The 115343-nt window shown below is 51.9% G+C and carries 110 protein-coding genes, 6 tRNA genes, 1 pseudogene and 1 riboswitch; of the genes and pseudogenes, 35 read left to right on the forward strand and 82 right to left on the reverse strand.

Annotation, left to right across the window (positions count from 1 at the left end; translation table 11 throughout):
- Nucleotides 1-279: 279 nt before the first annotated feature.
- Entirely contained in the window at nt 280-819 is a 540-nt protein-coding gene (locus BMY09_RS09735) for a cytochrome b (RefSeq protein ID WP_091357882.1), read from the reverse strand.
- A 205-nt stretch (nt 820-1024) separates the two neighbouring features.
- On the opposite strand from BMY09_RS09735, the gene BMY09_RS09740 reads away from it, so the two are divergent.
- Nucleotides 1025-1807: a DUF4197 domain-containing protein gene (locus BMY09_RS09740; protein ID WP_091357314.1), complete on the forward strand. Its 783-nt coding sequence runs from the start codon at nt 1025-1027 to the stop codon at nt 1805-1807.
- Between the two features lie 9 nt (nt 1808-1816).
- Nucleotides 1817-2377 carry a peptidylprolyl isomerase gene (locus BMY09_RS09745; RefSeq protein ID WP_175483500.1) on the forward strand — a complete coding sequence of 187 codons (561 nt, stop codon included), beginning with the start codon at nt 1817-1819 and terminating at the stop codon, nt 2375-2377.
- Between the two features lie 154 nt (nt 2378-2531).
- Here BMY09_RS09745 and BMY09_RS09750 read toward each other — a convergent pair whose 3' ends face one another.
- Genes BMY09_RS09750 through BMY09_RS09770 form a run of 5 tightly spaced genes read right to left on the reverse strand, consistent with a single transcriptional unit; the run spans nt 2532 to nt 6142 of the window.
- On the reverse strand, nt 2532-2990 hold the full coding sequence (locus BMY09_RS09750) for a YiiD C-terminal domain-containing protein (protein ID WP_091357318.1): 459 nt from the start codon (nt 2988-2990) through the stop codon (nt 2532-2534).
- A gap of 14 nt (nt 2991-3004) precedes the next feature.
- Entirely contained in the window at nt 3005-3559 is a 555-nt protein-coding gene (locus BMY09_RS09755) for a nitroreductase family protein (protein ID WP_091357319.1), read from the reverse strand.
- Between the two features lie 24 nt (nt 3560-3583).
- Nucleotides 3584-4411, reverse strand: a complete 828-nt coding sequence (gene queF / locus BMY09_RS09760; RefSeq protein WP_091357321.1) for an NADPH-dependent 7-cyano-7-deazaguanine reductase QueF — start codon at nt 4409-4411, stop codon at nt 3584-3586.
- A gap of 14 nt (nt 4412-4425) precedes the next feature.
- The gene (locus BMY09_RS09765) at nt 4426-5199 is read right to left on the reverse strand and encodes an ABC transporter permease (RefSeq protein ID WP_091357323.1); all 774 of its coding nucleotides are present in this window, start codon (nt 5197-5199) and stop codon (nt 4426-4428) included.
- A complete protein-coding gene (locus tag BMY09_RS09770; protein WP_091357324.1) occupies nt 5192-6142 on the reverse strand; it encodes an ABC transporter ATP-binding protein in 951 nt (316 codons plus the stop codon). Before BMY09_RS09770 ends, BMY09_RS09765 begins: the two co-directional genes overlap by 8 nt.
- 162 nt (nt 6143-6304) lie before the next feature.
- On the opposite strand from BMY09_RS09770, the gene BMY09_RS09775 reads away from it, so the two are divergent.
- Nucleotides 6305-6700, forward strand: coding sequence for a PA2817 family protein (locus BMY09_RS09775; protein ID WP_091357326.1), 396 nt, complete (start codon nt 6305-6307; stop codon nt 6698-6700).
- Between the two features lie 76 nt (nt 6701-6776).
- On the opposite strand, the gene BMY09_RS09780 is transcribed toward BMY09_RS09775, so the two are convergent.
- The 9 genes from BMY09_RS09780 to BMY09_RS09820 form a co-directional block, all read right to left on the reverse strand.
- Nucleotides 6777-9626: a bifunctional diguanylate cyclase/phosphodiesterase gene (locus BMY09_RS09780; protein ID WP_091357327.1), complete on the reverse strand. Its 2850-nt coding sequence runs from the start codon at nt 9624-9626 to the stop codon at nt 6777-6779.
- Nucleotides 9627-9652: 26 nt separating this feature from the next.
- Complete coding sequence (locus tag BMY09_RS09785) at nt 9653-10864, reverse strand: porin family protein (RefSeq protein WP_091357329.1); 1212 nt, start codon at nt 10862-10864, stop codon at nt 9653-9655.
- Entirely contained in the window at nt 10854-11282 is a 429-nt protein-coding gene (locus BMY09_RS09790) for a hypothetical protein (RefSeq protein WP_245756546.1), read from the reverse strand. The genes BMY09_RS09785 and BMY09_RS09790 overlap by 11 nt, the downstream gene beginning before the upstream one ends.
- 163 nt (nt 11283-11445) lie before the next feature.
- Nucleotides 11446-11521: transfer RNA gene (locus BMY09_RS09795), tRNA-Glu, on the reverse strand.
- A gap of 23 nt (nt 11522-11544) precedes the next feature.
- Nucleotides 11545-11620: transfer RNA gene (locus BMY09_RS09800), tRNA-Gly, on the reverse strand.
- Nucleotides 11621-11631: 11 nt separating this feature from the next.
- Nucleotides 11632-11707, reverse strand: a tRNA-Glu gene (locus BMY09_RS09805).
- A 219-nt stretch (nt 11708-11926) separates the two neighbouring features.
- Nucleotides 11927-12002: transfer RNA gene (locus BMY09_RS09810), tRNA-Gly, on the reverse strand.
- Nucleotides 12003-12013: 11 nt separating this feature from the next.
- Nucleotides 12014-12089: transfer RNA gene (locus BMY09_RS09815), tRNA-Glu, on the reverse strand.
- Between the two features lie 148 nt (nt 12090-12237).
- Nucleotides 12238-12702, reverse strand: coding sequence for an Lrp/AsnC family transcriptional regulator (locus BMY09_RS09820; protein ID WP_091357332.1), 465 nt, complete (start codon nt 12700-12702; stop codon nt 12238-12240).
- 187 nt (nt 12703-12889) lie between these two features.
- On the opposite strand from BMY09_RS09820, the gene BMY09_RS09825 reads away from it, so the two are divergent.
- The gene (locus tag BMY09_RS09825; protein ID WP_091357333.1) at nt 12890-13906 is read left to right on the forward strand and encodes a hypothetical protein; all 1017 of its coding nucleotides are present in this window, start codon (nt 12890-12892) and stop codon (nt 13904-13906) included.
- Entirely contained in the window at nt 13896-14813 is a 918-nt protein-coding gene (gene rarD / locus BMY09_RS09830) for an EamA family transporter RarD (RefSeq protein ID WP_091357335.1), read from the forward strand. The genes BMY09_RS09825 and rarD overlap by 11 nt, the downstream gene beginning before the upstream one ends.
- Before the next feature lie 58 nt (nt 14814-14871).
- Here rarD and pobA read toward each other — a convergent pair whose 3' ends face one another.
- The 8 genes from pobA to BMY09_RS09870 form a co-directional block, all read right to left on the reverse strand.
- Nucleotides 14872-16077 carry a 4-hydroxybenzoate 3-monooxygenase gene (gene pobA, locus BMY09_RS09835; protein ID WP_217647426.1) on the reverse strand — a complete coding sequence of 402 codons (1206 nt, stop codon included), beginning with the start codon at nt 16075-16077 and terminating at the stop codon, nt 14872-14874.
- Nucleotides 16078-16227: 150 nt separating this feature from the next.
- Nucleotides 16228-17433 (reverse strand): hypothetical protein, encoded by a 1206-nt coding sequence (locus BMY09_RS09840; protein WP_091357338.1) that lies wholly within the window; start codon nt 17431-17433, stop codon nt 16228-16230.
- A gap of 240 nt (nt 17434-17673) precedes the next feature.
- The gene (locus BMY09_RS09845) at nt 17674-18363 is read right to left on the reverse strand and encodes a VIT1/CCC1 transporter family protein (protein WP_091357340.1); all 690 of its coding nucleotides are present in this window, start codon (nt 18361-18363) and stop codon (nt 17674-17676) included.
- A 46-nt stretch (nt 18364-18409) separates the two neighbouring features.
- Nucleotides 18410-19114, reverse strand: coding sequence for a class I SAM-dependent DNA methyltransferase (locus tag BMY09_RS09850; protein WP_245756547.1), 705 nt, complete (start codon nt 19112-19114; stop codon nt 18410-18412).
- Nucleotides 19111-19719 (reverse strand): LysE family translocator, encoded by a 609-nt coding sequence (locus BMY09_RS09855; RefSeq protein WP_091357342.1) that lies wholly within the window; start codon nt 19717-19719, stop codon nt 19111-19113. Before BMY09_RS09855 ends, BMY09_RS09850 begins: the two co-directional genes overlap by 4 nt.
- Nucleotides 19720-19859: 140 nt before the next feature.
- A complete protein-coding gene (locus BMY09_RS09860; RefSeq protein WP_091357886.1) occupies nt 19860-20078 on the reverse strand; it encodes a DUF6500 family protein in 219 nt (72 codons plus the stop codon).
- A gap of 68 nt (nt 20079-20146) precedes the next feature.
- Nucleotides 20147-20551 (reverse strand): GFA family protein, encoded by a 405-nt coding sequence (locus BMY09_RS09865; RefSeq protein ID WP_091357344.1) that lies wholly within the window; start codon nt 20549-20551, stop codon nt 20147-20149.
- A 154-nt stretch (nt 20552-20705) separates the two neighbouring features.
- A complete protein-coding gene (locus BMY09_RS09870) occupies nt 20706-21059 on the reverse strand; it encodes a VOC family protein (RefSeq protein ID WP_245756548.1) in 354 nt (117 codons plus the stop codon).
- Between the two features lie 569 nt (nt 21060-21628).
- Between BMY09_RS09870 and BMY09_RS22515 the strand changes: the two genes are divergently transcribed.
- Nucleotides 21629-21796 carry an integrase core domain-containing protein gene (locus BMY09_RS22515; protein ID WP_376787873.1) on the forward strand — a complete coding sequence of 56 codons (168 nt, stop codon included), beginning with the start codon at nt 21629-21631 and terminating at the stop codon, nt 21794-21796.
- 54 nt (nt 21797-21850) lie between these two features.
- On the opposite strand, the gene BMY09_RS09880 is transcribed toward BMY09_RS22515, so the two are convergent.
- The 16 genes and pseudogenes from BMY09_RS09880 to BMY09_RS09955 all read right to left on the reverse strand — a co-directional run bounded on the left by BMY09_RS09880 (nt 21851) and on the right by BMY09_RS09955 (nt 37891).
- Complete coding sequence (locus BMY09_RS09880; protein ID WP_091357348.1) at nt 21851-22753, reverse strand: NAD-dependent epimerase/dehydratase family protein; 903 nt, start codon at nt 22751-22753, stop codon at nt 21851-21853.
- 51 nt (nt 22754-22804) lie between these two features.
- Entirely contained in the window at nt 22805-23641 is an 837-nt protein-coding gene (locus BMY09_RS09885; protein WP_091357350.1) for a sulfotransferase family protein, read from the reverse strand.
- 21 nt (nt 23642-23662) lie between these two features.
- Nucleotides 23663-24934 (reverse strand): polysaccharide pyruvyl transferase family protein, encoded by a 1272-nt coding sequence (locus tag BMY09_RS09890; RefSeq protein ID WP_091357352.1) that lies wholly within the window; start codon nt 24932-24934, stop codon nt 23663-23665.
- Nucleotides 24935-24963: 29 nt separating this feature from the next.
- Nucleotides 24964-27021: a glycosyltransferase family protein gene (locus BMY09_RS09895; protein WP_091357355.1), complete on the reverse strand. Its 2058-nt coding sequence runs from the start codon at nt 27019-27021 to the stop codon at nt 24964-24966.
- Nucleotides 27022-27143: 122 nt separating this feature from the next.
- Nucleotides 27144-28106 (reverse strand): annotated as a pseudogene (locus BMY09_RS09900) (IS5 family transposase).
- A 575-nt stretch (nt 28107-28681) separates the two neighbouring features.
- A tRNA-Pro gene (locus BMY09_RS09905) sits at nt 28682-28758 on the reverse strand.
- A 90-nt stretch (nt 28759-28848) separates the two neighbouring features.
- A complete protein-coding gene (locus BMY09_RS09910) occupies nt 28849-29211 on the reverse strand; it encodes a MerR family transcriptional regulator (protein ID WP_091357357.1) in 363 nt (120 codons plus the stop codon).
- Nucleotides 29198-29494, reverse strand: coding sequence for an integration host factor subunit alpha (gene ihfA, locus BMY09_RS09915; RefSeq protein WP_091357359.1), 297 nt, complete (start codon nt 29492-29494; stop codon nt 29198-29200). Before ihfA ends, BMY09_RS09910 begins: the two co-directional genes overlap by 14 nt.
- 18 nt (nt 29495-29512) lie before the next feature.
- Nucleotides 29513-31903 carry a phenylalanine--tRNA ligase subunit beta gene (pheT, locus tag BMY09_RS09920; protein WP_091357361.1) on the reverse strand — a complete coding sequence of 797 codons (2391 nt, stop codon included), beginning with the start codon at nt 31901-31903 and terminating at the stop codon, nt 29513-29515.
- A gap of 72 nt (nt 31904-31975) precedes the next feature.
- Nucleotides 31976-32959: a phenylalanine--tRNA ligase subunit alpha gene (pheS, locus tag BMY09_RS09925; RefSeq protein ID WP_091357363.1), complete on the reverse strand. Its 984-nt coding sequence runs from the start codon at nt 32957-32959 to the stop codon at nt 31976-31978.
- 87 nt (nt 32960-33046) lie between these two features.
- Nucleotides 33047-33400: a 50S ribosomal protein L20 gene (gene rplT, locus BMY09_RS09930; RefSeq protein ID WP_091357364.1), complete on the reverse strand. Its 354-nt coding sequence runs from the start codon at nt 33398-33400 to the stop codon at nt 33047-33049.
- A gap of 40 nt (nt 33401-33440) precedes the next feature.
- Nucleotides 33441-33635 carry a 50S ribosomal protein L35 gene (rpmI, locus tag BMY09_RS09935; RefSeq protein ID WP_091357366.1) on the reverse strand — a complete coding sequence of 65 codons (195 nt, stop codon included), beginning with the start codon at nt 33633-33635 and terminating at the stop codon, nt 33441-33443.
- Between the two features lie 103 nt (nt 33636-33738).
- Nucleotides 33739-34296 carry a translation initiation factor IF-3 gene (gene infC / locus BMY09_RS09940; protein ID WP_425424962.1) on the reverse strand — a complete coding sequence of 186 codons (558 nt, stop codon included), beginning with the start codon at nt 34294-34296 and terminating at the stop codon, nt 33739-33741.
- 7 nt (nt 34297-34303) lie between these two features.
- Complete coding sequence (thrS, locus tag BMY09_RS09945) at nt 34304-36220, reverse strand: threonine--tRNA ligase (protein ID WP_091357369.1); 1917 nt, start codon at nt 36218-36220, stop codon at nt 34304-34306.
- 156 nt (nt 36221-36376) lie between these two features.
- Nucleotides 36377-37126, reverse strand: a complete 750-nt coding sequence (locus BMY09_RS09950) for a TIGR01458 family HAD-type hydrolase (RefSeq protein WP_091357371.1) — start codon at nt 37124-37126, stop codon at nt 36377-36379.
- Nucleotides 37127-37192: 66 nt separating this feature from the next.
- Nucleotides 37193-37891 (reverse strand): FadR/GntR family transcriptional regulator, encoded by a 699-nt coding sequence (locus tag BMY09_RS09955; protein ID WP_091357373.1) that lies wholly within the window; start codon nt 37889-37891, stop codon nt 37193-37195.
- A gap of 185 nt (nt 37892-38076) precedes the next feature.
- Between BMY09_RS09955 and BMY09_RS09960 the strand changes: the two genes are divergently transcribed.
- The 5 genes from BMY09_RS09960 (at nt 38077) to BMY09_RS09980 (ending at nt 45407) form a co-directional block, all read left to right on the forward strand.
- Nucleotides 38077-38880: a (Fe-S)-binding protein gene (locus tag BMY09_RS09960; RefSeq protein ID WP_091357375.1), complete on the forward strand. Its 804-nt coding sequence runs from the start codon at nt 38077-38079 to the stop codon at nt 38878-38880.
- 11 nt (nt 38881-38891) lie between these two features.
- Nucleotides 38892-40310: a LutB/LldF family L-lactate oxidation iron-sulfur protein gene (locus BMY09_RS09965; protein ID WP_091357377.1), complete on the forward strand. Its 1419-nt coding sequence runs from the start codon at nt 38892-38894 to the stop codon at nt 40308-40310.
- The gene (locus tag BMY09_RS09970) at nt 40310-40981 is read left to right on the forward strand and encodes a LutC/YkgG family protein (RefSeq protein ID WP_091357379.1); all 672 of its coding nucleotides are present in this window, start codon (nt 40310-40312) and stop codon (nt 40979-40981) included. The genes BMY09_RS09965 and BMY09_RS09970 overlap by 1 nt, the downstream gene beginning before the upstream one ends.
- Nucleotides 40982-41190: 209 nt before the next feature.
- The gene (locus BMY09_RS09975) at nt 41191-42201 is read left to right on the forward strand and encodes a cytochrome-c peroxidase (RefSeq protein WP_245756549.1); all 1011 of its coding nucleotides are present in this window, start codon (nt 41191-41193) and stop codon (nt 42199-42201) included.
- Complete coding sequence (locus tag BMY09_RS09980; RefSeq protein WP_091357381.1) at nt 42198-45407, forward strand: EAL domain-containing protein; 3210 nt, start codon at nt 42198-42200, stop codon at nt 45405-45407. The genes BMY09_RS09975 and BMY09_RS09980 overlap by 4 nt, the downstream gene beginning before the upstream one ends.
- Nucleotides 45408-45501: 94 nt before the next feature.
- On the opposite strand, the gene BMY09_RS09985 is transcribed toward BMY09_RS09980, so the two are convergent.
- From BMY09_RS09985 to ribB, 10 genes are all read right to left on the reverse strand, one after another.
- A complete protein-coding gene (locus tag BMY09_RS09985; protein ID WP_091357382.1) occupies nt 45502-45699 on the reverse strand; it encodes a putative motility protein in 198 nt (65 codons plus the stop codon).
- An 81-nt stretch (nt 45700-45780) separates the two neighbouring features.
- The gene (locus BMY09_RS09990; protein WP_091357385.1) at nt 45781-46680 is read right to left on the reverse strand and encodes a LysR family transcriptional regulator; all 900 of its coding nucleotides are present in this window, start codon (nt 46678-46680) and stop codon (nt 45781-45783) included.
- A gap of 1 nt (nt 46681) precedes the next feature.
- Nucleotides 46682-48412, reverse strand: coding sequence for a dipeptide ABC transporter ATP-binding protein (locus tag BMY09_RS09995; RefSeq protein WP_091357388.1), 1731 nt, complete (start codon nt 48410-48412; stop codon nt 46682-46684).
- Nucleotides 48412-49653: an ABC transporter permease gene (locus BMY09_RS10000; RefSeq protein ID WP_245756550.1), complete on the reverse strand. Its 1242-nt coding sequence runs from the start codon at nt 49651-49653 to the stop codon at nt 48412-48414. Before BMY09_RS10000 ends, BMY09_RS09995 begins: the two co-directional genes overlap by 1 nt.
- Nucleotides 49654-49655: 2 nt before the next feature.
- A complete protein-coding gene (locus tag BMY09_RS10005) occupies nt 49656-50837 on the reverse strand; it encodes an ABC transporter permease (protein ID WP_091357394.1) in 1182 nt (393 codons plus the stop codon).
- A 182-nt stretch (nt 50838-51019) separates the two neighbouring features.
- Nucleotides 51020-53077: an ABC transporter substrate-binding protein gene (locus tag BMY09_RS10010; RefSeq protein WP_091357396.1), complete on the reverse strand. Its 2058-nt coding sequence runs from the start codon at nt 53075-53077 to the stop codon at nt 51020-51022.
- Nucleotides 53070-53789, reverse strand: coding sequence for an HAD family hydrolase (locus BMY09_RS10015; RefSeq protein WP_091357398.1), 720 nt, complete (start codon nt 53787-53789; stop codon nt 53070-53072). The genes BMY09_RS10010 and BMY09_RS10015 overlap by 8 nt, the downstream gene beginning before the upstream one ends.
- Nucleotides 53786-54634: an alkaline phosphatase family protein gene (locus BMY09_RS10020; RefSeq protein WP_091357400.1), complete on the reverse strand. Its 849-nt coding sequence runs from the start codon at nt 54632-54634 to the stop codon at nt 53786-53788. Before BMY09_RS10020 ends, BMY09_RS10015 begins: the two co-directional genes overlap by 4 nt.
- A 298-nt stretch (nt 54635-54932) precedes the next feature.
- Nucleotides 54933-56792, reverse strand: a complete 1860-nt coding sequence (locus BMY09_RS10025) for a PHA/PHB synthase family protein (RefSeq protein WP_091357402.1) — start codon at nt 56790-56792, stop codon at nt 54933-54935.
- Between the two features lie 392 nt (nt 56793-57184).
- A complete protein-coding gene (gene ribB / locus BMY09_RS10030; protein ID WP_091357404.1) occupies nt 57185-57841 on the reverse strand; it encodes a 3,4-dihydroxy-2-butanone-4-phosphate synthase in 657 nt (218 codons plus the stop codon).
- 111 nt (nt 57842-57952) lie between these two features.
- Nucleotides 57953-58112, reverse strand: a riboswitch (FMN riboswitch).
- Nucleotides 58113-58366: 254 nt separating this feature from the next.
- Between ribB and BMY09_RS10035 the strand changes: the two genes are divergently transcribed.
- On the forward strand, nt 58367-60184 hold the full coding sequence (locus BMY09_RS10035; RefSeq protein ID WP_175483501.1) for an autotransporter domain-containing protein: 1818 nt from the start codon (nt 58367-58369) through the stop codon (nt 60182-60184).
- 189 nt (nt 60185-60373) lie between these two features.
- On the opposite strand, the gene BMY09_RS10040 is transcribed toward BMY09_RS10035, so the two are convergent.
- From BMY09_RS10040 to BMY09_RS10060, 5 genes are all read right to left on the reverse strand, one after another.
- The gene (locus tag BMY09_RS10040; RefSeq protein ID WP_091357409.1) at nt 60374-61165 is read right to left on the reverse strand and encodes a CLCA_X family protein; all 792 of its coding nucleotides are present in this window, start codon (nt 61163-61165) and stop codon (nt 60374-60376) included.
- A 125-nt stretch (nt 61166-61290) separates the two neighbouring features.
- Entirely contained in the window at nt 61291-63615 is a 2325-nt protein-coding gene (locus BMY09_RS10045; protein WP_217647421.1) for a bifunctional diguanylate cyclase/phosphodiesterase, read from the reverse strand.
- 247 nt (nt 63616-63862) lie between these two features.
- Complete coding sequence (locus BMY09_RS10050; protein ID WP_091357411.1) at nt 63863-64735, reverse strand: carbon-nitrogen hydrolase family protein; 873 nt, start codon at nt 64733-64735, stop codon at nt 63863-63865.
- 67 nt (nt 64736-64802) lie between these two features.
- Complete coding sequence (locus BMY09_RS10055) at nt 64803-65390, reverse strand: GNAT family N-acetyltransferase (RefSeq protein WP_091357413.1); 588 nt, start codon at nt 65388-65390, stop codon at nt 64803-64805.
- A gap of 6 nt (nt 65391-65396) precedes the next feature.
- Nucleotides 65397-65804 (reverse strand): ketosteroid isomerase-related protein, encoded by a 408-nt coding sequence (locus BMY09_RS10060; protein WP_091357416.1) that lies wholly within the window; start codon nt 65802-65804, stop codon nt 65397-65399.
- Nucleotides 65805-66088: 284 nt separating this feature from the next.
- On the opposite strand from BMY09_RS10060, the gene chrA reads away from it, so the two are divergent.
- Nucleotides 66089-67273, forward strand: coding sequence for a chromate efflux transporter (gene chrA, locus BMY09_RS10065; RefSeq protein ID WP_091357417.1), 1185 nt, complete (start codon nt 66089-66091; stop codon nt 67271-67273).
- Nucleotides 67274-67323: 50 nt separating this feature from the next.
- Here chrA and BMY09_RS10070 read toward each other — a convergent pair whose 3' ends face one another.
- Both BMY09_RS10070 and BMY09_RS10075 read right to left on the reverse strand, forming a co-directional pair.
- On the reverse strand, nt 67324-67707 hold the full coding sequence (locus BMY09_RS10070; RefSeq protein ID WP_091357420.1) for a hypothetical protein: 384 nt from the start codon (nt 67705-67707) through the stop codon (nt 67324-67326).
- A gap of 281 nt (nt 67708-67988) precedes the next feature.
- Complete coding sequence (locus BMY09_RS10075) at nt 67989-68885, reverse strand: LysR family transcriptional regulator (protein WP_091357421.1); 897 nt, start codon at nt 68883-68885, stop codon at nt 67989-67991.
- A 129-nt stretch (nt 68886-69014) separates the two neighbouring features.
- Here BMY09_RS10075 and BMY09_RS10080 point away from each other — a divergent pair, with 129 nt between their 5' ends.
- Nucleotides 69015-69698 carry a DUF4386 domain-containing protein gene (locus BMY09_RS10080; protein WP_175483502.1) on the forward strand — a complete coding sequence of 228 codons (684 nt, stop codon included), beginning with the start codon at nt 69015-69017 and terminating at the stop codon, nt 69696-69698.
- Nucleotides 69699-69809: 111 nt separating this feature from the next.
- Here the strand turns inward: BMY09_RS10080 and phnX are convergent, their stop codons facing one another.
- A complete protein-coding gene (gene phnX / locus BMY09_RS10085; protein ID WP_091357426.1) occupies nt 69810-70649 on the reverse strand; it encodes a phosphonoacetaldehyde hydrolase in 840 nt (279 codons plus the stop codon).
- Between the two features lie 40 nt (nt 70650-70689).
- The gene (locus tag BMY09_RS10090; RefSeq protein WP_091357428.1) at nt 70690-71823 is read right to left on the reverse strand and encodes a 2-aminoethylphosphonate--pyruvate transaminase; all 1134 of its coding nucleotides are present in this window, start codon (nt 71821-71823) and stop codon (nt 70690-70692) included.
- A 354-nt stretch (nt 71824-72177) separates the two neighbouring features.
- Between BMY09_RS10090 and BMY09_RS10095 the strand changes: the two genes are divergently transcribed.
- From BMY09_RS10095 to BMY09_RS10130, 8 genes are all read left to right on the forward strand, one after another.
- Entirely contained in the window at nt 72178-73035 is an 858-nt protein-coding gene (locus BMY09_RS10095) for a MotA/TolQ/ExbB proton channel family protein (protein WP_245756551.1), read from the forward strand.
- Nucleotides 73025-73423 (forward strand): ExbD/TolR family protein, encoded by a 399-nt coding sequence (locus tag BMY09_RS10100; RefSeq protein ID WP_175483503.1) that lies wholly within the window; start codon nt 73025-73027, stop codon nt 73421-73423. The genes BMY09_RS10095 and BMY09_RS10100 overlap by 11 nt, the downstream gene beginning before the upstream one ends.
- Nucleotides 73420-73827 carry an ExbD/TolR family protein gene (locus tag BMY09_RS10105; protein ID WP_091357432.1) on the forward strand — a complete coding sequence of 136 codons (408 nt, stop codon included), beginning with the start codon at nt 73420-73422 and terminating at the stop codon, nt 73825-73827. Before BMY09_RS10100 ends, BMY09_RS10105 begins: the two co-directional genes overlap by 4 nt.
- Nucleotides 73824-74657, forward strand: a complete 834-nt coding sequence (locus BMY09_RS22185; RefSeq protein WP_175483504.1) for an energy transducer TonB — start codon at nt 73824-73826, stop codon at nt 74655-74657. The genes BMY09_RS10105 and BMY09_RS22185 overlap by 4 nt, the downstream gene beginning before the upstream one ends.
- A gap of 9 nt (nt 74658-74666) precedes the next feature.
- Nucleotides 74667-77024 carry a TonB-dependent receptor gene (locus BMY09_RS10115; protein ID WP_217647422.1) on the forward strand — a complete coding sequence of 786 codons (2358 nt, stop codon included), beginning with the start codon at nt 74667-74669 and terminating at the stop codon, nt 77022-77024.
- Nucleotides 77025-77090: 66 nt separating this feature from the next.
- Nucleotides 77091-78209 (forward strand): alpha-hydroxy acid oxidase, encoded by a 1119-nt coding sequence (locus BMY09_RS10120; protein WP_091357436.1) that lies wholly within the window; start codon nt 77091-77093, stop codon nt 78207-78209.
- 10 nt (nt 78210-78219) lie between these two features.
- On the forward strand, nt 78220-78906 hold the full coding sequence (locus BMY09_RS10125; RefSeq protein ID WP_091357438.1) for a Fe2+-dependent dioxygenase: 687 nt from the start codon (nt 78220-78222) through the stop codon (nt 78904-78906).
- Between the two features lie 29 nt (nt 78907-78935).
- A complete protein-coding gene (locus BMY09_RS10130; RefSeq protein ID WP_091357440.1) occupies nt 78936-79934 on the forward strand; it encodes an extracellular solute-binding protein in 999 nt (332 codons plus the stop codon).
- A gap of 2 nt (nt 79935-79936) precedes the next feature.
- Here the strand turns inward: BMY09_RS10130 and BMY09_RS10135 are convergent, their stop codons facing one another.
- The 7 genes from BMY09_RS10135 to BMY09_RS10165 are packed head-to-tail and all read right to left on the reverse strand — an operon-like array spanning nt 79937 to nt 88539.
- Complete coding sequence (locus BMY09_RS10135) at nt 79937-82330, reverse strand: DNA polymerase II (RefSeq protein WP_245756552.1); 2394 nt, start codon at nt 82328-82330, stop codon at nt 79937-79939.
- A 4-nt stretch (nt 82331-82334) separates the two neighbouring features.
- Nucleotides 82335-83342: a diphosphomevalonate decarboxylase gene (mvaD, locus tag BMY09_RS10140; protein WP_338024073.1), complete on the reverse strand. Its 1008-nt coding sequence runs from the start codon at nt 83340-83342 to the stop codon at nt 82335-82337.
- The gene (locus BMY09_RS10145) at nt 83329-84270 is read right to left on the reverse strand and encodes a mevalonate kinase family protein (RefSeq protein ID WP_245756553.1); all 942 of its coding nucleotides are present in this window, start codon (nt 84268-84270) and stop codon (nt 83329-83331) included. Before BMY09_RS10145 ends, mvaD begins: the two co-directional genes overlap by 14 nt.
- Nucleotides 84260-85261 (reverse strand): mevalonate kinase family protein, encoded by a 1002-nt coding sequence (locus tag BMY09_RS10150; RefSeq protein WP_091357444.1) that lies wholly within the window; start codon nt 85259-85261, stop codon nt 84260-84262. The genes BMY09_RS10145 and BMY09_RS10150 overlap by 11 nt, the downstream gene beginning before the upstream one ends.
- Before the next feature lie 27 nt (nt 85262-85288).
- A complete protein-coding gene (locus BMY09_RS10155; protein ID WP_091357446.1) occupies nt 85289-86455 on the reverse strand; it encodes a hydroxymethylglutaryl-CoA synthase in 1167 nt (388 codons plus the stop codon).
- Nucleotides 86456-86470: 15 nt separating this feature from the next.
- Nucleotides 86471-87502: a type 2 isopentenyl-diphosphate Delta-isomerase gene (gene fni / locus BMY09_RS10160; RefSeq protein WP_091357449.1), complete on the reverse strand. Its 1032-nt coding sequence runs from the start codon at nt 87500-87502 to the stop codon at nt 86471-86473.
- Complete coding sequence (locus tag BMY09_RS10165; RefSeq protein WP_091357452.1) at nt 87502-88539, reverse strand: hydroxymethylglutaryl-CoA reductase; 1038 nt, start codon at nt 88537-88539, stop codon at nt 87502-87504. Before BMY09_RS10165 ends, fni begins: the two co-directional genes overlap by 1 nt.
- Before the next feature lie 263 nt (nt 88540-88802).
- On the opposite strand from BMY09_RS10165, the gene BMY09_RS10170 reads away from it, so the two are divergent.
- The gene (locus BMY09_RS10170) at nt 88803-89165 is read left to right on the forward strand and encodes a hypothetical protein (RefSeq protein ID WP_091357455.1); all 363 of its coding nucleotides are present in this window, start codon (nt 88803-88805) and stop codon (nt 89163-89165) included.
- Between the two features lie 46 nt (nt 89166-89211).
- On the opposite strand, the gene BMY09_RS10175 is transcribed toward BMY09_RS10170, so the two are convergent.
- The 3 genes from BMY09_RS10175 to BMY09_RS10185 all read right to left on the reverse strand — a co-directional run bounded on the left by BMY09_RS10175 (nt 89212) and on the right by BMY09_RS10185 (nt 93151).
- Entirely contained in the window at nt 89212-90810 is a 1599-nt protein-coding gene (locus tag BMY09_RS10175) for a tetratricopeptide repeat protein (protein WP_091357458.1), read from the reverse strand.
- 121 nt (nt 90811-90931) lie between these two features.
- Complete coding sequence (locus tag BMY09_RS10180; protein ID WP_091357461.1) at nt 90932-92158, reverse strand: argininosuccinate synthase; 1227 nt, start codon at nt 92156-92158, stop codon at nt 90932-90934.
- Nucleotides 92159-92302: 144 nt separating this feature from the next.
- Nucleotides 92303-93151, reverse strand: a complete 849-nt coding sequence (locus BMY09_RS10185; RefSeq protein WP_091357464.1) for an OmpA family protein — start codon at nt 93149-93151, stop codon at nt 92303-92305.
- Between the two features lie 232 nt (nt 93152-93383).
- Between BMY09_RS10185 and rnt the strand changes: the two genes are divergently transcribed.
- The 3 genes from rnt to BMY09_RS10200 all read left to right on the forward strand — a co-directional run bounded on the left by rnt (nt 93384) and on the right by BMY09_RS10200 (nt 96220).
- Nucleotides 93384-94001 carry a ribonuclease T gene (rnt, locus tag BMY09_RS10190; RefSeq protein WP_091357467.1) on the forward strand — a complete coding sequence of 206 codons (618 nt, stop codon included), beginning with the start codon at nt 93384-93386 and terminating at the stop codon, nt 93999-94001.
- A gap of 178 nt (nt 94002-94179) precedes the next feature.
- Nucleotides 94180-94623, forward strand: coding sequence for a hypothetical protein (locus BMY09_RS10195; RefSeq protein WP_091357469.1), 444 nt, complete (start codon nt 94180-94182; stop codon nt 94621-94623).
- 67 nt (nt 94624-94690) lie between these two features.
- The gene (locus BMY09_RS10200) at nt 94691-96220 is read left to right on the forward strand and encodes an Lcl C-terminal domain-containing protein (RefSeq protein WP_091357472.1); all 1530 of its coding nucleotides are present in this window, start codon (nt 94691-94693) and stop codon (nt 96218-96220) included.
- On the opposite strand, the gene BMY09_RS10205 is transcribed toward BMY09_RS10200, so the two are convergent.
- Together BMY09_RS10205 and BMY09_RS10210 are read right to left on the reverse strand one after the other, a co-directional pair.
- Entirely contained in the window at nt 96221-96904 is a 684-nt protein-coding gene (locus tag BMY09_RS10205; RefSeq protein ID WP_091357475.1) for a response regulator, read from the reverse strand.
- 63 nt (nt 96905-96967) lie between these two features.
- Nucleotides 96968-98410, reverse strand: a complete 1443-nt coding sequence (locus BMY09_RS10210; protein WP_091357477.1) for an ATP-binding protein — start codon at nt 98408-98410, stop codon at nt 96968-96970.
- 134 nt (nt 98411-98544) lie between these two features.
- Here BMY09_RS10210 and BMY09_RS10215 point away from each other — a divergent pair, with 134 nt between their 5' ends.
- Entirely contained in the window at nt 98545-99201 is a 657-nt protein-coding gene (locus BMY09_RS10215) for a GGDEF domain-containing protein (protein WP_091357479.1), read from the forward strand.
- A 51-nt stretch (nt 99202-99252) separates the two neighbouring features.
- Here the strand turns inward: BMY09_RS10215 and BMY09_RS10220 are convergent, their stop codons facing one another.
- A complete protein-coding gene (locus tag BMY09_RS10220; protein WP_091357481.1) occupies nt 99253-99855 on the reverse strand; it encodes a peroxiredoxin in 603 nt (200 codons plus the stop codon).
- A gap of 158 nt (nt 99856-100013) precedes the next feature.
- The gene (gene grxD / locus BMY09_RS10225; RefSeq protein ID WP_091357483.1) at nt 100014-100349 is read right to left on the reverse strand and encodes a Grx4 family monothiol glutaredoxin; all 336 of its coding nucleotides are present in this window, start codon (nt 100347-100349) and stop codon (nt 100014-100016) included.
- A 314-nt stretch (nt 100350-100663) separates the two neighbouring features.
- Here grxD and BMY09_RS10230 point away from each other — a divergent pair, with 314 nt between their 5' ends.
- The 4 genes from BMY09_RS10230 (at nt 100664) to BMY09_RS10245 (ending at nt 104303) form a co-directional block, all read left to right on the forward strand.
- A complete protein-coding gene (locus BMY09_RS10230; RefSeq protein ID WP_091357486.1) occupies nt 100664-101848 on the forward strand; it encodes an aspartate aminotransferase family protein in 1185 nt (394 codons plus the stop codon).
- A gap of 42 nt (nt 101849-101890) precedes the next feature.
- Entirely contained in the window at nt 101891-102805 is a 915-nt protein-coding gene (argF, locus tag BMY09_RS10235; RefSeq protein WP_091357488.1) for an ornithine carbamoyltransferase, read from the forward strand.
- A gap of 128 nt (nt 102806-102933) precedes the next feature.
- Nucleotides 102934-103848 carry a LysR family transcriptional regulator gene (locus BMY09_RS10240; RefSeq protein ID WP_091357490.1) on the forward strand — a complete coding sequence of 305 codons (915 nt, stop codon included), beginning with the start codon at nt 102934-102936 and terminating at the stop codon, nt 103846-103848.
- On the forward strand, nt 103848-104303 hold the full coding sequence (locus BMY09_RS10245) for a DUF6942 family protein (RefSeq protein ID WP_091357493.1): 456 nt from the start codon (nt 103848-103850) through the stop codon (nt 104301-104303). The genes BMY09_RS10240 and BMY09_RS10245 overlap by 1 nt, the downstream gene beginning before the upstream one ends.
- 6 nt (nt 104304-104309) lie before the next feature.
- Here BMY09_RS10245 and BMY09_RS10250 read toward each other — a convergent pair whose 3' ends face one another.
- The gene (locus tag BMY09_RS10250) at nt 104310-104687 is read right to left on the reverse strand and encodes a carboxymuconolactone decarboxylase family protein (protein WP_091357495.1); all 378 of its coding nucleotides are present in this window, start codon (nt 104685-104687) and stop codon (nt 104310-104312) included.
- A gap of 202 nt (nt 104688-104889) precedes the next feature.
- On the opposite strand from BMY09_RS10250, the gene BMY09_RS10255 reads away from it, so the two are divergent.
- A complete protein-coding gene (locus tag BMY09_RS10255) occupies nt 104890-106242 on the forward strand; it encodes a class II 3-deoxy-7-phosphoheptulonate synthase (RefSeq protein WP_091357498.1) in 1353 nt (450 codons plus the stop codon).
- Complete coding sequence (locus BMY09_RS10260) at nt 106242-106568, forward strand: YqcC family protein (RefSeq protein WP_091357500.1); 327 nt, start codon at nt 106242-106244, stop codon at nt 106566-106568. Before BMY09_RS10255 ends, BMY09_RS10260 begins: the two co-directional genes overlap by 1 nt.
- A gap of 42 nt (nt 106569-106610) precedes the next feature.
- Here the strand turns inward: BMY09_RS10260 and BMY09_RS10265 are convergent, their stop codons facing one another.
- From BMY09_RS10265 to BMY09_RS10280, 4 genes are read right to left on the reverse strand one after another with little or no spacing between them, the layout of a single operon-like run.
- A complete protein-coding gene (locus BMY09_RS10265) occupies nt 106611-107012 on the reverse strand; it encodes a CBS domain-containing protein (protein WP_091357503.1) in 402 nt (133 codons plus the stop codon).
- Entirely contained in the window at nt 107009-107359 is a 351-nt protein-coding gene (locus tag BMY09_RS10270) for a P-II family nitrogen regulator (RefSeq protein ID WP_091357507.1), read from the reverse strand. The genes BMY09_RS10265 and BMY09_RS10270 overlap by 4 nt, the downstream gene beginning before the upstream one ends.
- 9 nt (nt 107360-107368) lie before the next feature.
- Nucleotides 107369-108175: a DUF1538 domain-containing protein gene (locus BMY09_RS10275; RefSeq protein WP_091357510.1), complete on the reverse strand. Its 807-nt coding sequence runs from the start codon at nt 108173-108175 to the stop codon at nt 107369-107371.
- Complete coding sequence (locus BMY09_RS10280) at nt 108175-108876, reverse strand: DUF1538 domain-containing protein (protein WP_091357905.1); 702 nt, start codon at nt 108874-108876, stop codon at nt 108175-108177. The genes BMY09_RS10275 and BMY09_RS10280 overlap by 1 nt, the downstream gene beginning before the upstream one ends.
- A 285-nt stretch (nt 108877-109161) precedes the next feature.
- Here BMY09_RS10280 and BMY09_RS10285 point away from each other — a divergent pair, with 285 nt between their 5' ends.
- Entirely contained in the window at nt 109162-110232 is a 1071-nt protein-coding gene (locus BMY09_RS10285; protein WP_091357512.1) for a DUF3549 family protein, read from the forward strand.
- A gap of 73 nt (nt 110233-110305) precedes the next feature.
- Here BMY09_RS10285 and BMY09_RS10290 read toward each other — a convergent pair whose 3' ends face one another.
- The 3 genes from BMY09_RS10290 to BMY09_RS10300 all read right to left on the reverse strand — a co-directional run bounded on the left by BMY09_RS10290 (nt 110306) and on the right by BMY09_RS10300 (nt 111639).
- The gene (locus BMY09_RS10290) at nt 110306-110803 is read right to left on the reverse strand and encodes a hypothetical protein (RefSeq protein ID WP_091357514.1); all 498 of its coding nucleotides are present in this window, start codon (nt 110801-110803) and stop codon (nt 110306-110308) included.
- Between the two features lie 55 nt (nt 110804-110858).
- A complete protein-coding gene (locus tag BMY09_RS10295) occupies nt 110859-111245 on the reverse strand; it encodes a VOC family protein (protein WP_091357516.1) in 387 nt (128 codons plus the stop codon).
- Nucleotides 111246-111336: 91 nt separating this feature from the next.
- Complete coding sequence (locus BMY09_RS10300) at nt 111337-111639, reverse strand: hypothetical protein (RefSeq protein WP_139203179.1); 303 nt, start codon at nt 111637-111639, stop codon at nt 111337-111339.
- Nucleotides 111640-111923: 284 nt separating this feature from the next.
- Here BMY09_RS10300 and BMY09_RS10305 point away from each other — a divergent pair, with 284 nt between their 5' ends.
- On the forward strand, nt 111924-113609 hold the full coding sequence (locus tag BMY09_RS10305; protein ID WP_175483505.1) for a sensor domain-containing protein: 1686 nt from the start codon (nt 111924-111926) through the stop codon (nt 113607-113609).
- Nucleotides 113610-113663: 54 nt separating this feature from the next.
- On the opposite strand, the gene BMY09_RS10310 is transcribed toward BMY09_RS10305, so the two are convergent.
- Both BMY09_RS10310 and BMY09_RS10315 read right to left on the reverse strand, forming a co-directional pair.
- Nucleotides 113664-114464 carry a replication protein P gene (locus tag BMY09_RS10310; RefSeq protein WP_245756554.1) on the reverse strand — a complete coding sequence of 267 codons (801 nt, stop codon included), beginning with the start codon at nt 114462-114464 and terminating at the stop codon, nt 113664-113666.
- The gene (locus BMY09_RS10315) at nt 114382-115287 is read right to left on the reverse strand and encodes a DnaT-like ssDNA-binding domain-containing protein (protein WP_091357525.1); all 906 of its coding nucleotides are present in this window, start codon (nt 115285-115287) and stop codon (nt 114382-114384) included. Before BMY09_RS10315 ends, BMY09_RS10310 begins: the two co-directional genes overlap by 83 nt.
- Nucleotides 115288-115343: the final 56 nt, after the last annotated feature.

Consider the following 115343-nt stretch of genomic DNA (forward strand, 5'->3'; position numbering starts at 1 on the left):
AAACATTGCCACTCTCTAATTGCCACTAAGCAGCGTCTAATTCTGTGACCTCAGTGGCGGGCCATCTTTATAGTGTAGGAGCCGCTTCCAGCGGCGAGGGTCTGCGCAACTGCAAAGCTTTATCGCTGCAAGTTGCAGCTCCTACAACAGCGGTCTCACCACAGAGGGCTCGGAGGACACAGAGACAAGCGTAAAGGCTAAAGGGGCTTTTTCTTATCAACAAGCAATAAAAAAGCCGCATTACGCGGCTTTTGATCCCCTTCAAACCCGGTTGAGATATCAGGCCACCCGGCGGCCCAACATCCGTTGCAAGGTGCCATCTTTAGTCAGCAGATGGTGTTTCACAGAAGCCGCAACATGCAGCGCGATCGCGGCGATCATTACGTTGCCTCCCAGGCCATGCATGATTTTTCCCGTTTCCCCCAGCAACTCATTCTTGTCGCCACCGGCAATCAGCTCTAACCCGAAAACAGCGATTGAATGCCCACCACCGATCGACATCAGCATACCGGAGATCGGCATCAGCAAGGTGCCTGCCAGGAGGATAAAATGTACAAGCGTGGTTACCTTTTCCTGCCATTCAGCCACGGGCGATAGATGCTCGGGCATACGATTACGGATGCGCCAGATAAGACGATAAAGCGCCACCACTAACACCAGCACACCAATCGACTTGTGCAGACCGATCAGCTCAATTTTTTCCGGACCTCGCGGCAGCTCTTCTATAAACATACCGAACGCCAGGCTGCCTATCATTGCAATAGCAATTATCCAGTGCAGAGCAACCGTTGTTTTAGTGAATTGAGAACGACTATCCATGCTGAACTCCATAAATGATTTGATTATCTATTTTAATCGTCCTGATCAGAATATTAAGTCGTCCGCAGGTAAAGAAAGGTAAAGTTTGATCTGTGTTCAGGTGTAACAAGACGGTATATTCTCTCCTCAACGATTGTTAAGGTAATTTTAAGCATTAATGCTTAGACTGAAGCGATCCATACCATGCCCGCAGGGAGAACACATTATGCGCAAGGCCACCATCGGTAAAGCAGGTATCGCCCTGCTCTCTTGCACCATCGCAGCGACAGCGTTTGCCGGTTTCGGCGATCTGTTGAAAAAGGTTGAAGAGAGCGGCAAGCAGCTGATTGAACAGAAAACCACGACTCCATCCACAACCGGCAGCGCAGCCAACAGCAACCTCGACTACAACACAGTGATAGCCGGTCTCAAAGAGGCGCTGGAAGTGGGCAGTCGGCAGGCCATTGAAACCGTGAGCCAGGAAAATGGCTATTTTAGCAACGCGCAGATTAAGATTCCGTTGCCGGACCAGTTGCAACAGGCCAGCGGCTTGCTGAGAAAGTTTGGTCTGGGTTCTCAGGTCGATCAGTTTGAACTGAGCATGAACCGGGCAGCGGAACAGGCCGCGCCAGAGGCGACCGAGATTCTGGTGACCGCGATCAAAGATATGAGCATTGATGATGCCCGTACTATTCTCAATGGCCCCGATAACGCGGCGACCGAGTATTTTCGTGAGAAAACCTCAACCCATCTGAGCGAGCTGTTTCGTCCTTCGGTGAAAACCTCGATGGATCAGGTCGGTGTGACAAAGTACTATGGAGAGCTGACCCAGGAAGCGACTAAAGTCCCTATGGTCGGTGATCTGGCGCAGAATTATAATCTTGAAGATTACGTCACTGAGGAAGCCCTGAACGGCCTGTTTACGATGCTGGCAGCGGAAGAGAAAAAGATCCGTGATAATCCTGCGGCGCGTACCACCGACCTGCTAAAACAAGTATTCAACTTTTAAGGAATAATCATGCTCAAGAAATATCTGCTATCGCTTTTGCTGAGTGTCACCTTTATCAGCCCGGCGTTTGCCGAAGAGGTTAAGCCTGTTGTAGTGATGACCACCAGCGCCGGGGTGATCGAACTGGAACTGATGCCGGAACAGGCCCCGCTGACGGTGGCCAATTTTCTGCGCTATGTCGACAACGGCTTTTTCACCAATACCATTTTCCACCGGGTAATCGATAATTTTATGATCCAGGGCGGTGGTTTCAGCGTTGATATGGAGCGCAAAGATACTTTACCCCCGGTAGCGAATGAATCGGTTAACGGCCTGCCTAATATGCGCGGCACCATCGCGATGGCCCGTACTAATGATCCAAACAGCGCCACCTCGCAGTTCTTTATCAACCTGAAAAACAACGACTTTTTGAATGCCAATGGACCGCGCCCGGGCTACGCCGTGTTTGGTAAAGTGGTCAGTGGGATGGATGTCATCACCCAGATCGGCCATGTACAGACCGGCCGTCAGGGGCCTTATAAAGATGTACCGCTTGAACCGATTGTGATTCAGAGTGTTGTTTTGAAATAAGGCAGTAGTCCGAGGTCCGAACGCTTTGCTTGTCCGACGTCCGAAAAAACGGGCAAGCAAAGCTAATAACACCTAAGACATACCACCCATAAGATAATCTGGCTTTTCGGACTTCGGACAAGTCACGCTTTTTGTGACGTTCGGACTACGATTTTTATCTTTCCACCGCCACATAGGCTCCGCTTAATGTCATGGCCACTTTATCCCCCTGACGGATCTCAACATCGAGATTGAGGCGGCCACGACCTTTACTGTCCATAAAGCTTATAAAGGTATCCAGTTCGGCCTGTTCGGGTAAGCGGGTTATCGCGCGAAAATCTCCGGTCACCGGCGACAGATACTTAAGCTGGCTGTCACGGATCATCACATCGCAGTCACGCCCCTGCTGTCGCAGATAGAGAGTCACCATCGCCCAGCCGCAGAGGGTGGCGAGGGTCGCCAGTGAACCACCAAAACCGGTGCCTTTATCATTGACGTTGGGCGCCAGGGCGGCAGACAGGGTGAGTGAAACACCATCGTAAGTGGGTTCGGCCAGGCCCATATGAGTGATCAGCGGTATCTGGCCTTTCAGCCACTCAAGAAACTGTTCGGCGGTTTGCTGATGCTCACTCATGGTCGTCTCTCTTTTCAGTTCCACTCTGTCACAAAATTGCTGACTTCCAGTTGCGGTACAGGTTTTCCTTTTGCGGGCGCGCCAAGGTAGATAAATCCGATGATCTGTTCATGTTCGCTTAACCCGAGACCTTTTTTTACCGTTGCATTATAGGCCATATCACCAGTGCGCCACATCGCGCCAAGCCCCTGGGCATGAGCCGCAAGTAGCATATTCTGTACGGCGCAGCCCGCCGCAATCAGTTGCTCTGAACCAGGCACCTTGAAATGCTCCTGCAACGCCGCAATCGCCACAATCAACAGTGGTGCCCGTAGCGGCATATTTTCCAGTTTAGTGCGTTTTTCTGCGGCCAGGCCTGGCTCGTCCTGAAGCGCGGCCTGAACATAGAGCTGCCCCAGCTTGTACAGCGCATCACCCTGTATCGTCAGAAAGCGCCATGGCCGCAGGGCGCCATGGTCCGGTGCCCGCAGTGCCGCACGAAACAGAATATCAAGCTGATCAGCGCTGGGCGCAGGCCCTTCAAGCCGGGGAATTGACACCCGGTTAAGCAGATTATCGATAGCGTCCATAGAAGATCCTGTTAGCTGTTGTGGTTACTGGCGGCTTAATCGCAAGTTGTCAGGCTGGCCCGCCTGGCTGCTGCGCCATGGGTTAATATCGAGTCCGCCACGCCGCAGATAACGGGCATAGACGGTCAGTGCTTCCGGTTTACAGCGGTTCCAGATATCCATGAAGATCGATTCCACACACTGTTCATGAAAATCACCATGCTCGCGGTAGGAGATCAGGTATTGCAACAGCCCTTCGCGGTCAATCGCTGGCCCACGATACCCGATCACAATGCTGGCCCAGTCCGGCTGACCGGTCACCGGACAGTTGGATTTCAGCAGATGACTGTAGAGCGATTCTGACACCAGTTCGCCGGTTGCTTTAAGACGTTCAGGCGTGGGGCTATAGTCGCTGACTTCAATATCCAGCTCATCCAGACAATCGCCCTCAAACGCGCTAATCGGTTCGCTGTTATCCAGCGGCTTGAGCAAGACCTCCACCCGGCCTCCTGCGGCGGTCGACAGGTCCTCCGTCATACGGGCGAGCACCTGCGCCTCAGAATCAAAACGGGTCAGGTTAAATGAGTTGAGATAGAGTTTGAAAGATTTGGACTCGATGATGTTGTCACTGTCAGCGGGAATGCGAAACTCTGCCAGCCTGGCAACCGGCTTGCCCCGGTTGTTTAACCAGGAGACCTCGTAGGCATTCCAGATATCGCAGCCCTGAAACGGCAGTTCACTGCGTTCTACACCCTGAGACTGCCAGTTAAGGTGGCGGGCAATCGGATAAAGCAGGCTGGCATCGTACTGATTAATATACTGAGTATCAGCCCCCAGCGGTGCATGTTCCAAACCTTTTTGATGATCTTTCATAACAACCGCCTCGCTTACTGCCTGATCCCTTTTCCTGTATTCAGGAGATACATTGAATAACTGAACAGTACCACAATTACACCGATGATCATGGCATAAGCGACACCGATATTAATATCACTGACCCCCAGAATACCGTAGCGGAAAGTATTCACCATATAGAGTATCGGGTTGATCTGAGAGACATGCTGCCAGAACTCCGGCAACAGGGTTATCGAGTAGAATACCCCGCCCAGATAGGTCAGCGGCGTCAGCACAAAGGTCGGTATAATCGATATATGATCAAAGCTGTTGGCAAACACCGCATTGATAAAGCCCCCCAGCGAAAACAGAATCGCGGTAAGGAACACCACCGACACAATCACCCAGAAATTATGGATATAGAGATCGGTAAAAAACAGCGATAGCAGGGTGACAATCAGCCCCACCAGCAATCCCCGCACCGAACCACCGATGATATAACCTGCCAGAATGATCCAGTTAGGGGGGGGTGACACCAGCAGCTCTTCAATATGGCGCTGAAACTTAGTGCTATAGAAGGAAGAGACCACATTACCATAGGAGTTGGTGATCACCGACATCATAATCAGGCCGGGAACGATAAACTCCATATAATTGAAGCCCCCCATCTGCCCGATCCGGGAACCGATCAGATTGCCAAATATGATGAAGTAGAGTGTCATGGTGATCGCCGGCGGCAACAGCGTCTGTGCCCAGATCCGGGTAAAGCGGCGGATCTCTTTCACCAGAATGGTCCAGAAGGCGATAAACAGTTCGCGGTTACTCATCGTCAGAGCCCCCCTTTTTATTATCCCCAAGGGTTTTATCCACCAGCGAAACAAACAGCTCCTCCAGACGGTTACTCTTGTTGCGCATACTGGTCACCTCAACCCCCTGTGCTGATAACTGGGCAAATACCTGATTCAGCCCCTGAGATTTTTCCACATCCACCAACAGTGTATGGTCGCCCTGTAGCGTAGCCTGATAGCCATCCAGCGGTGGGCACTCAGTTTGCGCCGGACTGATATCGAGAATAAAGGTTTCGGTGTTCAGTTGCTGCAACAGTTCACGCATGCTGGTGTTGGTGATAATCGTGCCCTGATCGATAATGCCGATATGCCGGCACAGGCTTTCCGCCTCTTCCAGATAGTGGGTGGTGAGAATAATCGTGGTGCCCTTGGCATTGATCTCCCGCAGAAACTCCCACATAGAGCGGCGCAGTTCGATATCCACACCGGCAGTCGGCTCATCCAGTATCAGCAAGCGGGGCTCATGCATCAGCGCCCGGGCGATCATCAGGCGACGTTTCATCCCTCCGGACAGGCTGCGCGAAGGACCGTCCCTCTTATCCCATAAGCCCAGTTTACGCAGATAAAACTCACTGCGTTTCTTCGCTTCTGAGGCCGGAATACCATAATACCCTGCCTGGGTAATAAGAATATCTTCGACCTTCTCAAACATATTGAAGTTGAACTCCTGGGGCACAACCCCCAGCTCACACTTCGCCTTGCTGGCATCGGTATCAAGATTGTAACCAAACACTTCAACCTGACCGGAACTTTTATTCACCAGGGATGAGACGATCCCCAGGGTGGTTGATTTACCGGCACCGTTAGGGCCCAGCAGGGCAAAAAAGTCACCTTCCTGTACCTCAAAGGAGATTCCTTTGAGGGCTTCGAAGCCGTTATTGTAGACCTTGCGCAGGTCTTTTATGGAGAGCGCAGTTGTCATGCAGTTTCCTGTTGGATCCTGTGGGAAGTTCTGAAAATAAGAATGCAGTTGAGATCAGAAAAGATAGATTGGGGCAAAAGAGCATTTTTTCAACGGTTACCGCCGCTTAAATTCTGCGTTAAAATACCCCCTTCCTGAACCCTGCAACCGCTTCGGACTTCTATGACGCCCTATCAGTTTCATCACCTTAATTTCCTGAAAATCGCCTATAACAACTTCATCCGCCAGGAACCCTTTACTCTGGACGATATCACCGCGGAGGAGGAGCAGTTCATCCTTGATTTTCAGCAGCTGATCCATGATTTCGAAAATGGCTCAGAACAGGCCTATGAGGATGGCGAGATGTTTATTGAGCGGGCGTTCCGCATGTATCCTCAGCTGGCGCACCTGATTGCCAGAGATCTGCTGTGGTTTTTTGGTGGCAGCTGCCTGCACAATATGCCCGATGATGAGATCGAGAAGTTTCAGCGTCTGGATGAGCTGCGCTTTGCTGCGGAAGAGCGCGGCGAAGAGTTTGATTATATCAACACCCGCGCCAGCGTTTTCGGTCAGAACTGAACACAGCGGCAGGTTGGTTAACGCCAGAATCAGGCTCTGTTGCTTAAATCGCCGCCAACCGGTGTGTTTTTCACTCTTATGCCTGAGCTTTCTGACTGCAGATATAGTCCATAAACGCTTCAGGCGGCAGGGGTTTGCTGAAGTAATACCCCTGAATAATCTGGCAACCATTCTCCCTGAGAAAGTTCAGTTGTTCGGTGGTCTCCACCCCTTCAGCCACGACTTCCAGTCCAAGCGAGTGACACATCGCCAGGGTGGCTTTGATAATCGATTCATCACCACGGTCAACACCAATATCTTTAACAAAGCTGCGGTCAATTTTAAGCCGGTCAATGGGCAGTTTTTTCAGATAACTGAGCGATGAATAGCCGGTGCCGAAATCATCCATCGCCAGGGTAATCCCCCGTTCCCGCAGGTAGGTTAATTTACCCACGGTCACTTCCGGTTGCTGGATAACAAAGTTCTCGGTGACCTCCAGTTCCAGACAGTCCGCACTCAGGCCTGAGTCGGCCAGCGCCTCTTCTACACTTTTGATCAGCCGCTCATGGGCGATCTGCTGACCTGCCAGATTGACCGCCATGGTCATCTTCGGTAAACCGATCCGTATCCATGCCTGCATCTGCTGGCAGGCCTCACGCAACACCCACTCTCCCAGCGGAATAATCAGGTCTAACTCTTCCGCCAGTGGAATAAATCGATCGGGGGGCAGCAAACCCGCGGTGGGATGCTGCCAGCGCACCAGCGCCTCGACCCCAACCACCCGATTAGATATCGCATCAACCTGAGGCTGGTAATAGAGCAGCAGTTCATCATTCTGAATCGCTTTGCGCAGATCAGCCCCGAGAGAGAACCGTTCAAACCGCTGATGGTCTTTTTCCACATCGTAGATGTAATAGCAGTTTTTGCCGGAGTCTTTAGCCTGAAACATCGCTACGTCAGCATGTTTAATCAGCGTTGCGCCATCGGCACCATGGTCAGGGAACAGGCTGATGCCAATACTCACCGTCACCACGATCTCATACTCACCAATCCAGAAGGGTTGCTGAAACGCCTGAAGAATTTTACTGGCAACCACTTCGGCACCTTCAAGATCCCGGACACTGGTCAGCAGTACACTGAATTCATCGCCCCCCTGCCTGGCCAGCAGATCGCTATCACGAATACAGTCACTGATCCGCCGGGTTGCCACCTTGAGTAACTTGTCACCCACACTGTGACCCAGAGAGTCATTTACCTCTTTAAAACGGTCAAGATCGATAAACAGCACCGCCACATGGCTATCCTGACCCCGGCATTTCTCAATCGCATCATTCATGCAACTCATAAAAAACAGGCGGTTGGGCCGTTCGGTGAGAGGGTCATGGTTGGCCAGCCACTGTAGCCGGCGCTCAGCCCGCTTACGATCACTGATATCCATACCGATACTCAGGATCAGCGGTTCATCTCCCTGAGAGTTTCTTAACCGAACATGAAGCCAGGAAAGGTCATGACGATTACCCACCCCATCCAGCAGCACACTGTCGGTGCGCACCTCAGATTCGAGCCCCTCCACCAACCGCTGGGTATTAGAAAGAAACTCCTGCCGTTCCTCTTCCCGCTGAAGGGAGTCTATAAAGTTAGCCTTGCGTAAAGATTTGCCATCCAGATCCATCAACTGCTGACCAAAGTGGTTGACGCTGCGCAACTGCCCCTTAATGTTCTGAGTAATAATGACCAGAGGGGCGGTTTCCAGCAGACCAAAGAGAAAGTCCCGCTCTTTGGTTAAGGCCTGGCGGCTCTTTTCCAGGCTGTCGGTGCGTTCATCAACCTCATCCTGTAATCTTTCAAGTTGTTCACTCAGGAGTACGGCACTCTTTACCAGCAGGTCCCGCTCATCCTCACCCAGGGTTTTATCCCGGTTGCGAAACTGCGCCAGAGTATGACGAAACTGACTAAACTCGCCACTGCTGAGCTGAGAAAGCTCCTCTGCCAGCAGGGTAAAAAAACTGATCGGTTTTTGCAGCAGCAACGAGAGTAAAATCAGTGCTGTCAGGATGCCACCAACACCCAACAGCAGATAGTTCATCAGACTTTGGCGGATACTTAACAGATGACCGGAGATATCATCGAGAATCACCCAGTATGCACCGCCCTCAGAAACCCCTTTGAGCGGTGAAAACAGCACCTCGTAATAATGACCATTATTCTCGAGGACATAGCTTCCCCCTTCGGGTTTGAAGCGATGATGCAGACTGACCTCTTCTAACAGCTCCTGATTTTGCGACCGATTTGTCAGGGAGTTGATCAACAGCCCCCAGTTTCCCAGCTCCCCGGCCCCTTCCGGCGCCTGCAGAACCAGACCAATATCGAGAGCGGTCTGCTGTTTTATTTCATAGATAACATCGTAAAGAAAGCGCCCCACCATTAACACGCCCTGCTTCTTGCCATCAAGCTGGATAGGGATCGCTACATAGCGCAGGCAGATTGAGTTGCAGATCAGTTTTCGTAGCGGGCGCTCGGTATCAAACACCCGCTGAATATCCGCTTCACTGATATGGACCTTTTCCCCCCAGAAGCCAACCATACGGGCCTTACTATCATAGAGGTAGGCAGCATTCACAGACCCTGTCAGCTGAAACGCATCGAACTTAAGGTTGATTGTCTGGCTCAGACGCGCCAGCGGCGAAATGTAATGATCCTCCTGACTGGTATCGATCAGGGGCAGCAGCTCTGCCGCTTCAAGCAACCGCTGGTAAGACGCCTCAACAGAACCATCCAGCCGGGCCACCTCAGACTCATTGATCTGTTCCCGCTGCTGTCTGAACTGCTCATTCAGCTGTGACAGCGAAAAAAAGGCATACATCCCCTGCACCCCAACCAGCACAACCACCAGTAAGATGAAGATCTTCCACCTGAGACTTAAAAACTTTCTGTGAGTGCCATCCATAATGCGTTATCTCACGACTTCATTGTTTAAAAACGGTAGGTTGCCTGCAATGAAAATGCGTTCCAGTATTTCCGCAAGACCGACGCGTCCGGGTTATCCTGCTCTGCTAACCAGCCAGTGCCCTCTACATTGTGTAGTTCAGCCCTGAAGAGCCACTTCGGAGCAGGCCGCCAGCCAACCCCCAGCGTCAGATCCTTGGCATAAAAATTATGCGCTGGCCGGGCATTATTTAAGAGAGCACTATTCTGTTTCCCCAGGGGGTCATCTTTATCCAGCTTAAGATCATCATAGCGTAGTAACAGATCCCAGCTGTAATTAAAGCGGTACTGTAGCTGCAGATAATAAGATTCAATGGTGGTCACCGGGTTGAGGGTGAAAACACCGCCCAGCTCACGCCAGTCGAGTTCGTGCAGCATATACTCGCCGGTAAGACTCCAGTTTTCTGCATTGTACTGCCCTGACAGCGCCAGAACATTGAGTTTCAGGTCGCCCTCATTAAGCTCGTTCCACAAGGTTGGGTCATTGCCCGGCTTATAGCCCAGCCGGTATTCCGAGCCGGTCAGCCCCACCCGGATTCGGCCACCATCAACACTGTAGATAGCCCGCCCCATGACACCATCGGAGTCGTTAAGTTTACCCGGGGCATCAAACGCAAAGTAGGCATATTCCACGTTAGTATCCGTTTGCGGACTACCGTACAGCAGATCCAGATCCAGCCAGCCACCCGGCACTTCCAGAGAGCTATATAAAATCACCCCATCAATAGAAAGTTCCAGATCCCGCGCCTGATCAAAATAGAGTGACTGTGGCAACATAATGCTGGGACGGGTAAAGGCAACATCGCGGGTTTCATTGTAAAAGCCAAACGGAATTTTCAGCCGGCCGGCCCGCACACCCACCGCTTTTTCCACTGAATCATTAAAGCGATAATCCAGCAGGGCATAATCCAGTTTTAGCTCACCATTATCGACATTACCTGCCTGACGGGACATTATCTGCAACGCACCCCGCAACTTGGGGGTAAAGCGATAGGCCGAATTGACAGCGATTTCATGAAAATCAAAACTGCCATTGTCACTGCTTTCACCGTACAGGTTGTTTTGATCTGTATAGAAAAACCCCTGGGTCAGAAAACCGTTAACCGACAGGTTGTGGTTCTCCGAATCACTCGCATATATCCCTGCAGAGTAAGTACTAATCCCCATAAACAACAGGGTTGTGAGATGTTTAAAATTCATCGACAACCCTCACTTTTTCAGGACTCAACTTAACAGAATCAGCGATATAACCAATCGATCCCTCGGTTTGGCTTACCATACGATACATCTCCTCCATGTTATCAACAGTTACCGGAAACGCTCCTGTTCCGGTAAATACCTGACGGTCCCAATTATTGCGAAGTTGGTAAGGAAAGACTTGCAGTCGCTGTTTTACAAACCGCTGATGCAGAGGGTGGCGGTCGGGCAATACAAACACCCTTATCGGCCGTCCATCTGGCCAACGGGTTATCCGCATTGCGAATGCAGCGAGAAGAAAGTTTTTGTTTATCGCTTGCGCCTTTACATCCAGTGACACAATCACTGAATCAGCCAGAGCCTGCCCTGCAGACAACCCCAGCACAATATAGAGCAACGACATCCTTATCAGCGAAATCATTAAGATGATTAACCCATGAAATCATTAAGCTTTTATAAGCATTGAAGAGTAAGTATATACGATGCATCCGGCACAGAATACGCCAGAGTATAAAAAGCCACTCAGAATGAGGATTGAAAAGGGTTGCAGGTAATAAAGCGATAAAACGATGAAAGAGATAAAGTGGCGTCCCATAGGGGGTTCGAACCCCTGTTACCGCCGTGAAAGGGCGGTGTCCTAGGCCACTAGACGAATGGGACGCAATACAGACAGGCTGTAGAGTTGGAGCGGAATATCGGGCTCGAACCGACGACCTGAACCTTGGCAAGGTTCCGCTCTACCAACTGAGCTAATTCCGCTTTACAAAAGGTGGCGTCCCATAGGGGGTTCGAACCCCTGTTACCGCCGTGAAAGGGCGGTGTCCTAGGCCACTAGACGAATGGGACACAGTCACATTTGTAACATTCCTCGTCAGAGGAGGCGCGTATATTAATGACTAACCCTCCCCTCGTCAAGAGAAAAAAAGCAAAAAAAATCACAGAAATCACAGATCTGTAGCACACAGAAAATTACGAAAAAACGATGAACAAGAAGCAACAGACAACGCGCAAGGAATTCAGTAACTAGCAGTGAAAAGTAAAATGGAGGAGATATCGAAGAAGAGATGGAGCGGAATATCGGGCTCGAACCGACGACCTGAACCTTGGCAAGGTTCCGCTCTACCAACTGAGCTAATTCCGCGTCGCAAAAGATGGCGTCCCATAGGGGGTTCGAACCCCTGTTACCGCCGTGAAAGGGCGGTGTCCTAGGCCACTAGACGAATGGGACGCTACGTGACTCCGTTTCCGGAAGACGGTGCGTATCTTATTGATATGACCCGTTTCGGTCAACCCCTTTGACACGCTTTTGTAGCATTTATTTCATCATTAGCCGCACAGCAAAATCGTCCTCAACAACAGCAAGCGCCCCCCCTGTATCAGAGAGGGACCGCCGTGCTGAACTTATCCCGCCGCAGGGAGATAAGGGTACGAAATTTAGCCAGATTAGCATCGGTCGCCAGGTATTTGCGGGTAAAGGCTTCATAGCTTTCCATATCCTCCACCAGCAACATCAGTAAAAAGTCCACCTCGCCCGTCACCTGATAACATTGCGTCACCTCTGGAGCAGCGTCCATTTTCCGTTTGAAAGCATCATAGATATCCAGCTGATCCCGCACCATCTCCACTTCCACAATAATGTTGATATAACGCCCCACCATACGTGGATTGATCAGCGCCACCTCCGCCACGATTACCCCACTCTCCCGCAACCGGCGTACCCGGCGAAGACAGGCCGGAGGGGAAAGGCCAATCCGTTCTGCCAGATCCTGGTTGCTGATACGGCTGTCCTTTTGCAGGATGTTGAGAATATTACGATCAATACGATCCAGATCAAATGACATAAAGATGCCCAATAAATTAATTTTAGTAAGGATCAAGCCCACTAAAATGAAATTTAATTTCGTTAATGAGTGATTTACGAAACATTAAAACAGAATTCTTAATTACACTAGCAACTCTTGTCAACACTGCAACAGAGCACCAGCCAGCGCCCCTACTCTGGCTACCCTACTCAGGAAATAGCAAGCCATGCCGCACACATTAGCGAGCCAGTTTCTCAACCACACCCTCCCCAGCCTTGCCCGGGAGATATTTGAAGTGTGCCTGCTGCTGTTCAAGCTGATGATTCCGGTGCTGATTATCGTCAAAGCCCTCGAAGCGTTAGGCGCGATTCCCTATATCAGTGTGGCACTGGAGCCGGTGATGCGGCTGGTTGGTTTACCGGAGTCAATGGGGCTGGTATGGACCACCACCCTGTTAACCAACATCTACGGTGGCATGCTGATCTTCTTTCAACTGGCACCACAGGAAAGTCTGACGGTGGCCCAGGTTACCGTGCTCAGCTCAATGATGCTGATTGCTCACAGCCTGCCGCTTGAATTGCGCATCACTCAGAAAGCGGGGGTTCGTATTATGGTCGCGCTGCTGATACGCATTATCTCAGCACTGCTGCTCGGCGCGCTACTGCACTGGAGTTATCAGTGGGGCGGCTGGTTGCAGCAACCGGTGGAGCTGATCTGGCAGACGCCGGCCACTGATAGCAGCCTGTTAAGCTGGGGGATCAACCAACTGAAAAGTTTTGTCATGATCATCCTGATCATCACCGTGCTGATGAGCCTGCTGCGCTTTCTTCGCTGGATCCACATAGAACGGCTGATGATCTGGCTGTTGCAACCCCTGCTCAGGATACTGGGCATCGGCCCTCAGGCGACCTCGCTGACCATTATTGGTGTCACCCTGGGGCTGTCTTTTGGCGGCGGACTGTTAATCCGGGAAGCACAAAACGGTCATATCAGCGGGAAAGACTGTTTTTCTGCACTCTGCCTGTTGAGTCTGTGCCATAGTGTTATCGAAGACACTCTGCTGGTGATGACCCTGGGAGCAGATCTGTCAGGAGTACTCTGGGCACGGCTTGCGTTCAGCCTGATATTTGTTGCCATTATGACCCGCTGGCTCAACCACACCTCAGACGCTTTCCAGCAACGCTGGTTACTCAACTCATCCAACAGCAACACCCGTAAAGAAGGACCTATGAATGCAAACTGATCTGCAATCTCCCAGCCGGGGCATCTTTTTTGCGCTGTGCGCATACGGCATGTGGGGGATGTTTCCTATCTACTTTAAAAGCGTGGCGTCAGTTGGCCCCTTTGAAGTGCTCTCCCACCGGATTATATGGTCAGTGATTTTCATCGCGCTGTTTATCGTTGCTACTGGACGCTGGCAGGAATTGAGCAAGCATATACGTCAGAAAAAACTGCTGTTGAAGCTCGCCTTTTCGGCGATTCTGATCTCGGTAAACTGGGTGGTTTTTATCTGGTCTGTAGGGCAAGGACATATTCTCGACACCTCCATGGGCTATTTTATCAATCCACTTGTCAGTCTGTTATTAGGCATGATCATCCTCGGTGAGCGACTCAGAAGGGTTCAGTGGCTGGCGGTTTCATTGGCGATTGCCGGGGTTGTCTATCAACTTATCCTGCTTGGCAACCTGCCCTGGGTTGCACTGGTGCTGGCTTGCAGTTTTGGCACCTATGGTCTGCTGCGCAAGCAGATTGAGGTAGACCCGTTCTCTGGCCTGATGATTGAAACCCTGTTACTCAGCCCTTTCGCCCTGCTTTATCTGGCCTGGCTGGCACAACACAACGAGATCTCCTTTCTCTCAGACGGTCTGCAGATGTCCGGTCTGCTGATCGCTGCCGGTATTGTCACCAGCCTGCCGCTCATCTGCTTTGCGGCGGGGGCTAAACGTCTGACGCTTACCATCAACGGGCTGCTGATGTACATAACCCCCAGCCTTACCTTTATGCTCGCCGTGGTGGTCTACGATGAGCCACTCGATGCCAACCGCCTGATCACCTTTGCACTGATCTGGAGTGGCCTGCTTCTGTTCACCGCGGAAAGTATCTGGCGGATTAAGAAGATGCCGGTTAAACCGGAAAAGCTTCTCACATAAACAAAAACACTAGCAAAAGCTAGTGTTTTTTTAGGTCTGGGCGCTGAACTAAGCGTGCTTATGGCGCCAGCTCTTCATAGGGCAACCCCACATACTGCTCAGCAATCACCCGACGACCATTTTCTGAGTTGAGGTAGTAATCCAGCTCAGATTCCATAAACCGCTTGAAGGTGGCTGCGTCCATATCACCGGTCTCCATCTGACCGAAATTGTGCAACATATTACTCATCCACCAGGAGAACCGTTCACCGTTCCACACCCGTCGCAGGGCGATATCGGAGTACTGACTGATACATTCAGGGTCATTATCTTTATACACCCGGGTCATAATCTTATAGAGAGTCGCCACATCGGACGCCGCCAGGTTAAGCCCTTTAGCACCCGTCGGAGGTACGATATGTGCGGCATCCCCCACCAGAAACAGACGACCATACTGCATCGGCTCGCAGACAAACGAGCGCAGCGGCGCGATACTCTTTTCGATACTCGGCCCGGTTACCAATCCCGCAGCCACATCGTCAGGCAAACGTTTTTTCAACTCTTCCCAGAACGCCTCATCGGACCAGTCTTCAACCTTATCGGTCAGAGGCACCTGCAAATAGTAACGGGAGCGGGTTTCAGAACGCATACTCGCCAGGGCAAAACCCCGTTCATGCTTACAGTAGATCAGCTCACTGTTACATGGCGGGGTATCACTCAGCAGCCCCAACCAGCCAAATGGATAGACCCGTTCAAACTCGGTACGTTTATCTGCCGGAATCGTCTGACGGGAAACACCGTGAAAACCATCACAGCCAGCGATGTAATCACAACAAAGTTCATACTGCTCGCCATCATGAGTAAAGGTGACAGAGGGAGTATCTGATTTCACATTTAACGGCTGTACATCTGCTGCTTCATAATAGGTTGTCAGCCCCGCCGCTTCCCGGGCATCCATCAGATCCTGAGTAATCTCAACCTGACCATAACAGACCACGGTTTTACCGCCGGTCAGGCCTTTAAGGTCGATATGATAACGCTCACCATTGGCTGAGATCTCAAAGCCATCATGAACATCGCCATCGGCATCCATACGCTCAGCCACACCCGCTTCACGCACCAGATCGGCAAACCCCTGCTCCAGAATACCGGCACGGATACGGCCTAACACATAATCACCGGTCACCCGCTCAAGAATAATATTGCTGATCCCCTGCTTCGCCAACAACTGACCCAGCAACAAACCGGAAGGACCCGCACCAATAATAGCTACCTGAGTTTTTATAGTTTTCATAATCATCTCTTGTCTTATCAGCATAGAACTTCAATGCATTGCATTGATCTGCATCTATAGTGCTGCTAACAAGCGCTTTAAAACATAGACGATTAGATCTATCGATTGTACTTTTTTAACAGTTGCATGACGCAACCTGGCTCACGCAGATGGCACACCCAGCGCGCAGACCAACATGCAAAGAACCGCCAGAACAGCAAAAAAGCACAATAAAAGAGGACGGTGCGGTAGCTCTCTCTGCTGCCTGGCGACCAGAAAAGCAACAATACACTGAAGAGCATAGAACAGGGCAAAAGCCCGTGACGCATAACCGATGATGGCGTTCACATTGGTTTCCCAACAGATCAGTACAGTCACCACCAGAATCAGGAGATAGGCATAGCGGACAGCAAGCCGTCGGTTGGTAATATCTTCCAGCAGACCACCGGCCCCGGATGTATCCGCGACAGCTGCGCTGAACTGACTGCCGATAGCGGCAACAGAGATCAGCAATGGCAGAGCCACCGCCACCGGTGCCGTCATACCGATGATTGCCGTAACATCAGCACCAATATTGTTATGAAACAGAACCGTGGCAAACCCAATAAACAGGAGGTAGATAACTGCCGATACAATCTGTGCGACACGCATGGTATTAATACGCTGACTCACTGAATGTTTATCCCCCAGATAACGGGATGTTTCAAACCCCTGAACCACAATCAACAGCCCCAGAAGCACACGCAGGTCATGAGTATTTATATCAGAGGGGATATCAGGCAGTTGCCAGGCGCCCGACGATAGCAGCTGTATGTTGTAAAACCCCAGCCCCAGCACCAGCGAACAGATCATGCCCAAATTCAGACTGATCGCAAACGACTCCACTTTTTCCAGCTCAGCCAGACCGCGCCAGATCCCCACCCCACCAATAAACAGCAACAGTAGCGTGGCCACTATGTTGGCCATAAACTCATCCTGCATATGGAAGGCATTCAATGCAAAGGCGGCCAATAACTGAATATAGTAAGTCACAGAGATGAAATAGGCTGCGGCGAGTACAATTCGCGCCAAAAAGGCAAAATCCTGGGCGATGCCGTGATCCTTTTCAATCGGCTCAAAGTACCGGATATTAAACCGGATGGCACCGCCAATCGCGTAGGCAAACACCAGCAAAACAGCCATGCAAACCACCGCCAGATTGGCAACCACGCCCGCCAGCAGAGGAGCACTCACCAGGAAACCACTCCCCATAATCGAAGCCAGAGGGATTACCGTCGCTTTCCAGTTCGATGATGCCGCAAGACGTTTCGAGAACAGCAGATACCCGGCCAGAAGCAGGCCAAAAACGATTATAAAAGCACTCAGCATCGGTCTTTACTCTGTACGGCGGTTACAAACAACAATTGTAGTTTCATCCCTGTATCCCGATCTATGTATGACATTCAGAGCAAACGCCCTATACAGGGGAGTTTTGCCGCTGCAGCAAGTGATCTGTAGCAGTGTATAAATACCAGTAGCCATTGTAAAAGCGGCAGGCCAGACGAAACCACATGAGAATAAGTTCCGCGTACACTTTTTTATCACCTGCCTGAGAGACTTAAGCCCCCCTCAGGCAACCACACCGAAAACCTGTCCGACACCCGCGGTCAGTGCCATCGCCAGCGCCCCCCAGAAGGTAACCCGGATAGCACCAGTGGTGATGGATGCCCCACCTGCACGGGCCGCAATTGCACCCAGCAGGGCCAGAAAAGCCAGCGAAAACAGCGCGACCAGAATCATCAGTAAACTGCGGGGCACCGCCCAGGCCACCACCAATGGCAGAGCGGCACCGATTGTAAAGGTGCCTGCTGATGACAAAGCCGCCTGTATTGGCCGCGCAGTGCCGTTATCAGAGATACCAATCTCATCCCTGGCATGTGCTCCCAGGGCATCATATGCCATCAGCTGCTCCGCAACCTGGTGTGCCAGTACGGGCTCAACACCCCGCCCCTCATATATCCGGGCCAGCTCAACTTTCTCAGACTCAAAATCGTCTTCTAAAGACCTCTGCTCAATTGCGAGATCGGCATTTTCCGTATCCGCCTGTGAACTGACTGAGACATACTCACCCGCCGCCATCGACATCGCGCCAGCAACTAAACCCGCCACCCCCGCCAACAACACGCCCTCCTGGGCGGTACTCGCTGCGGCTACTCCGATAATCAGACTGGCAGTCGAAACGATGCCATCGTTTGCCCCCAGCACCGCAGCACGCAACCAGCCTACACGGTGCGATCTGTGAATCTCTTCGTGACTCATTTAACATCCTGTTTTATATCGATGAAATAGAAACGGCTCATGTCAGTCAGGCATTTTTACCAACGGCCATTAATACTTCCATAGTGCCTTTTGAGCTATTCATTGCAAACGGATTTGTCACCTGAATATCAACGAGTTCATTAGCTTTGAGAGCTCGTAACACTCTATTTTCAGACAACCCTATCTCCGAGGAATCATCGTTCGACAACCAGTCCCACTGTATGAACACACCGCCCGGCTTCAAGAGCGACGTTAACAACCTGAGAGCGCCTTCATAGTCGGGTAAAAACCCACAAACAGATGACGCCACGATTAAATCAAATTTTTTGGCCAGGTCTGGATGACTATCAATCAAATCCTGAGTCAGAAATCCTGAAATAGTGGAAACATTGCTCAGGTTCTTCTTAGCCAGGACCTTTATCATTTCTGATGAGCCATCAAGGGCAACGATATCTTTTACCCCCGGACTCAAAAGCTGGGTAAGTGCGCCAGTACCGCAACCAAAATCAAAGACAGACAGACCATCTGTATTGATAACATTTGAAAGCTCTGCAAAAGCCTTAGAGGCATATTCTTTTACTGAGGGGTCAACATCCCACCCCTCAGCATATTCGTCCCATTCATTACGCAATACTGCTACTCCTTGGTCGGCCAGACCTGATGACAGGTAACACTTTAGCTCTCTGCTATTTTGTGATGCGCAGAGCAAAATATCCGTGTGAAGCTGATGGTTATGTTCGCGGTTGGTCATCCGTTTTTCTGAAGGCTTGCTAACCACAAACCACCACCAGCCAGAATAAGGCCCGAAAGACGACTTGTGTAAAATTTCACCCTATTAGAATAAATTGCTCTTCCCCCATAACCCGCAGACACGGCATAAAGCGTATCAAATGCGACCGCTATTGCCAGATATGTAAATGCCAGAACCATAAATTGGAAATTGGCCGGCAGCGTCGGATCAATAAACTGAGGAATGAACACAGCCAGGAGCGCAAGGCTTTTCGGATTTGCCAAACCAACCCAAAAGCCACGCGTTAAAGATCTCCTATGGGTGGCTTCGCCTTCTGGATGGTGTGCAGTCAGCCACGCTTTAATACCAAGATAAACCAGATAACCCGCCCCGACGATTCTAAGCAGATCGAATGCAAAACCATATGCCGATACAAGCCATGCCAAGCCTTCAATTACCATCGCAATTTGAATAACCTGAGCAACCGTAGTCCCCAGAACCACCATTAAACCCGCACGGACACCTTTTGTGGCAGCAGTGGCTACGATGAGTGTGATATTAGGACCCGGAATTGTACATATAACGGCAGTGGCGGCAATAAATGCCAAAAACAGCTCAGTGTTCATTAATCCTCGCCCCAGTAATGCTCGCTGTGAACCTTCGTATCTCTCATTAAACAACATAACACCCGACGCTGCTGGCAAATTGGAGCGACGGAAGGAAAAAATTTTATCCGTCTGCTGCCGCTTGTGATGTGGAGGTACAACTAAACACCGGATTCAACCATACCCCTGATCTTGACCGCTTTTTCGAAGTGATCCAGCTGATGAGTTTCTATCCACCACCGGGCTGCTTCCATAAGAATCTCGGGGTTGTCATTTTTGTTTTTAAAAAATGCATAGAACGATAACCCAACCTCCGGGCCCTTCTTCTCTATTTTAAGATCACATACTTCGATAATCTTTTCTCTAAGCTCTTTTCGCAAATCAGCCCTCCTGTATTGAACAGTTCGCATAACACAGCGTTCACCGGCTTGTCTGGTGCAGCGCATGGTTACTCATTGTCAGGCACACCTTCCTGATATTGAAGCACGCCTTCAGGGATGATTTCCCAACTTGCCTTTGAACCAACAAAAATATGTCTGGCAATCACGACTTTCGGATCACCGTTAATACAACCTAAAGTGACACCATGGACCGTGCCATTAAATAGACCACAAAGGGTTGACCCACATTTACTACAGAACTGAAAACCAAAGCCTTGCTCATCAACATAGGATATCAGAAGGTCTTCCCCTGACAGCCACTCGAACTCTTTTGGATCAACCAGCGCATAGGCCGAAGCCTGAGAACTAAATACTTTACGACAACGAGAACAATGGCATGACCGGGCATCACTCAATGATCCTTCTACCCGATATTTAACTTCACCACAAAAACATTCTCCAGTAATTGTCATACCTCTCTCCCAGATACATAAAGCCAGACATCAGCCGGATTAAAAGGGTCTGATTAAAGGGGTCAAAACCTTTAATCAGTCCGGTGGAGGCCACATTTTTTTGTGACCGGAACGAATTTGAGCAGCTTATTAGCACACAAAGTCACTAGCATGGCTACTGGTGCTGAAGGATATTTATAAGCTTGCCAAACGGGTCTCGAACATAAAAGCGACGAACGCCCCAAGGTTCTTCTATCGGTCCATATTCGAGGGGGATACCAAGCTCCTTAGCTTTCTGGAATGCTGCAGATAGATCGTCGACCTCGATAGACAGGTCGGGTACTGCCGTACCTGAACCGCCTTCCGACGCTACGCTAACTTGCAAAGTCATTTTTTCATTGGAGCCAAAGGTTTTGATCCAGCCATGATCCATCAGGATATCCAGACCGAGAAACGCCCCATAAAACGTTTCGGCCTTTTCCAGTTCATTGCTATCTATATTAGTGACAATTCGACGAACTTTCATCATGACTCCCAGGTATCCATAGTGTTCTAATGCTTAGCTTAGCGCATAGGTGGCCTATACAGAGCGAAGCGACGTAAAAGACATCCGCCTGGCACGAAAAAAGGGGGCGAAGCCCTTTATCGTAGTGATCAAAAAGAATCAAAAAGGGCTTTGACCCTGTGATATCCCTACCAATTTTCAATAAATAAAAAATAATTAGTTCAAGAAGGGAACATTCATAGCCCTTGGTGATCAATTATTTCGCCAAAAACAAATTACCGCCAGAGCTATGAACTCGACCGCTATATTGAACAAAATCATCCCATTTGTCTGCCCCCATATGCATAAAACCCGACGAAATGCGTTAGCTACATATGTCTTGAGCCTGTGCAAGATAGTCTCTGCACTGTCACCAGTATTGGACGTGGCATTCATTCTCACGCCTATGAAAAACATCGGATCAAACGCTCAGATAGGTTGCTTTCAAACCCTCACTTACAAAAGGAATCGCTCTCTATTTATGCCTGTATGTATCGCGTCTTTACGGAAAAAGAACGCCCTGTCGTCAGGGTAGACTGGTAATACAGACGCTGATTCGGGAGTGGTCTTACGGCAAACTGTATAACAATTCCGCTCATCGAAATGCGATACTATCCTGTTATCTGAAGTGGTATAACCTTGTCAGACTTCATGGTAGTTTAAACAAACAACCACCTATAAGCCGGTTACTTGTGAACAACGTATCTGAAATCTACTTCTAGACATTTAACTTTAGAACTCAACACTATTTTTTACCGTCACTCGAATTTGACGGCCTACTGTTTCATTTTATGACTAAGTGTTTTTTCCAAAATTTGATCAATGGTTAACGATGCTTTCCAGTTCATATCAAGTTGAAGTTTCCGACAATCTAAAACTGCGGACTTGGGGTCAAATTTTCTTCTTGGAAAAAATAGTTTCTCTCCAGAGATTCCTAGATATTTTTCAATTTTTTCAACTAAGGAAAGAGTACTTGTAGCAACGCCAGAACCAACATTCCAGACCTTAAAGTCAAACTGTGAATTTGTTATTTTCAATACTAACTCGGCTAATTCATCTGCATCCAGATAATCACGAACTTCTTCACCTGAACCAAAAATTTTTATTGGCTCACCAGACTTTAAAGATTGATAGACCACATTCACAAGGCCTTGTCTTAATCCATACTGCCATTTCCCTACAGGATTAGCGACCCTCAATATAGCCAGTTTTATACCCCTTGTCCTTTGCAAAAAAGCCAAGCCTTGCTCAGTCATCAACTTGCCAAAACCATATGGACTAACCGGAAAACAAGTATCTCTCTCGCACATAGGTCGACTATAGTCATTGCCGTACACCTGTCCACCACTTGAAAGATAAATAACTTTTATTGCGGGATTATAGTAAGTTAATCTTTCAACAATCTGAACAGCTGGTTCTACATTCTCAGTCAGCTCTTTAATGAATGAACCTGTTGCTGGAATTGAAGATGATGCCATATAAACTACTGCATCATGGGTTTTCGAAAGGCTTTCTAAACACTCGTTATCAATTGTATTCTCTAAAACATACGGATAACCAGCCCAGCCCGAATCCGGATCTTTTCTCGCAACGACAGTAAATTCAACTTCAGAGGATAAAGCACGTTCAATTAAGTGTTTCCCGATGAACCCAAACCCACCTACAACAAGCAACTTCACCTTACAAACACCTCCCTTAGACCTTGACCTAACATCCTAATAGTAATCCCATCATTTTCTTTTGATTGAGTGCGGCTTGTATCCAAAAAGCATCATCATATCTGAGCATTTTTCTTCAATTTCCTTTATCTCAACAAAGGTCAATTCTTTTACCCAACTATAAATTTTACCAGAGCGATAGAAGTTACTTCTTTCTTCGTATTGAAGAGTCCCTTCTTTTACCTTCCTCAGCTTCTCGATTTGATTATCTGCTAAAGCTTTTACGGTAATTCCTTCTAACGTTTCAAGTCCAACCCACTCATAAATTTCTTGAAGCGTTTGCTCTCCTGAAGTTTTCAAATCTTCATATCTGACTATTTTCAATTGATCTTCAGGCCAGTAACTCTTAGCAGCAAGATAAGCAGTTTGATATTTATTCCAGGATATACAAAAGTCAGAAATATTTTTCTTCATCCAGCCCCCCCATTCTTGGGTACTTCCATGCTTAAATGAAGAAAAAACAGCTCTAGGATCCCTCACAACAACAAGCATTTTTGCTTTAGGTTGTAATTCATGAATGAGCGAATGGTGAAGAATATTGCTTGGAGTCTTTTCAACAACCACTGAATTATCAGATACTTGCGTTGCTATTCTAGCAAAAGTACTTTTTACAAAAGGAACCAGAACTTCCTTTTTAAATTCTTTTTCTGTAAATATAGCACTCAAACCATCAGCACCCTTAAACTGCACCTCCCTATCAAACCACGATTTAATAGGGCCTATATATTTATCATATAGATGAGTTTCTCTCACAGTAGATGTGTCAGGATGACTTGCAACCAAAAAATGGACCCAAGACGTTCCGCTTCGCGGACATCCACTAATAAGAACTGTATTTTCTACACCCATATTCTTAATCCATTCATTATTTTAGCGGCTGATTTGAAACTCTGACACCCATACACCTAATTTGCGTTCGTCAGGGCCTAAGCCAATATCTTTGGGGGCGGTCGCATTCTCTAATTTGAATGACAGGTTAATCTCCCCACCAGCCTCGGTCTCAGAAAGAGGTATTTCTACGATTATACTAGGGCCATTCCGATCGACTCTAAAGGAAGATATCAGTTTGTTTGCGTGAACAACCCGCAAAACTTCAAAAGCACCTCTACCTTTTTCAAGAGTCCCAATCCTAACCTTTAAGTAATGAGCAGAAGTAACCTGTTCCTTAACCACGATATCAAAGTTAGCCCAAGTATCTACAGACCAAACTGAGCCTCCTTCCTGATCTGACCAACCATCTCCAAAAGGCGTCACTTCATCTAAAATGTCCGCAACTTGGTAAACACGATCAAGCTCTGTCACGAATCTTTTTTCGATAAGTGAACTTGCAATATCAGGAAAATTAAGAGGGAATGCATTAAGCAAAGGAAGAGGGTCCCATTCCAACTTCGGAGTTTCGACACCGTTTAGGGCGCTCAATACATCAGGATATGCAATTGGCGCTTTCCTTCCAGTACCTTCATAGTAGTCCGAATACTTAAATTCGGGTTCATACTGACTGATCATGCGGAATACCTGTCTTCCATAAACATCAGCAAATACTAGTCCGTGAAGAGAACTGCTTATAACAGTCTTACAAGCAGATATATAAGCTGCGACTGTAATTGGGTCTAAACTTGGTCTTATGAACATCATATTTTCAGGTACTTCAGCACATGAAAAGTATGGTAAGAACCTATCGTCATTTATATTTGGAATAACAATGATTTCAGGCATAGATGTGCCTAATTCTGATGCAGCAGATTCAAGCTCGCTTCGACGTTCTCTGATCTCCTTGTCAAAAAGCATCGGAAACAACAATCCGGGATCACCATAAACAGGCGGACAATTGAAACCATTGTCCACTACGATGGATCTGGTGAGGGGTCCTCTTACAGCACTGAATCTGATTCCGGAATTTTTAGGTATCGCTAATCGATTTTTCGAATTAATACCTACGCCCCATATAACATCGGAGCCTCTAGCTTCATGTAAAACAGAACCTACTGCCAAGAGCTTTTTATGTGATTGAGAAATAGTTGGCTTAATTTCTACGTTGATATTTAAATGCCGACATAACGCCCCAACAATCATGGGACCGATTTCGTCACCAAAGTTACTTGAATCAGCCGGCTTCCAAGAATATACCCGGATACTTTCCATTTTTACCTCGTTTATCTCTTCTTCCTGGTTTACTTAGTTTGCTGCTTATAACTGAAAGCTCTTTCGTAAGCCTTTTCGTGTGCTGCACCGACTGCATAAGCGTCTTGTGAACTATAATTAAATAAATTTGTCTTAAACATATTGTTTAACTGAGCAGATTTAGTCCCGGAAAAATGAGACCTAATCAAGCTAGCTGCTGATTTAGGATCATTCGGAGAATAAGCACCTAAATTAGACGCTTTATTTTGCACGTCCTGCATGGAATGTTGAGCAGGCACGAAGGTAGGTTTCAACATCGTATAAGACAAGAATTGAACCCCTGAATTCAAGCGGTCAAATCGTGGGATTAGCATACAGTCACTGCGATTCACTAAGTCAATTACTTTATCATCTGGAACTTTAAAATGATTACGTCTAACCTGACCGTCCCACTCGTTCTTAAATCTATGGATCTCTTTCCAGTGTAATAAATCAGGGTGAATAACTCCGGCAAAAATCAGTTGGTATTCTTCTGTCCCTAACTCATCTGCAACATTTAGACAAAACTCTAATTCTGTAGCCGTTCTGATATGGCCAAACACCAGAACCTTCACCTTTTCGCTTTTCAATGCTTTATCTTCAAATTGAGAATTTCCAGCTCTGAAATAAGGTTGATAGTCACCATGAGGGACGATAGAAACCGGGACAGATGACAAATTAACAATTTCAGAGTGATGACGATTATAAGCTTCTATATTAGCTTCACTCAGATGGAGAATTTGAGCGCAATTACCCGCTAGAGCTTGCATTAAGATCTTTCTTTTATCACCAATCGTAGGCATCAAATCAAAATTGTGGGCTGTATAAACTATTGGTGTTGTTACAGCGATTTCCTGAATCCGATTAACAAAGTGTTCGACTTGTTCGTCTGATGGAACATTCCAGTGAAACAAGGACTCAACCCATTCAATGTGAACAACATCCTTACTGGTAAATCTTTGGCTCCAAAAGCAATCAACCCCAGTGACAATATTGTTGCTGCCTAATGCTTTATCCAAGCCATTTTTTAAGGTCAATACATACGCATTCTGTGATGCTTCTGAAACTTCTTCAGTCAAATAAACTCTATGGAAGCTCCTGCTGACCGAATTTCTAATTTTATATTCTGTGCTGTATGCAAACACTACGTTTCGTAAAATGTCCCAGCATTCATCAAATGATGCAAACAGGCTTTTATCAAGGGTTCTGATGTAGACTTCTTTTAGTTCATTAAACGACCTAAGAATATCAACATCTGCAGACGCCTTTGACACTTTGACCGCAGCCTTTATATTCTCCCAAGCCTTAAGGGCTTCACCTTTGAATACATATTCTGCTCGAATTGGACCGGTATAATGGCGCATGTAATCATCTAAATCAGGAAGGAATGTGTTATTCCACTGCGTGTCAATTAACTCTAAGCGGTATTTCTCTACCAATCGAATCAAATGCCCATTCTCTCCCCATCCTACATCATGTCTTGGAGAAATTGGTTTCCCTAAGCACGCTATCCATTCTGCAAAAAACGCCAATGATAATGAACAATTCTTAGCGATGATTACTCCGGCATTCGCTCTACCAGAATGTCCAGCAACCAGCCCTATAGGATTTTCTTCAGACACTGCTTCAATAATTGGCGGACAGGTTTCCTTTATTCTAACGTCAGTGTCTACATATAAAATGTAGTCATTTTTCAACAATGCACCGTAACAAGCTAAAGCCTTGAGCCAGATATTCTCGCGACCTAATAAATCGCTACCGGGCTCTGAAATACAATAATAATTATATCCATGTTTCTCGCAGTATACTCGTTGTGAGTCAACTGCATCCGAAAAAGCAGTATCATATCCATACTGACCAAGACTAAACACTCCCACCTTTGGCGTTTTATCAAGGGAGTCCAGGCTTCCTATAATTTCATTACCACTTAAACTTTTTTTCGACATTTTGCTCACATAAGTCAATTTATTCACTACCAACGGCACCAATCTTTCATTCCTTGTTACAGAGAGAAAAAGCCATATCAAGGCCATGATAAAACAAATACTGAAATTAAAATACATTGACATTACCCTAAGGAACCTGCGATTAAGTTGCCAAACACGGTCTAACTTCGTTGTTTTGTCTTAAATCCCGAAAAAGAAGCAGCAACCCCCTTTGATTTCTCTGTCTGCATACAGACGGATTGATCCTATGCTATTAACATCTGAGCTACTCGTGCAATGTTGGCAAGTGTGAATAACATAGCCAATTTACTATCGTTTTTCATCAAGCCACGATAACGCGCTTTTACAAAACCAAACTGGCATTTAATGATTCGAAATGGATGTTCAACTTTTGCTCGAACGCTAGCCTTAAGATACTCAGTCCGGATTTTCAGCTTATTGATTCCAGGGTGCTTCTTGAGCTCACGAATCTTTCCTGGCCGTTCTGCAATGTACCAATCAGCTTCAACCTCCTGTAGCTCTGAACGCTTTTCTGCTCCTCGGCATCCCGCATCAGCAAAAATAAAACCTTCGTCTCCGAGCAAGAGATTACCTGCTTGATTAAGATCATGTTCATTGGCTGCTGTCGTGGTTAAACTATGAGTGATGCCCGTACGGGCATCAACACCGATATGGGCTTTCAGTCCAAAATGCCATTCATTGCCTTTTTTGGTTTGATGCATCTCTGGATCACGCTCACCTGTTTTATTCTTTGTTGAAGTCGGAACTTCCATAATCGTTGCATCAACCAGCGTTCCTTCTTTTAGCAGAACGCCTGCTTCAGTCAGCCACTGATCCACTTCTTTGAATAGCTTTCGCGTTAAACCTTTTCGTTACAGTAGATGACGAAAGTTCATGATGATTATGTGGTCAGGAATGGCTTTGTCCAGAGATAAACCAGCAAACAGGCGCATGAAAGCAATTTCATATAACGCATCTTCCATTGCTGGATCACTCAGGCTGTTCCAATTCTGCATGCAGTGAATTCATAACATCGTAGAGAGTGGGTATGGCCGACGACCCTTGCCCGCTTTGGGATAATGCGGTGTGATAATCTTCTCAAGACGCTTCCAGGGGATGAGATTATCCATGCGTCCGAGAAAGATCTCTTTACGGTTTTTTCTGCGCTTTTGATTGAACTCGCTGTCGGCGAAAGTAAGTTGATGGATGCAGTAACAAAATTCAATACCATCGGCGCCAGCATGACCAATAACCAAGTGCTGATGCTCGGTGTTTATTGTGACATCAGATAACGGAAGCACCAGCTGCATGAAAGACTAATCGTCATAATAGCCACCTTCATACTTTGATAAGTACTCAGCGCAATCATAGTTTTCATCTAGAAATTTCTTGGCAAACACTCAGATTCCTTATGAGCATTTAACGCAAATTATAGTACCTACTGTGAACTGCATCCCTACCTTAAACTTGCCTCAATCATAATGTCCACATTCTTTTAAATCAAAGAGTTAGTTCAATATTTACCGTGTTCAAGGGAAAGGGGGTCTCCTGAATTAGGGTAATTGACATATAAGGCCCTACAAACCTCTGTATAAAAATAGCCTATTGAGATCCAGTCATGGGTAACACAAGATACGCGGTAAACCTAGTCGCGTCATTAATAAGCTCCATCAGCATAAATGCTAAACCTATCGTATCGAGTAGACTTTGAAAAACTCGGCTTAATGAGAAATAAACAGGCACAAAAAAGCCTGCAGCAAGCAGGCTTTTAAGTTGAATAAATTGGTCGGGATAGCGGGATTTGAACCCACGACCCCTTGCACCCCATGCAAGTGCGCTACCAGGCTGCGCTACATCCCGACACTGTGAGACCGAGGTCTCTTTAAGAGGTGGCTATATTACGCCAACCGAGTGCGTCTGAAAAGGGCTTTTATAAAGTTTCTTACAACTTTATTTCACTGATTTCAGCAGCTTACGAATATCTTCCAGTTCTGTAATCGTTTGTCGAATCAATTGCTTATAACGCGCCGTGTCGTCCACAGCCTGATCGCCATTCAACCACTGCCGGGCACCACTGATGGTGTACCCCTGCTCATGGAGAAGCCCCTGAATCTGACGAATAATCAGAACGTCCTGCCGCTGATAGTAGCGGCGACCACTGCGCTTTACCGGAGAGATCTGTTCAAACTCCTGCTCCCAATACCTCAGCACATGCGGTTTAAGGTTACACAAACGCGCTACTTCACCGATGGTGAAGTAGCGCTTTGTGGGTATAGCAGGCAGATCATCCGAGACCAGATCAGTCTCCTTCATAGGCCTCAACACGTTCTTTCAGTTTCTGCCCCGGACGGAAAGTAACGACTCTGCGCGCAGAGATCGGCACCTCCTCTCCGGTTTTAGGGTTGCGCCCAGGACGCTCACGTTTATCACGCAGGTCGAAGTTGCCAAACCCTGAGAGCTTTACCTGCTCATTTTCAGCCAGGCTCATACGGATCTCATCAAAGAAGGCTTCCACCATCTCTTTTGCTTCCCGTTTGTTCAGCCCCAGATCTTCATACAGGCGCTCAGCCATATCTGCTTTAGTCAAAGAGCCCATCAGAATCACCCCTGTCGATTAAACTCTTAATGTAGCACCAAACTCATTTTTCAGTGCAGACACAACAAAATCAATAACTTCGTTGATTTCTTCATCGTTAAGAGTGCGCGAAGGATGCTGCCAGGTCAAGCCCAGAGCGATGCTTTTTTGACCAGGTTCGACACCTTTACCCTGATAAACGTCAAACAGGGTCACCGCTTTCAGGAATTCGCCCCCCTGTTGCTGTGCAATGGCACGAATATCATCATAAGCAACAGAGTCGTTTACCAGCAGCGCCAGGTCGCGACGGCTCTCAGGGAATTTAGACAGACTGGTGAAACGTGGTAAACCACCATCCAGCAGCACGGCCTGTACGATCTCGAACAGGAAGACCGGACCTGTGAGGTCTAGACTCTTCACCAGCTCAGGGTGCAACGCCCCCAGATAGCCAACGGTGTCACCATTACGCTTAATCGCTGCCGACTGACCCGGATGCAGTGCCACATGACGCTCTGCAGCAAAACTGAACTGATCGGCACAGCCACCCAGCGCCAGCAGAGATTCAACATCCCCTTTCAGGTCGTAGAAATCCACCGATGCGGAATCAGCACTCCAACCTTCCGACTGACGCGGGCCACAGATCAGGCCTGCAACGACATTTTCCTGAATCAGTTGATCGCCTTCCGGCAGAAAACGCTGGCCGGTTTCAAACAGACGGATTCGGGACTGCTGACGGTTCTGGTTATGCTGCAGAGCCTTAACCAGCCCTGGCCAGATAGAGGTTCGCATCACCGCCATCTCGGCAGAGATCGGATTCGCCAGCGCCTTCGCTTCATGTTTATCGTCAAACTGCGCCGCCAGGCCTTTCTCAATGAAGCTGTAGGTTACCGCTTCCTGATAACCCCGACCCACCAGCTGTGAACGAACGCTTCTGATGGTCACTTTGGACTCATCATTAGCGATCATATTCAGTTCTGCCGTAGGCACTTTAACCGGCAGGTTGTTGTAGCCATAAACCCGCGCCAGCTCTTCAATCAGATCGATTTCGATACTGATATCAAACCGGTAAGAGGGAACCGCCACTGACCACTCACCATCGCCGCTGCGTTCCAGCGTCATCCCCAGACGGGTGAGGATCTCTTCGATCTCCAGCGCAGGCATCTCAAATGCCAGCACCTGATTCACTTTGCTCTGACGCAGAGTGACAGTTGCCGCAGTGGGCAGGTACTCTTCAGAGACCGCTTCGACCACAGGTCCCGCTTCACCGCCGACAATATCCAGCAGCAAACGGGTTGCCCGTTCAGTCGCCTTGCGCTGCAACTGCCAGTCGACGCCCCGCTCGTAACGGTGTGAGGCATCGGTGTGCAGGCCGTAGGAACGGGCGCGTCCGGCAATACTGATCGGGTTGAAGTAAGCACATTCCAGGAAGATGTCTTTAGAGTCAGCGGTTACACCGGTCTCTTCGCCCCCGAAGATCCCCGCCATCGCCACCGCTTTTTCACTATCTGCAATCACCAGAGTATTGTCGTTCAGCTGCGCCTCGTTACCATCCAGCAGTGTCAGCTTCTCACCCGGGGTGGCCTTACGCACCACGATACCGCCGCTGAGTTTACTCAGATCAAAAGCATGCATCGGCTGACCCAGTTCCAACAGCACGTAGTTGGTGACATCGACAACCGGATCAATGGAACGGATGCCACAACGGCGCAGCTTCTCAACCATCCACAGCGGTGTCTCAGCCGCCATATTCACGTTACGGATCACCCGCCCCTGATACCGGGGGCAGCCTTCCGGGTCGTCCAGGGTGATCGGGAAGGTATCATCAATGGTCGGTACCACGACGTCAGCTTCAACATAACGTACTGAAGCTTTATTGAGTACACCCACTTCACGGGCCAGACCAGTAATCGACAGACAGTCACCACGGTTTGGGGTGAGGTCGACATCGATCACTGCATCATCGAGTCCAAGATAGTCACGCAGATCTGTGCCTACCGGTGCATCAGCCGCCAGCTCCATGATACCGGCATGGTCATCGGAGATGCCCAGCTCATCATCGGCGCAAAGCATACCGAATGACTCAACCTGGCGTAGTTTGGCCTTTTTAATCTTAAAATCACTGCCATCGGGCGCGCTGAGAACAGCCCCCACTTTAGCAAAGGCGGTTTTCAGACCACCCCGGGCGTTGGGCGCACCGCAGACAACCTGAAAGGTTTCGCTACCATCAGTTACCTGACATACCTGCAGTTTATCTGCATTAGGATGCGGCTCGGCAGAGAGTATTTCGCCGACCACAACGCCGCTGAACTGACCGGCAACCGGTACAATCTCATCGACTTCAAGACCGGCCATGGTGATCTGATCCGCGATGCCCTGAGTATCTGTGGCAGGGTCTACCAGTTCACGTAACCACTTTTCACTGAATTTCATAATTCTGTTTTCCGAAAATTCTTAACTACTTTTAAACGACGTTATCCGTTTCTGATCAGTCAAACTGGTTGATTAGTTAAACTGGCTAAGGAAACGCAGATCGTTTTCAAAGAACAGGCGCAGGTCATTAACGCCATACCGTAGCATCGCCAGACGCTCTACCCCCATACCGAAGGCAAAACCGGTGTACTGCTCGGGATCGATACCGGAATACTCAAACACTTTCGGATGTACAATGCCGCAACCCAGCACTTCCAGCCATTTACCATCACCACGGTCGATATCCACTTCGATAGAAGGCTCTGTAAACGGGAAGTAAGAGGGGCGGAAACGTACTTTGACATCTTCCTCAAAGAACTCACGCAGGAACTGTTCCAGCGTGCCCTTCAGGTCAGCAAAGCTGATATCTTTGTCGACAATCAGACCTTCCACCTGATGGAACATCGGTGAGTGAGTCTGATCGTAATCGCAGCGATATACCCGGCCCGGACAGATGATGCGGATCGGTGGCTGCTGGCTTTCCATGGTCCGCACCTGAACACCCGAGGTGTGAGTGCGCAGCAGGGTGTTGGCATTGAAATAGAAGGTATCATGCATCGCCCGTGCCGGGTGATGCGAAGGAATATTCAGCGCTTCAAAGTTGTGATAATCATCTTCGATCTCTGGGCCTTCAGCCACGGAATAACCGATCCGGGCAAAGAACTCTTCGATCCGCTGCAGGGTTTTAGTGACTGGATGCAAACCACCCAGCGACTGGCCCCGACCCGGCAGAGTGACGTCGATCGTCTCCTCCGCCAGTTTCGCTTCCAGCGCAGCGGATTCCAGATCTGCTTTACGTGCATTAAGCACATCCTGCAGCGCCTGTTTCGCTTCATTAATTTTCGCCCCAGCCTGGGGACGCTCTTCTGCGCTCAGTGCGCCCAGACCCTTCAATAGCTGGGTAAGATGACCTTTCTTACCCAGATACTGAACCCGCACCTGATCGAGATCCTGTGCGCTTGTTGCCTGTTCTGCAGCCTGCTTGCCTTGCTCAAGCAGGATTCCAATGTTTTCCATTTACCGCTCCAGATAAAAATAGGGGAAGAGTTTGCACCCTTCCCCTATTAAACGATCAGTTATTACCCTGTTATAGGTAAAGGTGTCTTACAGTGCAGCTTTAGCTTTTTCAACGATAGCAGCAAAAACATTTGCTTCGTGAACAGCCAGATCAGCCAGCACCTTACGATCGATCTCGATAGATGCTTTCTTCAGGCCAGCAATAAAGCGGCTGTAGGACAGACCATTGATGCGGGCAGCAGCGTTGATACGAGCAATCCACAGCGCGCGGAACTGACGCTTACGCTGACGACGGTCGCGGTATGCATACTGACCTGCTTTAATTACAGCCTGTTTAGCTACGCGGAATACACGGCTGCGAGCGCCGTAGTAACCTTTAGCTTTTTTCAGGATCTTCTTGTGACGACGGTGTGCGATAACACCACGTTTTACACGTGCCATATTTCTTTCTTCCTAACTTAGAATTTGTGGTTACTACGACTTAGATGTAAGGCAGCATGCGGCGGATCAGTTTCTGATCAGCAGCTGCAACTTGCAGCATTGGACGCAACTGACGCTTACGCTTAGTCGTTTTCTTAGTCAGGATGTGGCTTGTGTAAGACTGTTTGTGCTTAAAGCCTTTCGCAGTCTTTTTAAAACGTTTCGCAGCACCGCTGCAAGATTTCATTTTAGGCATTACTAAATCCCCACGCATTCGTTAATTATCTTTCGTCCTGATAAACAACAAAACCCGTATCTGGCTCACAGTGAGTCAGCACGGGTTTTACGCTTATGTCAGACTACTTTTTCTTTTTCGGAGCAATGACCATAGTCAGTTGGCGGCCTTCCATTTTTGGACGCTGCTCAACGGTACCCAGCTCAATCAGGTCTTCTTCGACCCGACGTAATAACTGCATACCTAACTCCTGGTGTGCCATTTCACGGCCGCGGTAACGCAGGGTTACCTTGGCCTTATCGCCACCTTCAAGGAAACGTATCAGGTTGCGTAGTTTTACCTGATAATCCCCATCTTCCGTATTAGGACGGAACTTTATTTCCTTAACCTGCATCTGCGTTTGCTTCTTCTTAGCAGCATTCGCTTCTTTCTTCTTCTCGTACAGATATTTACCGTAATCCATCACCTTACAGACGATAGGATCTGAATCAGAAATCTGTACCAGGTCAAGGCCAACCTCTTGAGCCGCCTCTAGGGCGTCTTTGATAGGAACTACGCCTATCTGTGTACCATCTGGACCAATCAACCGACACTCGCGGGCGCTGATATTCTCATTTATAGGCGGCTTATTCCGCTCATTACGCCCTCTTCTGTTATCTCGCTTGATAGCTGTATCTCCAATCTATTAATTATTCTTTGCGGCCTTTCTGAGCAACATCCTGCTTCAGATGCTCGCAAAACTCTTCAATCGACAATGTGCCGAGATCTTCACCGGTGCGGGTACGTACTGCCACAGCGCCGGTTTCTACCTCCTTATCGCCAACAACCAGCAGATAAGGAACTTTATGAATTGTGTGCTCGCGGATTTTAAAGCCGATCTTCTCATTTCTCAAGTCCGCAGATGCAAAGAATCCAAGATCTGTGAGTTTTTCTTCAAGTTCGCGACAATATTCCGCCTGTTTGTCGGTAATATTCAAAATCGCAACCTGTTTTGGCGCCAGCCAGGTTGGCAAGGCACCGGCAAAGTTCTCAATCAGAATACCGATAAAGCGCTCAAAAGAGCCGAGAATCGCCCGGTGTAGCATCACCGGAGTTTCACGATCACCGGATTCATTGACAAACTGAGCACCCAGTCGACCCGGCATAGAGAAATCAACCTGAATTGTACCACACTGCCAGATCCGGCCGAGACAATCCTTCAGCGAAAACTCTACTTTAGGACCGTAGAACGCACCTTCACCTGGCAGCTCAGCCCAGTCAAGACCTGCGGCATCCAGCGCATCACCCAGGGCTTTCTCTGCTTTATCCCACACCTCATCAGAACCGACCCGTTTTTCAGGCCGGGTTGAGAGTTTGTAGATAACCTCGCTGAAACCAAAGTCTGCATACACTTCATGCAGGAAGTCGATAAAACGCGCAACCTCGCTCTGAATATCGTCCTCGGCACAGAAGATATGCGCATCATCCTGAACAAATCCGCGCACCCGCATAATCCCATGCAGTGCACCAGACGGTTCATTCCGATGACAGCAGCCAAACTCTGCCAGACGCAGCGGCAGATCACGGTAGGAACGCAGTCCCTGGTTAAACACCTGCACATGGCAGGGGCAGTTCATCGGTTTAATGGCGAAATCACGGTTTTCAGAATGGGTGGTAAACATCTCTTCCGAGAACTTATCCCAGTGACCGGACTTCTCCCACAGGGTACGTTCAACCACCTGAGGGGTTTTAATCTCATCATAGCCATGCTTACGCAGTTTCTGGCGCATGTACTGTTCAATACCCTGATACAGCGTCCAGCCATCGGGGTGCCAGAACACCATACCCGGCGCTTCTTCCTGCAGGTGGAACAGGTTCAGCTGCTTACCCAGTTTACGGTGATCGCGTTTTTCCGCTTCTTCCAGACGATGCAGATAGTCTTTCAGATCTTTCTTATCGCCCCAGGCAGTACCGTAGATGCGCTGCAACATCTCATTGTTTGAATCGCCGCGCCAGTATGCACCGGCCAGCTTCATCAGTTTGAAAACTTTAATATGGCCGGTAGACGGCACGTGCGGGCCACGGCACAGATCGATAAAATCGCCCTGCGAATAGAAAGAGAGATCTTCATCGCTGGGAATCGCTTCCAGCAGTTCAACCTTGTATTTCTCACCCTTCTCTTCAAACAGTTTTACCGCCTCATCGCGGCTCATCAGCGAACGGAAAACCGGATAGTTGGCTTTGACCAGCTCTTTCATCTTCGCTTCGATCTTCTGCAGATCTTCCGGCGTAAACGGACGCTCATAAGCGAAGTCATAATAGAAACCATCTTCAATGACCGGACCAATGGTCACCTGTGCGGTTGGGAACAGCTGCTGCACAGCCATAGCCATCAGGTGAGCACAGGAGTGACGAATAACCTCCAGACCTTCCTCATCGCGGGGGGTAATGATTGCCAGTTCAACATCGTCCGTAATGGTGTGGGACGTATCCACCAACTCACCATTAACTTTACCGGCCAGTGCAACTTTAGCCAGGCCCGCGCCAATATCAGCGGCAACATCAAAAACGGTAACGGCATTAGCAAACTCACGCTTGCTGCCATCAGGAAGGGTAATTACAGGCATTGTCTATTCCTATCTGTTCAGTGCTGACCAGTACCACAGGCCACACTTGAAAATTTGACGCTGTTACAAACCAGGTAACAACATTAAGGCGCGATATTTTAGCGGATGTGAGGTTATAAAGCTATTTCAATCAGGTGAATTTACCGTATTAAACGATCAGTCGAACAGATGCGCCAGGCTATCAATTACCCGCCCCCCGGACGTTAACTTCTGCTCATCCTCAGGGCAGTATTTTCCGGTGCGTACCAGCACCGCCGGTATCCCTGCATCCAGTGCGCCCAGAACATCGGCATCGATATCATCACCCACCATCAGGCACTCATGCGCCTGATAGCCGGTCGACGCAACAGCCCGATGAAAAAACGCCCGGCCCGGCTTGCCCATCACCTGCGCTTCAGTGCGCGCGGCCCACTCCAGCGCTTTGACAAAAGGCCCGGCATCCAGCTGCAAACCCTCGTCTGACATGTAGTAACGATTCATGCCGATAGCGATCAGTGGAGCACCCGCCTGACACAGCCGGAAAGCCTGATTCAGCGATGCATAACTGAGACCATCAACGGCATCCCCCAGCAATACAGCGTCGGCCTGTTCTGGTGGATAACACTCGAATTTAGCAGCGATAGCATCGGGCAGAATACAATAGGGGCGCAGACCGCGCTCATCGATAAGCTCACAGGCAGCCCTGGGGGCAGTAAACAACTCCTGCGGCTCAATATTGACGCCCATACTGCGCAATTCCTGCATAATCTGCGCCGAAGACTTACTCGCGGTATTGGTGAGAAAGCGAACTGTCAGGCCCTTTTGACGGGCTTTTTCAATAACTTCAACCGCCCCCTCAACAGGCTGACTTCCCTGATAGATAACACCACTGATATCCAGCAGCAGAGCTTGTATTCCAGTTAACACTCAGGCATCTCCTGACGCACGCTGGGATAGCCCCACTTTTTCATAAATGATCGCCCAACAAACCGCTCATTCATTTTCCAAATGCCTGCGGGTATAGAGAATATGTTCGGTGGCCGCCGTGCGTGCTGCATCGGCATTGCGCGCCATGATCGCCTGATGGATCGCACTGTGCTGAGAACGGATACCATCCGGATAGCGGCCATATTTTTTCAGGGTGCGGGTCAGCACCCCGTAGATCGCGTTAAAAAAGCGGGTATAAAACAGCTGACTAAAACTGATGATCAGCAGATGATGGGATGACTCGGCAATCATCATATGAAACCGCAGATCCTCCTTGGCCTTTGCCAGGGTTGTTTCCCGCTGTCCCCGCTGCTGCATCTTCTGATATTCAGCATCCAGCGCCTTAAGCTGATCATCGCTGGCACGGGTGGCCGCATAGAAAGCAGCCTCGCCCTCCAGTATCGCCCGGACATCCAGCACCTGACGCTGAAATTCAGGGTTATCGCCGAGCGCTTTGCCCTCCCCGACAGGCATCTCAAAGTAGGGTTCCAGCAGATTTTTCACCCGGGTTTTCCCTCCCTGGTTCACCTCAATATAGCCCTCGGCTTCCAGCTGTCCTACCGCTTCGCGCACCGTCGAACGGGAGATCCCCCGGGATTCAGACATGCGTCGCTGCGACTCAAGTTCGCCCCCCGGCAACAGCTCACCGTTATACAGGCTCTCTTTAAGTTGCAACAACAGGGTTTCGCTCAGATTGTGATTCATCGGATGATAATTCTGCGGTTTTACCGCCCTCTGGTCAGACCAGTTATCAGTGTAGCATTTCTTTCCCGGCCGTCATTAACTATCTTGCATAGCATCAATTCAAAAGAAAGACGCCAACCAGCGGGAGCAGAGTCAGTTTTCTGGCCCGTCTCTCTGGGTCGAAAACAATAACTACGGTAACGCACATGCCAAATATATCCTCCGGGCCACGAGTCGGCCTGTTTGTCACCTGTCTGGCCGATATGTTCCGCCCCTCTGTGGCCTTCTCAACAGTTAAACTACTGGAACAGGCAGGCTGCAAAGCGGAAGTGCCCGAACGCCAAACCTGCTGTGGACAGCCAGCGTTCAACTCCGGTGATCGCAAAACCACGGCAGATATCGCCCGTCAAACCATCGATGCCTTTGATGGTTATGAGTATGTCGTTGGGCCGTCCGGTTCCTGTATCGGCATGCTGCACTACTACCCGGAAGTGTTTGCCCCCTCTGACAGCTATTACCAGCGGGCCCTGGAGTTGAAAAACCGCAGCTTTGAGATCACCTCATTTCTGTTCGATGTGATCGGCATGGACAGCCTGCAGGAACAACTCCGTCAGCTGCAGTTTAATCATAAAGTCACCTACCACGATTCCTGCTCCGGCTTACGTCAGCTCGGCATCAAACAGCAGCCACGGCAACTACTGCAACAGGTTCAGGGAGTTGAGCTGGAAGAGATGGAGGAAGCGGAAACCTGCTGCGGTTTCGGCGGCACCTTCTGCGTCAAATATCCGGAAATATCCAACCGGATGGTCTCCAACAAATCTGAATTTATCAGCAATACCGGCGCCCATACGGTGCTGGGCGGAGACCTGGGTTGCCTGCTGAATATGGCCGGCAAACTGAAGCGGGAAGGGAAACAGGTCGAAGCCCGTCACATTGTCGAAGTATTGGCCGGTATGACCGACACCCCCGCCATTGGCGAAGCCGATTATGGCCTGGCACAACAGCTTTAAGGAGCGAGACGATGCAGATAAATACCCCGTTCTTTAAACAGCGCGCCCACGATGCACTGGCCGATGCCAACCTGCAAAAGGCGCTGGGTAACCTGAAAGCCGGTTTCCCGGAAAAGCGCGCCATTGCCGTCAGCCGGATGCCCGAGTTTGAACAGCTTCGGGATCAGGGGCGCGACCTGAAAAACCATATTCTTGAACACCTGGATCTCTATCTGGAGGAGTTCGAACGCAAAGTCATCGAAAATGGTGGCCATGTTCACTGGGCCCGCACCGCAGATGATGCCAACCGGATCATTCTCGATATCTGCCAACAGGTTGATGCAAAGACTGTCACCAAAGGCAAATCGATGGTGACAGAGGAGATCGGCCTGAACGACTTTCTCGAAGCCAACGGCGTGCAGCCGGTGGAAACCGATCTGGGGGAGTATATCCTGCAGCTGCGTCATGATCACCCCAGCCATATTATCGCCCCGGCGATCCACCTGAATCTGGAGGATGTGTCCGAGGCGTTCCACGCCAATCATCATCGACCGAAGTCAAGCGACCCGGCAGTACTGATGCAGGAAGCCCGTGAAGTATTGCGCGAGAAATTTGTTGCGGCAGATGTCGGTATTACCGGTGCCAACTTCTGTGTTGCGGAAACCGGCTCCACCATTATTGTCACCAACGAAGGCAATGGTGATCTGACCCAGACCCTGCCCAAAACCCATGTTGTCGTCACCTCCATTGAGAAAGTGGTACCCACCCTGGAGGATATGACCCTGTTCCTGCGGCTGCTGGCCCGCTCCGCCACCGGCCAGGAGTTTTCGGTGTACAACACCCTCTCCAGCGGCCCCCGCCGTGAAGGCGATCAGGATGGTCCGGAAAACTTCCATGTGGTACTGGTGGATAACGGCCGCAGTGAGATGGTCGGCAGTGAGTTTCAGGATATGCTGCGTTGCATCCGCTGTTCCGCCTGTATGAACCACTGCCCGGTCTATGGTGCAGTGGGCGGCCACAGTTATGGTTGGGTCTACCCCGGTCCGATGGGATCGGTGCTGACACCGCAGATGATCGGTATCGAAAAAGGCGGCATGCTGCCCAACGCCTCCACCTTCTGCGGCAAGTGCGAATCGGTCTGTCCGGTTAGAATACCGCTACCAAAACTGATGCGTCACTGGCGCGAAGATGAGTTTGAAAAACACCTGCAACCGAAAGCCGCCCGTTACGGTCTGGCCGGTTGGGCTTTTCTGGCCAAGCGTCCAGCCCTGTATAAACCCTACACCCGTATGGCCAGCTGGATGATGAAAGCCTGGGCGGGCAAGAACGGTCGGATCAGGACACTGCCTTTAGCGGGCGGCTGGACCGACTGGCGCGATATGCCTGCGCCACAGGGTAAAACCTTTATGCAAGCCTGGAAAGAGCAACAGAAAGCGGGAGGTCAGCAATAATGAGTCGTGCAGAGATTCTTGGCAACATCCGTCGCGGACTCAACCGCAGCGAAGCCGATACAGAGCGTCAGCAAGCAGTACAGAACAGGTTAGCTTGCAAACCGAGTAATCTGATTCCCCAACGGGCTCAGCTGCCTGCAGCAGAGCAGGTGGAACTGTTTAAAACGATGGCCAGCGAAGCGGTCTCTGAACTGATCGAACTGGATCGTTTTGATCAGGTTCCCAGTGCCTGTGCTGACTGGCTTTCCAGCCAGGGGATCCGGGAGCTGGTCAGCGCCAGCAATAGCGAGCTCCGCGAGCTGGACTGGAGCCCCCTTGCGCAGCAGCAGATTGAAAAAACAGAGCGGGTGGCACAGGCCGGTGATCTCGCCAGCCTGACACTTAGCTTTGCCGGTATTGCAGAGACCGGCACCCTGATGTTGCACTCGGGTGAGCAGAGCCCCACCACCCTGAACTTTCTGCCGGACAACCATCTGGTGGTACTGTACCGCTCTGCGATTGTTGGTGTCTACGAAGAGGCCTGGAAAACGCTGCGTGAGAAATTCGGTGACACCATGCCGCGCACAGTGAACATGATTACCGGCCCGTCCCGCAGCGCCGATATTGAACAGAAGCTGCAGATGGGTGCCCATGGTCCGAAAAAACTGGTAATTCTGCTGATCAACGATTAACGCCTCTGCAGACCTGCTCAGCCCTCCCCTCCTCAAACAGGGTGCTTCCGCACCCTGTTCTTGCTGCAATCTTCGCGATTCCTGCGCCAGAGCCCATAAAATTGACCGCTGACACCGATCTGAGTAGTCAGATTATGGTCAAAAGGCGCAGAATACGGTACTAATAGCCCTTATACTCATAACCCTACTCAGAATACAGGAATGTCTTTGTGCAGGCTTTTAAGCAGTACAGTCGGACACACAAGCCCTATCAGCATCTGATTCATTGCGCAGTATTGCTGCTTTTACTGCTGTGCCCACCGGCCAACGCGATGGACCTGACTTCAGAGCCCATCAGCCCGATCCAGGCGGACAGTCACTTAAACCCGGAAAAAGTCAGCCTCGGCCGAGTACTGTTTCATGATCCCCGGCTATCCTCCGATAGCAGTATCAGCTGTGCCAGTTGCCACAACCTGTCAAAGGGGGGAGCCGATACCTCTGCCGTATCACGGGGTGTCGGCGGTGCGCAGGGTTCAGCCAATACCCCGACGGTATATAACAGCGGTCTCAACTTTGTACAGTTCTGGAACGGTCGCGCAGCCGATCTGAATGAACAGGTGAATGGGCCAGTCCACAACCCGGTTGAAATGAACAGCAACTGGCCAAAAATAGTCAATCGTTTGAATCAGGATCCAGCCATCAGACAACGCTTTGAAAGCCTCTATCCGGATGGCATTAATGGAGCAAACATACGTAATGCCATCACCCAGTTTGAACGCTCTTTATCAACCCTGAATGCGCCATTCGACCGCTGGTTAAAGGGGGATGAATCCGCCCTGAGTGCCGAGCAGAAGCATGGTTACCGCCTGTTTAAATCCTATGGCTGCATCAGTTGCCATCAGGGCACCAATGTGGGCGGCAATATGTACGCCCCGTTTGGGGCGGTCAAGGATATCTCTGAGTATTTCAATACCCGGAGTACCCCACTCAGTGATACCGACCTGGGTCGATACACCGCCACCAATGATGCAGCGGACCGATACCTGTTTAAGGTGCCCAGCCTGCGGATGGCATCGGTTACCGCCCCCTACTTTCATGATGGTGCGGTGAAAGAGCTGAAAACAGCAATAGAGATCATGGGGCGCTTCCAGTTAGGCCGTGAAATTCCTGCAGAGCATATTTCGGCAATCAGCAGCTTTATCACCTCCCTGAAAGGTGAGCATCCGGAACTGCAGCAATGATCTGGTTTAAAGCCCGGCTCTATCTAACATCGATGGTGGCAATCATACTGCTGGCCTGCCTGTTCTATCTGCTGCATGACGATAAGTCTCAGTCTGGCCAGAGACGTTCTGAAATTCTGTTGCAACTTCAGGTGCTGGATAATGCCCTTGATCTGGAGGTCCTGCTGATCAGCTCAATGCAGCAGCAAAACTATGATGAGATCGTCAGGTTGACCCAACAGCTGAAACAACAGGAGACCGACCCGGAGACCGCCAGCCTGTTCCGGGAGCTGCCAGCGGAGCTGGCTGTCAAACTAAAGCAGTATCGCCACACCCTGGATCAACGAATAGAACTGACGGAACGGATCAAAACCCTGGCAGCAGTGGTCCGCAACGGCCTGAATTATATGCCGATGCTGCTCAACCGGATTGAAGAAAGCCATGATACCAGCCTACCCCAAGCCAAACAGATTGTTAACCTGCTGTATCAATACCATATTTTCCGCAGTGATCTGGATGCCCGGGAAATCAGAAAGCAGTTGAATGACCTCACGAACATCCGTTCGGAAGGCATTGCCGACCTGATCTTTCATATTCAGACAAATCTGACTGCGCAGACCCAACTGACTCAACTCCTGGCTGAATATAAGCAGATCCCGAATAGCACTGCATTCAACCAGCTCTACAGCAGTTATCTGAGTTATCGCAATAAGGTTACCCAGCAGACCGAGTATTTTAATTCGGTGCTGATCGGGCTGACCACCGCGCTGATACTGCTGCTGACCTTTCTCTATCTGCGGCTTATCCGTTCCCACCAGCAGACCGAGCAGGCCCGGCTACGTCTGAGAGATGGTGTTGATAATATCAAAGAAGCTTTCGCCCTGTTCGATGCCGAAAACCGGCTGATTCTGAGCAACCGTAACTTTTCCAGCTTTTATCCCTGGATCACCTCACTGCTGAAACCCGGCACCCATAAAGAGATTATTCAGAAAGCTATCGATGAAAAATGCCGCTATCAGCAAGAGAGCGCCACCAACCAGCGGGTTGTACAGCATATCGAGAACGGCAACTACTACCTGTGTAGTAACACCCCCACCAATGAGGGCGGTGAGGTGTGGGTCAGAGTCGATATCACCGAGACCCGGCTCAGGGAGCAGGAACTGAGAAAGCTGTCCCGGGCACTGGAGCAAAACCCCGCCGCCGTTGTCATTACCGATATCAACGGCCTGATCGAGTATATCAACCCCAAAGCGGAACAGGTGAGCGGATACTCACTGAAGGAGGTGCTCGGTAAGAGCCCGGCCATTTTCAGCTCCGGCGATATCTCACCGGTCAATTACCAGGATATGTGGCAGCAGATGCTGGCCGGAAAGGCTTGGCAGGGTACCTTTCTCAACCGGCGTAAGAATGGCAAATTGTATTGGGAAGCGGCAACCATCTCCGCAGTCAGAGATCCCAACGGTGAGATTACCCACTTCGTCGCCGTAAAAGAGGACATTACCGAACGCCGTTCTACCGAAGAGCAGCTGCGGATGAATGCCGCGGTGTTTGAAACCACCAACGAAGGGATAATTATCACCTCACCCGACGCCCGGATTATATCTGTCAACCCTGCGTTCACCGAGATCACCGGCTTTAGCGCTGAAGAGGTGATAGGCAAAACCCCACAAATATTTCAGTCTGGTAAACAGAGCGATTCCTTTTATCAGGAGATGTGGCAAACCCTGGAGAACGTCGGCAGTTGGTCCGGCGAGGTGTGGAATAAACGCCGTGATGGTTCAGTCTACCCCCAGTGGCTGTCGATCGCCGCTGTCAGAAACAGCGATGGCCAGTTGGAACAGTATGTTGCGGTTTTCTCGGATATGACGCAGCGTAAAGACGACGAAGAGAAGATTCGCCAGCAAGCCAACTTTGATGCGCTCACCTCTTTGCCCAACCGGATTATGTTGAAACGGGAACTGGCCAGGATACTGCAACTCTGCGATCAGACCGACAGTAGCTGTGCGCTGCTGTTTATCGATCTCGACCGTTTCAAAGCGGTTAACGATACCCTGGGCCACTCGGTCGGCGATGAGATGCTGCAACAGGTGAGTATCCGGCTGGCCTCGGTCATCCGTGATACTGATCTGCTGACCCGCTTCGGCGGTGATGAGTTTGTTATTGTGCTACAAAGTATCGCTGAAGCCGATGATGCGTCACAAACTGCGCAACGGGTTATAGAGGTGCTGAGTCCACCGTTTCAATTGGCAGGCAGAACACTCTATATCGGTGCCAGTGTGGGGATCTCCTGCTACCCCAGCGATGCCAACAACGGTGATTCGATGCTGCGCAACGCCGATATGGCGATGTACCTTGCAAAAGAGAAAGGCCGCAATCAATACCAGTTTTTCAACGCTGAGATGCGCGAGCATGTCAAAAACCGGACAGAGATGGAACAGGCCCTGCGGCTGGCACTTGAACGAAACGAGTTTGAACTCTATTACCAGCCGGTCTGCAATCTGGAGACTCACAAAGTGGTGTCTGTTGAAGCACTGATTCGCTGGCACCGTCCCGGCAACGGACTGACCGGCCCGGGCGAGTTTATCCCGCTGGCAGAGGAAACCGGGCTTATTCAACCGATAGGGCTATGGGTGTTACAGCGCGGTTGCGAGCAACTGATGCAGTGGCAGGAACAGGGACTGGATAACCTTTGTCTGGCGGTTAACGTGTCCAGTAATCAGCGGCAACTGGGCTTCGATGCCCGGATGGCTGAAAAGATTATTAAGCGTACAGGAGCCGACCCAGAAAAACTCGTTTTTGAGATAACCGAGAGCATGTTTCTGGACAGCTCTGATGCCGCTGTAACCTGGCTAAAGGAGTTTAAAGCACTGGGGGCAAAACTGGCGATAGATGATTTCGGTACCGGATATTCTTCACTCAGCTATCTGAAGCAGTTCCCTGTCGATAAACTAAAAATTGACCGCGCCTTTGTCCGTGACCTGCCAGACAATAAAGAGGATGCCTCTCTGGTCAGCGCGATTATTGCGATGTCCCAGAGCCTTGATCTGGAGTTGATTGCGGAAGGGGTTGAGACGCTGGAGCAACTGCACTACCTGCATCAGTTAAACTGTACGAATATTCAGGGCTTTCTGCTGAGTAAACCGGTGACCGCAGAGCGTTTGCCTGAAGTGATCCGACAGATTGAATCGAACGTCATGTCTCTTAAGCCAGCGGATTACGAAATCTGATTTAAGCGATAAAAAAACCGCCAGACGGCGGTTTTGTTCCGGTCGGGGCTGTAAATTAATTTACGACGGCCCCATCTTTGTTGGCACCACGCTATCATGCCATGATGTCGATATTCTGCCCCAGTGGAGACGAGGGATCGACGGCAGCCGAAGCTGCGCTTTCCAGCAGTTGCAGAGCCATTGCCCCCTGCAGTTCAAGATTATCTTTTGCTTTACCTGCAACAGCCAGTGCAACCTCATTCTGTAACGAGGCTTGCTGATATGCAGAAGCGGAAGCTGCGGTAATTTCCATCGTAATACTCCTTCGCGATATAAAGTATATCGGCAGCACAACGGGAACTTGAGCGACAAATCAAACAAAAAGTGGCTTTTTTTATAACTCGCTTACCTCTGACAGCGCACCGCAACGCTGCTCCAGCGCCAGCTGAATAAAGTCACGGATTCCGGGGAGACTGCGACGATTTTTCATCCACACCACATGCTCTACCACCTCCTCAGTGGCCTCTGCAATCGGTATGACTGTCAAACGCGGATCGGGGCGGATATCCTGCTGTAGCGCAAAGCCGATCCCCAGTCCATGACTCACCGCCTCAGACATATCCAGCCGTCCATCCACCACCACATTGCCCGACACCCTGAGCTGGTTACGCACAAACAGTTGTTCCAGCAATTGCTGGGTACAGGCTTCCGGTTTATAGACGATCAACGGTTCACCGACCAGTTGACTGACCGACAACACTTTATGCTCAGCCAGAGGATGATCCGGCCGCATCACCGCCACCAGACGGTGAGAGGAAAACGCCAGGCGGGACAGTTCACTACTCTCATCCAGCAACGGAAACAGACCGATATCCACCTCCCGGTTGAGTACCAGCGCCCGGCACTCCGACGTAGTCACCGATTTTATTTTCAGGGTGGTCTGTGGGAATCGCCGGCTGAACTCAGCGATCAGCGGCATAAAGATGATCGAAGAGGCGTTAGCCACCTGCAGGGTCATCTTCCCGGGCGACAGTCTGGGATTGGACAGCACCTCTATCGCCGCTTCCAGATCGTGATACTGACGGGTAATCTGATACAGCTGTTTACCCAGATCCGTAGCCCGCACCCCTTTACTCAGCCGTTCCAGCAACGGGGCGCTGAAACGGGATTCCAGCTTGCGAATCTGAGCGGTAATGGCGGGCTGACTCACCTCCAGCAGATCCGCCGCCCGGGTAAAATTGCCCGCCTTTAACGTTGCGTTAAAGGCGCGGATCTCAGCCATTGAGTAATCCATATCAAACCCGCTCCAATTGAGAATAATTTAAGCCTGAGTCGGCAAACTGCTCAGCAACCTGCAACAAGCTCGGGGAGCGTGTCGACCTCGCCTCCGATGAGTTCAGCAGCGGGATCGAGGCGATCAGTTTCTGGGTGTAGTCCTGTTGCGGATCGAGGAAGATCTGCCGCACCGTGCCCTGCTCCACCAGTTGGCCATAGCGCATTACACACACCCAGTCACACAGGTTCGCAATCACACTCAGGTCATGGGAGATAAACAGGATGGTCAGCCCCAGCTCATCTTTCAGCTGTTTCAACAGGTTCAGAATTTCCGCCTGAATCGACACATCCAGCGCGGCGACCGATTCATCCGCAACGATAAACCGGGGTTTGCATACCAGTGCCCGGGCGATACTGATGCGCTGTCGCTGACCACCCGAAAAAGCATGGGGGAAACGGCGCAGATGCTCCACCTCAATATGGCAGAGTTTCGCCACCTCAATCACCCGCTGATCGGTCTCCGCGCGATTTTTCGTCAGTTTCATTGCCTCCAGAGGTTCAGCAATAATATCGCGCACCGTCATGCGTGGATTAAGCGAACTGTAAGGGTCCTGAAACACCAGTTGCGCGGTGCGCGCCAGCCGCTTGCGTTTAACCGGCTTGCCCGCACCAAACTTCACTTTCTTTTTGGTGTGATGGTATTCAACATGGCCACTGCTGATCGGTGCAGCCCCCAGCATCGCCTTACCCAGCGAGGTTTTCCCGGAACCACTCTCGCCCACTAAACCGATAATCTGTCCTTCCGGCAGGTCCAGACTGATATTCTCCACGGCGGTAAACAGCTCCGTTTTGCGCCCCTTACCCGTCACCGGATAACGGATCGACAGATCTTTCACCGACAGCAATGGCTGGGGTGTATGTTTCGGGGCCTCCGGCAGATTCTCCAGATGCGGCAAGGCATCCAGCAAACGTTTGGTATAGCTATGTTCCGGCCTGAACAGCACCTGTTCGGCCGTGCCAGCCTCAACCACGTTACCCCGCTGCATCACAGTGACATTGTCCGCTATTTTGGATACCACACCGAGATCGTGGGTGATAAACAGCATCGCCATCCCCAGCTGTTCCCGCAGCTCCATCATCAACTCCAGCACCTGCGCCTGAATGGTGACATCCAGTGCGGTGGTGGGCTCATCGGCAATCAGCAGTTTCGGCTGAGTCGATAGCGCCATGGCGATCATCGCCCGCTGACGCATCCCACCAGAGAGTTCAAACACATACTGATCAAAGCGTTTTGCCGGATCGACAATGCCGACCCGGTCGAACAGTTCGATACCGGCGCGACGGGCCTGATCTTTGTCATAGCCCAGATGGATCTGCATGGTCTGAATAATCTGATCGCTGATCCGGATCGCCGGGGCAAAACTGGCCATCGGTTCCTGAAAGATCATCGATACCGCATCGCCGCGCACCAATCGCAGATCACGGCCCCGCAGTTTAAGAATATTCACACCCTGCCCCTGGTGATGGAGGGTAATCTGGCTGGGATGCTGAATCACCGCATTACCCGGTGCCAGACGCATGATGCTTTTAGCCGTGATCGATTTACCGGAGCCACTCTCCCCCACCAGACCCATCACTTCACCGGGACGGATGCTCAGGTTGAGGTTATCCACCGCCCTTACCCGCCCCTCATCGGTCTCAAAGTCGATAGTCAGATCACGAATCTCAAGTAAGTTTCTGCTTCCAGTCATCACTTCTTCTCCGAATAGGGGTCAGCGGCATCACGCAGGGCATCACCGACAAACACAAATGCCATAATCAGGAATACAAACACCAGCACCGGGAAGAACTGCCAGACCATATTTTGCTGGATATCCGGGTCCTGCGCTTTTTGCAGCAGCACCCCCAGGCTGTTGACCGGCTCGGTCAGCCCCAGCCCGAGAAAGCTGAGGCTGGTTTCCGCCAGAATCACATAGGGGAAATTGATCAGGGTGTCGACGATGATATAGCTGGTAAAGCTGGGAATCAGGTGACGCCAGATAATCCGCCATGTGCTGGAACCGCACAGCTGTGCCGCCAGCACATAATCCTGATTACGCTCGGTTAGAATATGGGTACGCAGCCGCCGCCCCAGAGTGGCAAAATCCAGTCCACCAATCACTACCGCAATGGCAAAGTAACGCTGCACCGGGGTCAGATCGAGCTGCGCCAGCGCCACGGCACAAGCGAGATAGATCGGTATCGGTGGAACCACCCGGACCGCTTCGGTAATGCTCATCATAATGGTATCGACCCGGCCACCAAAATAACCGCTGACACCACCGACAAACAGCGATGCAAACAGCTTCACCACCAGCGCCACAATGGCAATACTGATAGTCACCCAGATCGCATGCAGGGTGCGACTGAAGACATCTTTACCATCCTCATCGGTGCCCATCAGGTGGATCTGTCCCTGCTCAACGCCGAACAGATGGCGGTCCCAGCGCAGGTCCAGATTCAGGCCACCAACACTCAGGTCGATCAGACTGTACTCCCAGCCTTTAACAAAGAACTGAATATAGCGACGCTGCTGTTTATCCACCTCAAACTTGTTCTGGCTGGAGGAGTTCAGTGCACCGCTGGAGGTAAACGCATCCAGTGCATCAAGGCCGCCACCGGCCAGCGCTTTCAGATCTATTTTGCTTTTCGCCTTGGTATAGGTGTAGGTAAACGGTCGCAGGGAGAAACCGTTATCATCCCAGAAGTAGATCGGCTGTGGTACACCGCGCCGATACTCGGCATCGGCACCGCGAATGGTAGGATCAACCGGCGAGAAAAACCCGGCAAAAAAGCCCATCAGCACCAGCGTAGCGAGAATCCAGGCAGCCACCACCCCGGAGGTTTTGCGTTTAAAGCGCGCCTTAATCAGGGCAAGCTGTCCGGCGGTATAATAGGATTCATCGTTATTTTGCTTTGGTTTACGCCCGAAGCGGGCCAACAGTGCATTCATCATCAGTTCCCCAACACACTCTTACGCACCCGCGGGTCGATTGCCGCCAGCACCACATCAGTTAAAAAGTTCATACTGATCACCACCAGCGCCACCAGAAACAGAATACCGGCCGCCAGCTCCTGATCATTCGTCATGGAGAGTGCTTCGATCAGCAACGCAGCGGAATCGGTCAGGCCGATCACCACCGCCACAATCGGCAGATCGTTAAACACCCGCTGAAAGTCAAAGCCGATGGAGTTAAACAGTGGACTGATAGAGTGACGCACCGGATAACCGGCCCAGAGAGCAACCCCGTCCACCCCCCGGGCGCGGGCGGCATCGACATAGAGCTTATTGGACTCATCCACCACCAGCGCACGCACCGTTTGCAGCTGCAACGCAGTGGCCGACCAGCCGATAACGAAGATAGGCAACCAGATATGGCCAAGAAAATCATACAGTTTACCGGTCTCAAAACCGTTAACACCAAACCAGGGTACGCCGGCCCACTGGTCGGAAAACAGCCCGGTGGGCATCGGCTCACCGGCAAACACGTACAGCAGAATAATAGTCAGTGCTAACAGGAAGTTGGGCAGTGCCAGGCCCAGATAGCTGATAATACGCAATAGCAGATCCACCACTTTTTGCAGGCTGAGAATCGCCGTGCCGAGCAGCTGTTCGGCTTTGCTATGTTGCGGATTCTTATCCGTCCAGGATTTATTAATGGTGAAAGCCGACAGAATGCCAAACGGCACCGCGATCAGATAGGCAAACACCAGCCCGGCGATACAGAACATAAAGCTCATCCAGAAACGGTTGCCCAGCGCCAGATTCACCGACTGCCGCTTGGCACAGCTGAACCCCAGGTCGCCCCGCAGGGTCAGGTTCGTGACCCAGCGGCCCCAGCGTTCTGGCAGCGATTTATCCAGCCCCATGCGCACCCGTTCCGCCTGAATATCCGCCTGGGTGATGGTCTCCCCCTGGGTGTTTTTATAGGCGATATACTTCTCGGCACAGTCTCCCGGCAACACCTCCATCAGCGAAAACACAATACCACTGACCAGCAGCAGGGTTGCCAGTGCCATCAGGTATCGGTTAAACACATAGTGAAAATACTGGCTGTCACGACCGCTCCACCAGAGCAGCCCACCGACGCTGAGAAGAATCCACAGCAACCAGGTATCCGATAAGAATTGCATCATTTCAATAAGACTCCTTGCTGAGCTTACTAACCCTATTTCCAGGTCTGATTATCTGAACCCGGGTTTACAGACCTGAGAATTGGGTTAGTAAACGACTACCCAAAAAAACGATCATCATTAATCGCTGCTATAACGGCTAAAAGGGAGAGGCCCCGCCCCTCCCTTTTCTGATTCACTCAGGTTTATTGCTGAGCGACACCTTCATCGCTCAGGAACCACTGTGATGGCAGGTATGGATACATGCGATAGAACTCATACGAGGAGGTCTTCGGCACTTCAAAGTTTTTCAGTGTATTGCTGTAATAGACAGGAGAAACCGCTTTTACCGTACCGATGATAAACAGGTCATCAACCACCCGGTCGGCGATCTGGCGGCCCACTTTGTTGGACTCTTCGGTACCCGCTTTCAGGGTCACGAAGCGATCCGTCAGTGCCTTCATCTGCGCAACAGTCGCAGGTGGTGCCACACCTTCAGCACCGTTTGTGTCCAGATACTGAGACCACAGCATACCGGTACGCAGATCGAAGAAACTGCCATACGGTGGCACCAGGGTTTCGGTATTACTGGCGATATTCGCCAGCGGACGGCCCATCACCCAGCTCAGTACACTCAGGTCGTTAGCGGTTTGAGAGTTACGGTATTCATCTGAAGTCACTTCCTTGATGGTGGTTTTCACCCCCACATCGCTCCAGCTTTTCGCCACGATCTCAACTACTTCAGAGGGCGTCCCCTGAGTGGCATACTGGATGTTCAGTTCAAACTTCTTGCCGGATGGCAGATCACGCAGACCATCGCCGTCTTTATCCACAACACCGGCTTTGTCCAGCAGTTCAGCGGCCAGTTTAGGGTCATACTGAATCCAGCTGTTTTTCTGCTTGTCAGTGATAAACGGCGTGGTGTCAGCGTCAAACCCGGTGTACTGGGTGGGTGTGCCCAGACCGAAATAGGCGATCTCATTGATCTGATTACGGTCCATGGCAACCGACATCGCCCGACGGAAGTTAACGTCGTTAAACACCGCCCGCTTCTCGATATCTTTATCAGTCAGGTTGAAGGCAAAGGTGGTCTGAGCAATGGTCGGACGCAGTGCCACAGAATATTTGCCCTGCTCTTTGTTTTCCAGCAGCACTGGCGCCTGTGGCAGGTTAACCGCCTGGGCTTTATAGTCCACATCACCAGAGATCAGCTTAGCGGTCTGAATATCCTCATCACCGATATAGACTTCGTTGATCTCATTGATATAGGGCAGTTGATTACCCGCAGTATCCACCTGGAAGAAGTAGGGGTTAGCCACCAGGTGACGTTTTTCCAGGGTATCTTCAACCACCAGATGCGACTCAAGGGTCGGCATAATCGCGGTGTAGCCTGCTTTAACCAGGCGCTCAGTGGCGGCTTTATCTTTCAGCAGCGGCGTCGGGATATCTTTCCAGTCAGACTGACCGTAATAGAAGTTAACCAGCGCATAGCCATCGTCGAATCCCAGTGACTTCGCCAGTTTATCGGCATCCTTGTTAAACGCTGGGTGGAATTTTTCCAGCAGATGCTTGGGCAAAAATGGCTGGGCATAGTCCTGAGCGAAGTTATCCAGATAACCGGGCGCCGGCTCATTCATGGTGAACTGCACGGTGGTATCATCCAGGGCTTCAACCTTGACCGGCTTACCAGCGGAAAGGAAGCGATCCTTTGGCTTTTCAATCACATGGCTATCCATCAGGATATTGTTGTACCAGAAGGCGATATCTGCGGCGGTGAACGGCGCACCATCAGACCACTTATGGCCTTTACGCAGATTCACTTTCAGTACCGTAAAATCAGCATTCCACTCCCAGGACTTAGCGACCTCAGGTACAACCGTCGCCAGATCATCGCTGAAACGTACCAGGTTTACATGGCGTACAGAGAGCAGATCGGAGGTGCCGGATTCAGTCGCTTTGGAGATACCATCCAGTACACCGCCATACACACCGATGCTCTGGTAAGGGGCAATCACTAATGGCTCCTGCGGCAGGCGCTGGGCCAGGGGTAACAGTTTAGGGTTACCGGCTATGCGACTATTGAGTTGACTGATCGCAGGGTTTTCACTGAAACTCAGTGTGCAGCCCTGCTGGCTTTCAAATTCCGCTTTTTCAAACAGGTGAGGATAGGCACCACCCGCGTCGGGTCCGGTAACCGCCGGGCAGACAGCCAGTGCGTTACCCGCCATCAGTGCCATAGCACCTGCGATGAAAAGTTTAGACATGGTTTTGCTCCTGTCGTGATAAGGGTTGATCGTGGGTTGGGTTAGCGTGGTTGATCTTCGGCGCAGTCCATTGCAGCACTGGCCAGTTGCGCTGGCGGGCTATCGCCAGCAGCGCGGTGTCGGGGTTAGCCGCCACCGGGTGTTCGACCTGCTCAAGCAGCGGCAGATCGTTGATTGAATCACTGTAAAACAGCGCGCCGTCGAGGGATTCCTGTTGCTCCGCCAGCCAGTTATGCAGGCGGGTCACCTTACCTTCGCGAAAGGTCGGCACACCACGGACATCACCGGTATAAAAGTTATTCTCGGTCTGTAGCTGAATCGCCAGCAGATCACTGACCCCCAGCTGTGCTGCCACCGCCCTGACAATAAACTCGGAAGTGGCGGAGATAATCAGCGGCCGCAGCCCCTGCTGTTGATAATCCGCCAGCAATTGTTGTGCTTCGGGATAGATGCGAGGCGCGATATAGCGTTCAACAAAGCGCGGCATCAGCGCGTCAATCTGATCGACAGACAGATGCTTCACCGGCTCAATCAGAAAACGGATGTAGTCAGCCAACACCAGGGTCTGGGCGTGGTAGCGCTCCATCATCAGCGCATCCTGTTGCAGAAAGTCTGCCGCAGCGATCCCCTCATCCACGAGAAACTGGCAGAACAGAGTGCAGCTGTCACCGGCTAACAGGGTTTCATCCAGATCAAAGATCGCCAGGGTCATCGGTTCAGCCCTTGATTAAGCTCTTTGTTCAGCCCCTTGTTCAGCAGTGCAGTCGCGACCGGCTTCTGGTGGCCTTCAATCCCCAGCAATTCACACAGAGTGCCACACAGTTCCAACTGGCGCGGTGCGGCATCAGGGTCATGGGAGAAGCCATCACCGATCACATAGAGAGGCACATCCCGCTCTTCTGCCAGCGTACCGCCATGGCTTTTATCCCCATTCATACCGTGATCGGCGGTAATCAGAATCTGGTAACCCGCATCGATCCAGGTCAGCAGGTATTCAGAGAGATACGTATCGGAGTGGCGGGCGGTATTACGATAGTGAGCACTATCTAACCCGGCCCGGTGACCGGCATCGTCGATATTCATCGGATGCACTAAGAGAAAATCAGGGTCATGTTTACTACGCAGCCATTCGGCATCGAGGTAAAGATGGCTATCCGGGTAGCTGTCCTGATGATAAAAAATCCCATACTGAATCAGTTGCTCGGGATCATCGGTAAAACGGTCTCGCAGCGCATCGTAGGGGCTGCGGTTATACAGCTCACTCACCCAATGATAGGCCGCCGCCGCGGTGCTCAGTCCGGCACGGCGGGCCAGGCTGAAAATACTCTGCTGATTGGAATTACGGATAATATGGTTGTGGACAATACCGCTATCGGTGGGTGCGACACCGGTCAGAATAGCCTCATACAACGGCCGTGACATCGACGGCAGTTCAGACTGCAGTTTATACAGCGTTGCCCTGCCTTGCTCGACTAACCCCTGAGTAAACCCCATACACTGCTGCGAGGTCTCATAGGCAAGACCATCCAGCACCACCAGTATCACTTTGTTCGACATATCTTCAACCTGACCCGAATTTCACATCATGGGCCAGAAGCTTACGGAGGAATTGTGAACCCCAGAGGACAGACAAAAGATATTTTTATTACAACCCTATAGAAACGGTTGCAAGACAAAGTTTTAGTTATGCATTTAAGTAATGAGTCGCGTTGAAAAAGACCGTTGAGCGCCCTTACTGAAAGGCAGTCGTACGCAGAAAAAGCAAACTAAACCGATAGCAGATGCTATCTGGCAGCAGAAACAAGGTAGCGGCGTCTGAGTGACCCCATCAGCCGCTAAGGTAGAGCCTGAGCGATTACTGCATCAGGACATATTCACCCGGCGCATCATGCAGCACAGGATAACCCTTATCCGGTGCACCGGTTTGCGGCGGTTTGATCTCGCCTTCGGAGTGCTGTCTCAGCCAGGTCTGCCATTGCGGCCACCATGATCCCTCCTGGGAGGGAGTGCGTTCACTCCACTCTTGAGGCGAAACATACTGATCCGTGCTTTTCATGGTTTCGATCTGATAATGGCGGTGTGGATGCCCCGGTTCACTGACAATACCGGCATTATGGCCACCACTGGTCAGCAGGAAGGTGACATCGGTGTCGGTGAGCAGCTTGATTTTGTACACCGAGCGCCAGGGAGCCACATGGTCACGCTGCGTCCCCACGGCAAACACCGGCACCCGGATATCGGTGAGGGCAATGGGCCGTCCATCAACGATATAATGCCCTTCCGCCAGATCGTTGTTGAGAAACAGATCGCGCAGATATTCGCTGTGCATCTTATAAGGCATGCGGGTGGCATCGGCGTTCCAGGCCATCATATCATTCGGTGGCGTACGCTTACCGAGCAGATAGTTCTCGATCATCCGCGACCAGATCAGATCACGGGAACGCAGCAGCTGAAACGCGCCGACCATCTGATGGCGGTCGAGATAGCCCTTGTCCCACATACTGTCTTCCAGCCACGCAAGCTGATCTTCGTCGATAAACATCAGCAACTCGCCCGCTTCCTCAAAGTCGACCTGAGCGGCAAACAGGGTGATGCTTTTCAGCCGGTCATCGCCCTCCCGCGCCATTGCTGCGGCAGCGATGGACAGCAGTGTGCCGCCAAGACAGTAACCGACAGCATGAACCTTCTGTTGCGGCACGATGGCATTAATCGCCGCAAGCGAATCCATAATCCCCTGCTCACGGTAATCCCCGTTGCCCAGTTCACGGTCTTCAGCCCCGGGATTTCGCCAGGAGATCATAAATACCGTATGCCCCTGATCCACCAGATACTTCACCAGAGAGTTTTCCGGAGAAAGATCAAGGATGTAATATTTCATAATCCAGGCGGGGACAATCAGCACCGGCTCAGCGTACACATCCGCCGTTGCCGGGGCATACTGAATCAGCTCGATCAGATGATTCTGATACACTACCTTGCCCTGCGTCACCGCGATATTGCGACCAACCTCAAACGCTTCCATGCCAACAGCAGGCTTCTTCTCGACTGAACGCTGCCAGTCCTCGATAAAGTTACGGGCCCCCTGATAAAAATTAAGCCCCCCCTGCTCCTGCGTCGCTTGCTGAATGCGTGGATTGGTCAGAGGGAAATTGAGTGGTGACCACATATCCAGCAGCTGCCGGGCGATAAACGGACGGATGGCGGCGTGGTGCTGTGTCATCCCGCGAACATCAGTGGCTTCATCCCACCAGCGCTCGGCTTGCAGGAACGCCTGCTGGTAAAAATTATAAGGCCACTGCTGCCACGCCTCATCATCAAAGCGCTGGTCCTGAGGCAATGGCTCAACACCGCTCTCCGATGGGTTCTCTGCCAGCTCCGGCCCCAGAGCCTGACATACGGCAAAACGGGCAAGAAACTTCATCTTCTCGGCCGCACTTTGAGCCAGCAAAGCCTGTTTACCGGGAGAGAGGGCCAGATGGCTGATCCAATCCATATAGGTTAAACCCAGAGCGACCGGCGATACCCCGTACACCTTCCCCAGCACCGCATGCATGATGCGGTCGATCTCCGGCACATCATCGGTCGTCTCAGAAAACGATGGCAACTTATGATGTGGACCGATAAAAGAGGGTTCTGCCTGCTGCGCTTGCGATGACGCAGCGACTGCTTCGTTGTCTGGTTTCAGATCTGGCGTTGTTTTTAATGTCAATGACATGTTGAACTCCTGTTCTTCTGGCCGTCCAGCATCTGAACAGCCCCTATCCTCAAGGCATTACGGACGGCGGGTATCAGCATGTTGGCAGCCCACGGGGAGCCTCAGCTAATCTGTATGACTACTGACAACCGGCTTCCGTTCCATCCTGCGCCGCAACCACTGTTCACTGATAAACATAGTCGTCTTACAGCTGCGCTGTCTATGACTCAAATCCAGATTTTCCCGAATCGATGATAACCCGGATACAGAGGGTAAAAAACCGCAAACAAGGGAACTGTCAAAGGCAGTAAGATAACCCTATCCGGGCTGGAATACCCTTTGAAAGTGGTGCGTCATGCCGGAGAGGTGGGCAGGAAACAGGCAGAGGAGACCCTCTGCCATTCAGGTGCCTGTCAGGCCTGCTTTTGTTGGTATTGCTGGTGATACTGGACAATATCTTCGATGGTCAATACCGGCATCTGATGAAGGTGGGCAAAAGCAACGATCTCAGGGGTTTTGGCCATGCTACCATCGGGGTTGGTCAGTTCGCAGAGAACCCCCGCCGGTGCTAACCCTGCCATCTGCATCAGGTCTACCGTGCCTTCAGTATGACCGCGGCGGGTTAAAACGCCCCCCGGACGCGCACGCAGGGGAAAGATATGCCCTGGACGGGCAAGATCGCTGGGTTTGGCGTCGGCACAAATAGCGGTTTGGATGGTGGTCACCCGGTCCTGAGCCGAGACGCCGGTGGTGACCCCTTGCCGCGCTTCAATTGACACCGTAAAAGCAGTCTGATTCTGACTATTGTTGACAGTCACCATCGGAGGCAACTCCAGTTGATCGGCCTGAGCATCCGTCAGGCACAGGCAGACAATTCCACTGCCTTCACGGATCATCAGCGCCATCTGCGAGGAGGTAAGACTTTCTGCGGCATAAATGATATCCCCTTCATTCTCGCGGTCTTCATCGTCTAAAAGCAGTACGCCCTGACCATGTCGAAGGGCTTCAAGGGCGCGTTCAACACGCAGAACAGGGTTACCGAATTCGGTAAGTAAAGAAAACTGATTCATGGTTTAGCTCCTAAAATTTAACCAGAATCAGGGCTGTTTTTGAGGGATTAAAAGCAACACCAAACAAAAATGGGCAGACGTAATTACGCCCACCCGGTATCTGATGTGTTTATTCATTCTCTCTCATCCGGACTATCACCGTCGGCTCTGGCATTGGACCAGATCTGCTGACCTCGACGAATCGAGCGCTCGTGGGCTTACCTGGTGACTGTCTGTACGCAGCACCCTGTCTACCACCGGTGGGGAATTGCACCCCGCCCTGAGAATTTTAATCACAAAGTTATAATCATCGGCAACGATTGCCGACTAAGCACCACTACTCAGTAAGTTACCAAGTCAGCGACGCTGATGATCATGTTAATTCCATATAATGCAGAGGTGAAGCAGAATCTGACGACAAACATTCACGCGTGACTTGATTTGCCACACATTCTTGCGCTTTTTGCCATTGCGATGGAAGGTGGTTTTGCTTAAGTTCATATGTCCTTTTCTTACTCATAGAGAATAATAAGCATGGAAGGCAAAATGACTCATAAAACAGTTCTTTCCTCCCTGATAACAGTGCTAATGGCGTCTCAGATTCAGGCGGCGGATTTCAGTAATACCTACTATTTTGGCGATAGTCTCACCGACTCGGGCTCATTTCTACCGCTTCTGCAGATGGTCGACCCGACGTATACCGGGGCCGCTAAATTCACCACCAACCCAGGCCCCGTCTGGTCTGAACTGCTCGCAGGTCAGTATGGGGTAACGCTGAGCCCTGCCAACCAGGGCGGCACTAACTATGCGGAGGGCGGTGCCCGCATTAGCGGAACCCCTGGCATTGGTGCGGCACCTGCCAGTGGCGCAACACCGATTACCACACAGGTGCAAAATTACCTGAGCGCTAATGGCGGTGTTGCTGATCCCAATGCCCTGTACACACTCTGGGGTGGTGCCAATGATATCTTCTGGATCGCTGGCGGCGGGGTGCTTCCGGCTGACATCACCAGTTATATCACGACCACAACCGGTGAGCAGGTACAGGCACTAGCCGCACTGAAAGCGGCAGGGGCACGTTATCTGCTGGTGCCAACCCTTCCCGATATCGGCGCAACACCCTTTGGTGTGTCTCAGGGGGCCGCCGGTGCCGCCAGCCTGACCGCCCTTTCTGAGGGTTATAACAGTGTTTTACTGGCTACCCTGCAGGCGAGTGGTATCGAGGTGATACCGGTCGACATGTTTACGTTGCTTAACGAGGTTTCGGCGCAACCTGGGCTCTATGGTTTTGCCAATGTCACGACGCCTGCTTGCGGTGCAACGGCCTCGCTGCTCTGTGTTGAAGGTACGGGAGGGTATGCTAGCGGAACTGACCAGACATTCCTCTATGCTGACGGTGTGCATCCAACCAGTGGCGGTCACCAGATTATCAGTGATTACGTGCAGAGCATTCTCACCGCGCCGGCCTTTGCTGAAGGCATAGGCCGTGCCGTTCACTACCAACAGCTTGCCCTGATGGATGCGATTGACGGACGTCTGGCACAATCCTTTCTGCAAGCAGAAGACAGTACCGACCTCTGGGTTATCGGAGAGGGCGGTACGGGCAACGCCGAACTTGAGGGCAGCCGGGCCTCTGTCGGGGCAGGTATTACCCAACGTAATGCCGATCACAGTTTCGGCTTTGGTTTTCATGTCAGCCGTGACGATGTTGACCTGTCGGGTGGCTCTGTCGAGACGCAAGCCCGATCCTTCAGTCTGTACAGTGGCTGGCAACGTTCCCAATGGCAGTGGCAGACCAGTATTGTCGTCACCAAAGGTGACTACGACACCCGTCGTAAGGTTGATCTTGGACCAGCGACACGCACCGTTAAAGGCAGCACCGAAGGAACACAGATCAGTATGCAACTGGGCGTAAACTACCTGTTTGGCAGTGACTCCCTGAGTCATGGCCCCATTGCACGACTGGGCTATCAACTGCAGGATCTGTCTGGATTCACCGAAGAGAGCTCAACCGGCAGTGCCACGGCGATGAAATATGACAGCCAGACCCGTAATCAATTCACCGGCAGTCTGGGCTGGCAATTGCAGTCAACACAAGGGCGCTGGCAACCTTTCGCTGCGGCAGTCTGGACACAGAGTTTCGGTAACGATCCAGACCCGGTCTCAGTTGCGCTGACCAACATGCCGAACAACCGCTTTAGTCTGCCATCAGTCAGCGAGGATGACAGTTATGGTCAGATTACGCTGGGCATCAATGGCCAGATTTCACAACAAACGTCACTGAGTGGCCGCGTTGTGCAGATGGTCGCCAACAATAATAGCGAAGATACACGCCTGAGCCTGGCGCTTAACTTTAGTTTCTAAACTAAAAGGAAAAAGCGAGAGATTTATGTCGTGAAGCGTTCTGCTAACGATACACGAGAGGAGGAGGCTACGATGAGTCGGCTCCTCTCTGTGTTCTCTGTGCTCTCTGTGGTGATATTTGAGATCATTCAGTCGCTGCTATGACCAACATCTGTGCTCAGCGAAAACCCTAATACGCTTCCCTGCTCCTTAGTCAGCATTGCTGCGAATCTCCCGATTCAATGCTGCCCCCAGGCGATTAAAGTAACGCTGAAACGCCGCATTGATACGCTGCCGCTGCTCGCCTTGCGGATAGAGGCCGTGCCGGGCTTCAGCTGTCGCTTTCGTCCCGGAGACCAGAAAATTATTGGCTATAGCGGCATCCTGAACAAAGGCTTCAAATGCCCGGGCGCACAGTTCTTCAGCCTGACTGTAGTAAACCTGATTCATCTCCCTGTCGATCTTAACGGATGCCTCAAACAGCTCACTGGGGGACTCACCGTCCTCATCTAACATAATATTTTTGAAACAGGCGTACAGGTCATCATTCAATGGATGAACCACCGGCGTCGCATCTGACAACCAGGCTTTTGACGCAAACATCCCTGTCGGAGCATCAGCAAACGCCGTACCGCCCAGGTAGTGATCCAGCGCATGAAACCACTCATGGGCAATACTGCCCGGCCCGGCATTTTTAGCCAGCGAGAAGCAACGGGTGGATGGCTGATAATGCGCCGCGACACCGGGACGCCCACCAATCCCATACTGCAAAGACAGGGTGCCACGCAGGGATATCAGCGTCTCGGGACTGTTTAAGATGGTCATCAGATCAACCAGAGCATCATAAAACAGTCCGGCTGCCCTTTCCTGCTCCGGCTGCGTCACCCAGCGACCAATACCGATGGTTCTGAAATCAAAACGTTTTCTGACATCGAGAAAGGTAACGGACTGCCCCTGTCGGACAACGGGGCCATGGCGATAAAATTCACGGGATAAAGTCATAACTGCAGGAATACCATAAAAACCGCTTCCAGGAAAAAAGCACCGCTATATTGTTGATAATCTATCTGACCGATAACGGCAGGTGCCACCTTCACATAAACGACATACACCCCGTTAATCCGACGTTATTGAATGGGGCATGCTTCAACACTCTGTCGTAAACGCTGCTCAATCTCCGCTGCGGACATCGGTTTGCCGAAAAAGAACCCCTGCATCTGCTGACAATGGTGCTGTAACAAAAATGCGGACTGCTCTTTGGTTTCCACCCCTTCCGCAATCAGTTCCATTTTTAAGCTTTTGGCGATCCCAATGATCACTTCAGTGATTGCGGCATCATCCTCTCTTTCAGGGATCCCCCGGATAAAGGACTGATCGATCTTGATCTTATCGAAGGGCAGGTTTTTCAGGTAAGCCAGGCTGGAGTAGCCCGTACCAAAATCGTCTACCGAGAGTCGCACCCCCTGTTTACGCAACTCATTGAGGATGCGGACAATTCTCTGAGTATCGCGGATCAGCGCGCTTTCGGTAATTTCCAGTTCCAGGTATTCAGCCGGCAGGCGATATTGGCGAAGCGTGGCCATCACCTTATCGACAAAATCGGGCTGGCGCAGCTGCACCGCTGAAATATTCACCGCCATGGTCAGTTCTGGCAGACCGAGATCGAGCCAGTGCCGTGTCTGAAAACAGGCCTGATTTAAAACCCAGTCGCCGATGCCATTAATGATTCCGCTTTCTTCAGCTGCGGGTATAAACTGGGCCGGGGATATCTCCCCCTGTTGCGGATGGTGCCAGCGGATTAAAGCTTCGACGCCAGTAATCTGTCCACTGGCGCCGTCAACCTGCGGTTGATAGAGCAACACAAACTCCTGATGCTCCAGCGCAGTGTGCAGATTTTTATCCAGGGTAACGCGATTAAGCACCCGGGCATTCATCTCCTCAGTAAAGAAATGAAAGCCTCGGCCACCTTCAGCTTTAGCCTGATACATGGCGGTGTCCGCGTTCTTCAGCAGTGTGACAATATCGGGTCCATCCTGTGGATAAACACTGATACCGATACTCGCCGTTACCCGTAGTTCGTGCTCATTGACCTCGAAGGGTGGATCAAGCTCTTCGATCAGTCGTTGCGCCGTTTCTGCCACCTGGGTCAGGTTGGCATAACCCCGCAACAGAACGGCAAACTCATCCCCTCCCTGACGACTTATCGTATCCTGATTCGTCAGCCCTTGCCGCAAACGTTCCGCCACCTGAACCAACAGTTTGTCACCCACCGCATGACCAAGGGTGTCATTAATATCCTTGAAGTGGTCCAGATCAATAAACATCAGCACCAGATCCGCCCGGCGACCTTTTGTATCAGCCAGTGCAGTCGCCATCCGCTCTTCCAGAAGAGCCCGGTTTGGCAAGTCAGTCAGTGGATCATGTCCGGCAAGATGACGCATACGTTGCAGTGTTACTTCGTAAGCCGAGGTCATTCGTCCCGCCAGCGCCAGTGCCGAATCGTAACTGCGGAGCCAGACAATAATCCAGCCCAGCAACACCCCTCCCAGCACGACGATGCCGACAATACTCCAGACTAGCTGTTGGTGCCAGGCAGACAACTGATCGCTTTTTGTATGACCGATAATCAGATAGAGGGGATAGGGGCCGACCTTACGCACCATATAACTTCGTTCGACATTATCCACTGCAGAGATAGTCGTGTACTGGGTATCGCTGGCACCACTCGCCATAAAATCACGTAACAGAGGGCTCTTGATAGGTTTACCCAACTGGTCCTCTTTTACGGGGAAGCGGGCCAGCATGCGCGACTTTCCATCGACCAGAGTCACGCTGTACGATTTTCCCAGATTGAGAGACTCATAAAAGTTTTCGAAGAACTCGGCTCGCACAGCTGCCTGAATAAGCCCCGCAAACCCACCCTTGTCATCATTGATGCGCCGACTGACAGTAACCACCCAGTTATGGGTGATACGGGCAAACAACGGTTCAGAGATGATTAATTCGCCGTTGGGATCGGCACGATTACGTAAAAAATATTTGCGATCACTGATGGTCGCGGAATGGAGAACACCACTGGCATCGTAGATAAATCGCCCCTGAGCATCCGCCACACGAAGACTCTGAGACTCACCGATCAACGCAAGGTGAGATGCCAGTATCTGATTTATCACGGAGGGTTCCGGGCGGAGGTTTGCTGGCGTTCCGGTGAGTTTTTGCTGCACTGAGAGCAGTACTGTATCGATCTTTTTGAGGGTGGCGTCAGCCTGACTCTCTAATACCTTCACCAGGCTCGTCTGCTGAGTCAGTACCGTTTCTAACTCCCGCTCTCTGGCATGATACAGGCTAAGGGAGATCAGCACGATGTAACTGACAAAGGCAAAAACAGCAAACGCTATAATTGCCGCACGCCGCCGCCATTCAGTGCGGGAGTAACGAAGAGGCTTGTTCACAGAGACACCAACGCAGCCTAACTAAAAGAATGACCATTCTATGACATTCTCACAGTATAAAACCAGTCAGCTGTATATCCTGCTTTTTTTCACGCTAATAATTTGTTTTTAATCAAGAAAAGTGATGTTTAACCGGACCGACCCGGGCTGTTTCTGAAGCCGACCGTTCAGAGCAAATTCACTACCCCGGTACGCTTAGTGCCTCCGGTGTAAACATCTCCTTTCACTAAGGCATAAGCCTCCAGGCTCATTTCGATTTCAGCCCCTTCTGCTTGTCCCAGTCCCGATAGTTAAACACCTGCCCCTCTGCCCGTACCCGTGCGATTGATTCCAGATCCAGCCCGGCATAGATCCACTCCGCCCGGTCTGACGAGCCTTCGACCAGAATGCCGTTATCGGGAAAACCGTAATCTACCGGGGTGTAGATGCTGGCCCGACCGGTGTTGACATCAACCGCCTCTGACCAATCCGCCCGGCCAAAGGTGGGGGATTGCAGCACATAACACTGATTCTCCAGAGCACGAGCCTGACAGCCGATCCGTACCCGGTGGAAACCGGCTTCAGTATCGGTACAGCTGGGCACCAGTATCAGATTAGCCCCGGCTTCGACCTGTTGACGGGCGATCATGGGGAACTCAGAGTCGTAACAGATATTGATGCCCAGTGGGCCGATATCAGACTCTATTATTTTGATTTCACTACCTGCCGCCACCCGCCACTGTTCATTTTCGAAGCGGGTCATGATCAGTTTGTCCTGATAACCGATCAGGCCATCCGGACCATAAAGGTTAGCACGGTTGCGAAACGAGCCATCCGGTTGCTGCACAGGGAAAGAGCTCGCTAAGATCATCAGATCAAACTGCCGCGCCAGTTCGATATGCAACGCCTGCCATTGCGGATAAAGGGACTGCATCGCGTCCAGCTGACCATGAAGATCGTTGTAAACCGTTTTACCCAACAACGATGGCAGCTCCATACTGCCATATTCCGGGAACAGCAGGAGTTTCGCCCGGTTATCAGCCGCACTTCTCACCCAGTGGGTTAACTTGTCAGAAAAATCTGGCCATTGCGTAAAAAAGCCGATGTCGTACTGAGAGACTGCTACTTTGACGTTTTTCATCCACTGTTTCCGATTCTGTCTGCACAGGCTGATAGTGACTGATCGTCTGGCTCAGATCCTGTCAGGATTATAGCCGCTTCATCCAAAAGGTCATCGGCTTGGGCGATTCATGGGTTTCGCCCAACTCTTTCCAACTGAAAGTAGTGCTCAGCTCCGGGTGTTTACGGTAACCCCGTTTACGCCAGAAATCATCAAGCGGCACATAACCCGCAGGACGGGCCGGATGGTCATCAGGACGTTGTACGCCGCAAAAACAGCATAAGTCAAAGCCGCCAACGTCATGGGCATGAGCCTCCCGCTGCTGAAAAAACTCAACCCCCGCGCCCTGCCCCCGATAAGCGGAGAGCAGCACCGATTCGCCACAATAAAATACCCTGTCGAGATCAAAACCGGCCTCGATAAAGGGGCGTTGTACTTCCGGGGTTTCATGTTTCAGGGGGATACCGGTTGAAGCCCCTGACACCCTACCCCCATCAAGCGCTAACACGATGACACTGTCGGGCGCCTGAATATAGGTTTGCAGGTAACGCTCTTCGTACGCCAGATCGCCATCGTAGAGATAGGGCCAGTCGCGAAATACCCGGATGCGCAGTTGCGCCAGTTCAGGAAGATAGCGGGTTAACGCCTCACCTGAGAGTCGCTTAAATCTCAACATCGCCGATCAGCCTGACACCTGGGCGATCCAGTCTTGCAGATTGTAGTAGTTGGTCACCCTGGCAACCAGGCCATCGCGGATATCAAAGAAAGCACCAGCAGGCAGGTTATATCGCTGTCCGTTTGCTTCAGGCAGCCCCTCATCAGTCGAAAGGTATTCACCCAATACAGTGAACTCAACGGCAGCACGATCACCAGTCTCATTGGTGGTGATGGAGATATTAACGATCTCCTCTTTGTAATGGGCATTCATGCGATCCATGAACTGAGCAAAAGCGGTTTTCCCCACTTCCCGGCCCCCCTGATTGATATCATGAACCACATCATCGGTGAGCAGGGCTAAAAATGCAGACATATCCTGACGGTTAAAAGCTGCGTAGTAATCGGTTAATAGTTGTACAGTTGCCTGATTCATAATGTCCTATCCAACGTCGCCATAGATCAGCGATCTATAAAAAGTCTGCTCGCGCCATTCTAGTACACAAGCGATCTCATTCAATTACTTAAAAGGAGGTATGCCGTTTAATTGCGCTGGCTGAAGCATATTACTTGCACTGGCAAAAAACGCCTTGTCTCACAGCGACCCGGAAACCAGCCAAAACGAAAAAAGTGGCGTATCAGCCGATCACATCAATCCACTTATCGCTGTAACAATGCTGTCAGATAATGGCGCTTATTTGCTGATCTATCCGGAATATGATGAACGCTTTAACGATCTTTAAACAGTTTTTCCTGCTCGGCTGGATAAGCTTTGGCGGCCCCGCCGCTCATATTGGTTATTTTCGCACCACCTTTGTGACAAAACTCAGCTGGCTCAGCGATACCGAGTACGCTCAACTGGTCGCCCTGAGTCAGTTTCTGCCCGGACCCGGTTCCAGTCAGGTGGGCTTTGCCGTGGGTTATCACCGCGGCGGACTGATCGGCGCGTTAGCCGCCTTTACAGGATTCACCCTGCCATCGGTCCTGCTGATGCTGGCGCTGGCAGTGCTGAGCAGCTCTCTGACTGACAACGCGCTGTTTCAGGGTGTGATCCATGGCCTTAAACTGCTGGCAGTAGTAGTCGTGGCAGATGCCACCCTGGGGATGGTCAGAAGCTTCTGTCAGCGAAAGCTGACCGCAGCCATCGCGGTGATCTGCGCCTCGGTGATGCTGACCATCCCCGGTTTATGGAGCCAGATCGCTGTGCTGCTGGCGGCGGCAATGGTCGGCCTGATCGGGTTGAAACCCCACCCGGTCGATTTAGCATCAGATAGCACAGAGCGGGTTGGCAACAGGTCGGAAAAAGCCGCAGCAAAGCAAGTACATTTTTCGCTGATTCTCTTTGTAATTCTGTTAACCGGGCTGCCACTGCTGGCACCATTCAGCCCCTCGGTTCAGCTCTTTTCTGACTTTTATCAGGCCGGCAGTCTGGTATTTGGCGGTGGTCATGTGGTGCTGCCACTGCTGCAAAATATCGTCGGTGACCAGCTCAGCAGCGATAGCTTTATCACCGGTTACGCCGCTGCTCAGGCGGTGCCCGGACCGATGTTCACGCTGGCCACCTATCTGGGCTATCAGTTGCTTCCTTCGGCTCACATCACGGGAGCCCTGCTGGCCACTGCCGGCGTTTTTCTGCCTGGTTTTCTGCTGCTTCTGGGAGTGTTAAAAAACTGGCAGGTACTGGCCGCAAAGCCCATCCTGAACGGTGCAGTAAGTGGCGTTAACGCGGCAGTTGTGGGTCTGCTGCTCAGCGCACTCTATCAACCGGTCTTTATCACTGCGGTCAATAACTCTGTCGACGTTGCCCTGATGATCTGTGGTTTCTTCCTGCTGAGAACCTTAAAACTACCGATTGTGGGGTTAGTGGCGCTGGCGATCATGACCGGTATTTTGCAGCCGTTATAACAAAAAAGCCCCCATCATTACTGATGGAGGCTTTTTAAAAACAGCTTAGATTATTCAGCGGCTTTAGCAGGTGCTTTGGCCGGCGCTTTAGCAACAGGAGCAGGAGCAGCAGCTTTCTGACCAGCCGTCAGGATAGCCTGAACTTCAGCAAAGTAAGCTTTGGTGCTTTCAGTTGCAGCCAGTGCTTCAGCCTGAAGCGCTTCAAGCTTAGCCTTAGCTTCTTCAGACTTGTAAGTCACAAAAGAGGTGAAAGCTTCAACATCTTTAATTTCAGCGAAGGCTTTGAAATCAGCCTGAGCCTGAGCAATCTGTTGTTCAATCGCAGCTTTCTGAGCTTCGAATGCCTTAGTAAAGGTCGCTGTGTTTAGTTCGATCAGCTTCTGAACAGGAGCGCCAAAAGCAGAGAAGTCAGCAGCAGGAATAGTCTGGAACATGATGTATACCTATATTAGGATTTTAGTCGATGGAGTGATGGTACAGTGCGCCATGCTGCAGTGCAACAATTATCTTATGACTTATTATTAATATTCTGTTAATTACTTAAATTAAAAGAGGATATATAGATATTTATCTTTTGTGCAAATGCTAAATATTGAGTAATTACATGTTCTTAGCAGGCGTTGTCACACTTGTTTTTGCTCTGGGAAAAATGAGAATAAATGCGCGGTGATTAGCGCTGTAACGATTAACACAACTGTAATGAATCTCAGACATTTCAGCTGGACAGCATCTCGGCTAACAGATCAAACACCTTTCTGACCCGCAGGCTGGTATGCAGTTCACGATGACAGACCAGCCACAGGGGCAGCACCATCGGCGGCCCGAATGATTCAAATGCGCGTACGAACGCGGGTTCCCTATCACCGATTGGCTGAGGAAACAATCCTAATCCCAGGTGCCGTTTCACCAACTCCCATTGCAGCAGTTGTGACAGGGTTGTCACCCTGATGTTCTCAGCGGAAAGCGACCAGCCATGACCAGTGCTGTTGAGCAACTCCTGTAACCGGTGGTTCTGTTCAAAACCGATGATCTGGATATTGTTTAACTGATGGACAGAGGTAACGCCGCTATAGGGTGCCAGGTATTTTGCTGTGCCGTATAGCCAGATAGGGTCTTCCCGCAATTTGCGCACAATCAGATCCGGTTGCGTGGGACGAAAACTTCGCAGGGCGATATCCGCCTCCCGCTGTTTCAGATTAGCCACCTCATGGGACACTTGCAGATTCAGCGTGATACCCGGCAACTCGCTACGTACCCGTTCGATCACCTCAGGCAGCAGAAACACCGCTTCGAGTTCGCTCACGGCGACGGTCACCGTGCCCTGCAGGGTTTGCGACTGACCCGATGCCGCCAGTGATAAGCGGCTGGCAGCCTCGCCCATCGCCTGCACATGAGCTACCAGTCCGAGTCCGGCGTCCGTCAGCTTCAGGCCCTGCCCCACCCGCTCAAACAGTGTAACGCCTAACTCAGACTCCAGCGCCGCCACCTGTCTTCCCAGTGTCGGCTGCGTCAGCCCAAGGGCACGCGCACCGGCTGACAAAGACCCCTCTTCCACGGTGACCAGAAATGCCCGCGCTCTGTTCCAGTCAAAATTCACTGTTTTCCAGTCCACACCATTCCCCCCTACAACAACCTATACAAATATGCATAAATAGTAGACGTTTTTTGCCGATTTAGCCTGCATAAATACGCAGATAAACTGATCCCAACATTAAATATTCCCTTAAATTGGATCATGACAATGAACACCGTAAACGAAATCCGTCTGGCTCGTCTGGCGGGCTGCCTCTATCTGCTGCTGATTCCGATGGGGGTATTTGGCATTATGTATATCCCGGAGTTTATTACGGTTGCCGGCGATAACAGCGCAACGCTCGCGAATCTTACCGATCACGCAACCACAATACGGCTGAGCATTCTCTGCGCTTTCGCGATTCAGCTTACCCAGCTGTTTCTGGTGATCGCACTCTATTATCTGCTGCGTCCTTATGGCGTGATCGCTGCCCGGTTTATGGTGCTGTTCACACTGGTCACCATCCCCATTGCGCTGCTCAATGAACTCAGCCATATCACCGCGCTGCTGCTACCTGAGTCCGACCTGCTCCGTGGAGTATTCAACCCACAACAACTGAATGCGCTCACCCTGTTCCTGCTGGAGCTACACCGGCAGGGTATCATGATCGCGCATATCTTCTGGGGACTGTGGTTAATACCGATGGGCTATCTGGTGTACCGCTGCGGGTTCCTGCCAAAAATCATCGGCGTGTTACTGATTATTGCCGGGATCGGTTACTGCCTCGACACGGTCACATTCTTCGCGTTTGCCACTGACCGTTATCTGATCGCCCAATATACCTTTCCCGGAGAAGTGCTACTGCCGCTAACGCTGCTATGGCGAGCTTATAAAGCGAAACAAACAGTGTAATACATCTTTTCTCAGTGATCTCTGTGTCCTCTGTGGTAATCATCTCTTCCGATTTTTACCTAAAAGCGATAAACCACAGAGAACACTGAGGACACCGAGAAAAAGCAGAGATCAGGGCTTTTCTCCGGCCACCAGACGGATTTCGATCTCTTCCAGCACCGGAATCAGATCAGCGATGCTGTCGATCACATAGTGGGCACCGGCACGGTTGAAGCGGTCATAGGCTTTAGTACGCAACGTCTCCCGCTGGTCTTCAGTGAGTGCACTCCACTGTTCCAGACTCATACCCACTTCGTTGCCGCTGATCGCCACGCCAACCGTCCACATACCGGCGTTCAGGCCTTCATCGATACCGGTAAGGGTATCGTCGATCTTGACGCAAGCGGCGAGATTTTTTACTCCCAGTTCAATCGCGTTCATCATCGCCATATAGGGATAGGGACGGCCTTTAGGCACCTGTGTAGCACAGACATTCGACTGTGGTGAATAGCCCTGCTCCGAAGCACGCGCCAGCAAGCCCTCAATCATAATATCGGCATAGCCGGTATTGGCTCCGATCTTGATGCCATGCGTTTCAGCCCAGGCGACAACCTCTGTCAGCCCGGGAATCAGCACTGCGGTTTCGGCAATGGCGGCGATCTGCAGAGGCACAAACTCGTTATACATACGGTCGATATCGGCTTCCGTCGGTATTTCGCCCTTCGCCTCAAGCCAGGCCGCGCGGATACGCGGATGGTTACACAGCTGGCGGATATGTTCCCGTTTCTCGGTGCCCATCGGTCCCCGGGCTTCAGTTTCAGAGATGGGCACGCCCTGACAGGCAAACAGCCCCTGAAATGCACGAATCGGTGCCATCGAACCAAAGTCGACGGTAGTGCCTGCCCAATCCATAATAATCGCTTGTAAAGACCTTGCGTCTGTTCCGCTATATTGACCTTCGTAACGGTGCATTGTTCTCTCCCGGCAGTCATTTCGACCCGCCAACATCAAGTTAAGGGTTTGGATTGCCATCATCGATCTGCATCTCATCGAGCACCGCAGACACTGCCTCCAGCAGACCATCGATCTGCTCATCAAACAGCTGGCCAATGCAGCCCAGCCGGAAACTTTCGGCCTGGGTCAGTTTGCCCGGATAGATAATGTAGTGACGGGCTTTTAGCAGATCGTAGAAACGCTGAAAGCTGAAATTTGTATGCCCTGGTGCAAAAAAGGTGACAATGATGGGGGATAACCATTCATCCGCCAGCAGGGTTTTAAATCCAAGCTGGCGCATCCCCGCCACCAGCCGTTGCTGATTACGCCGATAGCGGACAAAACGACCAGCAACGCCACCCTCCTGCTGGTGCTCTTTCAACGCCTGAATAAAGGCCGCTACCACATGCGTTGGCGGAGTAAAGCGCCACTGACCTGTTTTCTCCAGATACTGCCACTGATCGTACAGGTCCAGACTCAGCGAGTGCGCATGGGTGGCACAGTGCTGAAGCACCGTTTTACGGATCAGCGCAAAACCAAACCCTGGCACCCCTTCAAAACATTTATTGGCGGAGGAGATAATGGCGTCGAAGCGAACCCGGCTGCTATGGATGTCGATTGCGCCAAAGGCACTCATCGAGTCGATGATCAGTCCCCGGCCATGCTGCTCAACCACTTCAGCGATCTCCGCGACAGGATTAAGAATGCCCGAACTGGTTTCACAGTGCACCAGCAATACATGGGTTATCCCCCGGTCCTGCTCAAGAATAGCGGCCACCTCTGCCCCACGGGGAGGTTCATAATCGCCTTTATCCAGAACAACATAGTCACGGGCCATATAGTCGAGAATTTTCGTCATCCGCTGACCATAAGCGCCATTAACCAGCACCAGCGCTTTACCCTGCCGGGGGATCAGAGTGCCCAGCGTTGCTTCTACAGCAAAGGTGCCACTGCCCTGCACCGGTACACAGACAAAGGCATCCTGATCATCAACAAAACTTATCAACTGATCACAGACCGCTTTGGTCAGCGCCCGAAAGTCACCGTCCCAGGAGCCCCAGTCGTGCAACATCGCCTGTTTAACGACCATGCTGGTGTTGATGGGACCGGGGGTTAGCAGCCAGGGCTGAGGATTCTTTTGTGGTTGATTCATATTCACTCCCGCAACATCAGAGCACTCTCTGAAGGTTTTCAACGGGCGTTATTATCGGAGATTGATCAGCACATCACAGTGAAGTTTTAGTGAAACACCATGGGTAAAACTTATACACATCATCACAATTTATAGACGATACCAACAGATTGCTTATTTTTAGGCACATTTAAAACTGGTATGGATCGCCACTGTGCCATCCATATGACCTCCCCTGAGTCAGACACGTTAGCCTGTCTCGGCAACCTTGCTGCACTTCCAATATGAATATTTTTCACAAAAGAGCTTGAAACATTAAACTTTACAAAACTATAATGCGAATCATTCTCAGTAGCATTAAGATTAAGGTTTATAATGAAAGCCTCAGACAGCCTCTCTTTTGAACAGAGCTCACCATCAGAGCTACATCCAGCCCCAAACGCTCAGGCGACCGACCCGGGGATGGTCGACATCCCGCAACAACCTGTGATCCATTCAGCAGCTGTCGATAGCATCAATGCTAATGATCTGTCCCAACAGCTAATCGACAGTGATAGTTTAAGCGCCAGTACTGATCAGCTTTTCAGGATAATTGAGATTGGTGGGCCGGTGGTCTGGATACTGATGGCACTCTCGGTGTTCTCCCTCAGCATTATCTTTATCAAGCTCTGGCAGTTTGCCGTTATTAAACCGGAAAGCTGTCGCGACATCTCCGCAAGTCTGAATAAGTGGCGCAGCCATGACCCGGCAGGAGCCATGCAAGCACTCCACTCACAACGACCGGTATCGGGAATTATCCGCTATGCGATGCAGGGTATTACACAGCAACAGGATAACCAGTTACTGCAGGAAGAGCTGTCCCGACAGGCCAGTCATCTGGTTAACCAGCTCAGGGCCTTGCTCCGGCCACTGGAAGTGATCGCCAGCCTCAGTCCCCTGCTGGGTCTGATGGGTACGGTGCTCGGAATGATTGCTGCCTTTCAGCAGATGGAAGCGGCTGGCAGCAACGTCAACCCCGCTGTCCTGTCCGGAGGGATCTGGCAGGCACTGCTAACCACCGCCGTTGGCCTGGCAGTCGCCATTCCAGTAGCAACAGCGCATAGCGTTTTAGAACGCAAGGCTGAACGCTGCGCCATGTTGATCAACGACTCTGTCACACAGGTGTTCACCTGCCCATTAGTGCAGAGTGAAGCAAAAACCGTGTCGCTGCAGGAGCATAGTCGTGCTGCTTGAGATAACACCACGGGCCTCACAGAGCATCAGCCTGACGCCATTGATCGATGTGGTGTTTATCCTGCTGCTGTTTTTTATGCTGTCTTCCACGTTTAGCAAAACCCGGCAACTGGAGCTTGAAGCCACATCGCCGGGCACCCAGAACCTGATGACAGAGGTTAACCGGTTGCTGCTACTCACTGAAAACAGAGCTGACCTGAACGGCACGATTTACACCGTGGATTCAACCACGTTCTCGCAACAACTCAGCGCCATCGCCAACGCAGATGGAGCCGTCACTCTGGCTGCACACCCCACCGTCCGGGTTCAGCAGACGATCCATATAATCGATAGCCTGCGGGCGGCGGGGATCGTACAACTTGATCTGAGCCCATCGGTGTCTGAATGAAAATTGTCGCGACTCAGCAACCTGTCTCACAGCGAAGTAACCTGGATAACAGCATGATTCCGGCGATCAACATCGTCTTTCTGTTACTGATTTTTTTCATGCTGGCAGGCCATATCGAAACCAGGGATGAGCAACTTCACATTCCCGCCTCCAGCAGTGACACTGAACTCAGCCCAGGAGAACTGGAAATTAAAGTCTCTGCCTCCGGTGACTACCGGATCAACGGCCAGAGCATCGACAAAGATCTGCAATCCACTATGGCGGAACTGAGGCTTTCTCCACAAACCGTGGTGATCTGTCATATCCATCGCGATCTGCCCTCCTCTGCGCTGGACCCCATTATTCTGGCGGTTCAGAAACATGGCATTAAAGCGCTTCAGATAGCCACAGAGCACACCTTATGATCACCCGCCGACAGATGATCTTCAGTATTACCGCCGCCACCGTTGTGCATCTGGGTGCCCTGATGATCTGGGTGGTGCCGATGGCGACCGAGGGCGCCATCGCAGAAGGCCAGGACGGGCTGCAGGTGAGTGTCGGGCTTGCAGGCAGCTTTATGGCAACACCTGAGCAGAGCAACAACACGAAACAGAGCACCGAAGACACGCAACGACCGGAACAGACCACTACAGAGGAAGCCCGGCAACAACCGACACCGCAAACCAAACCTGAACCCAAACCCAAACCCGAACCCGAACCCGAACCCGAACCCGAACCCGAACCCGAACCCGAACCCGAACCCGAACCAAAATCTGTGCCGAAGCCTGTGCCAAAAACTGAGCCGAAGCCAGCACAAAAACAACAAACAGTACCCGAGTCAGTGCCGGACCGTTCTGAAGCATCCCCTGAATCAGAACAGCGGCCCTCTCAGTCAGCAACAAGAGCAACAGGTGTGGGGGAGCGTGCAGAAACAGGTGGCAATCCCGCCGCCCGGCAGAGTTATCTGACCCGGGTCATGGCCAGAATCACACGCTTCAAACGCTATCCCCGCAGCGCCAGAAAGGATGGCGTCACCGGGGTAGTTCTCGTGAAATTCGTTATCCGGAAAAGCGGCAGGGTTGAATCCGCTGCAGTGGTTAATAGCTCCGGTGACGCTCGTCTGGATCAGGAGGCCGTAGAGATGCTGGTTCGCGCCAGCCCCTTTGCCGCAGTTCCCGATGAACTCAGCAGCGATCATTTAGAACTGACCCTTCCGGTTGAATTTTCACTTAATCCAACACGAAAACTGTTTTAAGGAACACCGATGGACAACATAACGATGGTTTCTACGCCAGCACACACCCAAAGGAAAAACAGAACGGCGGGCTTTGCCCCCGGTACTCTGGCACTGGCAATTTCAGGTGCATTAATGGCCAGCGCGGCAACCGCGGATGAAACCAGCATCGCGCTGGATAAACTGAAGATTGAAGAATCGCTGACACCGGATACCAACCCGTATGCAGTGCCCGGCGCTCCCTATCTGGCAGACCGTGTATCCGACCCACGCAGAACCCGTTCACTGGCTGAAACCCCGCAGACCATTACCGTACTGACCGCCGCTGAGATATCAGACTCTGGCCGGAGCGATCTGCGGGAGATTCTTGATGGACAGCCGGGTATTACTCTGGGGACCGGAGAAAACGGCAATGCCTTCGGTGATCGCTATATCATTCGAGGCCACGAAGCCCGCAGCGATATCTTTATCGATGGTCTGCGAGATCCGGGAATGACCGTGCGGGAGAGTTTTGCCGTAGAACAGGTGGAAATCAGCAAGGGGCCCAGCTCCTCTTTTGCCGGTCGGGGAACCACCGGCGGTGCCGTCAACTCCGCGACGAAACGGGCCAGCACCGAATATGACTTTACCAAACTGTCGGCCGGTATCGGCACCGATAACTACCACCGGCTGACCCTCGACACCAACCAGGTTATCGATTACGACACCGCACTGCGCGCCAATATTCTGGATGCCCAGGAGGATGTTCCGGAACGATCTCCCGCCGACAGAGAGCGGATCGGCGCGGCGCTGTCACTGTCCCATCAGTTTACCGATCAGTTGGAAATGACCGCCGACTATTATCACTTCGAAGGTAACGACAGTCCGGACCTTGGCACCTATATCGACCGTTCCAGCGGTAAAGTGGTCAGAAATATACCCGCCTATGTGCAGGATGAGGACTTCCTCGAGTCACAGGTGGATACGTTCACTGTACGAATGGGATATGAGATCAACCCTCAAACCCGTATCGTCAACCTGACCCGTTATGGCACCACAGATAATGGCTATATCACCACTGGTGCCAGGGGCACAACCGCCTATTCAACCCTGACCGATGCCACTAATGATGCCAATGGATATACCTCTGCAAGCCTGAGTACCCATCAGGGTTGGCAGGAAGTTGAGTACTTCGCCAACCAGCTGAACCTGCTGACAACACAGGAGATCGGCGGACTGGATCATGAGCTGGTAATCGGCGCAGAATACAGTAATCAGAGTGTGCTCAACGGTGTCTACAATACATCATCATCTGGTTCCGCCAACTGTTTCACTGTTGGCAGGAGTGGTGTGGGCGAAAGTTACTGTATCACTGATGCCGACGGTAACACCGTAGCCGGAGTCAACCATCTGATGCAACGGGATATTACCCGCGGCGATGCGGATTCCGACTGGAATGTTGAAACCCTCTCCCTGTCATTGATGGATACCGTTGATCTGACCGATAGATGGACCCTGTTTGGCGGTATCCGTCATGACTACTATGACTATAAAACCACCGCCAATTTCGACCCTGACGGACGTAGCGGGCCACTGCCCAGTGCTCCGCATGACTTCACCGATAAAGGTGGTTACTGGAATGGCCATATGGGGGCCAGTTATGACATCACCCCGCGCGCCAACATCTATGCCAGTTTCTCGACGGCAACCAACCTGAATGGCGGTGAATCGGATGTCGGCACCAGCTGCGGCTATGGCGGGATCTGCGTTGATGCCAGTGACCCACAGCTGGGTGATCCGGAACGCACCCAAAGCTGGGAGCTGGGTACCAAATGGCGTTTGCAGGATGACCGGTTACTGGCGACAGCGGCACTGTTCCAGATCACGAAAAATGATGTTATGGAACAGCCTACCGGCGACTCTTACAGCACTGAAGGCTCTTTAAACACCGGAAAAAACCGGGTTGAAGGCATTGAGCTGGGGCTGGCAGGTAATCTGACCGAACGCCTCAGCGTGCAGGCCGGGCTGGCGGTTATGAACGCCGAAGTGCTGGAATCAGTCAACGCCGACAATGTCGGTAAAACCCTGGCCAACTTTGCCGATAAATCGGCCTCACTGCTGCTGAAATACCAGGCAACACCCGCCTTTGCTCTGGGAGGCTCAGCCACCTATGAAAGCGCCCGCTATACTGGCCAGCCGGATACCGCAGCCAATGAAGACCTCGGCGTACCGGAGTATACGGTATTTGATGCCTTCGCCAGTTATCAGGTCAATCGCGATCTGAAGTTCCGTCTCAATGTCGGCAACCTGTTCAACAAAGACTACTATCTGGCCGCTTATCGCTCGGGGTCATTTACCTACATCGGCGACAAACGAAACGCACAACTCACCATGGAGTACAGTTTCTGAACCGTTGATAAAACCCATTACAGGGCAGCCATAACGGCTGCCCTGCATTCAGATCTCAGGCAAACAATGAACACTCATACAACGCCCCTTTCACCTCTGGACTACATTCCGGCAGAGATAGCCTGTGCCAGAGACTATGTATCGCTGGCTCAGACATTTATCCCCGCGGATATTCTGGCCTATATCAGCGGTGGCAGCGGCCAGGATATAACCCTGCGTAACAATGAAAAGGCATTTCATCGCTGGGCGATTACGCCGAGAGTGATGCCCGCCCCCGAAAACGCCACTACCGGAATACAACTGTTTGGCAAACAGTTCCAGCATCCACTATTGCTGGCGCCGGTTGCCTATCAGACGCTGGTGCACCCGCAGGGGGAGCTGGCCACCGCCTATGCGGCAGAATCAACCGATACCTGCATGCTGGCCAGTACACTTGCCTCGGTTACTCTGGAACGGATTGCGCAAAGAAGCACCGCTGAACGCTGGTTCCAACTCTATTTTCAACCCCGTCAGGAAGACACCAATGCGTTGATTCAGCGGGCCATTGCTGCCGGCTATCAGGCCATTGTAGTTACCCTCGATGCGGCGATACAGACCCCCAGTCTCCGTGCCGTCCGGGCGGGATTCAAGCGCCCCGAAACGGTTAAAGCCGCCAACCTGGTTGACCCGGTTTCTGACACGCCCCGGCAACACAACAGCAGTGAAAGCCGGATATTTCGCAGCCGTCGGGATAACGCTCCCACACTGCAACAATTGCAGCAACTGATCGATGAGAGTCCGGTACCAGTGATTATCAAAGGTGTATTACATCCTGAGGATGCCGGGCAACTGCAACAATCAGGTGCTGCCGCGATGATCGTCTCCAACCATGGTGGACGTACCCTGGACGGGGCGCCAGCCAGCCTCTCAGTATTGCCGGCTATACGCGCGATGGTGGGGGATCAGTATCCGCTGTTATTCGACAGTGGTATCCGCAGCGGCAGCGATGTTTTTAAAGCGATCGCCCTGGGCGCAGATGCGGTACTGATCGGTCGCCTGCAACTCTATGCCCTCAGCGTCGCGGGGGCATTAGGTGTAGCCCACATGATCAAACTGCTGCGCGAAGAGCTGGAACTCTGCATGGCGATGAGCGGTTGCGCCGCCCTTGCCGATATCAGGGCCACAGAACTGCAGAAACCCTTTTAAGGAGGTTCACATGCTGATCACAATTGCCAAAGTATTACAGGCCAACGAAGTACAACAGTTCAGAGAGCACCTTGACCGTGCAGACTGGCAAAGCGGCGCCAATACCGCCGGTTCACTCGCCAGAAACGTAAAGCATAACCAGCAACTGGACGATAGTCAGGAACCCGCCATCAGTCTGGGGCACCATATTCTCAGGACCCTGTCCTGCCATCCGGCCTTCATCTCTGCGGCCCTGCCCGACCGGATCTACCCCCCCAAATTTAACCGCTACAGCGAAAATGAAACCTATGGAGCACATATTGATGGTTCGCTGATGCAGATCCCCACAACCCATCTGACATTGCGGACCGACCTGTCCGCCACCCTGTTTCTGACGGAGCCAGATGAATATAAGGGCGGTGAACTGACCATTGAGACACAGTATGGACCGCAAAGGGTCAAACTTCCGGCCGGCGATATGGTGCTCTATCCATCCACCAGCCTGCACTCGGTATCACCGGTATCAGCCGGAGTACGGATAGCCTCTTTTTTCTGGATTCAGAGCATGGTCAGAGATATCCAGCAGCGCGAAATGCTGTTTAATCTGGACAGCTCAGTACAGGCACTCACCGCCGAACTGGGGGCAACCCACCCTGAAACGGTCCGTTTAAGCGGTCTTTACCACAACCTGCTTCGTCAGTGGGCAACCCCTTCCTGACGCTGTTTTTCTGTAAAGGTGAACGATCCATGAAATATCTGTTGTGCGCTCTCAGCCTGATACTGACACTAACACTGTTTTCCCCGGCACAGGCAGCCGAACTACTGGTATATTCGACAAAAAATGCCAGCTACCTAAAACCACTTTTTGATCAGTACTCCCGCGAAACCGGGAATACGGTAAGCTATCTGGTGGCGCCCGCCAGCACTCTGATCGCCCGTCTGGAAGCGGAAGGGGTCAACAGTCAGGCAGACCTGTTATTAACCACCGGTGCCGCCAGTCTCTGGCTGGCAGCGCATAAAGGTCTGACAGCGCCGGTAGCCTCGACCACGCTGGAAGACAATATTCCCGGGCACCTGCGATCTCCTGACAACCATTGGTTTGGCTTTGCCAAACGCACTCAGACACTGATCTACAACAGTGCCAGTCTGAACAAAGCCGAGCTGCAGGGCTATGCTGATCTGGCGGATAAACGCTGGCAGGGCAACCTCTGCCTGCGGACATCACAACAACCCTATACCCAATCCCTGGTGGCGATGCTGATTAACCGGGAGGGGGAACAGAAAACCCTGGCCATGCTGCAGGGCTGGGTCGATAACCTGGCGGTACGCCCGTTTGCAGAGGATGCACAGATATTCCCGGCGATGGAGCAGCAGATCTGCGATGTCAGTATCGTCAACGCCTACTACTTCGCCCGCTATCAGCATCAACACCCTGACACCCCTCTGAAACTGTTCTGGGCCGATCAGGATAGCAGCGGCGTCCATGTGGATATCACCGGTGCAGCGGTCACCGCCCATGCCCCGCACAGAGAACAGGCTATCGACCTGCTGGAATGGCTGACCACAAAACCGGCGCAGGCATTGTACGCCGGGCTGAGTCTGGAGTACCCGGTAAACAGACAGGTCTATCCTGTGCGCGAAGTCGGCCGGCGGGGCCGTTTTATCGAAGACCCGGCCAACCTGTCAGCCAGCGGAGCCAACCGGGAACGGGCTATCGTGTTGTTACAGCAGGCGGGATACCGCTAGCGTTAAAACAGATCGATCTGCGGGACATACAGCGCCTCGAAACTATCGTTCAGAAACATCAGGATGCTGTCCGCCACCGGTGTCAGCTGACGATCAAGATAGTGCTGATAGTCGATGGGAGAGCTGGCAAACATCCGCGGTTCCGGGCCGTTCACGGTTATCAGATACTCGATGTACATCCCGGCGGTGAAGGGCCGCTTCTTTCCCTCCCGGGCAAACCGGTCCTGAGCTTTCTGCGCCGCCTGAACATGGGGCGGCCGGTTTTTACTGTACTCATCCAGCGGCCGGCGCAGCCGTTTACGGTATACCAGCTCATCATCCAGCTCACCCGCTTTCAACTGACTGACAACCTGTTTGAGATAGTCGGCATAAGCGGCATCGCTGAAGATCAGCCGGTACAGTTCCCGCTGCACCCGCCGGGCCAGCGGTGTCCAGTCGGAGCGAACGGATTCCAGCCCTTTAAAGATCAGCTCCTCCCGGCCATCATCAAAGTGGCGTACACCGGCATAACGTTTTTTGGTGCCTTTCTCCGAATGACGCATAGTAGGCATCAGGAAACGACGGTAGTGAGTTTCATACTCCAGCTCCAGATGGCAGGGTAAACCAAAACGCTGCTGCACCTCGTCCTGCCACCAGCCATTAAGAAACTGCTCCAGCTTACGCCCCTCTTGCGGTGCTTGTTCCACCGGAAAGTCATCCCCCAGCCAGACAAACACCGAATCGGTGTCACCATAGATAACGGTGTAACCAAACTGCTGCTCGATCTTCGCCTTAGTGCGGGTCAGAATCTCATGGCCACGCAGGGTAATCGAGCCGGCCAGACGCTGATCAAAGAAACGACACACATTGGAGCCCAGCACCCCGTAGAAGCTGTTCATGATGATCTTGATCGCCTGGGACAGCGGCGCATTTTTTTCCGCTTTAGCCCGGTCCCTCGCCTGCCACAAGCGTTCAATAATATCGGGTAGAATCGCCTCTTTGCGGGAGAAGATCGCGTGATTAAAACCAGGCACCAGGTCCTCTGGGGGACATTCCGTACCGGTGCCCTGCGCCAGGGCGTATGGGTCCACCATAAAGGTGCGGATAATACTCGGATACAGGCTTTTAAAATCCAGCACCAGCACCTGATGATAGAGCCCCGGACGGGACTCCATCACATAGCCCCCCGGCGCCCCCATCTGCGATTCACCGGAGGCATACACCGGGGCCACATAACCTTTGCGGTGCAGGCGGGGCAGATACTGGTTATCAAACGCGGCCGCCGAACCACCCACTTTATCCAGCGGCAGACCGGTCAGGCGGCTGCGCTCGATCAGATAATGCAGCAACTGGGCGTGTTCGAAGATATCCCACACCAGCTTACAGTCTTCCAGATTGTACTCCGCCAGCTGTCGTGGATTTTCCCGATAGACCTGCTGAATCTCTTCGCCCCGGTTGAGGCCCTCATCCATCTGTTGCCCCAGCAGTTTGCCGCGCTTCAGCATCTGATTAGACACATATTCCAGAGAGAAGCTTTCGAACTGCCAGGTGGCACCTTTGAGGGTATCGATACCATCCAACACCACCCGTCCGGCGATGCGACAAAACCACTTACCGTTGGCTGATTCAATCACCTGAATACGACTGCCATCACGGCCCAGGTTCAACGGCACCTGGAGGCGTCTGGCCCGTTCCTGCAGCACCCGGAAGTCAAAACCAACTACATTCCAGCCGATATAGATATCCGGATCACAACGCTCCACTTCACGAACAAACGCCTGCAGCAGCGCTCGTTCATCGTTGACATATTCCAGCCAGGGTTCGTTCGGGCCATCGCCAACAATCAACACCTTACTCAGCTGATCGGAATAGAGGCCGATGGAAAAGATCCGGTCCGCGCGCAGGGTGGTTTCGATATCCACCGACAGCATTGTCAGCGTCGGCTGAAGCTCAGCAGGCTGCAACTGCACCCCATGCTCGCCGACACGTACCCGGGCGCTATCCTGAATAAAACGCTCCATCAGAAACCGGTCGACCGGACGGATATCCTCTTCGATCATCGGGATAGCATAGGTTTGCAGCAGATCGGTCAGTTGCCGATAGGTTGTCAGCGAACGGCAGTAAAGGCCGTAAACCGGACGCTGCTGCAGGTCTTTAAGTTGTAGTGGCTGCAGTCGCCAGCCCGGAGAGTCCTGCGATGAGGGGGGAAGCTGTGACGCCAGCAGGGATTTAATCCGGGGGAGATCCTCTTCAAGGACAAAAAACACCCCCTCCTGCCCAGGCACGGTAACGGAAAAAACACTCTCGCCGGATTTCAGCCAGAACTGGAAACTGATCCCCTCCGGTGTATCAAACTGCTGCCGGGTGAGAATAAACCCCTCACGCGCTGTGCCGGCAGCGGCGTTTGGCAGTTTCACCGTGTCAGCCAAACGGTCTGATCACTTCCAGACCGGGAAAGCGCTGTTTCACTGCGGTTTCAGCGTCGGCGGTAAACAGCAGTTTAAGATTGGGACCGGCATCCATAGTGAAGTAAAGCTCCAGCCCTTCAGCACGGGCCTGCCAGATCGTCTGCATGGCGGCAACGGAGTCCGGTTGCCAGTAGAGCAGCGGCGGCCAGGAGGCGATCATCGTGGCGTGCATCGACAGAGCGTTCTGTTCAGCGGTCTCCCCCAGTCGGGTAAAACTCTGGTCGGCAATCGCCTGGTGCAGACGTTCCAGATCGGCCGCGGCCTGCAAGGGCCAGCTCTGATAGAGATGGGCGGTCTCAACCGTGCGGTTCATGCCGGCACGGGAATCAACCGCTTTCTCTCCGGTGTTCACCTTTACCAGACCAATTCGCAGTTGCGGCCAACTGACATCTAATGGCAGCGCGAAACTATCCATGCCATCTTCTCGAATCCCCATCTGCCACTCCACAAACCCCTCATAGAGCGAACGGCTGGCACTGCCGCTCCCCATCCGGGCAAAGGCGGACAGCACCGAAGGTTCCAGATTTAATCCGTAGAACTGGTCGACAGCCAGCATCAGGGCAGCAAAGCCGGAAGCAGATGACGCCAACCCCGCAGCAGTGGGAATATTATTCTCAGTTTCGACCCTGACACAGTGATCGGCGCCGCGACGGAACAGATCGATAAAAGCGATCACCTTACGGGCAAACTTATCCCCGGCAGCCACTTGTGCACCGTTGAGCCAGACCTGATCGGTATCACTGATGCAGATACGGGTTTTGCTGCCCAGATGCGCCAGCGAGACCGACAGGCTGCTGTTTACCGGCAGGTTCAACTCTGCATCCCGCTTGCCCCAGTATTTACACAGGGCGATATTACTGGGTGCAAACTGCGTGTCACTACTATCAGCCACCGGCGTAACCGTTGCCGGCAGATAGTTATTAATCACACTCTGTTTGTTTACCGGTTTAGAGATATTCAACCGTCACCCCCTCCGCAGACACCGCCACAGGTATTTGTTCGTAAGTCAAACGATAGTCGGATGGATTGCCTAGTGCCAGTACACAGTCCCCCAATCCTGATCCTGAAATTTTCGCCCCCAGCACCTCAGGAGAGCTGCGCAGACTATAAATAATCTCCGCCAGGTTGCGGTCATTCACCCCCAGCGCGTCCATCAGCCCCTGATAGATATTCATTAACCGTCCCAGCTGCGGCCAGTCAGCTCTGTCGACCGCCTGCTCTGCCTGCTCTGCGGTCTGCCCCATCAACTGGTACAGCCCGGTATACAGCTGCGGCGCCTGTGCTGCAAACCCTTCAACCCGTTTCAGCACATCCGGGGTTTTCATCTTGTAACCGACGTAGAACAGACTGATCGGGGGAATCCCCCCCAGTGCCCGAATCTGCGGTTCGGTACCGGGTAATGCCACTGTGTACCCCACCACACCACCATAGACAGCAGCCACCAGGTCGGTGCCGGACCCCCGGCCATCCTGCACCTGATGCACCACAGAGAGGGCTTCCTTAAAGAGTATCAGCGGATCGCTGCACGGTTTGCCGGCAAAAGCCTGTAACGCCGTTACCACTGCTGCGGTAACGGCGGCTGAAGAACCCAGTCCGACGGTGTGGGAAAACTCTGTCTGAATCAGCAGATCAAAACCGCCAGGAAGCACGGCGGCCTGACGCTGGATAGCGGTCAGCACAAAGCTGAGTTCAGTCGAAGGTAGGAGCTGGTCGAGTTCTGAGCGGTACTGCGCCAGCGCCGAATCGATTGTCACGGTGCGGTCAGCTCTGGGGGTCAGGGTCACAGCGATACGTTTATCCACGGCACAGGCCAGCGCCCGCTGACCAAACAGTACAGCGTGCTCCCCCATCAGCATCAGGCTGCCCGGTGCTGTCACCTTAATCTTCAAGTCTGGCTCCCTCGCTATCTTCCTCTATCGCCATAAAACTATAGCCGCTTTGCTGGCAAAGCGATGTCAGGTCGCCACCTGGCAGATAGGCGATCAGTGCTCCGGCCGAATCACCGGATACCGCACCGGCACCACTCACTTTGGCCGCTCCGCCCAGGTTTTCCAGCGACTGAATAAACTGCTGTACCGGCTCCGGTACCACACCGATCGCGGTCAGCAGACGGTGATTTTCCCGCATCAGTTGCCGTGGATCATCGCCTTTAACGATGATCGCACTCAGTTGCCGGGTAAGTTCGGCAAACACCTGCCACAGATCCGATTCACCAAAGCGGCGGCGAACAACATCAACACACTCCCCGGTGCCCACCCGTGGTATGCCGGTATGAATATAGTACCAGCCCTCACCCAACCGGACCGGCAGTTGCTCAACCTGACCGGCAGCCACCTGCACCATACCGCCGTATGAGACGGTGGCCGCATCGATCAGTCCGCCCCGCCCATGGCAGAGACGTTCGCAGTAACGTACCCGCTGAAACAGCTGAGCGGTTGTAAGTGGTTGTGAGAAAAGCGTCTGCCCCAGGACCGTTACAGCAGCACCCAGTGCGGCAGAGGACCCCATCCCCGACCCCAGCGGCAATTGAGAACGGATCTCCAGCGTTAAACCGCCAGCAGGATCATCATTATTAAGGCATTGACTGAGCGCATAAAGCGCAAGCTGATGGGGGGCTTCGAGAATCTCTCCGGCTCCCAGCAGGCCCTGCTCAAACTGTGTAAAACGCTGATTCAAATGCTCCGCCAGCTGGCGCAGCTCGGGCCAGCTGATCTGTGTCTGCCAGCCCGCTTCGGGCAAACTCAGACTCAGACCATCAATGGCAGCGGGCGAACTGTGGCAATGGATATAGCGGTTAACCGCCAGGGCGATAGCTGGTGCCCCATAGACTGCCGAGTGTTCTCCACTGAGAATCAGCTTACCGGGGGCACACGCCTTCATGAAACAGAGCCCTTAACTGAAGCGCCCTTAGCAGGCGATATATTCACGCTTATGATGAGAGATCCCCACCAGACGGAAACGTCCCGTGGTACCTTCGGTCTTGGTGTGTACACCGCCATCCACCGGGTCGGTGTCGTTATACAGTTCCAGATACTCTTCATAGGACACTTCACTACGGGCTTCGAGCATCGTCTGGTGTCTGTCGCCGTGCAGATATTTCTCATAGCCAGCGACAATCTTTCCAGAAAAAAACTCGGCAACCGAACCAGAACCATAACTGAAAAAGCCCACCCGTTTACCCGCCAGATTTTGTTTGCAGTTTTCCAGCAGTGAAGCCAGGCCGATATACATGGACGCGGTATAGCTGTTGCCGATAATACGGTTATACAGCAGCGTGTCTTCAACCTGCAGATCCAGCAGTTCGGGGGACAGTGCGCTGCGATTGATCCGCGCCAGATGCTTGTGTGCTTTCTGAGCCATCCGGGTAAACGGCAGGTGATAGCAGAAGTGCTGGAAATCATTGAAGGCCAGCGAACTGACTTCGCAGAAATGCTCCCAGGCATGCTTCAGCGATTGCAGATAGATCTTGGTGGAATATTTACCATCCACCAGTGCAGTAGAACGGTAATTGGGACGCCAGAAGTCCATCACATCTTCGGTGTGGTTACCCACCTCAGGATCGAGCTCCACCAGACGGGGACTGGCGGCAATCAACATGGCAACCGCACCGCATCCCTGAGTCGCCTCGCCGGAGGTTCCCAGATCATATCGCGCTACATCAGACGCGATCACTAACACCTTTTTTTCTGGCTGACGGGCAACCAGAGCACAGGCCATCTGAATCGCGGCGGTGGCACTGTAGCAGGCCTGTTTCAGCTCCACCACGCGACACCGGGATGTCAGCCCCAGTAAACGGTGGACATAGACACCCGCAGATTTCGACTGATCGATACCGGTCTCGGTGGCAAACATGACGGTGCTGATCGCATCAGTCCCGACCCGCTCTACCAGAGGCAGAGCAGCATTGGCTGCCATCGTCACCACATCTTCATCCGGAGCAGGCATTCCCATTTTTTCCTGCCCAATCCCCTGATAATACTTGTCAGGATCGATCTCCTGGACCATCGCCAGGTTTTTCAGATCCAGAAAATAGTTGGAGGTGTAAAAGCTGATTTCATCAATACCGACGGACATACGTACTTAAAATCCTCAACGCTCGCCCAGAATGAGAGCCCGATTCATAAATAAACTGTTCACATCCGGCGCGCCCAGCAAAAACATAGCTGTAGTGAATTCACGCCGGCGTTGCTCTATTACCCTGACCACTGAATCGACGGATTCCATTGCCGGTTTCAGGAACGGTGCGGCCATGCCGCAGAGCGAGGCGCCGAGTATAACAGATTTAACCATATCAATCCCATCCCTGAGACCGCCACTGGCGATGAAACCTGCACTATTTTGATACGGTTGCACCAGTTTCAGCGCCTGCGGCGTCGGAATACCCCAATCCTGGAAACAAAGTCCCAGATCATCGTCACTGGCAGCACTGCGATGATGTTCGATACGACTCCACGAGGTCCCGCCTGCGCCGGCCAGATCAAACCACTTTATACCCGCGGCAAGACCCGCTTCTATATCCAGAGGCGAAAGTCCCGCCCCCACCTCTTTCAGCAGTACCGGCTGCGACAGCCCTGCGGCCACCGCGGCAATTTTTTCCTGCAGCCCAAAGAAATCAGTATCACCCTCCGGCTGTACCGCTTCCTGCAGCGGATTCAGATGCAGATAGAGACCATCCGCCTGTAGCAGATCAACCGCCTGCTGGCACTGTTCAAGGGAAAAACCATAGTTCAGCTGAACCGCACCGATATTACCCAGCAAAACGGTATTCGGCGCATAGGTGCGCAGATCAAAACTGTCCCGCGCCGCCGGCTGAGTAAACATCACCCGCTGAGACCCCACCGCCAGCGCCACACCGGTGCGCTCAGCGGCTTCGGCAAGATTGCGGTTAATGGTTTTAATCAATGCGTGGTCGCCACCGGTCATCGAAGAGATCAGCAGCGGAAAGCTGAGCTTTTTGCCCAGAAACTCAACCGAGGGGTCAATCTGATCCAGCGCCAGCTCAGGCAGTCCCCGATGACATAGCTGGATCTGATCAAAAAATCGTCCGTCACGATCTGTCTTGGGGTCATTTTCGATCGCCCGGATATGCTCAATTTTTCGGTCGTTCGTCTGATCAGACATCAGCGTTCCATTTTCAGATGGGATTCCATCAACTCACCCGGATTCGTCTGAGCAGCCATCAGAGACAGCTCACCACAGAGCACCGTGGCAGCGCAGATAGCGGCCAGTCGGCGGGCATTTTCACCCGGCTCCCGGGACTCTTTACAGCCAAGGGCAGCGAGATTCTGCTCAACAAAATCGATCCCTTTGCCATTGCCTACGCTGCCGACAATCAGATTTGGCAGTGTGCAGGAGAAATAGAGATCCCCATTGCGCACCTCGGCATGCACAATCCCCTGCGAGCCTTCAATAATATTGGCCGCATCCTGCCCGGTGGCCAGATAAAACGCCAGTAGCATATTAGCATAATGGGCATTGGCGCTGCGCAAGCCGCCCGCCACCATCGTGCCGATAAGGTTTTTCTTGATGTTCAGGTCGACCACCTTCTCCGGAGTGGTCTTAAGCCGCCGTTCACAAAGCGCCCGGGGAATCAGGATCTCACTGATGACGTATTTACCCCGGCCAAGAATACCGTTGACAGCGGTGGCTTTTTTATCGGAACAGTAGTTTGCCGAGATCGAAGAGTAGCGTAGCTGAGGATATTCACTCAGAATCCACGGAATCAGCTTATCTGCCGCATTGGTCACCATGTTATGGCCCGAGGCATCCCCGGTGGTAAACTCCAGACGCAGATAGATCAGATTGGCTACGATCTGACTGTTCATCTCGATCAGTTTGGCAAACCGGCTGGTGGTTGCCACCACCTGGTTCAGATCATCCTTACGGGATTTGATCGATTCCAGAGCTTTGTATGCCTCTAAGGCATCCTCTGCTTCCAGCAGAATTGAACGGCTCATCCGCTCATCGACAACGGTGGTCTTTATACCCTCGTCGGTCAGTGCTGAAATCCTCGCGCCCCGGCCAACCGAAGGCCAGAGGGGCGTTTCATAGGTTGCCAGAGGCACTGACACTTTTTCGTTCAGGACATGTCCACTGATCTTTATCGGCCCGACGGTACGCATCGGAATCGGTGCTTGCTGGACTTTATGGGATTTCATAATCTCTCGGTACAATAAAAAAGGGCTGCTGCAATCATATGAGTATGACCTGCACTGCAACCCTTCAGGAAGCTCGTTTAGAGTGGGGATTTTATATAGCCCCTCCTCATTATGCAATCAAAGGACCACTGGCGCTCCCCTGAGCCATGACGCAGGTCAGCCGCTAATTTGTACCCAAATTGCCAGCGCGGACTTGACCCGCCGAAACAAGGCCCGCCATACTTAGCGAAATCTTACCTATCAGACCAGCGGAAAACGGGCCTATGCTTTATGCAGTCAGAAATGAACAGGGGCAGATCACCTCTCTGTCAGCACTCCCTGTTGAGAACTCAACGGTAGCCGACATTACCGACCCGGATGTAATCAGTTTCCTTTCCAGCAATAATGACACCGAGAGTCCGCAAGAACTGCTCGAAAAGTCTGACTTAGAAGTCAGCCGCATTATTGAAGATCTGATCGACCTGCTGATATCAAAACAAACCATTCTATTCACCGACCTGCCAGAAGCGGCACAACAGAAGCTACTGACACGTAAACTGGCCCGTTCCGCTTACCACGTCGATGAAAATGATAAGCCGGTCATAGAAAACTCCATTCTTGGTGACGACGACACCATCTTATTCTGAAGCTTAAATCGCCGGACGACTGAAACAGACGGGGACCAGGCAGGTCTCAGGACACGTCAGCCCCCTCTTGTATTTCGCGTTTAAGTTCCGCCATCGACCTGACCATATCAGCACAGCGGTCTGACAACGACAGATAACGTTTCTGCTGACGCAAGCCCAGAGCACCATAGTTGATACTGTAAAGCGCATTGTCACACTGCAGAAGCAGCTCGTCCCTCTGATTTCCAGGATGACGCGCCTGCTCAAGCGCAGCCTGCACCAGATTCAGAGTCAGGCTTGGATTATTGGGCAGAATGCTATCCGCCTGGACAAAGAAACTGAGTGCTTTCTGGTAGTCTTTCTTCCGGTAGCTCAGCATCCCCTGAATATTCAGTTTCCCCCACTCCAGGGCGGCACTGTCACGGTTAACATGTTGCTTCATCGCCTGCGCTTCTGCTTCCACAGAGGTCCCCTCCATCCCCTCCAGAAAGGGTTCCACCCACTCAGCCTGCTCGGTCAGCTCAAGCTCGCAGAACAGATCAAAAGCATTACGGGCCGCCAGATTCGCACGCCCCTGAGCACCCGCCCGGCGGTACACCTGGGCAACCATCAGGCGTGACTTAAACTGCACGATAGGTTCACCGGGAAACGCCAATACGGCATCTTCAAGGGTGCGAATAGCATACTCCTCTACATCCCGGTCGAAACTACTACGGGCCAGTAGCGCGGACACCAGACTGAAGTAATAATCATCCGACTGGAAACAACTTTGCCGGGCATGGCGGATCGCATTACTGTAGGCGTCTACGGCAATATTCCACTCCTGGTTCTGGGCGGCAAGACTACCCAGCGCCCCCAGCAGTTCGGGGACCGTGGGTTGCAGCATTACCGCTTTACGCAGCAAACTGATCGCTTCCCCCCGCTCGCCAAGGGCGCGGTAAGTGCGTGCCAGCCAGGTATAGGCCTCGACACAAAAGTAGGACTCATCAATCACCTGCTGCAGAATCTGGCGGGCATTCAGATAATCCCCCAGATGACATAGCGCCATCCCCTGCCCGACCCGGGCCCAGGGTTGCACACGCTGCGCCACTATAGACTCAAACAACTTTTCCGCTTTGCTATAATACCCCTCTTCAAGCAGGATAATGCCTCGCATCCGATGAATATACAGCTTCAGTGCAGGGTAACTCTGAGTCAGTTTATCGCACATCAGCAAAGCCTGTTGCAGCTCTCCCTGATCCAATAGCTCATCCAGAGGCTGCATCACCTGTTTAACCCGCATAATCTTTTCTAAGCGAAAACGCACTTTGGGCTCGGAATAGGGTTTGGATATGTAGGTATCAGGCGAACTATCGAGGGAACCGAACAGTAACTTGGAGCGCTCGGGGTCGACAATCAGGGAAAAAACAGTGGAAAACTGGCGGATCCCCTCCGCCGAGGCTTCCTGAATCAGTTGCAGGCCGTTCTTATGATCCTTACCCAGATCAAACAGAACGAAGCAGATGTCATAGTGCTTCTCACGCAACAGCACCAGAGCCATATTCACAGAGGAGGCGACCTGAATTTCAGCCACGCCCATGCTCCCCAGGATAATCTTGAGTTCAGCAAGATCTTCCAGGCGGTTATCAACAATCAGAACTTTTTTATCCGAGTAGCTGATTTCCATAGGCCCTACATCAGAATGGAATTTTTCAAAGTATCATATAAATCAGATAATTATCAAAGCACTCCAGAGACAAAAAAGCCCCGATATGGGTACATATCGGGGCTTTTTACAGTTTTCAAAATCAACCGTTGAGCAGATCGCGCCCTTTACTGGCCGCAATACGCATACGCAGCGCATTCAGTTTAATAAAGCCAGCCGCATCTTTCTGATCGTAAGAGCCTGCATCATCTTCAAAAGTCGCAATACTCTCGTCGAAAAGGCTGTTTTCTGAACGACGACCAACAACAATAACGTTGCCTTTGTAAAGCTTAAGGCGAACATCACCGTTTACATTACGCTGCGAGAAGTCAATCATCTGCTGCATCATTTTCCGTTCTTCAGACCACCAGAAGCCGTTGTAGATAGTCTTGGCATAACGGGGCATCAGCTCATCTTTCAGATGGGCCACTTCACGGTCCAGGGTAATCGATTCGATCGCCCGGTGTGCCCGCAGCATAATCGTGCCCCCCGGGGTTTCATAACAACCACGGGACTTCATACCGACGAAACGGTTTTCAACGATATCCAGACGGCCCACGCCGTTTTCGCCACCCACCTTGTTCAGGTACTCAAGCACGGTTGCCGGGCTCATCGGCTTGCCATCGATAGCAACAATATCACCCTTCTCGTAGGTCAGCTCCAGATAGGTTGGCTGATCAGGCGCTTCCTCAGGGGAAACAGACCAGCGCCACATATCGGCTTCAGCTTCAGCCCATGGGTCTTCCAGAATGTCACCCTCATAGGAGATGTGCAGCAGGTTGGCATCCATAGAGTAGGGAGATTTCTTCTTATTGCTGGAGAAATCAACCGGGATATTGTGCTCTTTGCAGTAATTCATCAGGGTTTCGCGGGAAGTCAGATCCCACTCACGCCATGGCGCAATAACCTTTACGCCGGGCTTCAGGGCATACGCCCCCAGCTCAAACCGCACCTGATCATTACCTTTACCGGTCGCACCATGAGAGATCGCATCAGCGCCGGTTTCATTGGCGATTTCGATCAGACGTTTAGCGATCAGCGGACGGGCGATAGAGGTACCCAGCAGGTACTCACCTTCATAAATAGTATTGGCACGGAACATCGGGAAAACGAAATCACGCACAAACTCTTCGCGCAGATCTTCGATGTAGATCTCTTTCACGCCCAGCGCTTCGGCTTTGGCACGAGCCGGCTCAACCTCTTCACCCTGACCCAGGTCAGCCGTAAAGGTTACCACTTCACAATTATAAGTTTCCTGTAACCAACGCACGATTACAGATGTATCAAGGCCGCCGGAATAGGCCAGCACAACCTTTTTAATGTCGGACATAGAGAGGCTCCAAACGCAAAATCAGCCCGTAGAGAGCACCATAGTCTCTACCGGATACCTAAAATAGGAAAGGGCGCAATTGTATCACGATTACGCCAGAGTAACAGGGGGGTAAGCGCTACAGTCACCCTGTAGCGGTCAGGGTTAATTACGGTCTAAACGGATAGTAACCCGGCGACTACGCTCACGGGTCAGACGATCGTTCTTCTGTGCAACAGGGTAACGTTCACCATGATAACGGGTGGTTATACGCTCAGGGCTGACCCCCTTCTTCTCCAGATAAGCGGTCACCGCTTCCGCCCGTTTCTTCGACAGATCCCGGTTGGCCAACCGGCGCCCCTGTGAATCGGAGTGACCGTCAACATAGATCGACTTCACAGAATCGTCGTTGTTGACATAGATCGCTATCAGATCAAGACGCGCTTTGGTGGAGTCCGACAACTGCCACTGCGCAGAAGGAAACAGAACCGCCGTTCTGGCGATCTGCCGGTAGTTCACCGGCAGCAGGTCGGAGATGCAGTCAGCATACGCCTGGTAAGCCGGTGGAAAGTTAGCAGCAGAGAGGCCGATACGCACCGTTTCTCCGGTTTCTGCCCAGTTCTGCGCCAGAAAAGTCGGCATGCGTCCGCGAAACAAACTCGCCAGCATCTGTTGAGAATAACTGGTCGGTACCGGGATAGTGCCATCGGCGGCAAACTTAACCTGACCAATCTCGCGGGTAGCAATACCCGGTTGCCATGGCGAAGCCCCTTCCATTATCTGTACCTGCCCTTTCAGACCATGCCCCTGTAGTGGCCTGAGGGTAAAGCGCACCGTCTCTCCGGCTTCCTGATTAAACTCCCCCTCACCAAACAGCGGGATCTTCTGAGACAGGCGACAACTGAATTTTGACGCTTCCAGATCCCAGCGGGATTGTTCAATGGATGCTGAGTAGCCTACCGCGAAGCCAGGAATCGAAACAGTTAATAAAAGCAACAGTACAACGATACGCATAAACGACCGGAATCCAATTAAAATTGAGGAGCGTGCCAGTATCCCTGTATCGGCACATGCCGGGAAACCTTTAGATTCTACCACGTTGCCAGTCTCACACAGAAACCGTACAGAGTTATTTGTGAAAACCAGAGCAACTCTTTACACTTAAGCCCGGCTAATTACAAATCTGGCTGTCTGAATCAGCCATTAAGGATATGCATTGAACAGAAGCGCTCAGTACCAGCACCCGATGTCAAACCGTTTCCGGGGCTACCTTCCCGTTGTGATCGACGTGGAAACCGCCGGTTTTAACGCCCAGACAGACGCTTTACTGGAGATCGCAGCGGTCACACTGACGATGGATGATGATGGCAACCTGCTTATCGATGAGAGTTATGAGTTTAATGTGGAGCCTTTTGAAGGCGCTAACCTTGAAAAATCTGCTCTCGACTTTACCGGCATCGACCCTTTTAATCCTCTGAGGGGCGCGATCCCTGAAGAGGAAGCGCTGGAAAAAATCTTCAAACCTATTCGCAAAGCGGTAAAGTCGCATAACTGCAAACGCGCAATTCTCGTGGGGCACAACGCCTCTTTCGATCACGGTTTTGTGACTGCCGCGGCAGAGCGTTGCGATATCAAGCGCAACCCCTTCCACCCGTTCTCAACCTTTGATACAGCCACACTGGCTGGTCTTGCCTTTGGCCATACCGTACTGGCGAAATCCTGCGATCTTGCTGATATCGATTTCGATGGTAAGCAGGCTCACTCAGCTCTTTATGACACCATGAAAACGGCAGAGCTGTTCTGCACGATCGTTAACCGCTGGAAAGATCTGGGCGGCTGGCAGATGGTCAACGATATGTACTAACAGGGTTAAAAGACCGCTTCAGGCGGTGTAGATCGAGACCAGCCTGAAGCCCCTTTTACCAGCCCCCTCATCTTCACACATTCTCCTTTTTTCCCCCATATTCGCTCCACTTTGTCCGCTTAGACTTTTCCCAAAGCTTACGAAATTCACTCGCTTTCGATTCAGAGGGGAACCGACTATGGCATATTTGCTTATTATCATCTGCGCCCTGGCGCTCATTACCCTGACCACTATCTACCGTGTCAAAGCCAGCGCCAATACGCCCCAAAGCCGATCGGCTACACCCCGGACACCCGCCCTGAACATGCCTCAGAGTGCGGATAAAGCAACAGAGTTTCGCGGTAAGCTACTGATTCCGGAAACTGATTGTTGCATGGCTGCGCACGCCCTCAGCCAGATTACATTCAGCCTGCAGGATCAGGTTCGCCTCCCTCTGGCCGCCTGTGACAAAACCACCTGCCTTTGTGACATCAAACTGATTCACAACCGCAGGACTGGCGAGCGCAGAGTCCGTGAAGACCGCAGAACGGAGATACGCTTCGCTCCCGGGCACCCTGACCGACGGCAACAGCAGGGACGTCGCAAAGAGGATATCATCTGGAGTGGTGGCTATGCCGGTTGATCTGGCATAACAGCCTGCTAACCCGATAAAATACTTTCTCTGATTTAAAACAAGAATGATATTCATCATGATATTGATAGCGAAAATAACAACACGACCGGTACTGACCCTGATCGCAGCCCTGCTCCCGCTTCTGAGCCAGGCGGACTCTGTCATCCGAATACCCGATACCGGTCAGAATCGCTGCTACAACGACTCCCGCGCGATTCAATGCCCTGAAGCAGGTGCTGAGTTCTTCGGTCAGGATGCACAATATACAGGTAATGCACCGGCTTATACCGATAATCATGATGGTACGGTGACCGATCTGAATACTGGCCTGATCTGGTCAAAAGCCGTTTCCTCGCACAAGCTCAGCCTGGCTGAAGCGCAGGAGGAGGCCCGGAAGATGCGTCTCGCGGGCTTTACTGACTGGCGGGTACCCAACATTAAAGAGCTCTACTCGCTGATCGATTTTCGCGGTTACACCGGTTTCTCCGGTCGGAAAACATCGGGTATTGAGGAGGCCATTCCGGCCAATGCGGTACCGTTTATCAATACCGACTACTTTGACTTTCTCTACGGCGCAGCGGATGAGCGCTATATTGATGCCCAATGGTTAACCCGTACCCGCTACACCTCAACCACCATGGACAACATGGACACCCTGTTTGGAGTGAATTTTGCCGATGGCCGTATCAAGGGTTACGGCTATCAGCCCGCCGGCACCCAGCACCCCCGAAAACGCTTTTATGTTCGTTATGTTCGGGGCCAGGCCTATGGTGACAACAACTTTGTTGATAACGGCAACAACACCATCACCGATATCAGCACAGGGCTGACCTGGGCAAAGACCGATAGTGGCCGGGGGATGACCTGGAAAGAGGCCCTGAAGTATGCTGCCCAGCTCAACCTGGGCGGTCATTCCGACTGGCGGCTGCCTAATGCCAAAGAGCTGCAATATATTGTTGATTACAACCGGGCGCCGGACAGTACCGGCACCGCGGCAATCGATCCGTTATTTGAATCGACCCCGATAACCAATGAGAAGGGAGAGCGGGACTATCCGGCCTACTGGACCTCAACCACCCATCTGGATGGACCGCGACCGGGAGATCATGCAGCTTATATTTCATTTGGCCGCGCCATGGGCCAGATGCACAATGAAATTATGGATGTCCACGGTGCAGGGTCACAACGCAGCGACCCGAAAACCGGCCAGGCTGAGATGGGCCAGGGCCCGCAGGGAGACGCTGTCAGAGTATACAACTATGTACGGGTGGTACGGGGCGGCAGCGCCACTCAAACTCAGCCCTCAACTCAGATCAGCAGAAACCACTACCCCTATAATATCAATCTGAATAACTTCAGCGTGCAGGCCAGTATCGATTCTGCGCGACAGATGCAAAACGACCGTCAGCAACCACCACCCCTGTCTGATCAGGATTTTCCCAGTCACTTTGTTAAACGACTGGACCACGATCACGATAACCGGGTGTCCCGGCAGGAGTTCGACGGCCCACCGGACCGTTTTGACGTCCATGACAAAAATCATGATGGCTATCTCTCTGCAGATGAAGCCCCGCCACCCCCGCCGATGTTGCGGCGAAGGCAGTGATCAGTCCGGAATTTCTAACTTATAGCCCACACCATACACCGACTGGATAACATCCTGATCCGGAAGCTGGGCTTCGAGTTTCTTGCGCAGGTTCTTAATATGGGTATCGATGGTGCGATCACTGACAACGCGCTGATCATCGTAGAGGTTATCCAGCAGATGCCCACGGGCAAATACCCGCCCAGGCTGCGCCATAAAGGTATTCAGAAGCCGGAACTCTACCGGCGTGAGGTCCAGATTAGTCCCGTTAACGGTTGCTTTAAACGCACCTTCATCGAGCATTATCCCCGTTAGTTGTGCCACGCTACCGGTCATCTGCACCCCGGCTCTTCTCAGTACCGAACGCACCCGCGCGACCACCTCCCGGGGACTGTAGGGCTTGCAAACATAGTCGTCTGCGCCTAATTCCAGTCCTAACAAGCGATCGATCTCCTCCACCCGCGCGGTGGTCATAATGATAGGAACCTGGGAAAACTGCCGCACCTCCCGACAGATCGCCATACCATCTTTGCCAGGCAACATCAGATCCAGCAGCACCAACGCTGGGTTATGCTCACGCACCCATTCGACCGCGCTGCCCCCCTCATAGAGTATATCGACATCATAATCGGCCATCAGCAGATAATCCCGCAGCAGTTCTGCTAAACCCGCCTCATCTTCAACAATCAGAATATGTTGTTTCACTCCAACCCTTCCTGTGATTAATAGATCAGCCTCGGTATCAGGGCAACTTACTCAGCCCGTCACTCAGTTGTCATCAGCCAGCGGAATCACCACCTCAACCGCCAGCCCACCCAGCTCAGACACCGCAGCAGATATCTCCCCCTGGTGAGCATCGACAATGTTGCGACAGATCGCCAACCCCAGCCCGGCCCCACCACTGGCCCGACTCCTCGATTCATCCACCCGGTAAAAGCGATCAAATAACCGCTCCAGCATCTGTGTATCGACTGTCGGCGCACTGTCCTCGACTCTGATCACTGCGTTACCCGATAAGCGGCTGGCGGAAACAACGGTCTGCCCCCCCGCATCGGTGTAACGGCGACTATTTTTTAGCAGATTATCCATCACCTGTCGCAGCCTGCGGGGATCCCCCAATACCGTGAGAGACTCAGGCACGGTCAGAGTCAGACTCAGTTGGGATTGACTGAACGAGTGTTCGGCTGCAGCAACCGCGCCCTCCAGCGTATCGACCAGGTTGAACAGCTGTTTTTTATAGCTCAGAGCGCCGGCATCGGTCAGTGCCAGATCATACAGATCATCGACCAGATGACTCAACTGCATATTCGCGTCATGCAATTTGCCAAGCTGCGGCTGGTCCACGGGGCGAATGCCGTCCTGCATCGCTTCAATCTCACCCCGCAGAAGTGCCAGCGGGGTTCGTAGCTCATGGGAGATATCCGCCATGCCCCGGCGGCGTAACAACTCATTACGCTGCAGCACCCCGGCCAGCATATTAAAATCCTGGGCAAGCTGCCCCAGCTCATCCCGGGAATGAATATCAAGACGGATATCGAACTCCCCCTTGGCCAGCACATGGGCTCCCCGGGCGACCGCTTTTACCGGGCGTAACAGATAGCGCCCCATCGGGATACCTACCAGCAACGCTAACAATAAAGCGCCCAGCCCAATCGGATAAATCGCATTTAACTGTTCATCTCTGAACGCTTTATCAAGACGGGAGGATGGAACCGCCTGAGGCGTCAGACTCAACCATCCGATCAGCTCACCATCCAGCGAAATGGGACGATTAACAGCCAGACCGCTGGTATCAGGCGGCCCGATCAGGCGCTGCTTATCGGCATTCAGCAACCGCAGACGGGTGCTGATACCCGTTTTATCCGCCGGTGCCAGCGGTGCCGATCTGGCAGTAAAAGGTTGCGGAGCCCGGGAGGATGACGGTGCTGCAACAACAGCATCGCCGTCGTTCACTGAAGCGTCACTGCTGCTCGGCATAAAGGTCATCCACAAACGATGATTCCCTTCGATGAAATTCCAGCTGCCTTCCCGGCGATACGCGTTACTCAGGTCTTCAACCGTCTGATCAAGTCGCCCCATTTCGACTTCCGAAAGGTATTCATCAAACCCCTTCTGAAAGCTCAGACGCATCGCCACAGCCATCGCCGCCACCAGCAGAACACTGGCTGCCAGCATGACCAGCACCATTTTACCTGTAATTCCTATTCGCATTGGCAGAGTATGATCCGATGTAAATGACGAAGCCAGACCCAAGAGTAATCTTCACATTTTTTCCACACTTTTCACACGGTTCCTCCTTTTTTGATCACTAGACTACCCATATCAACAAGCCCTGGGAGACAACCATGTTACTGGCAGCGCAAATCACAGATCTGACTCTTCTGATTCACACTCTGCTGAACAAAGGCAGGTTTAACGGTGGTGATCGCCTGGATGACCTGAAACAGCACAACAAACAGCTGATCGCTGAAAACAAAGCGCTGAGACGCGCACTTGAGGCGGAAAAAGAACGCGCCTTCCGGGATAGCCTGACAGGAATAGCGAACCGACGAGCCTATGAGCAGCGCCTTGAAGAGGAGATCAATCGCAGTAACCGGAGCGACAAGCCGTTCTCGTTATTGGTGTGGGATATCGATAACTTTAAACAGATCAATGATCGTTTTGGCCATCAGATTGGCGATCAGATCCTGATTGCCATCGCTGGTGAACTGAATAGTCAGGTACGCAGCTGCGACTTCTCCGCCCGCTTTGGGGGTGAAGAGTTTGTTTCCATTATTCCGGACTGCCCGCTAAGCCAGGCTTACAATATTGCAGAAGGGCTGCGCAGCAAGATCGCAGGTAAAAGTATCGCCACCAGCCAGGGAGATATCCATGTCACCCTCTCCTGCGGGATCGCAGAGTTTACCCCCAACAGTGATGCAAATGAGTTATTTGAGCGTGCTGACCAGGCACTCTACCAGGCTAAAAAACAGGGCAAGAACCGTATCAGCCGCTCAGACTAAAACAAAAAAACGCGCCCAGGGCGCGTTTTTTAAGCTTAAACGGTAACCCGCTTACAGCTTGTCAGCATTCTCGCTCAGGTAGGCTGCAACACCGGCAGGAGACGCGTCCATACCTTTGTCGCCTTCAGTCCAGCCAGCTGGGCAAACTTCGCCGTGAGTCTGGTGGAATGCCAGAGCATCAACCATACGCAGCATTTCGTCAACGTTACGGCCCAGTGGCAGATCGTTAACAACCTGGTGACGCACCAGACCATCTTCATCGATCAGGAAAGAACCACGGAAAGCAACACCGCCTTCAGATTCAACATCGTAATCTTTACAGATGCTGTGAGTCATGTCGGCAACCAGCGTGTAGTTAACCGGACCAATACCACCCTGATCAACAGGGGTATTACGCCAAGCGTTGTGAGAGAAGTGAGAGTCGATAGAAACACCGATCACTTCAACGTTACGCTTTTTGAACTCTTCAATACGGTGATCAAAAGCCAGCAGCTCAGATGGACAAACAAATGTGAAATCAAGTGGGTAGAAGAATACAACAGCCTTCTTACCTTTAGTCGCTTCAGACAGGGTGAAAGCATCAACAATCTCACCGTTACCCAGAACCGCTGGTGCGGTGAAATCAGGAGCCTGCTTACCTACTAATACGCCCATTTTTTATCTCCATTGTTAAGTAAAGCGTTAAACGATTGTGCAAACAGCACGTTATATACAAGATATAAAAAGTGCTGATAGCTTAGTTGCAGTGACTTTATAACACTAATTAAAGTCAACTATGTAACCGATAAACTTCATCTATTAAAGCGTTTCACTCAGCCTTCCGCTGAATCATCAGCAACAGCCACTGAATCAATCAGCTCTTTCAGCTCTCCGCTGGCGGCCATCTCGGCAATGATGTCACAACCACCAATCAGCTCACCTTTGATCCACAGTTGTGGAAAGGTTGGCCAGTTTGCATATTTAGGCAGCTCTGCACGAATTTCAGGACTTTCCAGAATATTTACAAATGCAAAACGAGCGCCACAGGACATCACTGCTTCAGACGCACGGGAAGAGAAACCGCACTGAGGAAAACGTGGCGTACCCTTCATATATAAGAGGATATCGTTGGATTCAATTTGCTCTTTTATCGTGTCTATAACGCTCATAAATCTACCTATACTTTAACGGGTCGCCAGAGTTCTGACGCTAAACTTTATTGATGAAGAAATCCTAGCATAAACCCGATTATTTTACTCGGGTATAGTGCGAAAAAAATCAGCTTTAATAGTCGCGACTATAACAAACGTTGCTTAGAAAAACTGCATTCCAGATTATATGGGGTCAACTATACTGGATCTCAAGTTCTATGCAGCATCTTGCTTATTCTCAGGCAAGTACATAGAATGGCTGGTTTTCCGTTCGGCAGCCTGATTATCGCTGCCGTTTTGCGTTACATAGAGGGACTAACAGAGGGACTTAGATGTCTACACAGCCCGTTATGAATACTTACTCGCGCCTTTCCGTCGCCTTTGACCACGGACAGGGCTGCTGGCTGTTTGATACAGATGGCAACAAATATCTGGATGCTCTCAGCGGTATTGCTGTATGCGGTCTTGGCCATGCTCACCCTGCTGTCACAACAGCGATCAGTGAGCAGGCCAGTCAACTGATCCACACTTCTAACCTGTATACCATCACCAATCAGGAACGTCTGGCGGAACGTCTGACCCAGATATCCGGCATGGATAACGTCTTTTTTGGTAATTCAGGGGCTGAAGCGAATGAAGCGGCTATCAAAATAGCACGTAAATTCGGTCATACCAAAGGGATAGAAAAACCCACCATCATCGTAATGGAAGGGTCATTCCACGGTCGTACCATGGCCACCCTGAGCGCCACGGGCAACCGTTCAGCGCAGGCAGGCTTTGAACCTCTGGTCGGCGGCTTTGTTCGTGCCCCCTATAATGATGTTGACGCAGTAAAAAACATTATCAGCAACAACGCCAATGTCGTGGCAATCCTGGTCGAACCCATTCAGGGCGAAGGCGGCATTATCATTCCGGCCGATGATTATCTGAATCAGCTGCGGGATATCTGCGATGCTCATGATATGTTGCTGATGCTGGACGAAGTCCAGACCGGAAACGGCCGTACCGGAACCTATTTCTCCTATCAGCAGAACGGTATCCTGCCGGACGTCGTCACCACCGCAAAAGGTCTGGGCAATGGCGTACCGATCGGCGCCTGCCTCGCCAGCGGCAAAGCTGCGACTGTTTTCGGACCGGGTAACCATGGTTCAACCTACGGTGGCAACCCACTCTGCTGTGCTGCTGCGCTGGCTGTTGTGAATACCATTACTGAAGAGAAGCTGGACCAGCGTGCAGCGGAGCTGGGCAACAAGATTGCCGATGGCTTTCGTGCTCAGCTCGGTGATGCCGCCTATGTCAAAGAGATTCGCAACAAGGGACTACTGCTGGCCATTGAGCTGACCGAAGCCGGTACCGAACTGGCAGTACTGTCTAAGGTCAAAGGGGTGCTCCTTAATGTGACCGGCGGCGGTAAGGTTGTGCGCATGCTGCCCCCGCTGATTATGAGCGATACTGAAGCGGAGCTGCTGGTCAACACCGTGTCCCGTATCATTAAAGTCTATATGGCTGACGAATAACTGAATCTGAGCTAAGGCCTGCTCTGCCCGGCCTTCTTAATTATGACAACAAGACATTTTCTGACACTGCTGGACCTGACACCCGATGAGCTGAACAAGCTGATCAGGCGTGCGATTGAACTGAAACAGATACGTAACAACGGTGAGATCTACGAACCGCTGTCAAACCAGGTTATGGCGATGATCTTTGAGAAATCATCAACCCGCACCCGGGTCTCTTTTGAGGCGGGTATGGCGCATCTGGGTGGACACGCACTGTTTCTTTCCTCACGGGACACACAACTGGGCCGTGGTGAGCCGATTGAGGACAGTGCCCGGGTTATCTCCAGCATGTGCGATGTTGTAATGATCCGCACATTTGAGCACGAGACAGTCACGACGTTTGCCCAGCACTCCCGGGTACCGGTGATCAACGCTCTGACCGATGATTACCATCCCTGCCAGTTGCTGGCGGATATGCAGACCTTCCTGGAACACCGCGGTGATATCAAAGGGAAAACCGTCAGCTGGATCGGCGATGGCAACAATATGTGTAACTCCTATATAAACGCCGCTCGCCAGTTCGACTTTAAGCTGCAGGTCGCCTGTCCGGAAGGGTTTGATCCGAATCCTGAGCTGCTGGCGGCCAACAGCGAGCGGGTATCAATCTTCCGCACCCCCGAAGAAGCGGTGCAAGGCAGCCATCTGGTGGTCACCGATGTATGGGCCTCTATGGGCCAGGAAGATGAGCAGAAAGAGCGTGAACGAGAGTTCAGGGGTTATCAGGTCACACCGCAACTCATGGATCTTGCCGAATCCGATGCGATATTTATGCACTGTTTGCCGGCTCACCGGGGCGAAGAAGTCAGCGCAGAGATGATGGACGACCCACGCTCAGTGGTGTTTGATGAAGCCGAAAACCGCTTGCACGCACAAAAAGCGCTGCTGGAGTTTCTGCTGGTTAAACCGAAAGCCTGATAACAGCGCTTACATATCGCTGGAAACCCAGGCCCGCTCTATGCGGGCCTTATATCATACAAAGATGCCGCATGAGTTAAATTCATACTATACTCTGGTTCACAGAATAAAAATTGAGGCATTCCAGCATGATCGAACTTCGACACCTGAAAACTCTTTCTGCGCTAAGAGATTCAGGCAGTTTAGTTGAAGCTGCCGAACGTATCCATCTGACCCAATCCGCCCTCTCCCATCAGATCAAAGATCTCGAAGACCGCCTAGACTGTTCACTGTTTATTCGCAAAACCAAACCGATCTGCTTCACCAGCGCAGGCCAGCGTATCCTGACCCTGGCCGATGAAGTACTGCCGATGATCCGTAACGCGGAGCGAGATATCGCCCGACTGGCCGGTGGGGAAGCGGGACGCCTGAATATCTGCATCGAGTGTCACAGCTGCTTTGACTGGCTGATGCCAACCATCGACCATTTTCGCCAGAACTGGCCCGAAGTGGAGATGGATCTGACCACTGGCTTCAGTTTTCAACCCCTGCCAGCACTGGCTCGGGGTGATATCGATCTGGTGGTTACTGCTGACCCGGAAGAGCGTACGGGAATAGCCTATATACCGCTCTTTACCTATGAATCGGTACTGGCCATGAGTAAGCAGCATCAGTTGGTTGCGCGCCGCACAATTCAGCCGCAGGATCTTGAACATCAGACCCTGATTACCTACCCGGTTGAACAGCACCGTCTGGATGTTTTCAAGCACTTCCTGGATCCTGCCGGCATTGAGCCGGAAGAGGTACGCACCTCAGAACTGACGGTGATGATTATGCAGCTGGTCGCCAGTGGCCGCGGGGTGTCCGCGCTGCCGAACTGGGCTATCCACCAGTATATCGAACAGGAATATATTACTTCCCGTCCACTGGGCGAAAAAGGGGTCTGGTGTACCCTATACGCAGCGATTCGGGAAGATCAGAAAGATTCAGACTTTATGGTAGATTTTCTTAACACCGCCAAAGAGATCACCTTCCGCAACCTCAGTGGTATCAAGTCTGCCTGATGACCACACTGGGGAATACTGAGGGTGCCACCACCCTTCTCTATCTGCCTGCGCCACCGATCATCGATACACACAAGCCGCTGGATTACGCCAGACTCTGTGAGTTAAATGGCAATCACTGGCGCAAAATCCTGATTATTCTGGCCAAACTGCAAGCCACCGAATCAACATGGCGTCACTATCGCGACGAACAGCTGTTAAGGCAACACGAAGCGATCGTTTTCGGCGATCAGTTGCTCACCGGTCGTCAGTTGCATATTGTTGCCGGCAAAGCCAGCTGGCAGCGGCTGGGGTTAGATCTGCAACACTTTACGCCGATGGAAGCGAGTGGCAGATTATTCCGGCAAGAGAATATTATTCTCACCCCCTACCCGGATTACCGACAGTTTCCCAACACTCTGATTGATCAGTTAAGACCGGTTATTCAGGCATTCAGATCCGCCAGATCCAACTAGCCAGGATCAGCCCTGCCACTCATCCAGCACCTCCTGGGCAGCCCGGAACGCCTCCTGAGCGGCTGGTGCACCACAATAAACAACAGAGTGCAGCAACACCTCCTGAATCTCCTGCGGGGTACAGCCATTATTCAGCGCACCACGTACATGGCCTTTCAGTTCAGCGGGCGCTTTCAGTGCCGCCAGCATCGCAATGGTCACCAGGCTGCGGGTTGAACGTGGCAGGCCATCCCTCTGCCAGGTTGACCCCCAGGCATGTTCATTAATCCACTCCTGTAAGGGAGCGGTCAGCTCTGTTGTATTGGCCTGGGCACGGGCGACAAATGTTTCACCCATGACCTCAGTGCGCACCTTCAATCCGTTTTGCTTATCCTGTTCTGACATAAGATCACTATCAACCCGGTTATTCTTATAGGACTTTTCCAGAGCCTATATTAAACACTATTACGCCAGATATCCCGGCCACAGCGACGAATAACGGCTATTTCAACCGACAGGCCTTACCTGAACCGGCGAACAACGTTAAACTATCCCCCTTTTTTATTGAAGCTCTAAAAATAGCCTCCTTTCAACTCGGTATGTATTGATGGAAAACTGGTCTCCAGACAGCTGGAAAAACAACCCTATTCTACAGCAACCTGAATACCCGGATAGCGAAGCGGTCCGTCAGGTAGAAACAGAACTGGCCAAGATGCCACCACTGGTGTTTGCCGGTGAAGTACGCTCATTGCATCAACAGCTGGCTGACGTGACAGCAGGCAAAGCCTTCCTGTTGCAGGGTGGAGATTGCGCTGAAAGCTTTGCCGAGTTCAGTGCCACCAATATCCGTGACACCTTCAAAGTATTGCTACAGATGGCGGTCGTGATGACCTTTGCCGGTAGTTGCCCGGTGGTTAAGGTTGCCCGCATCGCCGGTCAGTATGCCAAACCCCGCTCCGCGGGCACTGAAGTGATTGATGGCGTTGAGCTGCCCAGTTACCGTGGAGATATCATTAACGACATCTCCTTTGAAGCTGCGGCTCGTCAACCAGACCCTCAGCGACTGATCCGCGCTTACCATCAGGCTACTTCGACACTCAACCTGATGCGCGCCTTTGCGCAGGGCGGTTTTGCCGATCTGCATAAGGTTCATCAGTGGAATCAGGGCTTTGTGCAACAGAGCCCATTGGGCGAAAAGTATCAGCATCTGGCTGATCAGATCGACGATACCCTGGCCTTTATGGAAGCCTGCGGTATTAGCAGCGATAGTGTTCCTCAACTGAGGGAAACCACGGTTTACACCTCCCACGAGGCGCTGCTGCTCAATTATGAACAGGCACTCACCCGTCAGGACAGTCTGACCAATCGCTGGTATGACTGTTCTGCACATATGCTCTGGATCGGCGACCGGACCCGGCAGCTGGACGGTGCGCATATCGAGTTCCTGCGTGGGGTTGAAAACCCGGTCGGAGTCAAAGTGGGCCCAAGCATGAAACCGGATGAGCTGATCAGACTGATCGATGCCCTCAACCCGGATAATCAGCCAGGCCGGCTGACCCTGATCAGCCGTATGGGGGCTGACAATATCACCGAGATCCTGCCTGAACTGGTGCGCAGGGTGAAAGCAGAGGGACGTGAGGTGGTCTGGAGTTCAGACCCGATGCACGGTAATACCATCAAAGCCAGCAGTGGCTACAAGACCCGTAGCGTCAACAGCATTCTGAAAGAGATGAAGGGCTTCTTTGAAGTACATCGCGCCGAAGGCACCTATGCAGGCGGGGTACACTTTGAGATGACCGGTCAGAATGTGACGGAGTGTGTCGGCGGCGCTTACCAGATTACTGAAGAGGGTCTGGCTGACCGTTATCACACCCATTGTGATCCTCGTCTGAACGCCGATCAGGCGCTGGAACTGGCGTTCCTGATTGCCGATACCCTGAAGCAGGCTCGCCAGCGTTAATGCAGCAATATGCAGAACTGGAGCAACTGTTAGTCAGGATAGAAGCGGAGATGCGGGCCTGGTCACTCTGGTCCGCGACACCGCCAGCAGCATCAGCACTGCAAAGCCAGCAACCGTTCTGCATCGATACCCTGAGTTTCTGGCAGTGGGTGCAGTGGATCATGGTGCCACGCTTGCGGCAGATGATGGCCCGGCAACAGTCACTTCCCCAGAGCAGTGATATGACACCAATGGCGGCAGAAGCCGTGGGCGCCAGCGGTATAAAAAGCAGTAAGCTGATCGACTACTTCACTGCACTCGATCAGCTTCTCACCGCCCGTCACTAGCGGTTGGTATTACCGGCGGCGCGGCTTTCACCAGCCGCAGAGTCAGTCGGTTAGCAGACCATCCAGTACGATCTGGTTATAACCAACCACACCCACCACTTCACCACTCTTCAGTACCGGTGCCATCGCAAGGCCGAAATTATCAAACAAGCGGGCGCAGTAACGTACATCCATCTGCGGATCGACACCGATGACCGGCTTGGTCATCACCTCATAGACATTGATCCGTTCCGGCGCTCTATCCTGCGCCAGAACCTTCTTGGCAATATCGGAAAGCAGCAGAATACCGTACTCATCATCTTCGTGGCGCTTATTCACCAACAGCGCCGTCACCTGCCTGGCTTTGTATACCTCAATGGCAGCTTTAATAGTGATCAGGCCATCGACCATGGCAAAATCATTGGTCATCACATCCTGCACCCGGATTACTTTGCGCTCTCTCATAGCTCATCCTCGACGACATTTGTCAGGGTTTGAATCTGGTGGGCCACACCCACAGCATCCTCCACATCCAGCTGAATCGCGATGCCCTGGCCGGGTTTATCGTCAAAATCAGCCACTTCGGAAATAGTTTCCAGTATTTTCCGGCTCAGATGCTCCTCAACAATGAACAGCAACACATCCCGCTGGGTTTCCAGCGACAGACCAAAAAAGGTCTTCGTCTTAGTCACCCCTTCACCGCGGGCGTTATTAATCACCGTGGCACCCGTTGCACCCGCCTCACGGGCAGCCTTCATCACCTGATCGGTTTTGGAGTCTTCAACAAATACTACTAACAGCTTGAAGTGCATAGCCCCGTCCTATTCCTGTTTAACCATCTTTGCACGTTCCCGGCGACGCCTGTCGCGGCGGGCAACAATTTCTGTTATCTGCGCATAGCCCATCACCGTTATCATCGGAAACAGGCTGGCAAATGCAATCAAACCAAAACCATCAATCAAAGCGCTGCGCCCGGGGACAGTACTGGCCAGCCCCAGTCCCAGCGCTGCCACCAGCGGCACAGTCACGGTTGAGGTGGTCACCCCACCGGAGTCATAGGCCAGTGGGACAATGAGCTTGGGCGCAAAAAACGTCTGAATGACGACAACAATATAACCGCTGATAATAAACCAGTGGATCGGATAACCGGTGACAATCCGCCAGGTCCCCAGGCTGATACCGATAGCAACCCCCAGGGCGACCGCAAGACGCAGCCCCCACACCCCGATTGCACCACCCGATACCTCATTGGCTTTGATCGCCACCGCAATCAGCGAAGGTTCGGCAATGGTCGTACTGGCACCGATGGCAAAAGCAAAAATATACACCCAGTAATAATCGGACCAGTGCAGGGCCTCTCCGGTGGTCGCCACCGTGCCGCGGATAAACGCCGGATCGGTAAGCTGTTGCGCCATCAGCTCACCGATGGGAAACAGTGCTTTATCCAGACCCAGTAAAAACAGCGCTAACCCCACGATCACATAGATAAAACCGAACAGTACCCGTTTCAGGTGGGGGATGGGGCGGCGAATCACCAGCAGTTGAAAGCCAAAGACAATAGCGATAATCGGCAACACATCCCTGATGGTGGACAGCAAGATTGACAACAGCTGGCTCAGGGTCTCCATCAGACCACCATTCCATATGCCATGACGAAGATCATCGGTGTCAGGGAGGCAAACGCGATCAGACCAAAGCCATCGATCATCGGGTTACGCCCCTCGATCGCTGAAGCCAGCCCAACACCTAATGCAGTCACCAGAGGAACCGTAATCGTCGAAGTGGTCACACCGCCCGAATCGTACGCTATGCCAATAATTTCACGGGGAGCAAAGCCGGTCATGATCACCACCAGCACATAACCAATAGCGATCATGTAGTGGATCGGCCAGCCCTTCAGAATCCGGATAACCCCCACCACAATCGCCAGACCAACCGAAAACGCCACGGTATAGCGTAACCCTGAGGCGTAACCGGATCTGGCCGAATCAGTGGATTCAATCATCCCCCCCTCTGCGGCAACGCTGGCCGCTTCGGCGGCAACAGCGATCAGCGCGGGTTCGGCCACAGTGGTACCGAATCCCAACGAGAACGAGAACACCAGCAACCAGAACAGACTGCCTTTTCGGGCGAACGCGTTAGCCAGTACCTGGCCAATGGGGAATAGGCCCATCTCCAGACCGTAGATGAAAAAGGTCAGGCCCGCTACGACACACAACAGGCCGGTCAGAAGACCCACCAGATCCGGCACTGGCTGCTGCAACACCACCAGCTGAAAGAACGCGATCACCAGAACGATCGGTAGCAGATCCCGTAAACTTCCGGCCATGGAACGCCCAAGGGCGATAACAACATTACTCAATTGTGCTCCCTTATAACTAACAGCCCCTATTCGTAACACCGGCTACGTTACGTACTGTATCGCCCGATAATGCTGAACAGGAAACACTTACCCGTCATCCGATCATATAAAAAATAACCGTTAAGCTACAGCACTTTAGCGCTCAAGATGATGTGTCACTTGGATCAGGGGACGGCGTGATTCCAGCATCGCTGTATCTGACTGCCCCGCACTGCTAAAATAGCCTCCGTTTTTACCCGACCAGGCATCCCGATGGCACACTTTGACACACTGACCGACTTTATCCAGCAAACTGAAGCCCAGTTCCGCATCTTTGATATGGGCCGTTGCATCAGTAAGCTTTCTCCTGACACCTTCCGCAAAGTCGAGCTGGGACAGATCCCCTTCCCTAAACCCTTTCTGCATCAGGCCTGGATCGCTATTCTGATGTGGAACCCTAAGCAGGCCAGCGAGAATGTTGTCTGGTTTCTCAAACTGCCATTAGATGAGCAGGGATTTATGGTACAGGCGGCGCGGGATGATTTTCTTAACAGGCTGCTGCAGAACCTGACGAATAGTATGGGAAAAGGCCCGCTGGACCAGCCAACCGATGCCACCGAATACCGGGATGCCCTCAAAGACAACCCCTTCAGCTTTACCCCGGATCAGGAGAAGATGGCAGCGTTCCATGCCACCGCCACCCTGACAACCCGGCAGCCCGCATCCAGCTTTTATGATGGGGCAAAGCAGTACTTTCATGGAAAAGCCGACCTGAACCACTGGGACAGTCTGGGTTATCAGGGCATCGCTGACTATGTCATTCGCCATCAGCAGGGCAACAATGAAGACAAACTGGCGGAGATATTCGGCCAGTTGCCGGATACGCCTCTGGAAGCCTGCTGTACTTTTATCGAACATATTCAGCCCAGTGCACCACTCAGCGAAGCGATCCGCCTGCGACTGGAAAACAGTGTTAGCGAAGGGAAGGTTTCCGCCAATCAGATCGGTGCGCTGCTGCGGGCGATCTCCCAATGCCCTGAAGATGAGCAGAAAATCGCGGTGCTGACCCGGGTATTGCAGAGTCCTTATGGTACCCAGGCCGAAGTCATTGCAGCCCTTGCCAGCCGATGCTGGGCCAGCCTGCAATACCCTGAACTGCTGCAGCAGTTTCTTGAAACCCTGGCCGTCAACGATGCCGGCCAGGCGTGCTTTAACCGGGTCATGGCCGACCTGATGTTTATCCCCACACTGCGTGCACTCACACTGCAGCAGTTTCGTGCAGCGGATCGTAGCGAAGCCCTCAGCCGGGCGATTGGCGGGATGTTTGGCGATGGTTTCCTGTAAGAAAACCGTTCGCAGCGCTCCGGAGGGCAACCCCGGTGCGTGCTGAAAAACGTAAAATTGACGACTTATCTTTTCATTGGCTGCTGATATTGCCAATCATTATCTGTCGATGAGCAGCAGGATCATCATCGGTGTCGGAAACCTCAAAGCTTAAGCTGATCTCCCCCATTCTGACGAACGTGAACACGGTCGTCACACTGTGATAATCACCACGGGGGTATAAACCGGTGAGATCCACCCTGCCATTAGCGCAGCTAAACTGGTCCGCCTTATCACAACGGAACTCAACCTGAACGGCGACCTTTGGGGAAAATGCAACCGCATCCAGGACAACGCTGCTACCCGCCGTAAGCACACCCACCGTACCTTTATCACTGCCCGCGTTGTAGTGCCCATAGACGTTGTGGGTCGATGAGTTAACAAACCTGACCCGGCTCTGCAAAACCGTATTCGTCTGAGCTTCTGACATCTGGACATCTGCCACCCGGGCCTGTTCTACAGACCCGGCATAGGCAGGAACAACACCCAGCGCAGCTAAGATGAACACGACTGCAAGCCCATAGCGGTTCATATCACCCGATACCCCAGCGCAACAAACAGTGCTATTCAGTGGAGACAAGCACGGCTTAAGCCACCGACATATAATGCGTTGCACAGATTTTATTGCCGGACGGATCGCGTAAATAAGCCAGATACAACTGCCTGCCGCCACTGCTTCTGACACCCGGAGGCTCTTCACAGGTCTGGCCTCCGGCGGCCACGCCCGCGGCGTGCCAGGCATCAACCAACTCAGGCGAGCTGGCAACGAAGCCGATGGTCATGCCGTTGCCATGGGTTGCAGCTTCACCATTGATCGGTTTGGTCAGGGCAAAAACGCCACTGTCACTGAGGTAAAAACAACGGCCTTTATCATCAAACACCCCTGGCTTATGACCAAGCACACCGAGTATCGCATCATAAAACAACCTGGATTTTTCAATATCATTTGCGCCGAGCATTATATGGCTGAACATCACGGTAATTCCTTTTTATTAGATAAATAATAATTATGTTTGATTCGCTGCACATTTGAGGTGCAGACTGATGCATATTTCCTGCGATTATTCACAGACCAATATCAATATCGATACCGCCATTCTTCCCCTGAAACAGAGTCTTCAACCCTCTGAATAACCAGACAAAAATATCAAATGGAAGCTCTATAATAAATTCCAGCATATCAAGCAATGGGTGACCAGGCTCCCGTTGGCCGCGCGACTGACCAGGCCATATCAAAAAAGCCAGATACAGACAGATCACCGCCGCAACCAGTGTAAACCAACTAAAGGGGTCAACCGCAACAGATACGAGTAATACAATACCCATAACGAAGAGGATGGTTGCCGCGATCTCTCTGACTGTTTCCATGTCCGAAGGTCCTGAAAAATTTACCGCGTTAAGTGCTGAAGGCAGCTCTGCTAAAAACAGCTTTAAAACGACCTGAATCAGCCATTTAACCAGAACCTCGGTTAGCCGACTAGCGATAACGGCTGAAAATTGCCGCGCCAATCTCGGCTACCGCTGTGTTTCCAGAACTCAATCACACCTTCCGGAAACTCTGCGGTTGAATATTATTTAAACATTTAACACAATAAAGCTAAATCTGCTGTCTGGTCAGACGTGCATCTCCAGGTCTAATGAAGGTATGTTGTGTGGTCATAAAAACAACCAAAGCACAGAAGCAGAACAACAAAAAAGAGGCGGATAATCGCTATCGGGTTCTATTCAGCAACTCGAAAATTCCAATGCTTTTAATTGACCCTGTCGACGGTGTAATTGTTGATGCCAACCAGTCAGCCTGCGACTATTACGGCTACCTCCATCAGCAACTAACAGCCCTTAACATCAACGCGATCAACCAGCTCTCAGATATTGAGATCAAAGCTGAAATGCACAAGGCTGCAACTCAGAAACGGGATCACTTCTTTTTTATTCATAAACTGGCTGATGGCAGCCTGCGCGATGTGGAGGTCCATTCCGGGCAGCTAAAGATCGATGACAAACAGTTACTCTATTCTATTATTCATGACATCACCGAACGTCGTGCGGCAGAAAAGGAGCTGAAAGAATTAAACCGTAACTTTATTACGCTGCTGGACAACACCTCCGATTTTGTCTATTTCAAAGACCGGAACAGCCGCTTTCAATTCTGCAGTCAAACACTTGCCGACATCACCGGCCACAGCCACTGGCAAGATATGGTAGGTAAGCACGACCTGGAAGTCTTTCCGCCGGACACCGCAAAAATCTATTACGAGGAAGAACAGCCTATCTTCAGAGAGGGCGTTGCGCTACTCAACCGGGTCGACCCCTACTACGACGAACAGGGCGAAAAAGGCTGGGTCAGCACCAGTAAATGGCCCGTATTTGATGAAAATCGTGTTGATGTTGTCGGTCTTTTCGGTATCAGCAGAGATGTCACTGCTCAACATAAAGCGCAGGAAGAGTTAAAAATTGCCGCCAGTGTTTTCCAGAATATCAGCGAAGGTGTGATGATCACTGATAGCAAAGGCAAGATTATCGAGGTGAATCAGGCATTCTGTCAGCTGTCAGGCTATTCCCGAGATGAGATCATTGGACGAACGCCGAACTTTCTGAAGTCGGGTCATCATGATGCCTCATTTTTCCAGTCATTGTGGGATTCATTAAATGACAACCGATACTGGCAGGGGGATATCTGGAATCGCCGCAAGGACGGTTCAATTTTTGCCTGTCGGACCTGCATCAGCGTCCTCACCGATGAGGAGGGTAAGGTTGATTGTTATATTGGTCTGCATTCAGATATCACCGCCCAGCTACAACATTTTAAAGAGATCGAGCATCTGGCCTATTATGATGCCCTGACAGAGTTACCCAACCGGGTTCTGTTCGCAGACCGGCTAAACCAGACACTGGCTGTCGCCGATCGTGATAAGACCTCAGTTGCGGTCTGTTTTCTTGATCTCGATTCTTTTAAACCGGTTAATGACAACTATGGTCACCGGGCTGGAGACCTGCTCCTGATCGAAGCCGCGAACCGCTTAAAAGATTGCATTCGCGCCGGAGATACTGCGGCCCGGATGGGAGGTGATGAGTTTGCCCTGACGCTGACACAACTGACTTCTGAAGTGGATCTGCAACACGCCCTGGACAGGATACTAACTTCGATCGCCCAGCCCTTCACCCTGCCCATCGGCGAAACTATCTGCGTTTCGGCCAGCATTGGTGTCTGCCTATATCCCCGCTACCACAACAAAAAGAGCCAGCTTCTCCGCTACGCCGATCAGGCGATGTATGAAGCCAAAGCGAAGGGACGTAACCAATACTTTATCCACGGAACAACCGCGACGGACGGCTGACTGATCTGAGACTGAACCGGTTATCCCGGTCTGACAGCAATACTCGTCCGTGATTTACTGATAATCATCCGGCAACTTAACACTCAGCCCCCAGCTTTCAGCCCGTTGCTGGCTGGCCTGACGGAAGCGTTCGCGGATATCGCTGCCGGCGGGTTTGGTCAGATAAAACAGCAGAGTGCTGGCCTGTTCAGGGCTCAGCTGCTGCTGTTCACCCCAGCGCTGAATAAACTCAACCAGGGTGTTGTCACTCTTATCTTCCAGCGCAACAGGCACCTCGATGGAGAGATCCTCCCCTGCCCGCACCCGGCGACAGATCACCTGATAGTTATAGCGAAAATCGGGAAATACCCGATCCTCCTCTTCAGATCTGAGGCGGAACCAGCCGGTCGCTTTTCCTGCATGATAAAGCGCCACATGAGTCCACTCATGCTGGGTCGGATGATCGGCATAACGGCACACCTCCTCATAGGCGATCTTCGCCGGAGGCAGACCAAAATCGCCGCTCTGCTCATTAAGGATGGTGATAAATTCTGAGATGGTGGGCATCCACGCCAGGGTCTCTTTACAACGATTAATCGCCGACACCAGTTCGGCTTCGCTATACCCCTGCATACTCAGCGCCCATTCGCGCTTCGCGATACGGATCTCGTCCTGAGTTTCGAAGCAGCTTTTAAATTTATGCCCATAGATCGCCATAAAACGGGCGAATAGCATATTGATCAGAGTTTTGGTTTCGTTGCTGATGGCTACGGATTCAGCAGCCGCTTCGGCGTCACCAGTCGGTGTCCTTGATGTCCATGATGGCTGCGGTAACCCGCTGGCGCTTTTCCCGATTATCTGGGCGGGTGTTTTCATGGTTTACACCTTTATTTGCTTCTTCTGCCCGCTGTTTGCGGGCATCACGTGTTTGTTGATTAACCCATTCCCGCTTAACCCAGGCAAGGAATTTCTGATCCCAGTTGGATTCTTTACGATCTTTATCCAGCCAGTAAAGTATAAATTCATCCAGCAGCCCTTCCGCAAAGGGTTGCGGGATGCTATGCCGGGGCAACATATCCAGCAACATCTGCGAGGGTCGCCAGCCCAGAAACATAGTATGCAGTTTCTGGTTTTTTTGTTCGATCTCATTCAGCCGACTGGCAAAGTCATTCTCAGCCGTAGTCTCACGACTGGGGGTCACCTGACGGCTTTTCGACCAGCCGATACTGCCACCAAAGGTGGGTGCAGGTCCCGGCCGGCGAATCTGAGCCTGATGTACCCGGCGACTGATCTCACTGCGTTCCGGCGGCTGTTCAACCACAGGTAGTTCCTGCACCGTCACCGGTGGTGCAGGCGGCTCATCGGGGAACACTGGAGACGATGAGGCTGCAGAGTGCTGATCTATCGGGGTCTGCAACACCAGCTTAATCGCCCGGCCGTGACCAAAGGAAGCCTGAATATAGCCCTGGGATACCAGGCTGCTGGTGACCATCGCCAGCTTCTCTTCATCCCAGAAACCGGCAAGTGACAACCACTCTGTGCGGCTTAGCACAGCAGACGGAAGCCCGGATTTGTCCGGCAACCCATGCATCTGTATATAATCGTGGTATATCGCCAGAAGGATCGCCTCATCAGAGCCTGCCGTACGTGCCAGCGAAGGATAAAACAGTACGGGTTTTTCCGGAAAGCGGAAGCTCATAATGATTCCATACATCAAACGCAGAAAGTAAAAAGAAAAACAGGCTGTCATCCCGG

Origin of the sequence: Amphritea atlantica (assembly GCF_900111095.1) — a bacterium.
Classification (GTDB): Bacteria; Pseudomonadota; Gammaproteobacteria; order Pseudomonadales; family Balneatricaceae; genus Amphritea; species Amphritea atlantica.

Excerpts from the sequence above, each read along its gene's own strand:
- BMY09_RS10120 (WP_091357436.1), top strand. The coding sequence starts at position 77,091 with ATGAACACTCATACAACGCCCCTTTCACCTCTGGACTACATTCCGGCA.
- fni (WP_091357449.1), bottom strand. The coding sequence starts at position 87,502 with ATGTCTGATCAGACGAACGACCGAAAAATTGAGCATATCCGGGCGATC.
- BMY09_RS10275 (WP_091357510.1), bottom strand. The coding sequence starts at position 108,175 with ATGGAGACCCTGAGCCAGCTGTTGTCAATCTTGCTGTCCACCATCAGG.
- BMY09_RS10195 (WP_091357469.1), top strand. The coding sequence starts at position 94,180 with ATGGCATATTTGCTTATTATCATCTGCGCCCTGGCGCTCATTACCCTG.
- BMY09_RS10105 (WP_091357432.1), top strand. The coding sequence starts at position 73,420 with ATGAAAATTGTCGCGACTCAGCAACCTGTCTCACAGCGAAGTAACCTG.
- BMY09_RS10175 (WP_091357458.1), bottom strand. The coding sequence starts at position 90,810 with ATGGAAATCAGCTACTCGGATAAAAAAGTTCTGATTGTTGATAACCGC.
- BMY09_RS09965 (WP_091357377.1), top strand. The coding sequence starts at position 38,892 with ATGCAGATAAATACCCCGTTCTTTAAACAGCGCGCCCACGATGCACTG.
- BMY09_RS10255 (WP_091357498.1), top strand. The coding sequence starts at position 104,890 with ATGGAAAACTGGTCTCCAGACAGCTGGAAAAACAACCCTATTCTACAG.
- BMY09_RS09740 (WP_091357314.1), top strand. The coding sequence starts at position 1,025 with ATGCGCAAGGCCACCATCGGTAAAGCAGGTATCGCCCTGCTCTCTTGC.
- BMY09_RS09765 (WP_091357323.1), bottom strand. The coding sequence starts at position 5,199 with ATGAGTAACCGCGAACTGTTTATCGCCTTCTGGACCATTCTGGTGAAA.
- BMY09_RS10150 (WP_091357444.1), bottom strand. The coding sequence starts at position 85,261 with ATGAAGGCGTGTGCCCCCGGTAAGCTGATTCTCAGTGGAGAACACTCG.
- BMY09_RS09990 (WP_091357385.1), bottom strand. The coding sequence starts at position 46,680 with ATGGATTACTCAATGGCTGAGATCCGCGCCTTTAACGCAACGTTAAAG.
- BMY09_RS09850 (WP_245756547.1), bottom strand. The coding sequence starts at position 19,114 with ATGACCAACCGCGAACATAACCATCAGCTTCACACGGATATTTTGCTC.
- BMY09_RS10070 (WP_091357420.1), bottom strand. The coding sequence starts at position 67,707 with ATGTTCCAGACTATTCCTGCTGCTGACTTCTCTGCTTTTGGCGCTCCT.
- BMY09_RS10285 (WP_091357512.1), top strand. The coding sequence starts at position 109,162 with ATGGCACACTTTGACACACTGACCGACTTTATCCAGCAAACTGAAGCC.
- BMY09_RS10025 (WP_091357402.1), bottom strand. The coding sequence starts at position 56,792 with ATGTCATTGACATTAAAAACAACGCCAGATCTGAAACCAGACAACGAA.
- BMY09_RS10215 (WP_091357479.1), top strand. The coding sequence starts at position 98,545 with ATGTTACTGGCAGCGCAAATCACAGATCTGACTCTTCTGATTCACACT.
- pheS (WP_091357363.1), bottom strand. The coding sequence starts at position 32,959 with ATGGAAAACATTGGAATCCTGCTTGAGCAAGGCAAGCAGGCTGCAGAA.
- BMY09_RS09750 (WP_091357318.1), bottom strand. The coding sequence starts at position 2,990 with ATGAGTGAGCATCAGCAAACCGCCGAACAGTTTCTTGAGTGGCTGAAA.
- BMY09_RS10005 (WP_091357394.1), bottom strand. The coding sequence starts at position 50,837 with ATGATGCAATTCTTATCGGATACCTGGTTGCTGTGGATTCTTCTCAGC.
- BMY09_RS10125 (WP_091357438.1), top strand. The coding sequence starts at position 78,220 with ATGCTGATCACAATTGCCAAAGTATTACAGGCCAACGAAGTACAACAG.
- BMY09_RS10310 (WP_245756554.1), bottom strand. The coding sequence starts at position 114,464 with ATGAAAACACCCGCCCAGATAATCGGGAAAAGCGCCAGCGGGTTACCG.
- BMY09_RS10180 (WP_091357461.1), bottom strand. The coding sequence starts at position 92,158 with ATGTCCGACATTAAAAAGGTTGTGCTGGCCTATTCCGGCGGCCTTGAT.
- BMY09_RS10245 (WP_091357493.1), top strand. The coding sequence starts at position 103,848 with ATGACCACACTGGGGAATACTGAGGGTGCCACCACCCTTCTCTATCTG.
- BMY09_RS10185 (WP_091357464.1), bottom strand. The coding sequence starts at position 93,151 with ATGCGTATCGTTGTACTGTTGCTTTTATTAACTGTTTCGATTCCTGGC.
- BMY09_RS09910 (WP_091357357.1), bottom strand. The coding sequence starts at position 29,211 with ATGAAGGAGACTGATCTGGTCTCGGATGATCTGCCTGCTATACCCACA.
- BMY09_RS09895 (WP_091357355.1), bottom strand. The coding sequence starts at position 27,021 with ATGTCAATGTATTTTAATTTCAGTATTTGTTTTATCATGGCCTTGATA.
- grxD (WP_091357483.1), bottom strand. The coding sequence starts at position 100,349 with ATGAGCGTTATAGACACGATAAAAGAGCAAATTGAATCCAACGATATC.
- BMY09_RS09820 (WP_091357332.1), bottom strand. The coding sequence starts at position 12,702 with ATGTCATTTGATCTGGATCGTATTGATCGTAATATTCTCAACATCCTG.
- BMY09_RS10200 (WP_091357472.1), top strand. The coding sequence starts at position 94,691 with ATGATATTGATAGCGAAAATAACAACACGACCGGTACTGACCCTGATC.
- BMY09_RS09735 (WP_091357882.1), bottom strand. The coding sequence starts at position 819 with ATGGATAGTCGTTCTCAATTCACTAAAACAACGGTTGCTCTGCACTGG.
- BMY09_RS10210 (WP_091357477.1), bottom strand. The coding sequence starts at position 98,410 with ATGCGAATAGGAATTACAGGTAAAATGGTGCTGGTCATGCTGGCAGCC.
- BMY09_RS22185 (WP_175483504.1), top strand. The coding sequence starts at position 73,824 with ATGATCACCCGCCGACAGATGATCTTCAGTATTACCGCCGCCACCGTT.
- BMY09_RS10220 (WP_091357481.1), bottom strand. The coding sequence starts at position 99,855 with ATGGGCGTATTAGTAGGTAAGCAGGCTCCTGATTTCACCGCACCAGCG.
- BMY09_RS10295 (WP_091357516.1), bottom strand. The coding sequence starts at position 111,245 with ATGTTCAGCCATATAATGCTCGGCGCAAATGATATTGAAAAATCCAGG.
- BMY09_RS10315 (WP_091357525.1), bottom strand. The coding sequence starts at position 115,287 with ATGAGCTTCCGCTTTCCGGAAAAACCCGTACTGTTTTATCCTTCGCTG.
- BMY09_RS09870 (WP_245756548.1), bottom strand. The coding sequence starts at position 21,059 with ATGATGAAAGTTCGTCGAATTGTCACTAATATAGATAGCAATGAACTG.
- BMY09_RS09955 (WP_091357373.1), bottom strand. The coding sequence starts at position 37,891 with ATGAATCACAATCTGAGCGAAACCCTGTTGTTGCAACTTAAAGAGAGC.
- BMY09_RS10090 (WP_091357428.1), bottom strand. The coding sequence starts at position 71,823 with ATGAATCAACCACAAAAGAATCCTCAGCCCTGGCTGCTAACCCCCGGT.
- rplT (WP_091357364.1), bottom strand. The coding sequence starts at position 33,400 with ATGGCACGTGTAAAACGTGGTGTTATCGCACACCGTCGTCACAAGAAG.
- BMY09_RS10040 (WP_091357409.1), bottom strand. The coding sequence starts at position 61,165 with ATGACTTTATCCCGTGAATTTTATCGCCATGGCCCCGTTGTCCGACAG.
- BMY09_RS09840 (WP_091357338.1), bottom strand. The coding sequence starts at position 17,433 with ATGCTGAGTGCTTTTATAATCGTTTTTGGCCTGCTTCTGGCCGGGTAT.
- BMY09_RS10055 (WP_091357413.1), bottom strand. The coding sequence starts at position 65,390 with ATGTTGAGATTTAAGCGACTCTCAGGTGAGGCGTTAACCCGCTATCTT.
- BMY09_RS09960 (WP_091357375.1), top strand. The coding sequence starts at position 38,077 with ATGCCAAATATATCCTCCGGGCCACGAGTCGGCCTGTTTGTCACCTGT.
- BMY09_RS10250 (WP_091357495.1), bottom strand. The coding sequence starts at position 104,687 with ATGTCAGAACAGGATAAGCAAAACGGATTGAAGGTGCGCACTGAGGTC.
- phnX (WP_091357426.1), bottom strand. The coding sequence starts at position 70,649 with ATGCACCGTTACGAAGGTCAATATAGCGGAACAGACGCAAGGTCTTTA.
- BMY09_RS09980 (WP_091357381.1), top strand. The coding sequence starts at position 42,198 with ATGATCTGGTTTAAAGCCCGGCTCTATCTAACATCGATGGTGGCAATC.
- BMY09_RS10165 (WP_091357452.1), bottom strand. The coding sequence starts at position 88,539 with ATGAAATCCCATAAAGTCCAGCAAGCACCGATTCCGATGCGTACCGTC.
- BMY09_RS10170 (WP_091357455.1), top strand. The coding sequence starts at position 88,803 with ATGCTTTATGCAGTCAGAAATGAACAGGGGCAGATCACCTCTCTGTCA.
- BMY09_RS09845 (WP_091357340.1), bottom strand. The coding sequence starts at position 18,363 with ATGAGTCACGAAGAGATTCACAGATCGCACCGTGTAGGCTGGTTGCGT.
- BMY09_RS09855 (WP_091357342.1), bottom strand. The coding sequence starts at position 19,719 with ATGAACACTGAGCTGTTTTTGGCATTTATTGCCGCCACTGCCGTTATA.
- BMY09_RS10280 (WP_091357905.1), bottom strand. The coding sequence starts at position 108,876 with ATGGCCGGAAGTTTACGGGATCTGCTACCGATCGTTCTGGTGATCGCG.
- BMY09_RS10300 (WP_139203179.1), bottom strand. The coding sequence starts at position 111,639 with ATGGAAACAGTCAGAGAGATCGCGGCAACCATCCTCTTCGTTATGGGT.
- rpmI (WP_091357366.1), bottom strand. The coding sequence starts at position 33,635 with ATGCCTAAAATGAAATCTTGCAGCGGTGCTGCGAAACGTTTTAAAAAG.
- BMY09_RS09755 (WP_091357319.1), bottom strand. The coding sequence starts at position 3,559 with ATGGACGCTATCGATAATCTGCTTAACCGGGTGTCAATTCCCCGGCTT.
- BMY09_RS10060 (WP_091357416.1), bottom strand. The coding sequence starts at position 65,804 with ATGAATCAGGCAACTGTACAACTATTAACCGATTACTACGCAGCTTTT.
- thrS (WP_091357369.1), bottom strand. The coding sequence starts at position 36,220 with ATGCCTGTAATTACCCTTCCTGATGGCAGCAAGCGTGAGTTTGCTAAT.
- BMY09_RS09995 (WP_091357388.1), bottom strand. The coding sequence starts at position 48,412 with ATGACTGGAAGCAGAAACTTACTTGAGATTCGTGATCTGACTATCGAC.
- BMY09_RS09885 (WP_091357350.1), bottom strand. The coding sequence starts at position 23,641 with ATGGGTGTAGAAAATACAGTTCTTATTAGTGGATGTCCGCGAAGCGGA.
- BMY09_RS10000 (WP_245756550.1), bottom strand. The coding sequence starts at position 49,653 with ATGAATGCACTGTTGGCCCGCTTCGGGCGTAAACCAAAGCAAAATAAC.
- BMY09_RS10130 (WP_091357440.1), top strand. The coding sequence starts at position 78,936 with ATGAAATATCTGTTGTGCGCTCTCAGCCTGATACTGACACTAACACTG.
- BMY09_RS09890 (WP_091357352.1), bottom strand. The coding sequence starts at position 24,934 with ATGGAAAGTATCCGGGTATATTCTTGGAAGCCGGCTGATTCAAGTAAC.
- BMY09_RS09780 (WP_091357327.1), bottom strand. The coding sequence starts at position 9,626 with ATGGATGGCACTCACAGAAAGTTTTTAAGTCTCAGGTGGAAGATCTTC.
- argF (WP_091357488.1), top strand. The coding sequence starts at position 101,891 with ATGACAACAAGACATTTTCTGACACTGCTGGACCTGACACCCGATGAG.
- BMY09_RS10115 (WP_217647422.1), top strand. The coding sequence starts at position 74,667 with ATGGACAACATAACGATGGTTTCTACGCCAGCACACACCCAAAGGAAA.
- BMY09_RS10095 (WP_245756551.1), top strand. The coding sequence starts at position 72,178 with ATGAAAGCCTCAGACAGCCTCTCTTTTGAACAGAGCTCACCATCAGAG.
- BMY09_RS09790 (WP_245756546.1), bottom strand. The coding sequence starts at position 11,282 with ATGATTTCGCTGATAAGGATGTCGTTGCTCTATATTGTGCTGGGGTTG.
- BMY09_RS10015 (WP_091357398.1), bottom strand. The coding sequence starts at position 53,789 with ATGACCCTGGCGATCTTTGATCTGGATGAAACCCTGTTAGCCGGTGAC.
- BMY09_RS10290 (WP_091357514.1), bottom strand. The coding sequence starts at position 110,803 with ATGAACCGCTATGGGCTTGCAGTCGTGTTCATCTTAGCTGCGCTGGGT.
- pheT (WP_091357361.1), bottom strand. The coding sequence starts at position 31,903 with ATGAAATTCAGTGAAAAGTGGTTACGTGAACTGGTAGACCCTGCCACA.
- chrA (WP_091357417.1), top strand. The coding sequence starts at position 66,089 with ATGAACGCTTTAACGATCTTTAAACAGTTTTTCCTGCTCGGCTGGATA.
- BMY09_RS09785 (WP_091357329.1), bottom strand. The coding sequence starts at position 10,864 with ATGAATTTTAAACATCTCACAACCCTGTTGTTTATGGGGATTAGTACT.
- BMY09_RS09970 (WP_091357379.1), top strand. The coding sequence starts at position 40,310 with ATGAGTCGTGCAGAGATTCTTGGCAACATCCGTCGCGGACTCAACCGC.
- BMY09_RS10155 (WP_091357446.1), bottom strand. The coding sequence starts at position 86,455 with ATGTCCGTCGGTATTGATGAAATCAGCTTTTACACCTCCAACTATTTT.
- ribB (WP_091357404.1), bottom strand. The coding sequence starts at position 57,841 with ATGAATCAGTTTTCTTTACTTACCGAATTCGGTAACCCTGTTCTGCGT.
- queF (WP_091357321.1), bottom strand. The coding sequence starts at position 4,411 with ATGAAAGATCATCAAAAAGGTTTGGAACATGCACCGCTGGGGGCTGAT.
- BMY09_RS09770 (WP_091357324.1), bottom strand. The coding sequence starts at position 6,142 with ATGACAACTGCGCTCTCCATAAAAGACCTGCGCAAGGTCTACAATAAC.
- rarD (WP_091357335.1), top strand. The coding sequence starts at position 13,896 with ATGCAAACTGATCTGCAATCTCCCAGCCGGGGCATCTTTTTTGCGCTG.
- BMY09_RS10020 (WP_091357400.1), bottom strand. The coding sequence starts at position 54,634 with ATGTCGAACAAAGTGATACTGGTGGTGCTGGATGGTCTTGCCTATGAG.
- BMY09_RS10270 (WP_091357507.1), bottom strand. The coding sequence starts at position 107,359 with ATGCACTTCAAGCTGTTAGTAGTATTTGTTGAAGACTCCAAAACCGAT.
- ihfA (WP_091357359.1), bottom strand. The coding sequence starts at position 29,494 with ATGGGCTCTTTGACTAAAGCAGATATGGCTGAGCGCCTGTATGAAGAT.
- BMY09_RS10260 (WP_091357500.1), top strand. The coding sequence starts at position 106,242 with ATGCAGCAATATGCAGAACTGGAGCAACTGTTAGTCAGGATAGAAGCG.
- BMY09_RS09865 (WP_091357344.1), bottom strand. The coding sequence starts at position 20,551 with ATGACAATTACTGGAGAATGTTTTTGTGGTGAAGTTAAATATCGGGTA.
- BMY09_RS10035 (WP_175483501.1), top strand. The coding sequence starts at position 58,367 with ATGACTCATAAAACAGTTCTTTCCTCCCTGATAACAGTGCTAATGGCG.
- rnt (WP_091357467.1), top strand. The coding sequence starts at position 93,384 with ATGTCAAACCGTTTCCGGGGCTACCTTCCCGTTGTGATCGACGTGGAA.
- BMY09_RS09825 (WP_091357333.1), top strand. The coding sequence starts at position 12,890 with ATGCCGCACACATTAGCGAGCCAGTTTCTCAACCACACCCTCCCCAGC.
- BMY09_RS10230 (WP_091357486.1), top strand. The coding sequence starts at position 100,664 with ATGTCTACACAGCCCGTTATGAATACTTACTCGCGCCTTTCCGTCGCC.
- BMY09_RS10080 (WP_175483502.1), top strand. The coding sequence starts at position 69,015 with ATGAACACCGTAAACGAAATCCGTCTGGCTCGTCTGGCGGGCTGCCTC.
- BMY09_RS10240 (WP_091357490.1), top strand. The coding sequence starts at position 102,934 with ATGATCGAACTTCGACACCTGAAAACTCTTTCTGCGCTAAGAGATTCA.
- BMY09_RS09745 (WP_175483500.1), top strand. The coding sequence starts at position 1,817 with ATGCTCAAGAAATATCTGCTATCGCTTTTGCTGAGTGTCACCTTTATC.
- BMY09_RS10265 (WP_091357503.1), bottom strand. The coding sequence starts at position 107,012 with ATGAGAGAGCGCAAAGTAATCCGGGTGCAGGATGTGATGACCAATGAT.
- BMY09_RS09985 (WP_091357382.1), bottom strand. The coding sequence starts at position 45,699 with ATGGAAATTACCGCAGCTTCCGCTTCTGCATATCAGCAAGCCTCGTTA.
- BMY09_RS10010 (WP_091357396.1), bottom strand. The coding sequence starts at position 53,077 with ATGTCTAAACTTTTCATCGCAGGTGCTATGGCACTGATGGCGGGTAAC.
- BMY09_RS10050 (WP_091357411.1), bottom strand. The coding sequence starts at position 64,735 with ATGAAAAACGTCAAAGTAGCAGTCTCTCAGTACGACATCGGCTTTTTT.
- BMY09_RS09775 (WP_091357326.1), top strand. The coding sequence starts at position 6,305 with ATGACGCCCTATCAGTTTCATCACCTTAATTTCCTGAAAATCGCCTAT.